Annotated in this window: 103 protein-coding genes and 1 pseudogene (2 of these 104 running past the window's edge); 46 read left to right on the forward strand and 58 right to left on the reverse strand. The window is 61.3% G+C overall.

Features of this window, described 5'->3' with window-relative positions:
- Positions 1–308 carry the 5' portion of a tRNA (adenosine(37)-N6)-dimethylallyltransferase MiaA gene (gene miaA / locus CQ019_RS14135; protein ID WP_105554684.1) on the reverse strand. Its footprint begins 613 nt before the window's first position, so 308 of the gene's 921 nt are visible here — the first part of the coding sequence; its start codon is at positions 306–308; its stop codon lies off the left edge, out of view.
- A gap of 4 nt (positions 309–312) precedes the next feature.
- Positions 313–1,824, reverse strand: a complete 1,512-nt coding sequence (miaB, locus tag CQ019_RS14140) for a tRNA (N6-isopentenyl adenosine(37)-C2)-methylthiotransferase MiaB (protein ID WP_105569975.1) — start codon at positions 1,822–1,824, stop codon at positions 313–315.
- A gap of 216 nt (positions 1,825–2,040) precedes the next feature.
- Between miaB and CQ019_RS14145 the strand changes: the two genes are divergently transcribed.
- Positions 2,041–4,836 carry an AAA family ATPase gene (locus CQ019_RS14145; protein ID WP_105569976.1) on the forward strand — a complete coding sequence of 932 codons (2,796 nt, stop codon included), beginning with the start codon at positions 2,041–2,043 and terminating at the stop codon, positions 4,834–4,836.
- 129 nt (positions 4,837–4,965) lie between these two features.
- Here the strand turns inward: CQ019_RS14145 and CQ019_RS14150 are convergent, their stop codons facing one another.
- The 7 genes from CQ019_RS14150 to CQ019_RS14180 all read right to left on the reverse strand — a co-directional run bounded on the left by CQ019_RS14150 (position 4,966) and on the right by CQ019_RS14180 (position 12,059).
- Positions 4,966–5,730 carry a regulatory protein RecX gene (locus CQ019_RS14150; protein WP_105569977.1) on the reverse strand — a complete coding sequence of 255 codons (765 nt, stop codon included), beginning with the start codon at positions 5,728–5,730 and terminating at the stop codon, positions 4,966–4,968.
- Between the two features lie 98 nt (positions 5,731–5,828).
- The gene (recA, locus tag CQ019_RS14155) at positions 5,829–6,872 is read right to left on the reverse strand and encodes a recombinase RecA (protein ID WP_105554688.1); all 1,044 of its coding nucleotides are present in this window, start codon (positions 6,870–6,872) and stop codon (positions 5,829–5,831) included.
- A 235-nt stretch (positions 6,873–7,107) separates the two neighbouring features.
- Positions 7,108–7,332 (reverse strand): DUF3046 domain-containing protein, encoded by a 225-nt coding sequence (locus CQ019_RS14160; RefSeq protein ID WP_096288099.1) that lies wholly within the window; start codon positions 7,330–7,332, stop codon positions 7,108–7,110.
- Positions 7,333–7,408: 76 nt separating this feature from the next.
- Positions 7,409–7,831, reverse strand: a complete 423-nt coding sequence (locus CQ019_RS14165) for a helix-turn-helix domain-containing protein (RefSeq protein WP_105554689.1) — start codon at positions 7,829–7,831, stop codon at positions 7,409–7,411.
- A gap of 198 nt (positions 7,832–8,029) precedes the next feature.
- A complete protein-coding gene (locus tag CQ019_RS14170) occupies positions 8,030–8,512 on the reverse strand; it encodes a CinA family protein (RefSeq protein ID WP_105569978.1) in 483 nt (160 codons plus the stop codon).
- Positions 8,513–8,527: 15 nt separating this feature from the next.
- The gene (gene pgsA, locus CQ019_RS14175; RefSeq protein WP_105554691.1) at positions 8,528–9,139 is read right to left on the reverse strand and encodes a CDP-diacylglycerol--glycerol-3-phosphate 3-phosphatidyltransferase; all 612 of its coding nucleotides are present in this window, start codon (positions 9,137–9,139) and stop codon (positions 8,528–8,530) included.
- A 4-nt stretch (positions 9,140–9,143) separates the two neighbouring features.
- Positions 9,144–12,059, reverse strand: a complete 2,916-nt coding sequence (locus CQ019_RS14180) for a DNA translocase FtsK (RefSeq protein WP_105569979.1) — start codon at positions 12,057–12,059, stop codon at positions 9,144–9,146.
- A 139-nt stretch (positions 12,060–12,198) separates the two neighbouring features.
- Here CQ019_RS14180 and CQ019_RS14185 point away from each other — a divergent pair, with 139 nt between their 5' ends.
- Positions 12,199–13,143 carry a hypothetical protein gene (locus tag CQ019_RS14185; RefSeq protein WP_105569980.1) on the forward strand — a complete coding sequence of 315 codons (945 nt, stop codon included), beginning with the start codon at positions 12,199–12,201 and terminating at the stop codon, positions 13,141–13,143.
- 182 nt (positions 13,144–13,325) lie between these two features.
- Here the strand turns inward: CQ019_RS14185 and CQ019_RS14190 are convergent, their stop codons facing one another.
- The 11 genes from CQ019_RS14190 to CQ019_RS14240 all read right to left on the reverse strand — a co-directional run bounded on the left by CQ019_RS14190 (position 13,326) and on the right by CQ019_RS14240 (position 24,034).
- Entirely contained in the window at positions 13,326–14,120 is a 795-nt protein-coding gene (locus CQ019_RS14190; RefSeq protein WP_105569981.1) for an ABC transporter ATP-binding protein, read from the reverse strand.
- A gap of 28 nt (positions 14,121–14,148) precedes the next feature.
- Positions 14,149–15,273: an iron ABC transporter permease gene (locus CQ019_RS14195; RefSeq protein WP_105554695.1), complete on the reverse strand. Its 1,125-nt coding sequence runs from the start codon at positions 15,271–15,273 to the stop codon at positions 14,149–14,151.
- Positions 15,270–16,517 carry an MFS transporter gene (locus tag CQ019_RS14200; RefSeq protein ID WP_105569982.1) on the reverse strand — a complete coding sequence of 416 codons (1,248 nt, stop codon included), beginning with the start codon at positions 16,515–16,517 and terminating at the stop codon, positions 15,270–15,272. Before CQ019_RS14200 ends, CQ019_RS14195 begins: the two co-directional genes overlap by 4 nt.
- A complete protein-coding gene (locus CQ019_RS14205) occupies positions 16,514–17,809 on the reverse strand; it encodes an opine metallophore biosynthesis dehydrogenase (protein WP_105569983.1) in 1,296 nt (431 codons plus the stop codon). The genes CQ019_RS14200 and CQ019_RS14205 overlap by 4 nt, the downstream gene beginning before the upstream one ends.
- A 3-nt stretch (positions 17,810–17,812) precedes the next feature.
- Entirely contained in the window at positions 17,813–18,658 is an 846-nt protein-coding gene (locus CQ019_RS14210) for a class I SAM-dependent methyltransferase (protein WP_258133947.1), read from the reverse strand.
- On the reverse strand, positions 18,651–19,574 hold the full coding sequence (locus tag CQ019_RS14215; RefSeq protein WP_105569984.1) for a diaminopimelate epimerase: 924 nt from the start codon (positions 19,572–19,574) through the stop codon (positions 18,651–18,653). Before CQ019_RS14215 ends, CQ019_RS14210 begins: the two co-directional genes overlap by 8 nt.
- Positions 19,571–20,593 carry an ABC transporter substrate-binding protein gene (locus tag CQ019_RS14220; RefSeq protein ID WP_105569985.1) on the reverse strand — a complete coding sequence of 341 codons (1,023 nt, stop codon included), beginning with the start codon at positions 20,591–20,593 and terminating at the stop codon, positions 19,571–19,573. Before CQ019_RS14220 ends, CQ019_RS14215 begins: the two co-directional genes overlap by 4 nt.
- Positions 20,594–20,857: 264 nt before the next feature.
- Complete coding sequence (locus tag CQ019_RS14225; RefSeq protein WP_105569986.1) at positions 20,858–21,760, reverse strand: ABC transporter substrate-binding protein; 903 nt, start codon at positions 21,758–21,760, stop codon at positions 20,858–20,860.
- On the reverse strand, positions 21,757–22,527 hold the full coding sequence (locus tag CQ019_RS14230; RefSeq protein WP_105569987.1) for an ABC transporter permease: 771 nt from the start codon (positions 22,525–22,527) through the stop codon (positions 21,757–21,759). The genes CQ019_RS14225 and CQ019_RS14230 overlap by 4 nt, the downstream gene beginning before the upstream one ends.
- On the reverse strand, positions 22,524–23,210 hold the full coding sequence (locus CQ019_RS14235) for an ABC transporter permease (protein ID WP_105569988.1): 687 nt from the start codon (positions 23,208–23,210) through the stop codon (positions 22,524–22,526). The genes CQ019_RS14230 and CQ019_RS14235 overlap by 4 nt, the downstream gene beginning before the upstream one ends.
- Complete coding sequence (locus CQ019_RS14240) at positions 23,207–24,034, reverse strand: ABC transporter ATP-binding protein (RefSeq protein WP_096288127.1); 828 nt, start codon at positions 24,032–24,034, stop codon at positions 23,207–23,209. The genes CQ019_RS14235 and CQ019_RS14240 overlap by 4 nt, the downstream gene beginning before the upstream one ends.
- Before the next feature lie 220 nt (positions 24,035–24,254).
- On the opposite strand from CQ019_RS14240, the gene CQ019_RS14245 reads away from it, so the two are divergent.
- On the forward strand, positions 24,255–24,566 hold the full coding sequence (locus CQ019_RS14245) for a hypothetical protein (RefSeq protein WP_105569989.1): 312 nt from the start codon (positions 24,255–24,257) through the stop codon (positions 24,564–24,566).
- Here the strand turns inward: CQ019_RS14245 and CQ019_RS14250 are convergent.
- The 4 genes from CQ019_RS14250 to dapA all read right to left on the reverse strand — a co-directional run bounded on the left by CQ019_RS14250 (position 24,563) and on the right by dapA (position 28,595).
- Positions 24,563–25,081: a hypothetical protein gene (locus CQ019_RS14250; RefSeq protein ID WP_105554704.1), complete on the reverse strand. Its 519-nt coding sequence runs from the start codon at positions 25,079–25,081 to the stop codon at positions 24,563–24,565. The two genes, CQ019_RS14245 and CQ019_RS14250, sit on opposite strands and share 4 nt — an antisense overlap.
- A 78-nt stretch (positions 25,082–25,159) precedes the next feature.
- Positions 25,160–25,666 carry a hypothetical protein gene (locus tag CQ019_RS14255; RefSeq protein WP_105569990.1) on the reverse strand — a complete coding sequence of 169 codons (507 nt, stop codon included), beginning with the start codon at positions 25,664–25,666 and terminating at the stop codon, positions 25,160–25,162.
- Positions 25,667–25,957: 291 nt separating this feature from the next.
- Positions 25,958–27,625, reverse strand: a complete 1,668-nt coding sequence (locus CQ019_RS14260; protein WP_374954802.1) for a ribonuclease J — start codon at positions 27,623–27,625, stop codon at positions 25,958–25,960.
- Positions 27,626–27,683: 58 nt separating this feature from the next.
- A complete protein-coding gene (gene dapA / locus CQ019_RS14265; RefSeq protein ID WP_105554706.1) occupies positions 27,684–28,595 on the reverse strand; it encodes a 4-hydroxy-tetrahydrodipicolinate synthase in 912 nt (303 codons plus the stop codon).
- Positions 28,596–28,661: 66 nt separating this feature from the next.
- Here dapA and CQ019_RS14270 point away from each other — a divergent pair, with 66 nt between their 5' ends.
- Complete coding sequence (locus CQ019_RS14270; RefSeq protein ID WP_181148510.1) at positions 28,662–29,834, forward strand: heparan-alpha-glucosaminide N-acetyltransferase domain-containing protein; 1,173 nt, start codon at positions 28,662–28,664, stop codon at positions 29,832–29,834.
- 80 nt (positions 29,835–29,914) lie between these two features.
- Positions 29,915–30,790, forward strand: coding sequence for a hypothetical protein (locus CQ019_RS14275; RefSeq protein WP_105554708.1), 876 nt, complete (start codon positions 29,915–29,917; stop codon positions 30,788–30,790).
- Positions 30,791–30,880: 90 nt separating this feature from the next.
- On the opposite strand, the gene CQ019_RS14280 is transcribed toward CQ019_RS14275, so the two are convergent.
- Both CQ019_RS14280 and dapB read right to left on the reverse strand, forming a co-directional pair.
- Positions 30,881–31,342 (reverse strand): hypothetical protein, encoded by a 462-nt coding sequence (locus CQ019_RS14280; protein ID WP_096288151.1) that lies wholly within the window; start codon positions 31,340–31,342, stop codon positions 30,881–30,883.
- Positions 31,339–32,097 carry a 4-hydroxy-tetrahydrodipicolinate reductase gene (gene dapB, locus CQ019_RS14285; protein ID WP_096288153.1) on the reverse strand — a complete coding sequence of 253 codons (759 nt, stop codon included), beginning with the start codon at positions 32,095–32,097 and terminating at the stop codon, positions 31,339–31,341. Before dapB ends, CQ019_RS14280 begins: the two co-directional genes overlap by 4 nt.
- 196 nt (positions 32,098–32,293) lie before the next feature.
- Here dapB and CQ019_RS14290 point away from each other — a divergent pair, with 196 nt between their 5' ends.
- From CQ019_RS14290 to CQ019_RS14300, 3 genes are all read left to right on the forward strand, one after another.
- Positions 32,294–32,701: a hypothetical protein gene (locus CQ019_RS14290; protein ID WP_105569991.1), complete on the forward strand. Its 408-nt coding sequence runs from the start codon at positions 32,294–32,296 to the stop codon at positions 32,699–32,701.
- Positions 32,702–32,862: 161 nt separating this feature from the next.
- A complete protein-coding gene (locus CQ019_RS14295) occupies positions 32,863–33,564 on the forward strand; it encodes an alpha/beta fold hydrolase (protein WP_181148512.1) in 702 nt (233 codons plus the stop codon).
- A gap of 122 nt (positions 33,565–33,686) precedes the next feature.
- Positions 33,687–34,133 (forward strand): hypothetical protein, encoded by a 447-nt coding sequence (locus CQ019_RS14300; RefSeq protein ID WP_146113378.1) that lies wholly within the window; start codon positions 33,687–33,689, stop codon positions 34,131–34,133.
- Between the two features lie 83 nt (positions 34,134–34,216).
- Here CQ019_RS14300 and CQ019_RS14305 read toward each other — a convergent pair whose 3' ends face one another.
- Together CQ019_RS14305 and CQ019_RS14310 are read right to left on the reverse strand one after the other, a co-directional pair.
- A complete protein-coding gene (locus CQ019_RS14305; protein ID WP_374954803.1) occupies positions 34,217–35,587 on the reverse strand; it encodes a M16 family metallopeptidase in 1,371 nt (456 codons plus the stop codon).
- A gap of 627 nt (positions 35,588–36,214) precedes the next feature.
- The gene (locus tag CQ019_RS14310; protein WP_105554711.1) at positions 36,215–36,706 is read right to left on the reverse strand and encodes an S-ribosylhomocysteine lyase; all 492 of its coding nucleotides are present in this window, start codon (positions 36,704–36,706) and stop codon (positions 36,215–36,217) included.
- A 144-nt stretch (positions 36,707–36,850) separates the two neighbouring features.
- On the opposite strand from CQ019_RS14310, the gene CQ019_RS14315 reads away from it, so the two are divergent.
- Both CQ019_RS14315 and CQ019_RS14320 read left to right on the forward strand, forming a co-directional pair.
- Positions 36,851–37,432: a purine-nucleoside phosphorylase gene (locus CQ019_RS14315; protein ID WP_105554712.1), complete on the forward strand. Its 582-nt coding sequence runs from the start codon at positions 36,851–36,853 to the stop codon at positions 37,430–37,432.
- Positions 37,433–37,594: 162 nt separating this feature from the next.
- The gene (locus tag CQ019_RS14320; protein WP_105554713.1) at positions 37,595–38,467 is read left to right on the forward strand and encodes a PaaX family transcriptional regulator C-terminal domain-containing protein; all 873 of its coding nucleotides are present in this window, start codon (positions 37,595–37,597) and stop codon (positions 38,465–38,467) included.
- Positions 38,468–38,558: 91 nt separating this feature from the next.
- On the opposite strand, the gene CQ019_RS14325 is transcribed toward CQ019_RS14320, so the two are convergent.
- On the reverse strand, positions 38,559–38,978 hold the full coding sequence (locus tag CQ019_RS14325; RefSeq protein ID WP_105554714.1) for a RidA family protein: 420 nt from the start codon (positions 38,976–38,978) through the stop codon (positions 38,559–38,561).
- A gap of 145 nt (positions 38,979–39,123) precedes the next feature.
- On the opposite strand from CQ019_RS14325, the gene CQ019_RS14330 reads away from it, so the two are divergent.
- The 6 genes from CQ019_RS14330 (at position 39,124) to CQ019_RS14355 (ending at position 47,237) form a co-directional block, all read left to right on the forward strand.
- Positions 39,124–39,984, forward strand: coding sequence for a fumarylacetoacetate hydrolase family protein (locus CQ019_RS14330; protein WP_105554715.1), 861 nt, complete (start codon positions 39,124–39,126; stop codon positions 39,982–39,984).
- 41 nt (positions 39,985–40,025) lie between these two features.
- Positions 40,026–40,508, forward strand: coding sequence for a cupin domain-containing protein (locus CQ019_RS14335; protein WP_105554716.1), 483 nt, complete (start codon positions 40,026–40,028; stop codon positions 40,506–40,508).
- On the forward strand, positions 40,505–41,398 hold the full coding sequence (locus tag CQ019_RS14340) for an acyl-CoA thioesterase II (RefSeq protein WP_105554717.1): 894 nt from the start codon (positions 40,505–40,507) through the stop codon (positions 41,396–41,398). Before CQ019_RS14335 ends, CQ019_RS14340 begins: the two co-directional genes overlap by 4 nt.
- A 34-nt stretch (positions 41,399–41,432) precedes the next feature.
- Positions 41,433–43,064: an AMP-binding protein gene (locus CQ019_RS14345; protein WP_105554718.1), complete on the forward strand. Its 1,632-nt coding sequence runs from the start codon at positions 41,433–41,435 to the stop codon at positions 43,062–43,064.
- Between the two features lie 69 nt (positions 43,065–43,133).
- Entirely contained in the window at positions 43,134–45,524 is a 2,391-nt protein-coding gene (locus tag CQ019_RS14350) for a bifunctional salicylyl-CoA 5-hydroxylase/oxidoreductase (protein ID WP_105554719.1), read from the forward strand.
- 270 nt (positions 45,525–45,794) lie between these two features.
- Positions 45,795–47,237: an amino acid permease gene (locus CQ019_RS14355; protein ID WP_105569993.1), complete on the forward strand. Its 1,443-nt coding sequence runs from the start codon at positions 45,795–45,797 to the stop codon at positions 47,235–47,237.
- Between the two features lie 287 nt (positions 47,238–47,524).
- Here CQ019_RS14355 and CQ019_RS14360 read toward each other — a convergent pair whose 3' ends face one another.
- The 3 genes from CQ019_RS14360 to CQ019_RS14370 all read right to left on the reverse strand — a co-directional run bounded on the left by CQ019_RS14360 (position 47,525) and on the right by CQ019_RS14370 (position 50,751).
- Entirely contained in the window at positions 47,525–49,177 is a 1,653-nt protein-coding gene (locus CQ019_RS14360) for a thiamine pyrophosphate-binding protein (RefSeq protein ID WP_105569994.1), read from the reverse strand.
- A gap of 137 nt (positions 49,178–49,314) precedes the next feature.
- The gene (locus CQ019_RS14365; RefSeq protein ID WP_105554727.1) at positions 49,315–50,082 is read right to left on the reverse strand and encodes a cyclase family protein; all 768 of its coding nucleotides are present in this window, start codon (positions 50,080–50,082) and stop codon (positions 49,315–49,317) included.
- Positions 50,083–50,271: 189 nt separating this feature from the next.
- Positions 50,272–50,751 (reverse strand): thioesterase family protein, encoded by a 480-nt coding sequence (locus CQ019_RS14370; RefSeq protein ID WP_105569995.1) that lies wholly within the window; start codon positions 50,749–50,751, stop codon positions 50,272–50,274.
- A 131-nt stretch (positions 50,752–50,882) separates the two neighbouring features.
- Here CQ019_RS14370 and CQ019_RS14375 point away from each other — a divergent pair, with 131 nt between their 5' ends.
- Positions 50,883–52,226, forward strand: a complete 1,344-nt coding sequence (locus CQ019_RS14375) for an aromatic acid/H+ symport family MFS transporter (RefSeq protein WP_105554729.1) — start codon at positions 50,883–50,885, stop codon at positions 52,224–52,226.
- A 755-nt stretch (positions 52,227–52,981) separates the two neighbouring features.
- Here CQ019_RS14375 and CQ019_RS14380 read toward each other — a convergent pair.
- The 3 genes and pseudogenes from CQ019_RS14380 to CQ019_RS18880 all read right to left on the reverse strand — a co-directional run.
- Positions 52,982–54,469 carry an MFS transporter gene (locus tag CQ019_RS14380; RefSeq protein WP_105569996.1) on the reverse strand — a complete coding sequence of 496 codons (1,488 nt, stop codon included), beginning with the start codon at positions 54,467–54,469 and terminating at the stop codon, positions 52,982–52,984.
- On the reverse strand, positions 54,466–55,206 hold the full coding sequence (locus CQ019_RS14385) for an MBL fold metallo-hydrolase (protein WP_258133978.1): 741 nt from the start codon (positions 55,204–55,206) through the stop codon (positions 54,466–54,468). Before CQ019_RS14385 ends, CQ019_RS14380 begins: the two co-directional genes overlap by 4 nt.
- An 87-nt stretch (positions 55,207–55,293) precedes the next feature.
- Positions 55,294–55,641: pseudogene (locus CQ019_RS18880) on the reverse strand (MBL fold metallo-hydrolase); the annotation flags it as partial.
- An 87-nt stretch (positions 55,642–55,728) separates the two neighbouring features.
- On the opposite strand from CQ019_RS18880, the gene CQ019_RS14390 reads away from it, so the two are divergent.
- Together CQ019_RS14390 and CQ019_RS14395 are read left to right on the forward strand one after the other, a co-directional pair.
- Positions 55,729–56,217, forward strand: coding sequence for a cupin domain-containing protein (locus CQ019_RS14390; RefSeq protein ID WP_105554731.1), 489 nt, complete (start codon positions 55,729–55,731; stop codon positions 56,215–56,217).
- Between the two features lie 69 nt (positions 56,218–56,286).
- Complete coding sequence (locus CQ019_RS14395) at positions 56,287–57,030, forward strand: S9 family peptidase (RefSeq protein WP_181148514.1); 744 nt, start codon at positions 56,287–56,289, stop codon at positions 57,028–57,030.
- Here the strand turns inward: CQ019_RS14395 and CQ019_RS14400 are convergent.
- The gene (locus CQ019_RS14400; protein ID WP_258133952.1) at positions 57,007–57,888 is read right to left on the reverse strand and encodes a PaaX family transcriptional regulator C-terminal domain-containing protein; all 882 of its coding nucleotides are present in this window, start codon (positions 57,886–57,888) and stop codon (positions 57,007–57,009) included. The two genes, CQ019_RS14395 and CQ019_RS14400, sit on opposite strands and share 24 nt — an antisense overlap.
- 645 nt (positions 57,889–58,533) lie before the next feature.
- On the opposite strand from CQ019_RS14400, the gene CQ019_RS18580 reads away from it, so the two are divergent.
- The gene (locus CQ019_RS18580) at positions 58,534–58,710 is read left to right on the forward strand and encodes a hypothetical protein (protein WP_181148516.1); all 177 of its coding nucleotides are present in this window, start codon (positions 58,534–58,536) and stop codon (positions 58,708–58,710) included.
- A gap of 230 nt (positions 58,711–58,940) precedes the next feature.
- Here the strand turns inward: CQ019_RS18580 and CQ019_RS14405 are convergent, their stop codons facing one another.
- The 3 genes from CQ019_RS14405 to CQ019_RS14415 form a co-directional block, all read right to left on the reverse strand.
- The gene (locus tag CQ019_RS14405) at positions 58,941–59,942 is read right to left on the reverse strand and encodes a sugar phosphate isomerase/epimerase (protein WP_105554733.1); all 1,002 of its coding nucleotides are present in this window, start codon (positions 59,940–59,942) and stop codon (positions 58,941–58,943) included.
- Between the two features lie 56 nt (positions 59,943–59,998).
- Positions 59,999–61,147, reverse strand: a complete 1,149-nt coding sequence (locus CQ019_RS14410; RefSeq protein WP_105554734.1) for a Gfo/Idh/MocA family protein — start codon at positions 61,145–61,147, stop codon at positions 59,999–60,001.
- A 92-nt stretch (positions 61,148–61,239) separates the two neighbouring features.
- Positions 61,240–62,283: a substrate-binding domain-containing protein gene (locus CQ019_RS14415; protein WP_105554735.1), complete on the reverse strand. Its 1,044-nt coding sequence runs from the start codon at positions 62,281–62,283 to the stop codon at positions 61,240–61,242.
- 152 nt (positions 62,284–62,435) lie between these two features.
- On the opposite strand from CQ019_RS14415, the gene CQ019_RS14420 reads away from it, so the two are divergent.
- From CQ019_RS14420 to CQ019_RS14435, 4 genes are all read left to right on the forward strand, one after another.
- Positions 62,436–63,956 (forward strand): sugar ABC transporter ATP-binding protein, encoded by a 1,521-nt coding sequence (locus tag CQ019_RS14420; protein ID WP_105569998.1) that lies wholly within the window; start codon positions 62,436–62,438, stop codon positions 63,954–63,956.
- 95 nt (positions 63,957–64,051) lie between these two features.
- Positions 64,052–65,029 carry an ABC transporter permease gene (locus CQ019_RS14425; RefSeq protein ID WP_258133975.1) on the forward strand — a complete coding sequence of 326 codons (978 nt, stop codon included), beginning with the start codon at positions 64,052–64,054 and terminating at the stop codon, positions 65,027–65,029.
- Between the two features lie 9 nt (positions 65,030–65,038).
- On the forward strand, positions 65,039–66,106 hold the full coding sequence (locus tag CQ019_RS14430) for a polyprenyl synthetase family protein (RefSeq protein WP_258133955.1): 1,068 nt from the start codon (positions 65,039–65,041) through the stop codon (positions 66,104–66,106).
- A 94-nt stretch (positions 66,107–66,200) separates the two neighbouring features.
- Positions 66,201–67,451, forward strand: coding sequence for an ROK family transcriptional regulator (locus tag CQ019_RS14435; protein WP_258133956.1), 1,251 nt, complete (start codon positions 66,201–66,203; stop codon positions 67,449–67,451).
- A 134-nt stretch (positions 67,452–67,585) separates the two neighbouring features.
- Here the strand turns inward: CQ019_RS14435 and CQ019_RS14440 are convergent, their stop codons facing one another.
- The 8 genes from CQ019_RS14440 to CQ019_RS14475 all read right to left on the reverse strand — a co-directional run bounded on the left by CQ019_RS14440 (position 67,586) and on the right by CQ019_RS14475 (position 78,269).
- Positions 67,586–69,787: a PQQ-dependent sugar dehydrogenase gene (locus tag CQ019_RS14440; RefSeq protein WP_219844264.1), complete on the reverse strand. Its 2,202-nt coding sequence runs from the start codon at positions 69,785–69,787 to the stop codon at positions 67,586–67,588.
- Positions 69,788–69,996: 209 nt separating this feature from the next.
- A complete protein-coding gene (locus CQ019_RS14445) occupies positions 69,997–71,433 on the reverse strand; it encodes an alkaline phosphatase family protein (RefSeq protein ID WP_105569999.1) in 1,437 nt (478 codons plus the stop codon).
- 48 nt (positions 71,434–71,481) lie between these two features.
- Positions 71,482–72,630: a metabolite traffic protein EboE gene (gene eboE / locus CQ019_RS14450; protein ID WP_105570000.1), complete on the reverse strand. Its 1,149-nt coding sequence runs from the start codon at positions 72,628–72,630 to the stop codon at positions 71,482–71,484.
- A complete protein-coding gene (locus tag CQ019_RS14455) occupies positions 72,630–73,508 on the reverse strand; it encodes a TatD family hydrolase (protein ID WP_105570001.1) in 879 nt (292 codons plus the stop codon). Before CQ019_RS14455 ends, eboE begins: the two co-directional genes overlap by 1 nt.
- A gap of 11 nt (positions 73,509–73,519) precedes the next feature.
- Positions 73,520–75,025, reverse strand: coding sequence for an EboA domain-containing protein (locus CQ019_RS14460; protein WP_105570002.1), 1,506 nt, complete (start codon positions 75,023–75,025; stop codon positions 73,520–73,522).
- A complete protein-coding gene (locus CQ019_RS14465) occupies positions 75,022–75,948 on the reverse strand; it encodes an SCO3242 family prenyltransferase (RefSeq protein WP_105570003.1) in 927 nt (308 codons plus the stop codon). Before CQ019_RS14465 ends, CQ019_RS14460 begins: the two co-directional genes overlap by 4 nt.
- Positions 75,945–77,228: an inositol-3-phosphate synthase gene (locus CQ019_RS14470; protein WP_258133957.1), complete on the reverse strand. Its 1,284-nt coding sequence runs from the start codon at positions 77,226–77,228 to the stop codon at positions 75,945–75,947. Before CQ019_RS14470 ends, CQ019_RS14465 begins: the two co-directional genes overlap by 4 nt.
- Positions 77,229–77,312: 84 nt before the next feature.
- Positions 77,313–78,269, reverse strand: a complete 957-nt coding sequence (locus CQ019_RS14475) for a sugar phosphate isomerase/epimerase (RefSeq protein WP_181148518.1) — start codon at positions 78,267–78,269, stop codon at positions 77,313–77,315.
- A 332-nt stretch (positions 78,270–78,601) separates the two neighbouring features.
- On the opposite strand from CQ019_RS14475, the gene CQ019_RS14480 reads away from it, so the two are divergent.
- Both CQ019_RS14480 and CQ019_RS14485 read left to right on the forward strand, forming a co-directional pair.
- Entirely contained in the window at positions 78,602–79,801 is a 1,200-nt protein-coding gene (locus CQ019_RS14480) for an ROK family transcriptional regulator (protein WP_105554742.1), read from the forward strand.
- 148 nt (positions 79,802–79,949) lie between these two features.
- The gene (locus tag CQ019_RS14485) at positions 79,950–80,882 is read left to right on the forward strand and encodes a sugar phosphate isomerase/epimerase (RefSeq protein ID WP_105570005.1); all 933 of its coding nucleotides are present in this window, start codon (positions 79,950–79,952) and stop codon (positions 80,880–80,882) included.
- A 299-nt stretch (positions 80,883–81,181) separates the two neighbouring features.
- Here the strand turns inward: CQ019_RS14485 and CQ019_RS14490 are convergent, their stop codons facing one another.
- Positions 81,182–83,419, reverse strand: a complete 2,238-nt coding sequence (locus tag CQ019_RS14490; RefSeq protein WP_105570006.1) for a polyribonucleotide nucleotidyltransferase — start codon at positions 83,417–83,419, stop codon at positions 81,182–81,184.
- 570 nt (positions 83,420–83,989) lie between these two features.
- Here CQ019_RS14490 and CQ019_RS14495 point away from each other — a divergent pair.
- The 4 genes from CQ019_RS14495 (at position 83,990) to CQ019_RS14515 (ending at position 89,105) form a co-directional block, all read left to right on the forward strand.
- Positions 83,990–84,358: a hypothetical protein gene (locus CQ019_RS14495; RefSeq protein WP_105554745.1), complete on the forward strand. Its 369-nt coding sequence runs from the start codon at positions 83,990–83,992 to the stop codon at positions 84,356–84,358.
- A 663-nt stretch (positions 84,359–85,021) separates the two neighbouring features.
- Positions 85,022–87,361: a hypothetical protein gene (locus CQ019_RS18585; protein WP_181148519.1), complete on the forward strand. Its 2,340-nt coding sequence runs from the start codon at positions 85,022–85,024 to the stop codon at positions 87,359–87,361.
- Between the two features lie 250 nt (positions 87,362–87,611).
- On the forward strand, positions 87,612–88,655 hold the full coding sequence (locus CQ019_RS14510) for an NAD(P)-dependent alcohol dehydrogenase (protein ID WP_105554746.1): 1,044 nt from the start codon (positions 87,612–87,614) through the stop codon (positions 88,653–88,655).
- Between the two features lie 147 nt (positions 88,656–88,802).
- Positions 88,803–89,105 (forward strand): DUF1883 domain-containing protein, encoded by a 303-nt coding sequence (locus tag CQ019_RS14515; RefSeq protein ID WP_176484260.1) that lies wholly within the window; start codon positions 88,803–88,805, stop codon positions 89,103–89,105.
- Positions 89,106–89,184: 79 nt separating this feature from the next.
- Here CQ019_RS14515 and CQ019_RS14520 read toward each other — a convergent pair whose 3' ends face one another.
- The 3 genes from CQ019_RS14520 to CQ019_RS14530 form a co-directional block, all read right to left on the reverse strand.
- Positions 89,185–90,165 carry an ADP-ribosylglycohydrolase family protein gene (locus tag CQ019_RS14520; protein ID WP_217990416.1) on the reverse strand — a complete coding sequence of 327 codons (981 nt, stop codon included), beginning with the start codon at positions 90,163–90,165 and terminating at the stop codon, positions 89,185–89,187.
- A 90-nt stretch (positions 90,166–90,255) separates the two neighbouring features.
- Positions 90,256–90,768: a PaaI family thioesterase gene (locus tag CQ019_RS14525; RefSeq protein WP_096288225.1), complete on the reverse strand. Its 513-nt coding sequence runs from the start codon at positions 90,766–90,768 to the stop codon at positions 90,256–90,258.
- Entirely contained in the window at positions 90,758–91,228 is a 471-nt protein-coding gene (locus CQ019_RS14530) for a PaaI family thioesterase (protein WP_105554749.1), read from the reverse strand. The genes CQ019_RS14525 and CQ019_RS14530 overlap by 11 nt, the downstream gene beginning before the upstream one ends.
- 84 nt (positions 91,229–91,312) lie before the next feature.
- Here CQ019_RS14530 and CQ019_RS14535 point away from each other — a divergent pair, with 84 nt between their 5' ends.
- From CQ019_RS14535 to CQ019_RS14555, 5 genes are all read left to right on the forward strand, one after another.
- Entirely contained in the window at positions 91,313–91,789 is a 477-nt protein-coding gene (locus tag CQ019_RS14535; RefSeq protein WP_105554750.1) for a helix-turn-helix domain-containing protein, read from the forward strand.
- Between the two features lie 751 nt (positions 91,790–92,540).
- Positions 92,541–93,566 carry a 3-oxoacyl-ACP synthase III gene (locus CQ019_RS14540; RefSeq protein ID WP_176484261.1) on the forward strand — a complete coding sequence of 342 codons (1,026 nt, stop codon included), beginning with the start codon at positions 92,541–92,543 and terminating at the stop codon, positions 93,564–93,566.
- Positions 93,560–96,151 carry an alpha/beta fold hydrolase gene (locus CQ019_RS14545; RefSeq protein WP_181148527.1) on the forward strand — a complete coding sequence of 864 codons (2,592 nt, stop codon included), beginning with the start codon at positions 93,560–93,562 and terminating at the stop codon, positions 96,149–96,151. Before CQ019_RS14540 ends, CQ019_RS14545 begins: the two co-directional genes overlap by 7 nt.
- Complete coding sequence (locus CQ019_RS14550) at positions 96,148–97,164, forward strand: NAD(P)-dependent oxidoreductase (RefSeq protein ID WP_105570007.1); 1,017 nt, start codon at positions 96,148–96,150, stop codon at positions 97,162–97,164. The genes CQ019_RS14545 and CQ019_RS14550 overlap by 4 nt, the downstream gene beginning before the upstream one ends.
- A gap of 432 nt (positions 97,165–97,596) precedes the next feature.
- Entirely contained in the window at positions 97,597–98,457 is an 861-nt protein-coding gene (locus CQ019_RS14555; RefSeq protein WP_096288237.1) for a prephenate dehydratase, read from the forward strand.
- Positions 98,458–98,659: 202 nt separating this feature from the next.
- Here the strand turns inward: CQ019_RS14555 and CQ019_RS14560 are convergent, their stop codons facing one another.
- Positions 98,660–99,226: a TetR/AcrR family transcriptional regulator gene (locus CQ019_RS14560; protein ID WP_096288318.1), complete on the reverse strand. Its 567-nt coding sequence runs from the start codon at positions 99,224–99,226 to the stop codon at positions 98,660–98,662.
- 153 nt (positions 99,227–99,379) lie between these two features.
- Between CQ019_RS14560 and CQ019_RS14565 the strand changes: the two genes are divergently transcribed.
- The 3 genes from CQ019_RS14565 to CQ019_RS14575 are packed head-to-tail and all read left to right on the forward strand — an operon-like array spanning position 99,380 to position 102,550.
- A complete protein-coding gene (locus CQ019_RS14565) occupies positions 99,380–100,843 on the forward strand; it encodes an APC family permease (RefSeq protein ID WP_096288239.1) in 1,464 nt (487 codons plus the stop codon).
- Positions 100,844–100,882: 39 nt separating this feature from the next.
- Positions 100,883–101,215 carry a cupin domain-containing protein gene (locus CQ019_RS14570; RefSeq protein ID WP_105554753.1) on the forward strand — a complete coding sequence of 111 codons (333 nt, stop codon included), beginning with the start codon at positions 100,883–100,885 and terminating at the stop codon, positions 101,213–101,215.
- 12 nt (positions 101,216–101,227) lie between these two features.
- Positions 101,228–102,550 (forward strand): NAD(P)/FAD-dependent oxidoreductase, encoded by a 1,323-nt coding sequence (locus tag CQ019_RS14575; protein ID WP_096288243.1) that lies wholly within the window; start codon positions 101,228–101,230, stop codon positions 102,548–102,550.
- Between the two features lie 53 nt (positions 102,551–102,603).
- Here the strand turns inward: CQ019_RS14575 and CQ019_RS18310 are convergent, their stop codons facing one another.
- Positions 102,604–102,792: a hypothetical protein gene (locus CQ019_RS18310; RefSeq protein ID WP_141393591.1), complete on the reverse strand. Its 189-nt coding sequence runs from the start codon at positions 102,790–102,792 to the stop codon at positions 102,604–102,606.
- 431 nt (positions 102,793–103,223) lie between these two features.
- Here CQ019_RS18310 and CQ019_RS14580 point away from each other — a divergent pair, with 431 nt between their 5' ends.
- Entirely contained in the window at positions 103,224–104,624 is a 1,401-nt protein-coding gene (locus CQ019_RS14580) for an NAD(P)-binding domain-containing protein (RefSeq protein WP_105570008.1), read from the forward strand.
- A gap of 373 nt (positions 104,625–104,997) precedes the next feature.
- Here CQ019_RS14580 and CQ019_RS14585 read toward each other — a convergent pair whose 3' ends face one another.
- Both CQ019_RS14585 and CQ019_RS14590 read right to left on the reverse strand, forming a co-directional pair.
- Complete coding sequence (locus CQ019_RS14585; protein ID WP_096288247.1) at positions 104,998–105,669, reverse strand: response regulator; 672 nt, start codon at positions 105,667–105,669, stop codon at positions 104,998–105,000.
- Between the two features lie 10 nt (positions 105,670–105,679).
- Positions 105,680–107,287, reverse strand: coding sequence for an ATP-binding protein (locus CQ019_RS14590; RefSeq protein WP_308727263.1), 1,608 nt, complete (start codon positions 107,285–107,287; stop codon positions 105,680–105,682).
- Positions 107,288–107,508: 221 nt separating this feature from the next.
- Between CQ019_RS14590 and CQ019_RS14595 the strand changes: the two genes are divergently transcribed.
- From CQ019_RS14595 to CQ019_RS14610, 4 genes are read left to right on the forward strand one after another with little or no spacing between them, the layout of a single operon-like run.
- Positions 107,509–108,528: a tripartite tricarboxylate transporter substrate binding protein gene (locus tag CQ019_RS14595; protein WP_176484262.1), complete on the forward strand. Its 1,020-nt coding sequence runs from the start codon at positions 107,509–107,511 to the stop codon at positions 108,526–108,528.
- Positions 108,525–109,028: a tripartite tricarboxylate transporter TctB family protein gene (locus CQ019_RS14600; protein WP_096288249.1), complete on the forward strand. Its 504-nt coding sequence runs from the start codon at positions 108,525–108,527 to the stop codon at positions 109,026–109,028. The genes CQ019_RS14595 and CQ019_RS14600 overlap by 4 nt, the downstream gene beginning before the upstream one ends.
- Before the next feature lie 21 nt (positions 109,029–109,049).
- Positions 109,050–110,651: a tripartite tricarboxylate transporter permease gene (locus CQ019_RS14605; RefSeq protein WP_374954804.1), complete on the forward strand. Its 1,602-nt coding sequence runs from the start codon at positions 109,050–109,052 to the stop codon at positions 110,649–110,651.
- Positions 110,648–111,049, forward strand: coding sequence for a universal stress protein (locus CQ019_RS14610; protein ID WP_105570009.1), 402 nt, complete (start codon positions 110,648–110,650; stop codon positions 111,047–111,049). The genes CQ019_RS14605 and CQ019_RS14610 overlap by 4 nt, the downstream gene beginning before the upstream one ends.
- A gap of 155 nt (positions 111,050–111,204) precedes the next feature.
- On the opposite strand, the gene CQ019_RS14615 is transcribed toward CQ019_RS14610, so the two are convergent.
- The 3 genes from CQ019_RS14615 to CQ019_RS14625 form a co-directional block, all read right to left on the reverse strand.
- The gene (locus tag CQ019_RS14615; RefSeq protein ID WP_105570010.1) at positions 111,205–111,645 is read right to left on the reverse strand and encodes a DUF4282 domain-containing protein; all 441 of its coding nucleotides are present in this window, start codon (positions 111,643–111,645) and stop codon (positions 111,205–111,207) included.
- Positions 111,646–111,879: 234 nt separating this feature from the next.
- On the reverse strand, positions 111,880–112,374 hold the full coding sequence (locus CQ019_RS14620) for a hypothetical protein (RefSeq protein ID WP_146113380.1): 495 nt from the start codon (positions 112,372–112,374) through the stop codon (positions 111,880–111,882).
- Between the two features lie 104 nt (positions 112,375–112,478).
- Positions 112,479–113,165, reverse strand: a complete 687-nt coding sequence (locus CQ019_RS14625) for a GntR family transcriptional regulator (RefSeq protein WP_096288257.1) — start codon at positions 113,163–113,165, stop codon at positions 112,479–112,481.
- A gap of 224 nt (positions 113,166–113,389) precedes the next feature.
- Between CQ019_RS14625 and CQ019_RS14630 the strand changes: the two genes are divergently transcribed.
- The 3 genes in view from CQ019_RS14630 to CQ019_RS14640 are tightly spaced (at most 6 nt apart) and all read left to right on the forward strand, a layout consistent with a single transcriptional unit that may run on beyond the window.
- Positions 113,390–114,298: an ABC transporter substrate-binding protein gene (locus CQ019_RS14630; RefSeq protein ID WP_096288259.1), complete on the forward strand. Its 909-nt coding sequence runs from the start codon at positions 113,390–113,392 to the stop codon at positions 114,296–114,298.
- Between the two features lie 6 nt (positions 114,299–114,304).
- Complete coding sequence (locus CQ019_RS14635) at positions 114,305–115,267, forward strand: amino acid ABC transporter permease (RefSeq protein ID WP_217990417.1); 963 nt, start codon at positions 114,305–114,307, stop codon at positions 115,265–115,267.
- On the forward strand, positions 115,264–115,343 hold the start of the coding sequence (locus CQ019_RS14640) for an amino acid ABC transporter ATP-binding protein (protein WP_096288261.1). Its footprint extends 685 nt past the window's final position; the window shows 80 of its 765 coding nt (coding positions 1–80); the start codon lies at positions 115,264–115,266; its stop codon lies beyond the right edge, outside the window. The genes CQ019_RS14635 and CQ019_RS14640 overlap by 4 nt, the downstream gene beginning before the upstream one ends.

A 115,343-nucleotide genomic window follows, 5' to 3' on the forward strand; every position in this document is an offset into this window, starting at 1 on the left:
CCGCCGACCATGATCGGCACCTTGCCGTGGGAGCGAATCTGGTCGAAATGGTCGCGGGCTTGGGCCTGGAACTGGGCGACGGAGGCCTCTTCGCGGATGTTCATGATGTCCAGCAGGTGGTGCGCGATGCCGCCGCGCTCGGCTTCGGCGAGCTTTGCGGTGCCGATGTTCATGCCGCGGTAGAACTGCAGCGCGTCGGAGTTGACGATTTCGCCGCCCAATTCTTGGGCCAGCGCGATGGCCAGATCCGATTTGCCGGTTCCGGTGGGCCCAACAATGGAGATCACCGGCAGCTGAGTGGAGTTCATTCGGTTAGCTGCGCGCCTTCATGGTTGGCATGCCCAGGTTGGTTCGGCTTGCCGCGCCGCCGCTGCCGGCGGTAGGCACCGCGCAGCTCTCGGCTTGCGCTCGGTCCCATGCGTCGCCGGCTCGCGAACGACGCAGCGAATACTCCTCGAGCGTCGGATCGGAGACGAGGTGGAAGGCCGCGGCCTCGGTGATCGGCACGGTGACCAGATCGCCTGGGCGTGGCTGATCGGCGCCTTGCGGTACGGAGAAGTGCACCAGCCGCTGGTCTTGGGCGCGGCCGGCCAGGCGGTGGGTTTCCTCGGACTTGCGTCCGGACTGCTCGGTGACCATGACTTCCACGGTGCGCCCGAGCTGCTTGGCGTTTTCTTCCTTGGCGATGCGGTCCTGCAGTGCGGTGAGCCGCTCGAAGCGTTCCTGCACCACTGCCTTGGGCAACTGGTCGGGCAGCTCGGCGGCAGGGGTGCCCGGACGCTTGGAGTATTGGAAGGTGAAGGCGGTGGAGAAACGCGATGCCTCGACCACGTCGAGAGTCGCCTGGAAGTCTTCCTCGGTTTCGCCCGGGAATCCGACGATGATGTCGGTGGTGATCGCCGCCTGCGGGATGCGCGTGCGCACCTTGTCCAGGATGCCGAGGAATTTCTTCGAGCGGTAGGAGCGGCGCATGTCCTTGAGGACCTTGTCGGAGCCGGACTGCAGCGGCATGTGCAACTGCGGCATTACATTCGGGGTTTCGGCCATCGCGTCGATAACGTCGTCGGTGAAGGCGGCAGGGTGCGGGCTGGTGAAGCGCACCCGTTCCAGGCCTTCGATTTCGCCGCAGGCACGCAAGAGCTTGCCAAAGGCCAGCTTGTCGCCGAATTCGACGCCATAGGAGTTCACATTCTGTCCCAGCAAGGTCACCTCGATCGCCCCGTCGGCGACCAGCGCCTCGATTTCGGCGAGGATCTCTCCCGGGCGGCGGTCGCGTTCCTTGCCGCGCAGCGCGGGCACGATGCAGAAGGTGCAAGTGTTGTTGCAGCCAACCGAGATTGACACCCAACCGGCGTAGACCGATTCGCGGCGGGTCGGGAGCGTGGAAGGGAAGACATCCAGAGATTCGAGGATCTCCAGTTCCGCCTTTTGGTTGTGTTCGGCGCGGTCCAGCAAGGCCGGCAGCGAACCGATGTTGTGCGTGCCGAAGACGACGTCCACCCAGGGGGCCTTCTTCAGGATCGTTTCGCGGTCTTTCTGCGCGAGGCAGCCGCCAACGGCGATCTGCATTCCCGGTCGGCGGTCCTTGACGCTTTTGAGCATTCCGAGGTTGCCGTAGAGCTTGTTGTCAGCATTTTCACGGACCGCGCAGGTATTGAACACCACGACGTCCGCCGCTTCGTCGTCGTCCGCCTCAGCTTTGCGGGCAAGGCCCGCGCTTTCGAGCAGCCCGGAGAGCCGTTCGGAATCGTGCACGTTCATTTGGCAACCGTAGGTGCGTACCTCGTAGGTGCGCGATGGATTCTCGGTATCTGCTGGGGTCATCTCGTCGAACTCACTCACCCCTCAAGGTTACCCAATTCACTGGCACGCAACATCTTAGTCAAGGCTTAACCAACGATACGTGCAGACGATCGCGAAACTGCCCGACTTCAAGAATCGGCCTTTAGTTGAAGCATCAAGTCGAATAGGAGATGATCAGGCAAGCCTTCTCGAAAAGAACAAAGCGAAGAGATCCCCTTCAATGAAAGAGCTGCCAGCATGCGTTCCACGCCGATAACCATGACCGATGAGTTTGACGATGCCCTTTCGCGACTGCATTCCGGCAAGAACCTGTTTCTCACCGGAAAGGCTGGAACTGGTAAATCTACTCTCATCCGTACGTATCTCGAACAAACGCAGCGGGCTTCCCTGGTTGCCGCACCGACAGGAATTGCGGCGCTCAATGTAGAGGGCTACACAATACACCGACTTTTTGGCTTTCATTCCGGCACGACGGTTGAACAAGTCCGGTCTAGCGAATACTACCCGGGCCGTTTCGCGAAGGTTCTGAAACGCCTCGAAACTCTAATAATCGACGAGGCTTCAATGGTTCGGGCCGATTTATTCGATTGCCTCGTCGAGGCCCTAACGCGGTTCGGCCCTAAGCCTGGCCACCGTTTCGGAGGTATTCAATTAGTTTTGGTGGGCGATCTTTACCAGCTTCCGCCAGTCGTCCTAGAACCCGAATCAGAATACTTCTCCACCGTCTATGAGTCGCCATTCTTCTTTTCTGCCAATACGTTTGAAACATCTGAATTTCCGGTCGTTGAGCTCACGACTGTCTTCCGACAGCTTGGCGATGACAGGTTGGTTTCGTTATTGAACTCAGTTCGAGACGGTAGCCTCACTCCAGAATCCCAGCAAGCGCTAAATCAGCAGGTGCGTTCAGGTTTCACGCCACCGCTTGACGAGCGTTGGTTGACGCTGACCACGACAAATCGTATCGCTGGCGCCAGGAACAAGAGGATGCTCGAAAAACTAGATGCACCGCTGCATACATCCGAAGCCAAAATCACGGGTGATATTACCGGTTTCGAACCCCTCGCTGACAAAAAGTTGCAGTTCAAAGACGGCGCACAAGTCATGATGCTGACGAATGACCCGGCTGATCGTTGGGTCAACGGAACCATCGCTGAAGTAATCGCAACATCTACGACAGATGCTGGGCATGAAGTAGCGGTCAAGTTGCCAAGCGGAACGACAGCCATAGTAACTGCGCACAAATGGCACGTTACTCGTCCCGAGTTTTCCGATGGAACGATTAAACACGAATCAGTTGGATCCTTCGTGCAACTTCCATTTAAACTTTCTTGGGCTATTACGATCCACAAGTCTCAAGGTCAAACGCTAGATAAATGTGTTGTTGATTTGGCTGGTGGAACATTTGCAGACGGTCAACTATATGTTGGACTCAGCCGTTGCACGAACCTAGAAGGATTGGTTCTCACTCAGCCGATTCAGCCCAAGGATCTCAAAGTAAATCAACGTATTCGTCGCTACTTGCGGTCTAAGGGGACAGAAATCCACTCCACGGGCACGGCATACGTTGGAGTTTGCACAGTTGGCGAGCCTTCACGACTATCTAGACCTAGACCGGTTGAAATAGCGATTATTACTGATGCCGGAGAAGAAATAAGTACACTCATCAACCCTGAACGCGATTTGGGGACCGCTTGGACAGATTATGACATCGCCGCTTCAGAAATACTGCTGGCACCCAGACTTCATGAAGCGTGGAATGCCCTATCGCCCTTCCTCGCGGGTAGAACCCCCGTTGGTTTCAATATCGACTCAACCCTGTACGACATCGATTATGAACTCAAACGTGGGGGTCATCTGGCAGAGATTCCACTGGGCAATGACGCGCAAGATCTGCGTAAGACTCAACTTCTTCAGGAATTTTATGGGCGAACCGCGATAGGCCAAGCACGTGCCGCAAGAGATTCAGACCTACAGAATACGCATAGGACCTCTCATGACGTATTCCCTGATTCAACGGGAGAGCCGGGCTATTTAATGCCACGGGCAGGTTCTTCCGAAGTTGTCGAATTCCTTGTCGCAAGCGACGAACAACTTGAATACTCGTTGGCTAATTTTTTAGCGAGTAAAGCTACGGTTGCAGTCCACGAAGCTTCAAGTGCGGCGGTGCTTGCCGGTGTCGACAAAATAGCTGGTAGTGCGTTAATGCAGGACTCACAGAAATTGATGAAACCGATCCATGAAATCGCTGTGGCTGGCGCTGGCATCTGCTTTACCGGCAGCGCCAGAGACTTACAGGGTAAGCCAATCTCAAGGACTGCACTAGAGGATATCGCCGTTGCACATGGAATGGTGCCGCAAGCAAATGTAACGAAGTCGAAATGTCGAATGCTCGTGTCAGCTGAAACAGGAACTCAATCTGGAAAGGCCAAAAGCGCGCAAAAATTCGGTATCCCAATTTTTTCCGTTGATCAATATCTGCATCATGTCTCCGGGACAATGAGCGAATCCACGGACGGAGCAGTAGAATCGCGGACTGTTCGGATCCGTCCCGTACCTGTCCCCATGCGTCAGCAAACAGATTGTGCTCCCGAATTCCACGATGACCCTGACATCGTCACGGAAATTGAGCAAAACTCCTTGCACGAAAGCGCTGCAGTGTTTGCTTCCCATACGACGCCTCTGGTCGATAATTTTCAAGGATCGACAATACGTTCCACCGGCTTGGATTCAGATCAGGCTAACTACGACAGGGCTCGCGCTGAGTCAGCGCAGAAGCAGCCCTACTCGATGACAGCCGCCAGGACTCCAATGTTGAAAAAGTCCAAATGCTTTCACTTAGTCATGCTCTCGCTCACGCTCGGCCTTCTCATTATTCTTCCGCTGTGCTTCGCCGGATTTGCCGTGGCTTTTCCAAAAGCAGACTCAATATTATTCGCGTCATTCGGCGTCTCCGCCCTTGCCGGCGTTGTCAGCCTCATATTTTGGATTGTGGTGTCAATCAATCGGATGCTGAAAAGGAACCATCAGCAATGAGATAGCTTCACCGAATTTCGCCGACTAAATGCAGCAAGGCTAGGGATTAGATAACCACGCTATGGTCGTTGTTCGGTATTCAAGATTGCCATGGACTAAGTCCATGGCTGATAAACGTGAACCCGCGAACTACTTCTCGCCGTAGCGCTCTTCCCATTCTTCGCGCGCCACCTTGAAGGCCATCGAGCCGTGATAGCCCTTGCGCCCGAGCATTCCCACCAGCCGGCGCAGCGCCTTGTCGCGGTCCAGGCCCATGGAGGCCGGGCGGAGTTTGGCGCGCACCAGTTCGCGGGCGCGCGCTTCCTCGGTTTCGTCGTCGATCTGCTCCAGCGCTTCGGCGGCGACCTCGTCTTCGATGCCTTTGCTGCGCAGCTCGTGGCGGATGGCGCCTCGGGCGAGGCCGCGGGAACGGGCCCGGGCGACGACCCAGGATTTCGCGAAGCGCTCGTCATCGACCAGGTTCAGTTCAGCATAGCGTTCGAGGACCTCGTCGGCGATGTCTTCGGGGCATTCCTTTTCCAGCAGCTTGTCTTTGAGCTGTTTGCTGGTTTTGTCGCTCGCGGTGAGCTGCCGCAAGATGATGCCTCGGGCTTTTTCCTGCCACTGGTCATCGCTGAGCTCTTCCGGTTCGCCCGATTCGCGTGCTGCACGGCGTTCGGCTCTGGCCTGCCGGCGTTCTTTTTTGCTAGGGCTTTCGGCTGCCGGGGCGTTATTGGCAAGGATATTGTCCATCGCGGCGCGAAGCTCATCGACGGTTTGCGGTTTCGCCGGTTCGGCGGTGCCCTGCAGTATTTGCGTTCGCTGGCTGGACTTGGCGGGGCGTGCGGCGCGCTTGGGCGCAGGTTCTTTTAGCTCTTCCAGCTCTTGCTCGGTGGGCTTGGCCCAATCCGGCATTTGGTCGAAGTCGCCCTGAAACTGCGCGGAGACGGACGTAGCGTCCGACCCGGATCTCGATCCGGGTCGGACGCTACGTTTCTGAAAGCCTGAGGCCACTACTTATCGCCCTCGACGATTCGCAGGTCGGCCTCTCCTTCTTCTCCGGTGTCAAGGATGCCCAGCTTGGTCAGGATCTGGCGTTCCAGCTCGTTGGCCAGATCTGGGTTGTCACGCAGGAAGCGGCGTGCGTTTTCCTTGCCCTGGCCCAGCTGGTCACCGTCGTAGGTGAACCAGGCACCGGACTTCTTGACCATGCCGTGCTCGACGCCCATATCGATCAGGCTGCCCTCGCGGGAAATGCCATGGCCATAGAGGATGTCGAATTCGGCCTGCTTGAAGGGTGGGGCCATCTTGTTCTTGACGACCTTGCAACGGGTACGGTTGCCGACGGCGTTGGTGCCCTCCTTGAGGGTTTCAATGCGGCGGATGTCGATGCGCACCGAGGCGTAGAATTTCAGCGCCTTGCCACCGGTGGTGGTTTCCGGGCTGCCGAAGAAGACGCCGATCTTTTCACGCAGCTGGTTGATGAAGATCGCGGTGGTCTTCGAGTTTGAGAGGCGACCGGTGATCTTACGCAGCGCCTGCGACATCAAACGTGCCTGCAGGCCCACGTGGCTATCGCCCATTTCGCCTTCGATTTCGGCGCGTGGAACCAAGGCCGCCACGGAGTCGATCACGATGATGTCCAGCGCGCCGGAGCCCACCAGCATATCCATGATTTCCAGGGCCTGCTCACCGGTGTCCGGCTGGGAAACCAGCAACGCATCGGTGTCCACGCCAAGCTTCTTGGCATATTCAGGGTCCAGTGCGTGCTCGGCGTCGATGAAAGCCGCCACGCCGCCGCCGCGCTGAGCGCTGGCTACCGCGTGCAGTGCGAGGGTGGTCTTACCCGAGGATTCCGGGCCGTAGATCTCTACGACACGGCCACGAGGCAGTCCGCCTATGCCCAGCGCGACGTCCAATGCCACCGAACCGGTGGGGATGACCTCAACGGCGGCGCGGGTGGTGTCACCCAGACGCATGAGCGAGCCCTTGCCGAAAGCCTTGTCGATTTGGCCCAGAACGGACTCGAGAGCCTTTTCCCGATCATTACTTGCCATGGTTCACCTTTGGTCATGCAGGCCATCGCGCGACCTGCCAATCAATCTTTGTACTGTATCTAGACAGTATGAGCGCCAACCGACACTTTAGACCGCTTGGGCCCGAGGTGTGGACAAACTCTTCGTGCTGTTGTTTCTAGAATAACCTAATCCGAACAGATGTTCGAAATTGCGGCGCGGTGTTTCGAATATTTCGTTTCTTCGAAGACGCCGGGGGCGCCTTCGCCGCGTGCGGCTAGGCTTCCTTGGGCTCGATGTCCATGCCGAGCCAGCGCTCGGGCGGGACATCTTGCGCGCGGCAGATCGCTTCCCACACCTGCTTGGGCTTGATTCCCTTGCGTAGCGCCTGGGTGGCGTTGAGGCTGCCCAGCTCCGTCAGCGCGAGCGAGTCGGCCAGCATGTGCGAGTAGCCCGAACCGAATTCATGATCCATGTTCCGCCAGAATTCACTGTTTTTCACGAGTTGTATTCTTCCATGCATAGCACGAGGGCCCTCGCATTTGCGAAGGCCCTCGGGTCGAAAACTTAGGTCGGGGTTAAACCGATGCCAGAGGTTTGCCGTTGCGTCCATCGACGTCCATGGCGAACTCGTTGGTCAGATCCAGCGGAACGGTGTCCGGGATGACCACGCCTTCGGCCAAGGCGATGCGATCGGACACTTCACGGAGCATCAACGACAGCGGCACCTCCAACGCGGTGCAGATCGAGGAGAGCAGCTCGGAGGATGCCTCCTTCTGTCCACGCTCGACCTCGGATAAGTATCCAAGCGAAACGCGGGCGCTATGGGAAACCTCGCGCAGGGTTCGGCCCTGGCGCTGGCGAACATCGCGAAGGACGTCACCGATTTCATGTCGGAGTACTACCATTTTGTGTTCCTCCTTCTCGGGCTGGACCGAATGGGCGTCTCCCATATCGCGCCAACGGACGACACCATTGACAGTTACGGGTTGCTTCACCATGTGTATAGCCTCTACTCCTAGGTCCTTCTCGAAAGATGCTTCTTATCCGAAGAGCCAGACCTTGCGGCCCTTCAATTCGTACAACATCAAGTTATACGCTTTTGTTCCCGACACCTTACCCTAATCACAAATATGCGACATACGCCACATTTAGACGGATTATTGTGAAGATCAAGGGGAATAATAGTATCTCGCCTCTTACTGTGAAGAAGCTTTATCCAAAATGGCAGCTAGCTGATTGATTGCAGCTTGCGTGCTTCGTTCGCGAATCTGCGCCCGGTCCCCGACGAAGTGGTGGGCCACGAATCCGGAGTCCTCGCCGTGCGCCCAGCCGATGAAGACCGTGCCTACGGGTTTGCCGTCATGGGCCTGCGGCCCGGCGACGCCGGTGGCCGAAACCGCCAGGTCCGCCGCGCAGGCGCGCTGGGCCCCGACCGCCATCTGCCGGGCGACTTCGCCATCCACCGAACCGACCTCGCTCAGCAGCTGGGGATCCACGCCGAGCAGCTCGGCCTTCACCTGCGTGGAGTAGCTGATCACTCCCCCGCGCAGCACGGCCGACGCCCCGGAGATCTCGGCCAGGGTGGCGGCGATCAGTCCCGCGGTCAGCGATTCGGCCGTGGCAAGTTGCTTGCCTTGGGCGATCGCCGCGGCGATCACCGCGGCGCCGTGGTGTTCCATGAATTTGAACCTTTGCTAGTTGGCCTTGGCGGCGGCGCGCAGCTTGGCGGCCTTCCACAGGTATTCCAGCCCGGTGAGCACGGTGACCGCGACGGTGGCCAGCATCAGCACCCAGGCGGTGGTGTGCAGCCAGGAGATGGTGTGGGTGAACGGCAGCAGGTAGAGGCCGATGACTACCGCCTGCATCACGGTTTTGACCTTGCCGCCCATATTCGCGGCGATCACCCCGTAGCGGATGACCACCAGGCGCAATAGGGTGATGCCCCATTCGCGGACCAGGATCACGATGGTGACCCACCACGGCAGCTCGGTGAGGATGGAGAGCACCACCAGCGCGGAGCCGGTGAGCAGCTTGTCCGCGATGGGGTCCGCGATCTTGCCGAAGTTGGTGACCAGCCCGCGGCTGCGGGCCAGGTCCCCGTCGAGCTTGTCGGTGTACATGGCCACCACGAACAGCCCCAGCGCCACCCAGCGCCAGAGCCCCTGCTCCCGGTCGTCGGCCAGCAGGGCCCAGACGAAGAAGGGCACCATCAGGATGCGGATGCTGGTCAGCACGTTGGCGATATTCAGGTTCGGGACCGGGGCGTGCGCCGGTGAGTCCTCCGGCTGCGGGGCGTGCGCGCTCATGGCTTTAGTTTCTTCCTGTCAGGTCCCAGGCGTCCTCGCCCGGTTCGTCGGCTTCGTCGTAGTACTCGGTGGCCGTCTCGCGCTTGGCGAGGTCTTCGGCGACCAGGTCCACCGGCTCGGCATGGTTCACGTTGGCCTCGTCGACCAGGGCCTGCTCGGCGGCGCTGGCCTGGTGGGCGGCGCCGTCATCCCCGCGCATGGCGGCCAGCACCATCGGCAGGTCATCTGGCTGGATCAGCACATCTCGGGCCTTGGAGCCCTCCGAGGGGCCGACCACTCCGCGCGATTCCATCAGGTCCATCAGCCGTCCGGCCTTGGCGAAGCCGACGCGCAGCTTGCGCTGCAGCATCGAGGTGGAGCCGAACTGGCTGGTGACCACCAGCTCGGTGGCCGCCAGCAAGAGCTCCAGATCGTCGCCGATGTCCTCGTCGATCTGCTTCTTCTTCTCGGCCACCGGGGTGACGTCGTCGCGGTATTCGGGCGTCAGCTGCCCCTTCACGTGGGTGACCACGCGCTGGATCTCGGATTCGGTGACCCAGGCGCCCTGCACGCGCATCGGCTTGGAGGTGCCCATGGGCAGGAAGAGCGCGTCGCCCTGGCCCAGCAGCTTCTCCGCTCCGGGCTGGTCGAGCACCACGCGGGAGTCGGTGACCGAGGAGGTGGCGAAGGCCATGCGCGAGGGCACGTTGGCCTTGATCAACCCGGTGACCACGTCCACGGACGGGCGCTGGGTGGCCAGGACCAGGTGGATGCCGGCGGCGCGGGCCAGCTGGGTGATGCGCACAATCGAGTCCTCGACGTCGCGCGGGGCGACCATCATCAAATCGGCGAGCTCGTCGACGATCACCAAGAGGTACGGGTAGGGCTTCATCACGCGCTTGGAGCCCTCGGGCGGGATCACCTTGCCGGCGCGCACGCCCTTGTTGAAGTCGTCGATGTGCTTGTAGCCGAAGTTCGCCAGGTCGTCGTAGCGGGTGTCCATTTCGCGGACCACCCACTGCAGCGCCTCGGCGGCCTTCTTCGGGTTGGTGATGATCGGGGTGATCAGGTGCGGCACGCCCTCATAGGCGGTGAGCTCCACCCGCTTGGGGTCGACCATCACCATGCGCACCTCATCCGGGGTGGAGCGCATCAGGATGGAGGTGATCATCGAGTTCACGAAGGAGGACTTGCCGGCGCCGGTGGCACCGGCGACCAACAGGTGCGGCATCTTGGCCAGGTTCGCCACGACGAAGCCGCCCTCGACGTCCTTGCCCACGCCCATCACCATCGGGTGCTCGGTCTTGCGCGCGTTATTCGAGCGCAGCACATCGCCCAGGGCGACGATTTCCTTATCGGTGTTCGGGATCTCGATGCCGATGGCGGACTTGCCGGGGATCGGCGAAAGGATGCGCACATCCGAGGAGGCCACCGCGTAGGAGATGTTCTTGGACAGCGCGGTGACCTTTTCCACCTTGGTGCCCGGGGACAGCTCGATCTCGTAGCGGGTCACCGTGGGACCGCGGGAGAAGCCGGTGACGTGGGCCTCCACCTTGAACTGCTGCAGCGTATTGGTCAGCGCCGCGACGATGGCCTCGTTGGCCTCGGAGGCTTCCTTGGCCGGTGGGCCGGCGGGCAGGAAATCGTCCTGCGGCAGCGTGTAGGTGACATCTCCGGAAAGCTGGAGCTGTTCGGTGCGCTGCGGGATGGGGGCCAGCGCCGGGGCCGGGCGGGTGTGGTTGACCGCGACGGTCGGGATCGCGTCGGTCTCCGGTTCCGGCTCGGCATTGCCCAGGCCCACCTGGTCCATGATCGCGGCCATCTCGGTCTCGGCCTTGGTGGGGCGCTTGACTCCGGGCGGCGGTCCGGCGGGCGCCGCCGGCTTGGCCTCGGCGGCGGGCCGGGAGATCGCCTCGGTGGCGGTGGAATCCGCGTCATAGACGTCGGTGACCGGCAGCGCGTTGGTGGCCGGTTCGTTCGGTTCGATCACCGCCTTGTCGTAGGCGACGTCGCCGGTGCGCTCGTCGCCGGTCTCGCCGTCCACGTTGTAGACCTCGGAGACGCGCTTGGCCTCGGCCCGGCGTTCGAAGAAGTTCTTCTTCTTGGGTTTCGGAGCCGGCGCTTCCTGCTCCGCGTCCGCGTAGAGGTAGGACTGGTCGTGCGACTCGGAGTTCGGATCGAGCACCGGGGCCTGCGCCACGGTCGGCGCGCTGCGCTCGCGGTGCGGATCCTGGCCGAGCAGCCGGTTATAGCCGATGCGCACCCGCGAAGCGATCTGCAGCGGCGGGGTGGCGGTGACGACCAGCAGCGAGAGCACGAGGAAGAAGATGTGCACGGCCATCGCGCCGGGAACCGAGATCAGCAGGCCCAGCGGGGTGCCCAGGATCGAGCCGACCATGCCGCCGGCGGCCCAGAGCGCCGCGAAGTCGTCGGTGACCGCGGGCGAACCATTGGCCAGGGCGGCCAAGGAGGATCCGGCCATGGTCATCATGAACAGCCCGATGCCGATCCGGTTATTGGCCGAATCCGCTTCCGGGTGGCGGAAGAGGCGGAAGGCACCGATGACCAAAACCACCGGCAGCAGCACCGCCATGAACCCCAGCGAGCCGCCGGCCACCGAGTGCACTCCGCGGCCGAACCAGCCCACGTCGCGCAGCCCCCACCATTCGACGATGGCGACGGTGATCGCGATCAGCGTCAGGAACAGCCCGGTTCCGTCGCGGCGCAGCTCGAAGTCGGGCCGGACGGTGGCGCCGATCCGGCGGAAGGCGCCGCCGAAGATCCGGGCGATGCCCATCCACATGCTGCGAATTGCGCGCAGCGGAAGAGCGAGATCCTGTTCCGGGTTCTCGGGAGTTTTTTTGGCAGGCGAAGCGCCCGACGTCCGCGGTTTGCGCGTCGTCGGCTTCTTCGCCCCCTGCGACTGGGTGCGTGAGGCCATAGTTCTAGGGTATCTCCACCTACCGGATACCGGCCGAATTTACACGTCTCGACGGGGTTTGGCGCCAGCTAGATACTCATCACGTGGAATTGCTCCGGGGTCGAACCTAAATGTCGGTGGGCACCGAGATACTTTGTTCATGGCTGATCTTGTTGAGAGCAAGCAATCCACGGCACTGCTTGAACGACGCCCGCGTGCCGCCTCGATTCCGTGCGTGCCGACATCGGATCATGTCGCGTCGGCATTCCATGCGGCTTTTATTGCGTGGACGACGCCCGAAATCGCCGGCAGCGCAGAGCATATCTACTGGATGATCGCCATTCGCGACGAGCATCAGCGCGTGTCCACGCACCAGGGGCAGTCCAGTTCGCCGCGGCCATTGGTCGAAATCATCGAGCACTTCGAGCAGCTGCTAGCGCAGCACAAATCCAGTACCTGGGTTTCGATTCCGAAGAGGCATTGGTACCTGCCCAGATATCTCCAAGAGGCCGGATTCGCAGTGACGCGAGGATTGAACGACGTGAATCAAGCATCCGGCGTGGTGCATCGGGAAGTGGAGCTCGCGAAGCAGCATCAGACCAGCGCCGCGATCCAGGCAGGAAGCGTCTTGGACAAGCCGATGGCCATTCCCCCTCGGGGACACCATCCCCAACACGATCCGGCGCCTCAGCAGTGGCAACCGGAGTATTGGGATCTCGCTTCACAAACGCCATCGCACATCGCCCTGGCGGTCGATGCCTCAACCGATCCCACCGGCGCTTGTGCCGTCGCACTGCTCAGCGAACACGGGGACGCGATCCTCTACGCCGGGGAATCCTTCGACACGATCAGCATGCTCGAATTTGCTGCGCTGGTCGTGGCGCTGGAATACCTCGCGACCACCGGACCGGCCAGCGCAACGATCCATACCGATTCTGCCGATGCCTATCGTGTAGCCCAGGCGCTGGCCCTTGATGGCCGGTGCGCGACCGGCTATTGCGGCATCAGCGAGGACTCCAAGCACCGGTTCTCCTGCAGGCATGGAACTCCACCGAATCGCAGGTTGCCTTTGAACTGGTCAAAGGGCACAGCGGAGAAAAGCTGAATGAAGGAGCGGATCAACTGGCGTGGGCCGGTCGGGCGGCTTCTAAACGTCCGCGCGAACAGGTCGAAGCAGCGCTGATGTCCCGGATTGCAGAGATTCGCCAAGCATTCGCCAGCCCTCGGGACTGAGCCGGAAGTTGCCTACCTGCCTCGGGGCTGGAACCGGCGGATTCCGCCGCGGTGCTAGCGCACCGCCGCCGTGGACTGCGGCTCGGAATGCTCATCGGCCATGCTGAAGACCAGCTGCAGGGCGCCGCGCACGGAAAAGGGTTCGACGTGGATCCCGTACACCCGCAGCAGCAGCTCGGGGGTAAGCACCTCCTCGGGAGTGCCGCTGGCCACCGCCTGGCCGTTTTCGAGCATAACCAGCTTGGTGCAATAGCGGGCGGCCAGGTTCAGGTCGTGCAGCACGACCACGGTGGTGACCCCCAGCTGCCCGACCATGCGCAGCAGCTCATGCTGGTAGCGGATGTCCAGGTGATTGGTCGGCTCGTCCAGCAGCAGGTGGTCCGCCTGCTGGGCCAGCGTGCGGGCCACCAGCACGCGCTGCTTTTCCCCGCCCGAGAGCGTGGCGTAGCGGCGGTCGGCCAGATCCCGTGCCCCGACCCGGCTCAGCGCCGCGGCCACCGCCTGGTGGTCCTCGCGGGTGAAGGCCGCCAACGCCTTGCGGTGCGGGGCGCGGCCGAGCAGCACCATGTCGGCGACGGTCACCGGCAGGTCGGTAGGCGTCTCCTGCGCGACCACGGCCACCCGGCGGGCCAGCTCGGTGCCGCGCAGCTCTTCGAGGGGCTGCGCGTCCAGGGTGACCAGCCCGGCGCGCGGGCGCAGCGCCGCATACAGGGTGCGCAGGAAGGTAGACTTGCCGCTGCCGTTCGGGCCGATCAGCCCGACGACCTCGCCTTGCCCGGCATGCAGGCCGACGGATTTCACTACCAGTTTGCCGCCGTAGCCCACGGATACATCGGTGGCTGTGATCATGCTTTATGCCCCTTCGGGTGATTGGTTGTCATTGGGTCGGGTTCAGCTTGCGCACCAGCACGAAGAGCAGCGGGGCGCCAAGCAGGGCGGTGACGATGCCCAGCGGCAGCTCCTGCGGGGCCATGGAAGTGCGGGCGAGCACGTCGGCCCAGACCAGGAAGATCGCGCCGAGCAGGGCGGCCACAGGAAGCAGCTTGCGGTGCGTGGAGCCCACGCACAGCCGGGCGATATGCGGGATGATCAGCCCGACGAATCCGATGCCGCCGGAGGCCGCGACCAGCGCGCCCACGCACAGCGCGGTCACCACCATCACCGCCGCGCGCAGCTTCGCCGGGGAGATCCCCAGCGTCTGCGCGGTGGAATCGCCGATGGCCAGCGCATCCAGCGGGCGGGACCAGAGCAGCAGCAGCACCAAGGTGCCCAGCACCACCGCCCAGGTGAGCAGCGCGGACTGGACGGTGGCCTGGCCCAGCGAGCCGAGCGTCCAGAAGAGCACCGAGCGGCCCGCATTCGGGTCATCGGAGGCGAAGATCAGCAGCGAGGTCAGCGCGTGCAGCACGTAGCCCACGGACACCCCGGCGAGCACCAGCCGGGTGGAGGTCATCTGCGAGCCGACCCGGGCCAGCAGGAATACCGCAATCCCGGCGGCCAGCGCCCCAGCGAAGGCGCTGCCGGCCAGCGAAGCCGAGCCGATGCCGGCCGCGCTCCCGAAGAGGATCGAGGCCGCCGACAGCGTGGACGCCCCGGAAGTCACCCCCAGCAGGTAGGGTTCGGCCAGGATATTTCGGGTCAAGGCCTGCAGGGCCACCCCGGCCAGCGCAAGCCCGGCGCCGACGGCCGCGCCCAGCAGCACGCGGGGCCCGCGCAGCAGCAGCACGATGGATTCCTCGGAGTCGGTCCAGGCGCCTATCATTTGGCCGCCGGTCAGATGCTGGCGCAGGATCTGGATCACGGTGCCCGCCTCGATGGCCACCGGCCCGAGGCCCACGGCCACCGGCAGGGTAATCAGCAGCGCGCCGAGCAGCCCGGCGATCCACAGCCAGGTGTGCCGGGTGCGTTTGCCGTGCTCCAGGTCGTCTCCGGTGAACACCAGCGGCGCCGCCGGTGGTGTTGCGCCGCGCGGTTCGCCCAGCGCGGGATCCAGTTGGGTCATGGCTGCCTTTCCATCGATTCGTCATTCGTTGCGGTGCGCAGCGTCAGCGCGGCAATCAGGGCAAGCAGGGTGAACCCGCCGAGCACTGCGGCCGCGGCCAGATACCCCGCCGTACCCAGCGCCGCCCCGGCGGCACCCGCGCCGAGGAACAAGCCCAGGGACATGCCGGCGGCGTTCAGGCTCAGCGCGGTGCCACGCACTTCGGCGCAGCGGCGCACCAGCAGAGTCATCACCGCGGCGGAGACCACCGCGTGGCTGGCCGAGAGCACCGAGGTGCACAGCATCGCCAGCGGCAGCACCGGGGAAAGGTACACCCCGAGCAGGGCCAGCAGCGCCGCGGCCAAGGCGATGCCCATCACCGCCCGGGTGCGCCGCTCGGAGTCCTCGGCGTTCAGCATCCGTCCGGCCAGCAGATGCCCGAGGAAAAAGGATCCTCCGCTCAGCGACCAGACGAAGGCGAACCAGCCGGTGGATAGCTGGAATTTGTCTGCATACAGCGGGGCGAGGAAGGCCAGGTGCCCCATGAGCGCGCCGGCCCGCCCGAAGGAGACCAGCAGCAGGGCGCGTGCCCCGGGGATGGCGGCCAATGAGCGGAAGGCGGCCAGGTAGCCCAACCGCGGGGCCGGTTGGGCCGGTTGCCCCGCCACGGATTCCATCCGGCCGTAGCGCAGCAGTGCGGGCACCAGCGCAAAGGAGGCGATGGCGATGGCTACGAGGTTCCCCTGCCAGCCCCACCACAGCGCCGGCAGCACCAGCAGCGGTGCGCCCACCGTGGAGGCCAGGGTCTGGGCGGTCATCACCAGGGTGGCGGCGCGGCCCGCGGTGGGAGTATTCCCGAAGCGGTCCGCCGCGGCGGTGGACAGCGCCGGGTAGAGCAGCGCGTTGGATATGCCGGTGACCAGGCAGAAGGCGGCCAGCGCGGCGAGCCCGGAATAGGTCCCGAGCACCGCGGCGATCCCCAGCAGCGCCAGCGCGGCGGCGGCCACCCGTCCCGGGGCGATGCGCCCGATCAGCGGGGCCAGCGCAACGCCGGTGAGCACCGCGCCGACGCCGGCCAGCCCGCGCAGCGAGCCGACCTCGGCATAGCCGGCCCCGGCCCAGTCGGCGATCGGCACGAGGAAGGTGGAGAGCACGGTGAAGGGCAGCAGGCCCACGGCCGAGGCCAGCAGGGCGGGCCAGATCTCGGCGATGATCTTCCGCTCGCCGGGCAGCTTGCCGGTGGTGTCCAGGTCGGCCCGGCTCATGCGGCGCTTCCGATCCCGGCGCGGATCATGCCCAGTTCTTCGCCGAAGTCCTGCACGGCGAAGGCCGCGGAGCGCGGCTGGGTGCCCAGTGCATGCGCCGCCTGCGTCAGCGCGCTCTCGTAGGCGGCCAGCAGGCGGTCGATCGTCGGGCAGGGCACCGCCAAGTGCCGGGCGAGGCCCTGGATGATCTTGGTGCGGTAGTAGTCTTCCCTCGGCATCCGCGGCACGTCCCAGCGGCCTGCGTCGTTGCGGAAGATCGGCCGAATGGGAATGGCGGAGAAGTCGAAGTAGCGCCCGTGGGCATCCGGTTCGGAGAAGGGGTCCACGAGCAGCGAGGCGTAGCGCACGTAGACGAGGTACTCCTGGTGGATGGCCGGCAGCTGCTCGAATGCCGCCACCTGCTCCGGGTCGATGCTCTGCGGGTGGACCGGGTAGCCGTCCTGGAGCATGAAGGCCAGCAGGTTGACTCCCTTCCCGCCCAGCGCGGCGATGATGGCCGAAAGCTCGCGCCACTGCTGGACCATGGCGTGGATCATGGATGGGGTGACCGGCCCCTCTGGGTAGAGCTTGTAGACGTACTGCGTCGGCGGCTTCGCGGCGAACACGGCGCGCAGCGTGACCTCGTTCATGAACAGCGCCGGATGCACGTACAGCGAAATATTCCGCGCCTCGGCTTCGGCTGGCAGGCCGAGCAGCGCCAGCTCGGTGCCCGCCGCCTCATGCACGGCGCGCAGCCGTTCCAGTCCCGGCGAGCTGCCGCGATTCGATGCGGCGTAGATGCGGGCCTTGGCTCCGGCGGTCAATACCGCGGCGCCCGGGTGTCCCTGCGGCCAGCGGGTGTCGCCCAGGTAGCTGGAGAAGCTGATCACCTCCGGGTCCGCGCCCCGGGCGTTGGCGTATTCGCGCACCAGTGCCCCGGAGCCCAAGGTGGGCGAGAGCAGGACGATGCGTTCGAACCCGGCCAGCACCTCACCGGCCAGTTGGCGCAGCACCGGGAGGTAGGCATCCGCAGTGACCGCCAGGAGCAGCGTGTCCCATTCCCCGGCCACCGATCCGTACCCGTGGAAGACGTGTTCGATCTCCGCTTCCCCGGCCAGTGCCGCGTGGGCGAGGTTCTGCACCTCGGCGCGCACGGTGCCCGCAGTTGTCTCCAGCGCGGCGAAGAATGCCGCCGCGCGCTGCGATTCGCGGCCCGCAAGGCCCAGGGTCCCGGGGAGCCGCCCGAGCAGCACCGCGCTTTGCACGGCCACCGGACCGGTCCCGGCGATGAGGATATTTCCCAATTCGTCCATCTGCTAAACGTCTTTTCCTATTGAGCGCTGCTTCACGTACAGCGCGATGTCGAATACCTGGTCCGGCTGGCGGATGATGTCGACCAGCCGCCAGAGCGCCGGGTCGACCTGCTGCATCGGGTAGTTGAACAGCGATTTAAGCCCGTCCCCGAAGCGCATGGCCACCACGATGTCCTCGCGGGTCAGCGCATGCATCTGGTGCAGCAGCTCGTACTTCACCGGAACCGTGGAGCTGATCACCACGTGGGTGGCCTGCGCGGTGAAGTCCAACTCGTGGAGCGCGCGTTCCTCCAGCCCGATGTCCAGGCCCTCGCCGAGCTGGGCCACGACCCGGCGCCCGAGCGCAATCGACTCGGCGTCGATGTCGATCCCGAGCGCGGACGCGCCGGTGAGCGAGGCGACGTTCAGCAGCGTCATCGGGAAGGATCCCGAGCCGACGAGCAACAGCTTGGAATCCCCGGTCAGCGCGACGGCCCCGAATTCCTTGGCGATGCAGGATTCGATATTGGCAAAGTATCCCTCCGCTCCTACCTGCCCCTCCAGCAGCCGCAGCGCGCGGTACTTCTCGATGACCGCCACGCAGCGCGCCGACTGGCAACGCAGTTGGTCCACCAGCTCATCCGTGCCGGCGGCCGCGGCAAGCTGGGCGAAGGGGGGCACGTTGCCCGGATCGGTGACGAAGCGCGCGTAGTCCGCCAGCAGCTCCTCGAGCTCGCCAGCGTGCCGGGTCGAGCCGTCGTAGCCGTCGGCCGCCGCGCTGAAGTGGCGCAGGAAGCCGCGCAGCGTGGCCAGCATGGCCTGCGCACCGGAGCTCAGCTCCGGGCTTGCGCCAATCGATATTTCAGTCATGGATATATGCCCTCCCCTCGGCCACGATGGCCACGTGTCCGGCGAGGCGCAGCCCGGTTACCGTTCCGGAGCCGTAGTCGGCTTCCACGTCCATGCTGCCGCCGGGTTGCCGTACGCTGGCGCAGACCGGAGCGCGGTTCTTCGCGGCCAGGTACGCGCCGAGCGCGGCGGTTCCCGAGCCGCAGCTGCGTTCCCAGAGCAGGCTGCCCAGTGCGGGCACGTTGATCAGCGGGTCCAGCGCCCCGCGCGCCGGATCGTAGAGCATCACCCCGGCAACGGAGACGCCTTCGCTATGGCCCAGCTGCAAAGCCGCCTGTTCGGCGTGCTCGCGCAGCCCCTGGCCGTGGCCGGCGCACTCAATGACAAGGTGCACCGAATCCGCATACCGCACCAGGGCCGTTCCCGAGCGGGCTCCCGGGGACGGGTAGGGTTCGATGCTCAGCGGCAGCGGGCTGTCCAGCTGGCAGCGGTAGCCCGAATCCCGGGGCTCGACTCGGCAGCTCAGCAGCTCCTCGGCGCCCGAGGCTTCTAGAAAGAGTTCAACCCGGCCGGTCTGCCCCTGCCTCGAGGCGTGCAGCGCTGCCAGCGCCATCGCGGCGTTGGCGCAGAATTCGTCCCCTGCCATGTGCAGGCGCAACTGCGCCGCGGAGGATTCCGCCGGCAAGATGAACCCGACCTGTTCGGCATGCAGATGCTCGGCGCGCAACAACTGCTCCGCGATGGTGCGGTACTGCCGGGGCGGATGCTGGCTGGTGACCAGCACGGTGGTGTTGGATGTCGGGCTCAGCTTCGCGAAGTCCACTTCGGTGGTGCCCCTGGCCGCAGTGGAACGCGCGTATCTGCGTGCAGGCAGCGCGGAGGCGTGCCAGCGGCCGGTGTGGCGCGGGGTCCGGCGCAGCTGTGCTGACTGGCTCATGGGGCGGACAACCGGTCCGCGAGCAGCTCCACGCCGTCCACGGCCAGCGGGCCGGGTGAGGAATAGTAGTAGTTCAGCGGCACCACGGCCGCGTCCTCCTCGATGGCAGCGAGGCCATCGAGCTCGGGTCGATCGCGCAGCGCCTGGAGCACCTCCTGGTCGGTTTCCAGTGCCGAGGAACCGGTAGGCAGGTACATCGCGAAGACCTTGTCGGCGGCGCTGGCGATCAGTTCTTCCGTGGAAGGGTCGAAGTAGCGCTTGGGCACATCGCCGAAGGCATTCTCCAGGCCGAGCAGCTCCATCTGCTCCGAGACCAGCGATTCCCCTCCATAGGATCCGAGGCCGCCGGCGCTCGGCACGTATAGGGACAGCGCGCGCTCTCCGCTGCCCTGCTCAACGCGCGCCGCGGCGGCCGCTACACGCTCGCGCATGTCCTCCACCGCATTCTCGGCCGCCTGATCGGTGCCGAACAACTGGCCGTAGGACTGCACGTCACGGTAGATCTGCTCGAATCCGCTCACTCCTCCGGTGGAGCGGTCTTCGAATCCGGCGCAGTAGCCGCTCACGGTCAGCATCTGGACCCCGGCCTCGTCCAGTCGTTCGGCCAGGGAATCCAGATCGACTCCGGCTGCGATATCGGTGCCGATGACCACGTCGACTCCCGAACCGAGGATCATCTCGTAGGAGACGTCGTGCGAGTCCTCCGTGATCCGCTCGGCGTCCTCCACCACGGCCTTGGTGGCCGCGTCGAAAGGCACCTCCAGGCTGCCAGCGTAGTGCGTCAGCTTGTCGCCGGCTCCAGCTGCGGACAGCAGCGCCGGAGCCTCCGAACCGACCGCGAGCACGCTGCGCGGTGCCGCGTCGAACACCACCTCCCGGCCGCAGCTGTCAAGGGTGATGCTGCCGGCGGCCGATTCATTCTGCGCGCTGTTCACGGTTCCGCCGGGGACGGCGCAGGCGGTGGCCACGGCCAGGATGACGGCGGGCATGGCCACCATCCAAGGATTGATTCTTCTCATAGATCATTGCTCCATTCGGTGCGGCCAGGGCGGGGACCTTAGGTCTCTGAGTACGCCTTTTAGCCAACAATCGTAAACACTAATGAGAATCATTCTCAAAAGTCAAAACGATGACGGCCCGCCGTCTCCTTGAACCCACGCCAGCCCCGCTCGCCCGGATAGGCCGCAGCGCACCTCGGAACAAAAATAGATCGCCCGCCGTACCCGGAATTTCCGGGTACGGCGGGCGATCTCCTGGATATCCAGCCTAGAGAGGATCTGGCATTAAAGCCCTTCAGCGGTCAGCCAGGCCGAAGCGATATCGGCGGCCGACTTCTGGTCAACGGTGCTTTGCACATTCAGCTCAACCAGGGTCTCGGCACTCAGCTTTTCGCTAACCGGGTTGAGCACCTCGGCCAGATCCGCTGACAGCTCGGCGGAGACCACCGGAACGACGTTCGAAGCCAGGAACAGCGACTCGGGGTCTTCCAGCACCACGAGATCTTCGGTTTTGATGCGCGGGTCGGCGGTGAACACGTTGGCAATGTTCACCGTGCCGGCGACCAGATCTTCAACGGTGGTGTCGCCGGTCCCGGAGAAGTCAGCCTTCACTCCATAGACGCTTTCGAGCCCCTTAGGGCCATAGGGGCGTTCGGCAAGCTCCGGTGGCCCGCCGAGGGTCAACGGCTCGCTAACATTCGCCAAGTCCTTGATGGACTTCAGGTTATTTTCCTCAGCAAACGCCCGGGTCACGGTGTAGGAGTCCTGGTCAGAGGCCTCGGCCGCTTCAAGGACCGCCAGAGAATCCGGAAGCTCCGACGTCAGCTCGGTGTAGACCTCATCGGCGGCACGCGCTTCGGTGTCTTCCTTGAAGAATTGCAGCAGATTGCCGGTGTACTCGGGGAACACATCGATACTGCCCTCTTCGAGCTGAGGCATGTACGCGTCCCGCTGACCAATGCTGTACTTGCGTTCCACCTCTTTGCCGGCCCCTTCCAGCGCCTGGGCGTAGATCTCGGCAACGATCTCATTCGAGTAGTAGGCCTGCGAGCCGACAACAATCGTTTCTCCGCCGCCTTGTTCGGCGTTGCTCTCGGTTGCCAGCGGGTCTCCCCCTGCGCAACCAGCCAAGACAAGACTGCCCGCCAGCATTGCGGCTGCGCTCGGGATAGTGCGTTTCAGTTTCATGGCTTTTCCCTTTCCTGGGATGTCGAGTGACCTATTTTCGGGCTTGCATCTTCACCGGCGGTTTTGTCTGGGGCGAGCTTGCGCGGTGCCTTCTTCCTAGCTTTTCCCAGGCCCTCCGGAACTGCCGTCTTTTGAATCACGGCGAACAACAGGTCCAGGAGCAACGCAAGCACCGCCACCATGAGCGCTCCGCCGAGAACCATGTCGAAGCGCCGCAGATTCAGTCCGGTAATAATTGGCAGGCCCAGCCCGCCAAGGTTCACGTAGGCCGCGATGGTCACCGTTGCGACCACTTGCAGCATGGCTGACCGGATTCCGCCTACGAGCAGCGGCAGGCCGAGCGGGATTTCAACCTTGAAGAGGATCTGCCACTCGGTCATCCCCATGGACCGAGCCGCGTCAAGGGTCTTGCGGTCTATGGCTTCAAACCCCGTATAGGCTCCGGCCAGCAGCGAAGGGATGGCCAGTAGAACAAAGGCGACCATGGCTGCTTCGGGTTTGTGCAGCACGCCAAAGAGCAGCACCAATAAGATCAGCAGGCCGAAGGAAGGTACCGCACGGGCGACACCCGCGGCGCCCACGGCGATCTCGCGCCCAATGCCGGTGTGCCCGATCGCCCAACCGGCAGGGATGGCAATGACTCCCGCAAGGAGCACCGCCGCCACCGTGAACAGCAGATGCTGGCCAAGCAATGCCTGCAGTCCCCCGCTGCCTTCCCACTGCTCTGGCGCGGAAATCCATTCAAGTGCCTTGGCAATCAGGTTCATGGCGACACCCGCGTTCTGGCCGCATGCGTGGCTTTTCGCTTTGGTTGCTTAATTTGACGTGTCCAAGGCATCAGCCATCGTCCGAGGAGGACTAAGAGTAGGTCGATGGCTAGGGCAATCAAGGCCACCGCAAGGATCCCCGAAAAGACTTCTTCGATGATGCGCCGCTGGAGGCCGTTCGTGAACAGGTATCCCAGGTTCGTCACACCCACCAAGATTCCCACGGTCGCTAGCGAGATGGTGCTGACCGCGGTGACGCGCAGTCCGGCGAGAATCACCGGACCGGCAAGCGGCAGGTCCACCGCGAAAAACCGGCGCCCGGGCCCGTAGCCCACGGCAGTTGCGGCCGCGCGCGCGGCAGGGTCTACGGAGTCCAGTCCGTCCACGACGCCGCGGACCATAATCGCAATCGCGTAAATGCTCAGTGCCACGATCAGGTTGGCTTCACTGATCGCGCTCATTCCGGTGAGCACCGGCAGGAGCATCAGCAACGCGAGCGAGGGGATGGTGTAGAGCAGGCCGGTGGTTGTCACTACCGGTCCGCGAACGATTCGAAATCGCCAAGCTACCCAGCCCAGCGGGATGGAAAGCAGGAATCCGATGACGATCGCTATCAGGCTCTGCCGCAAGTGCTCTAGCGACAGCGACCCGATGAGTCCCAGATTCTCGAGTATCCAGTTCACGCCTTGGATCCGTCCTCGACGAGTCTTCCCTGGGTCCGGCCTTGGGAATCCACGAGCACGGCACCGTGGGGCGTATTTTTGACGCTCAGTGCTCTGGCTCCACGGTCTGTGCCGATGAAAGAAGCCACGAACTCGTTGGCTGGGTTTTCAATGATTTCACTCGGGCTACCCACCTGCAGCTTCTGCGCACCGGCGGACAGGATCACCACCTGGTCGCCGAGGAGGAATGCCTCATCGATATCATGGGTGACGAAGACAATCGTCTTATCAAGTTCTTGTTGCAGCCGAATCAGTTCCTGCTGCAGTTCGGCGCGCACAATGGGATCGACGGCACCGAAGGGCTCATCCATGAGCAAAATATTCGGGTCAGAAGCCAAGCCACGGGCCACTCCGACACGTTGCTGCTGGCCTCCGGATAACTGGTGCGGGTATCGGTCAGCCATGGTTGAGGGCAGGCCTACGGTCTCCATAAGTTCCAGTGCCCGGGTTCGGGCAACCTTGCGAGATTTGCCTTCGAGCCGGGGAACCGTGGCGATGTTCTCTGCCACAGTGAAATGCGGGAGAAGCCCCGAGTTCTGCATGACGTAGCCGATACTGCGGCGCAGGCCCACCGCGGGCTTTGTGGATACGTCCTGGTCGTCTATGCGGACCGTGCCGGCACTGGGGTCAACCATGCGATTGATCATGCGCAGCAGTGTCGTCTTGCCGCAACCAGAGGAACCCACGAATACGGTGGTGCGATGGGCTGGAATCGTCAGGCTGAAGTCCTCAACAGCCGTGGTGCCGTCTGGATAGTGCTTGGAAACGGTATCAAATTCGATCATGCACTGTTGCTCCCCACTAGCTCGTTGTGATCAGCTGCGTCGTGCCTGTGCATACATTGGCTCCTTGCGGTGGCGTTGAGCCTAATTCTGCCCTAAAAATCCGATGACGGCACGGCAGACTATGAATTGATTTTCGCTCGATCTTCGAGACAATACGCACTAAACCTTCAAGCCACATTAGGATCGACATAAACATAGTTACTACTTTTGGAGGAATATCTTGCTTATCCCCGCCGTTGTCCTAGCGTCCCTCTCGCTGACCACCGGGATTTTTACGGCCTCTGCGCCAGCGGTGACTGGCCCCGAAGCAGAATTACTGACAGAAATGTGGGATTCGGTGCTGACCCTCGATGCGGCCACCGGGTTGGTCCTTGACGAAAACATGCAGCAGGAATGGGTCTCAATGACGGTCGTGGACGTCCAAACAGGAAAAATTCTAAGTGAGACCACACTGACTCCTGGGCATGCAGGAACTCCGGTCCAGGTTCCGATATCGGTTCTTCCGCTTCGAGATCGCTTGGGCTGGAATTAGTCGCTTTTCGCCGAAGACGGAATGCTCCGACCTCCACAACCGTTCGCTGGACGGAGCTTTGCCTGTTTCCATCGCACGATCATCGTTCTGATAAGCGCCACGAAGGACAGCGGGATCACCATTGCCCCGGCAGCCAGCGATAGATCAGCGGTGATTCGGAATACTCCAGCCTCAGGGAAAGCATCGCTCAGCAGCAATGCCCATATGGTGCTTGGAATAATTCCCAGAGCCAGCGAGAGCAACGTGAACAGCAGAACGCTCACCCGAGTTGAAACGACGAATCCAAGGAACGCCATCAACCCAGCGAATCCGAGCCACGGCAGCAGCGGGAAACCCAGTGCAAACCACAAACCCGCGTCGAGATAAGTCCACCAAGGGGCACGGGCAAGCAACGGATCCACGACAAGCAACAAGATCGCCCATCCTGATCCGCAAAGCAGCGGCAGAAATCGCCATTTGTTTTTTGTTACCAGTTGATTGTTCCCGACACCGCGCGTTTGCTCAGAGATCTCCACGGATTCGTTCCTGTCGGGTTTTGAAAGTCTTAGTGATTGGACCTGCACCGAGGAGATGCGCTTCGATTGGAGCCTTGCCTATTCCGCGGGTGCTGCCGACTGTGGCCGAATCCAAGTTGCTGCCCTTCGTTGCGCTAGCCCACGAATGCTCATCCACGCGATAGCGAAGCACAGCATGAGGAAGGCCAAAGCAGAGGCAAGCCCGGATACGAGGTCCAGCGCTTGGTAGAAAATTGCGCCGAGCGCCAGTACCACGAAGACCCCGCCGGCGGCGGAACCGATCGCGCCCATCAGCGCCTGGGAGTTTCCGGTAGCTGCGGGTCGCTTCTTCTCACGAATCGCCAGGGCGATGGTTGCCCCCGTGGCGGGAAAGACCGCGGCGATCGCGCCGATCCACGCGCCGTTGGCCAAGGCCAGCACCAGCCCCCCACCAATGCCGGACAGCGAGAACGGTGATTCCTTAGCCAGAATTGGCCAGAAAATTGCGGCGCCGAGCGCGGCGCCAAACACAATGCCGGCCAGGATCGCCAGCCCGAAGAGCGGCAAAGTGAACGATTCGGCCTTCTGCCCAGCAATTTTCACCATATGGTGATCATATGCGATTGCTATTTGACTTGTCGATATTTAATGCGTTGCAGTGATACGTCAGTCTTTGCCGGTTAGTCGTTCAGGTCGTTTGCCCCACGGACCCGAGCTTGGCGGTCAGGGAATCCCGCCGCTGCCAGCAGCCGAGCAGGCCCAGTCTGGGGAGCAGCAAGCTAACTGAACTCTGCGCCCGGATCGTTAACATGGCCCCAGCATCGGCAGAGTTCCTTGCCTTGGATACACGAAATGCCCCAAACCGCTGGTGGTTTGGGGCATTTCGAGGATTGAAGCTTAGGCTTCGAGCACTACCGGAACGATCATCGGACGGCGGCGCAGCTTGCGCGACACCCACGAACCGATGACGCGGCGCACGATCTGCTGCAGCTGGTGGGTGGAGTGGTTTGGATTGTTAGCCACTGCCTCCAAGATCGCTGCGGCGATCTTTGGCTTGATCTCGTTGAAGACCGCATCGTCCTCGGCCACGCCGCGGGCGTGGATGTCTGGCCCGGAGATCAAGGTGCCGTTCTGGCGGTTGATCACGGTGATCACCGAGATGAACCCTTCTTCGCCCAGGGTGACACGGTCCTTGAGGTCCTCGTCGGTGATGGTACCGACCTTGGAACCATCCACGTAGACGTAACCGCATTCGACCTGGCCAACGAGTTCGGCTACGCCGTCCTTGAGGTCAATGACCGAACCGTCTTCCGCGAGGATGACGCTCTCTTCCGGAACACCGGACAGCGCGGCCAAACGGCCATTGGCGATCAGGTGGCGGGTTTCGCCGTGGACCGGAAGAACGTTCTTCGGACGGACGATGTTGTAGCAGTACAACAGCTCACCGGCCGAGGCGTGGCCGGAAACGTGGACCTTGGCCATGCCCTTATGGATGACCTCGGCGCCCAAGCGCATCAGGCCGTTGATCACGCGGAAGACCGCGTTCTCGTTGCCCGGGATGAGGCTGGAGGCCAGGATCACGGTGTCACCCGGGTTGATCTGGACCTTGTGTTCACCGTTGGCCATGCGGGACAGTGCTGCCATCGGCTCACCCTGCGAACCGGTGGACATCAGCACCACCTTGTGATCCGGCAGCTGGTCAACCTGCTTCAGGTCAACAACGACCCCCTGCGGGATGTGCAGGTAGCCGAGGCGCTCGGCGATGCCCATATTGCGCACCATCGAACGGCCGATGAAAGCAACCTTGCGGCCGTGCACGGCTGCAGCATCCAGCACCTGCTGGACGCGGTGCACATGCGAGGAGAAGGAGGCGACGATGATCCGGCGGCGGGCCCGAGCAAACTTCGCTTCCAGCACCGGACCGATTTCGCGTTCGGCGACGGTGAAGCCCGGCACCTCGGCGTTGGTCGAGTCGGTGAGGAACAGGTCCACGCCCTCCTCGCCGAGCTTGGCGAAGTGGCGCAGGTCGGTGATGCGGCCGTCGAGCGGCAGCTGATCCATCTTGAAGTCACCGGTGTGCAGCACGGTACCGGCTTCGGTACGCACGAACACGGCCAGCGCGTCTGGGATCGAGTGGTTCACCGCGACGAATTCGCACTCGAACTCGCCGATCTGAGCCACTTCATTCTCGGTGACCACGTTGGTGATCGCCTTGATGCGGTGCTCGGCCAGCTTGGCTTCGATGAAGGCAAGGGTCAGCTTCGAACCATACAGCGGGATATCTTCGCGCAGACGCAATAGGTACGGAACCGCACCGATGTGGTCTTCGTGGCCGTGGGTGAGCACTACGCCCACCACGTCGTCCAGACGATCCTTGATGTAGGAGAAGTCGGGCAGAATCAGGTCAACGCCCGGCTGGTGCTCTTCGGGGAAGAGCACACCGCAGTCGATGATCAACAGCTTGCCGTTGATCTCGAAAACGGTCATATTGCGGCCGACCTCGCCCAATCCGCCCAGCGGAACGGTACGTAGGGTCCCCTTCTTCAGCTTGGTCGGCTTCTGCATACGCGCAGTATCGGCCTTGCCTACTGAACTTTCAGTCATAAGTGGTTAAGCCCTTTCGTTAAAGATCCCATCCACCTTCACGTAGGTCCGCGCGGATGGCATCGAGTTCTGCGTCCGATGGTGCCAGTAGCGGCAATCGAACGACGGTGTTCGGCAGGACACCCTGCCAGTGAAGTCCATATTTTGCGGCAACTGCGCCCTGAATGTGGCCCATGATGCCGCGCTGGATCGGGTCCAGCTCGAAGTGTGTAGCGCGTGCAGTCGCCAAATCCCCGGCATGCATCGCATCAACAAGCGTACGGTACTTAGCCGCTGCGACGTGAGCCGTCACGGAAACGACACCGGCGGCGCCGGCTGCCATCAGTGGCAAAGTCAGTCCGTCGTCCCCGGAGTACACGTGCAAATCGGTGTTAGCCAGCACGGTGGTGGTCGACTGGTAGTCGGCCTTTGCATCCTTCAACGCAATGACCTGAGGAATCTGCGCTAATTCAATGATAGTTTCCGGGCTCAGCGCGATTCCGGTGCGTCCAGGGATGTCGTACATCATGATCGGCAGGTCAATGGCCTCGGCAATCGCCTTCACGTGGGCGATGATTCCAGCCTGACTTGGCTTGTTGTAATAAGGCGCGGTGACCAGGATGCCGTGAACTCCGGCCTCCTTAGCACCGAGCGACAAACGGATGGAGTGGCGAGTGTCATTAGTTGTGGAGCCTGCCAGCACCGCTGCGCGGTCGCCCACCGCATTGACGACGGTGCGGAACATTTCGATGTTCTCTTCGTCGGTGAGCGTCGAGGTCTCCCCGGTAGTGCCGGTGACGACCAGACCGTCGCAGCCTTCATCAACGAGTTTGACAGCCAGCTTGGCGGCGACATCATAGTCAACCTCACCTGCCTCGGTGAAGGGGGTGACCATCGCGGTCAGCACGGTACCGAACGGGAACGACTGATTATCAATTTCACTAGTTGCCATGGCTTAAATCTACACGCGGAAGTGTCTTGATGGCATATTCATGTTGTTCCGTGATGCGATATGTCTATGGACGTGGAAACAAAGGCCCGCAGACTGCCCGGATTAGATGCAGCCAGGGCGCTAGCCATCTTGGGAATGTTTGCCGCCCATATCTTTGATCTCTTCGCCCGCGATGCGACGGGTGCGCTGCAGCCAACCCTGACCGGAGCCGCGGCAAATGGCCGCTCCTCGGTGCTCTTCATGGTGCTCGCCGGTGTTTCGCTGACCTTGTTCGCCCGCGCGCTGGAACGCAAGGGCATGGATCGCAAGTCCTCGTCGCTGGTGCTGCTGCGCCGCGCGGCGGTTATCGCGGCGCTGGGCATGCTGATCGGCCCGGCGAACGAGTCCATCGCGAACATCCTGGTGCACTACGGATTGCTGTTCCTCGTGCTGATCCCGGCGTTATTCGTGCCAGCGAAAGTTCTGTGGGCACTGGCCGGTGGCTGGCTGCTGCTCGCTCCACTCATCTGGCGGCCGCTGGCGGCCGGTGATGCCGGAGCGTCGCTGAACCACAACCCGACCTTCACCGACTTTGCGCACCCGGGATTGCTGCTTGAGGACCTGCTGGTCACCGGGTACTACCCGCTGCTGATCTGGATCGGCTATGGCCTGCTCGGGGTAGCTGTGGGGAAACTTCGACTGGCTAGCCGAGGCACGGTGGCATGGTTGGCAGCTGGCTCGGTAGTCGTCGCGGCGCTAAGCCTGCTCATTGGATGGCTGAAGATCCTGCCTTGGGTCGATGGGATCGGCGCGGTCTCCGGGGTTCCTCGCTCGCAGCTGTTTACCGCGCTGGTCACCGGGCGCTCACCGTCCGGGAACCTCGACTCGTTCATGACTCAATCCGCATATATTTGGCTTCCCACCGCGCACTCAGGGTCGCTGATTTTCACCATTCATGCAGCCGCCTGCGCCGTTGCGCTCTTGGCGGTATCGCTGCTCTCAATCCCCTATCTGGGCTATTTCGGCCAGCTCATTGCAAGCGCCGGGAGGGCTCCGCTGACACTCTACATCGGTCATTTGATCTTGTTGCCGATGCTGCAGCTGGGGCTCTCGCAGTGGACCCAATGGTGGGTATTGTGCGTGCTGATGCTGCTCACCGCGTTGATCTTGCACCACACCCGTAGGGCAGGCCCGCTGGAAGCTGGAATTCGCTACCTGAGTGAATTGCCGAATGCGGACCACAAAGAGAACCCAAGCTAAGCTCTCCGCCAGTCCCCGAAGGCAAGAAATATGCATCTCGCTATTAGGCCAACTGACAAGGGATTAGTTAGACTTTCCTTATGATCAAACGCGTCCATTCCCGGCAGAGGCTGCATAATATTCCGCTCAAATCTTCGTGCATTTTGCTTGCTCTTGCGCTCATCGGATGCTCTTCGGCGCCCATCGATCCACCGCGCGAACCTTCATCTGCACCGTCCGAATCCCCCGCTGCCCCAAGCCTTCGCGAATTTGATCTTGACAACGCGTTATGGGAATTAAGCGACGGATACGGTTCCGAAGAATCCACAGCGCTTCAGTTCAAGAACGGCAAGGCGAACCTCAACACCGCCGAATACTCCATTGGGGACGTAGTCTATTCGGATATGAACGGCGATGGAGTCGAAGATGCCTTAGCGCCGGTCGAAATGCTAGACGGCAACAGCTTCTCCTCGCTTTGGTTTATCTGGCTAGCGGCCATCGAACAGCCAGAACAATTAATCCACCCTGTAGCGGCCAGCAGAAGCTGCGGTGATTTCATCAATGAGGTGACCGCCATACCCGGTGGCATAGAGATTACGGAAACTCGTCGCACCATCTTCGATGAGGACCGATCATGCGCAGAGGGAGGAACCTGGGAGGAAACGCGAACCATCGCCGTCGAGCAATTTGGCGAGGACAAGATCTGGCTTCCCGTTCAAACGGGCCCCGAACGCGGCTACGGCGGCGTTTGCAATGAAGAACTGCCCGGCGATGTCGTGCCCTTTGACGAGCCCTACTACCTGGCGCCCACGACGGAAGCCAAGGAGGAATTCTCATCTGGTGAGATCCGCGGGATCAGCATTGCTGGACTTGAAGATCAAGGCACTGAGGGCGGAGAACCCGGCGGGTGGCGGCTCTACAACGTGGTGGAGAATGACGACTCCGTAGAGCGCTGCATCTGGCTCCCCATCCACTAGAGCTAGACTTCTGAAATATCTCAATTAAAACGGCAGGAGCTTCGAAACCAAGAGTAGGTTGCGAAGCTCCTGCCGTTTCATGTGTTCAGATCACTTGCTCGTTGTGCTCGCGTTCTTCTCGGCCACGAAGAAATTCACGGCAGTTCGCATCGAAGCTCGTGCACGTTTCCGGTCTCCACTGGCGTCATAAGCCAAAGCCAAGCGGTACCAAGACTTCCAGGATTCAGGATGGGCCTCGACGTCTTGCTTGTGGATCGGGAAGTCAGCGTCAGCAGCTTCTCGCACGAACCTGCCCGAGGGCATGCGGGGCAAGTCTTCCGGCAGTTCGCCGAGTTCTGCGAGAATTTTTCCCATCTTCTCGGTGCGCAGTCCGAAGAGAATCTCGCGGATCAAGATCCACACGCCCAGCGCAGGAATGACGAAGACCGCAACGCCTATGGCGATGGCGATCGGTTCGCCGGTGCGCATGAAGCGCATCGCTTGGGTGAAGGACATGGCAATATACAAAACGAACAGCAGCAGAATGCCGCCTACCCATAGTTTGGTTTTCACTGGCCCAACTCCAAGTAGCCGTCGAGCCCATAGGTAAGTCCTGGGCGCGAGGCGACGGTACGCAGGCCGAGCAGCACCCCTGGCATGAAGGATGCCCGGTCATAAGAATCGTGGCGCAGGGTGAACTGCTCGCCGGGGCCGCCGAAAAGAACTTCCTGATGGGCCACCAGACCGCGCAGACGCACTGAATGTACGTGCACGTCGTCCACGAGGGCGCCTCGGGCACCGTCAAGTTGGGTTTCCGTTGCGTCCGGGCTTTTCGCCACGCCGGCGTCCCTGCGGGCTGCGGCAATCAGCTCGGCGGTGCGCACCGCGGTGCCGCTGGGTGCATCCACCTTGTTGGGGTGGTGCAGTTCGATAATCTCTACCGACTCAAAGTATTTTGCGGCCGTGGCCGCGAAGGCGCTGGCAAGCACCGAACCAAGAGCAAAGTTTGGGGCGATCAGCACACCTGCTTCGGGGTGCTGCGCGAGCAGGTGCTCAAGCTTCGCACGGCGCTCGTCGTCCCACCCGGTGGTTCCCACTACTGCGTGCAAGCCATTCTCCACGGCGAAGCGCACGTTGGCTTCGGTGGCTGTCGGTACCGACAGGTCAACGATGTGGGTTGCGCCTGCCTCAAGAATTTCTTTCAGGTCTGCGCCTCGTCCAAGGCTCGCCACGAGATCCATATCGGCGGCTTCGGAGACGGCTTTAACCGCTTCCGCGCCCATTCGTCCTGCGGCGCCAAGCACCGCAACCTTAATCTGTGCACTCATGGGTTTAAGCCTATCGCCTGTACCCTGCAGGTCTTCGCATCGGTGACGTGATCTGCGCCTGATCCAGTCGCGACGGCACCGCGGGGATCCACCTCCAAGATTTTGCGATCATCTCGAGATATACGGCGTGTAGCTTGTAATTCAATTCTTCACAAGGAAAAATGGAAGACAGGATCTTTCTAGGAGTTGTCAAGTAATGGGGACCGTCCTGAAGCGATGGCGCGCTATCACATTCATCTTATTTGCTGTTGCTTGTGGAACTGTCGCTTGCGGTTCCGGCGATGTACCGACGTCGTTAAGCGATGAAGAGCGCTCTAGGCTCGTTGATCTGCTGGAGCAGGAAAGTTCGTGGATCGAAACGCCATCATGCCAAGTCGAAGTTTTCCGTCAGGACGCCGATACCACCTATGGCTGGGCGACCTGCGTGACCGCAGCCTCGGCACCCGATCAGGAAATAGACCAGGGGCATTCCTACCCTTTCCGTGCCGATGGAGATGAAGTAAGCACTCCCGGTGACGGCAGCGACTACCAAAAAGACATTGAAAAGCTCTTCCCCAAGGAGCTATGGCCGGCAATCGAGCAACACGCGGTGGGTCTGCCTTAAAGCTGCAATGCACTATTGCCCGCGATGATTGGCTATCCTTGATCCTCAGTTAACTGAATACTAGATTTTTCGTGGAATCGTCCGCGGACGGAAGGTTATGTGTGCGGCACGGTTATTTTGGACAGGTCCCGGAGTCTTTGCGCACTCGATTATCGGTGCGCGTGGCCGGCGAAGGTCCGGACGTGGTTCTCATCCACGGGTTGGGAGCTTCAAGCCGCTATTTCACTCCTCTGGCCACGGAGTTGGCCCGTGACCATCGAGTGATTGTGCCCGAGCTACCCGGGCATGGCAAAAATATGGATGATGGACGCCCAGTCAGCGTGGCACGCTTCGCCCACGAAGTGTCCCTAGCGCTGCGCACGCTCAACGTGAAAAATGCGGTGATTCTCGGGCATTCGATGGGGGCACAGGTGTCCATTGAGATTGCACGGACCCGACCCGAACTGCTCGAACACCTCATCATTGCCGCACCCGCGGTCAATGACCGGGAAGACACGCTTTTTCGTCAAGCGCGCCGTTTAATCCAAGACTTCCCTCAAGAGTGGAACGCGGTCAAGGCGATCCTGCTCGTTGACTACCTACGCTGCGGGATTCCGTGGTGGGCTAAGAGCTGCTCGGAAATGCTCGACTACTCGACCATTGATCTGTTGCGCACCGTCCCCGTTCCCGTGGATGTGGTCTGCGGTACGCAAGATTCACTTTCACCGCCTGAATTTGGGCTACGGCTGACGGCTAAGGCCCCGCAGGCGAAACTGACGGTGTTCCAGAACGCTGCTCACGGTTTTAATTACTCGCATTTCGAAGAGCTCGCTGAGCTTGTACGCAAAGCAAAAAATTCGGCTGTTTCAGCGTCAACGTGCTGACGTTCAAAAGCAAGAAGTGTATTGGCGGACTGTCCAAACCTGTATCTCCAACCCCTTGAATTAGAGTTTCGCTCGGCATAGGGTTGCCCTGAGAAACATCAACCCAGCATGTGAGGTAAGCGATGAGGCGCACTCTGCGAACATTTGCAGCAGCAGCAGCGCTTACCCTGGCAGCCACGACTCTGGCGGTTCCCGCACAGTCCTACGAGAGCTACAACATGGACAATTCTTGGGCGAAAAGCAGCGGTAAAGTATGGCGCGATGACAATCGAAGCATCGGTTTCAATCTGGCGCTCACCGATGACAATCGCGATGGCAAGTGCGTCTACTACCAATACCAGGGAGTACGCAACAATGCTCCGGATACCGGATGGTCCCGGCTGACCACCAACGTGTGTGGTGCGGGAACGACAAAATATTATCGAGACGATTCCAAGCGCGTCATTCCGTACTATTCGCTCACCGTCAACGGGTTCCGCGTGCGAGCCTGCAAGGCAATCAACAACGCTCCCGACACTTGCACCGCGGCCTCGTACGTCGCCACTCGAGGCAAATACAACAAGGGATAGCGTTTTTCCGGCACAAATGAAGGGACGCCAGGTCAAGCAACATTTAGTGCGACCTCGCGTCCCTGCAAATTCTCTGCTTGCGTTTAGCGTCCGAGCGCCTGCGCCGACTCGAATGGGCCAACCACGGTGATGGTCCGCTCCTTGGCCGCAAGCTCTTGAGCCAATGCCTGTACGTCCTTGGTGGTGACCGCGTTTACGCGGCTCAGCGCCTCATCTATGTCCTGGAATTCGCCGGTGACCATCTCGGCCCGACCCAGACGCGACATACGGCTTCCCGGGTCTTCCAGTGCCAACACCGTTCCGCCGGCGAGCTGGCCTTGGGCCTGAGCCAGCTCGGAATCGGTGATGCCGTCGCTTGCCAAACGGTCCAGCTCGGATTCGAGCAAGCCGATGACTTCCCCGGCTTTTGCCGGTGAGCAACCTGCGTACATGCCGAAGTAACCGGCATCCGTGTATGCGGCCGAGAATGAATAAGTGGAGTAGGCAAGACCGCGCTTTTCACGGATTTCTTGGAAGAGTCGTGAACTCATGCCGCCGCCGAGGACCGCGTTGAGGACCGCGAGGACCTGACGCCGGTCGTCTTGTCCGCTAATGCCAGGGCAGCCGATGATGATGCTGGCCTGCTCGACCGGACGGTTGATGACTTCTATGCCGGGTACCGAAACGATCTGTGCCGGTTCCGAAGAACGGCGAGGCTCGGGCACGGCCATGGGATCTAGGTCCCAGCCAGCCTCGGACAACGAAGTGAGCACCATGGAGCACAATTCATCATGGTTCAGCGAACCAGCTGCGGTGATGATCACTTCGCTCGGGCGGTAGTGGGCCCGGTAGTGTTCCATCACTGCCTCGCGGGAGATCTCCATGATCTCGGCCGGGGTTCCGCCTATCGGGCGAGCCAGCGGATGATCGCCCAAAACCTTGGCGACGAAGCGTTCGTGGGCGACCTCGGTGGCGTCGTCGGCGTCCATGGCAAGTTCCTCGATGATCACCCCGCGCTCCTGCTCCAGCTCCAGCGGATCGATTACCGCGGAAGTCACCATGTCCGCGATGACATCCATCGCCATCGGCAGATCAGTGTCCAGCACTCGCGCGTAGTAGCAGGTTGATTCCTTCGCCGTCGCGGCGTTCGATTCGCCACCTACCGCGTCAAAGGACTGAGCTATTTCAAGTGCGGTGCGCTTCTTGGTTCCCTTGAACAGCAGATGCTCCAAGAAATGCGTCGAGCCGTAGTGTCCGGCTTCTTCATCTCGGGATCCCACCGGGACCCAGAAACCAACGGTGGTCGAACGCTGGCCTGGCATGGCTTCGGTCAGTACACGGACGCCTCCCGGAAGAATGCTGCGGCGAACTTCCGCGCCACCTTCACCGCGGTGGACCAGCGAGGGGTCAGCCGGGTCAATCGGAGAGAACTGTTGAGCCTCTACCGAGTGCAATGGCAACGGAATCATGACCACAGAGAAACATCCTTAAATCATTGGGTCCCGGAGCCTTGGTCCGGGCAGAACATTGTCCCTATTCTCCCACAGCCCCGCAGTCGAATACGTGGAACTAGGGGCAACCTCTCAATTGCTGGCCGCGCTTCATTTTCAAGGCTTTCCGAAGATACGTCGCCTAAGCAGCCCGACTCGAAGCAACGGCAATCAAGGTCCGGCTCACCAACAGGTGAGCCGGACCTTGAGTGAAACGCATCGACAGACGGAGTTGAGAGCCAAGAACCTGCCGCTGGTTCAGCTGCTCAGCTATCGCTAGGCGTGGTCGGATCAAACGGTGGTCGAATGCTGGGACCGCCCGGGTCGGGTCGGTCAGGTGGAGTAGTCGGATCTGGAGGAGCGGCGGGAGTCGTTGGATGGTCCGGCACGTTCGGCCGCGGTGGCTCGGCAGGAGATGGCCAGCCTGGTTCTCTCGGAAAATCTGGATCGGTTGATTCCATATTATTTTCCCCTTAGCTCCGGTGAACGATTCCCCGCTATTGCGGCTATCCGTCCATTCAAATACTCCACGCAGGATATTTCAATAGCCACGAAGGGATCCGGTGCGCACAAACTAAGGCAGTGAGCAGAGAAACTATGCGATGCCGCCGGCTATGCGATGTTGGTACGGTCAAACGCGTCGAGGCTGATGCCCTGCTCCAAGATCAATTTGGCCCATTCCTTGGCCGAGTGCAGGCTGTGGTCACGGTAGTTGCCGCAGCTGACTGCCTCGGTGCCCGGAACATCATCCCAGGTGACGCGCTCTGCCAGATCTTCCAGGGAAGATTTGATCGCCGCGGCAACTTCTTCAGGCGTTGGCTCGCCCCATGCGATGAGATGGAACCCGGTACGGCAACCAAAAGGCGAGAAATCGATCAGGCCCTCGAAACGGGTACGGATCAGGCCGGCCAGCGTGTGCTCGATAGTGTGCAGGCCCGCAGTAGGGATCTCACCATGATTAGGCTGGACAAAACGGATGTCGTAGTTGGAGATGGCGTCCCCCTTGGGACCATGGTCCACCCCGATGCGACGCACGTAGGGGGCCTTGACCTTGGTGTGATCCAGGGCGAAACTTTCGACTTCGGCAAGTTCAATATCACTCATAGTTTCAGTCTATCCGCTCCCCCGTGAGCAAAATCGAAAAACTTCATCGTCCGTAACCGATAAACTCTGATGCGAACACTGGTTGCTCTTTCACCGTATTTTCCAGCCCGTGCCAAAGACTTGTTTGTTGTTGAGAGGAACCCAATGTCGGATCAGAAGACCCTGCTTGTATTCGCGCACAGTGACGAAGCCTCAGCTTTTACGGACGTACCGCATGTGGTCTCGGGGGTAGGCAAGGTCAACGCCTCGGTAGCTCTTGCCGGTGCGCTCGCCGAGGGCAACGTTGAGCGAGTAATCGTTTTGGGCACCGCCGGTGTCGTCGGCAGCGCCGACGAAGACCGCCCCAGCTTGGACACGATCTATCAGGTCACCCGATTGATCCAGCACGACTTCCCATTGGCCTCGGCCGACGTAGTGCCTGCCGGTGAGATCCTGCTGCCAGATACGCAGGCGACCATGGCCACCGGCGACGTATTTGTCAGCAATGACGAGCAGCGCACGCACATCTCCGGGCTGAACGCGGCTTTGGTGGATATGGAGGGCTACGCCTATGCCAGCATGTGCCAGCGGTTCGACGTTCCGCTGCAGATCTTCAAGGTGCCATCGGACTACGCCGACAGCGCCACCAGCATGGATGACTGGGATGCGATTGTCGTGGCCAAGAGCGTTCAGCTTCGCGAGTTCTATGATGCGCACCTGAGCTCGGCAATCGACGCCGCTAAATAATACTGAGGGCTCAAGAGCTGGGCGGTTTCGTCGGACAGGTGAGCGGCTGAACATCGGCTGCGGCCGATGAGCCGAACACCAGGCGCAATCCCGTTGCCTTGCGTTCTCTCACCTGCGGTTCGCACTAGAATCGAACCACATGCATCGAACGGAGAAAGTTTCATGACGGCACCGTCAAACGCACGTGTCAGTGCAGGAGACCTCTCTGTGCCTCGTCATCATCAGTTGATTGTCTCGCTGTTCGGACTTTATGCTCGCCAGCACGGTGGAGCGCTGCCGGTGGCCACGATCATCACGTTGATGCAGGATGTGGGAGTTGAATCAGCCGGAACTCGCTCCTCGATATCTCGGTTGAAAAAACGGGGAGTCATCGAGAGCATTCAGGTGCGAGGCCGAAGCGGGTACTCGTTGGCTGAATCGGTATTGACCACTTTCGCCGAAGGCGATGAGCGCATCTTCCATCCGCGCCGGGCCACGGCCCAAGACCGCTGGCTGCTGGCGACGTTTACCGTGCCCGAAACCCAGCGGAATATTCGGCATAAAATCCGCTCTTCGCTGGTGCGGATGGGCTTCGGTTCGGTGGTTCCAGGACTATGGATTGCCCCAGAACATGCCAAGGACGCGGCATTGGCCTATTTCTCCCGGCACGGCTTGAATGAGTATTTCGAGTTTTTCCTTGCCGAGCACATCGGCGGTGCGCAAATTCAGAAGAATCTTGATTCGTGGTGGGATCTGGACTCACTCGATCAGCTTTATTCTGAATTTTTGAACGAAAATCGCGGCAGGTTGGAAAGCTGGCGGCAACGCGTCGGCAGCGGGGACAGCAATGAGCTTGAGGCTCGGGCATTCGCAGATCATTTGATTCTGCTGACCCAGTGGCGCCGGCTCCCCTATTCCGACCCCGGGCTGCCGGCAGAACTGCTCCCAGATGGATGGAATGCGTTAAAGGCCGAGGATCTATTCCACGACCTGCACACTCTCTTGGCGCCAATGGCGGCCCGCCATGCCCAACGTGTGATCGGTGCGGAAGACTGATACAACCCGTATAAATTAACCGAGCTCCCCACGCAAGAAAAGGACCACGAAATCACCCGGTGATTTCGTGGTCCTTTGCTGTTTCTAGTGCCTAGTTGCGATCCTGAATCACCGCGACGCCCTGAATTTCGATCAGCGCTTCCTTCTGCCACAGGCGCGTGACACCAACTCCGGCCATGGCCGGGTACTCGGTGCCAGCCATTTCACGCCACAGTCGGCCAATTTCGCGGCCATTGGCCATGTAGTCATCAACGTCGGTGAGGTAAATGGTGACGCTTACCAGGTCCTCCGGGTGCCCGCCCGCTTCAACCAGAGTGGTCAGCACGTTGGAGAACACCTGCTTGAACTGCTCGACAATTCCGCCGGGAACGATATTCATATCCTTGTCCAGGGCAGTCTGTCCGCCAAGGTAGACCGTGTCTCCGGCTTTCATTCCATGGGCATAGCCAGAGGGCTTCGCCATGGAAGCCGGGTTGATCGTCTCATTGCGGTGAAGCTTGGTTTCAGTCATGTCCTGCTCCTGTTCCGGGCCAATCAAATTTGCCCCATTTGGCTCTAGCGCCATCTTTGTGATGCGTGCTACATTGAGCTTACGTGACGGCAGTAAAAAAGTCGACACATAGATTCAGTGCCGAACGACCAAGGGGAACACACTAATGAAACTCGCAACGATTCAAGCTGGAGGGAAGTCCCTGGCCGCGATCCAGGTTGCTCAGGGCTACCTCCCGCTTCCAGCCAGCAATCTCAGCGAGCTTTTGAAAGAAGAGGCTTGGTTCACCACCGCCTCCCGGATACTTGAAAATCACGGCGAGGACTCACTGATCCCAACCGACGAAGTTCAGCTGCTTAACCCGGTTCCCGCGCCCTCCAAGGTGATCTGCTGTGGCCTGAACTACGCGGATCACATCTTGGAGATGGGACGCGAACTTCCTCAATACCCCACCTTGTTCGCCAAGTTCGCCGACACCCTCACCGGCCCGGATTCGGAAATCATCAGCACCGTCTCAAGCGACGTTGATTGGGAAGCCGAACTTGCGGTAGTGATCGGAGCCGAGATCTCCAACGCCTCCGAAGAAGAAGCCACAGCCGCCATTGCCGGCTACACCGTGGCCAACGATATTTCGATGCGCGATTGGCAGCGCCGCACACTGCAATGGTTCCAAGGCAAAGCCTTCGACGGCACGACGCCGCTGGGCCCGGTGCTCGCCACTGCCGAAGAAATCGACCCGGAGATGGGCGTAGAGGTCATTTGCCGAATTAATGGCGAAGAAGTCCAACGCGGCAACACCTCAACTTTTGTCTACTCAGCGGCCCGGCTCATCGCCTACATCTCCGAATTCACCACGTTGCGTCCCGGCGACATCGTGCTGACCGGGACGCCTGGCGGAGTCGGCATGGGCATGAATCCACCACGCTTCCTCTGCGACGGAGACGAGCTCCAAACAGAAATTCCAGGAATCGGAACCCTAATAAACCGCTTCCGGCTACGCGTGGACGTTCCGGCGGCAACACATTAATAGCCAACTATCAAGCATCATTCATTTCGAAGGAGAACACCATGACTGAAGCACCAATGACCTACCGCACCGAAGGCGACAATTCGATCTACGCCTCCGAAAATGGCCAGGTCGTCCCTGTGGTCACCCGCGCCGGATCGGAAGACACCAATACCGCGCAGTCCGGGGATTGCATCCGCGTTTCGGGTGTGAGCATCCAGCACACGCCCGCCACGAAGATCTGGTTCGGTCAGGTCTCCAATGTGCCTGGCTACCGCTCCTTGCCTCATCATCACGGCGAAGCTGAAACTGGCGGCTACGTGTTGCGCGGCCATGGCCGGATCTACTTCGGCGAAAACTATGAACAGTACGCAGATATGAAGGCCGGAGACTGGGTCTTCGTCCCGCCCTTCATGCCGCATGTGGAAGCGAATATGTCGGTAACCGAGGAGCTGGTGTGGCTCACCGCGCGTACCCCGGAAAACATCGTGGTGAACTTGCCCGATGTTTCCGACGACTCGCTGGAAGGATACCGCCGAGCATGAACACCACCGCACTTTCCGCGCAAGTATTCCTCGACGCCATCGAACTCACCCAGTGCGAGGCCGAAGTCTTCGACCAGGCGTTCACCGCGGTTCCGCAGTACGTTCCATGGCCCAAGGCCTACGGCGGAGACATGGTTGCCCAAGGCGCGTTGTCCCTGATGAAATCGGTGGACACCGATCGTTCCCTGCACTCGATGCACTCGTACTTCTTGCGCCCAGTGGATATGCACCAGGCGGTGCGCTACGAGGTGGAGCATTTGCGCGATGGACGCGGATATTCCACCCGTCAAGTACGTGCGTTCCAGAATGGCAAACCCGTCTTTGCGGCGTTGGGCTCTTTCCACGTCCCCGAAGACGGTGCCGAATATTCCCAGGACGCTCCGGGCGAATCGCTGGATCTAGATCCGGAAACGCTGGCAAGCGCTGCCGACGTCCTGCAGGGAGTCGAAAGCGATGCCGCCAAGTACTGGGCCGGCGGACGGAGCTTCGATATGCGCCACGTGCCCGAGCCAATCTATCTACCCGGTGAGCGTGAAAAAACCGCCAAGCAGGCCGTATGGATCCGCGCGTTCTCGCCCCTTCCGGATGACGCCATCATCCAGAAGTCGGCCCTGGCCTACGTCTGCGACTACACCATCTTGGAGCCGATCATGCGCAGCCTCGGGCTGAGCTGGGCAGACCAGGGTCTGGTGACGGCCAGCCTGGATCACTCCATGTGGTTCCACCGGGAAGGCCGCATGGACGATTGGGTGCTGTATGCCCAAGAAGCCGTGTCCAGCCAAAATAACCGCGGTCTGGCCCTTGGGCGTTTTTACACCCGCGAAGGAAAGCTCTTGGCCACCGTCGCCCAAGAAGGGATGATCCGCCCCGCGCGGACCACCACTGACTAGGACATCCGAACGAATCACCAAACGGAGTTGCCTTATGGAACTATCACCCTCAGCTCATGAAGATACCTTCACCCGAGACCACCTCCCTCCACGGGAGCTGTGGCCGACAATGGAATTCACCTTGCCCGAGCTGCAATACCCGGAACGGATGAATGCCGCGCAGGTCCTGATCGACCAGACCGTGGCGGATTTCGGCGCGGATCGCACCGCGCTGCTGGCTCCGGATGGCACCAGTCTTTCCTACGGCAAGTTGCAACGCCAGGCCAATCAGGTTGCCCAGGTGCTGGTCGAGGACTATGGCCTGCGTCCCGGAAACCGGGTGATGCTGCGCGGGCCGAATAATTCCTGGCTCGTCGCCTCCTGGCTTGGCGTGCTCAAGGCCGGCGGAGTAGTGGTCACCACGATGGCGGCGCTGCGTGCCGCGGAGATCAGCAAGTTGGCCGAGCTGACGCGCCCGTTGCTGCTCATCACCGATCACCGTTTCGCCGACGACGCGCGGCAGGCTAGCAACGGCGGGTATCCGGTCCTCAGCTACGGCGGCGCGGGCAACGATGACCTGGTCAAGCTGGCCGAGCGCAAATCAGGTGATTTTACTGCGGTGGATACGGCCGCCGACGATGTGGCATTGCTTGGACCGACCTCGGGCACCACCGGCGTTCCCAAGATCACCATGCATTTCCACCGCGATGTGCTGGCCAACGCGGACACCTTTGCCCGCTACATCCTCCAACCCACCCAGGATGACGTCTTTGCGGGGTCTCCCCCATTGGCATTCACCTTCGGCCTCGGTGGCCTGGTCGTATTCCCTTTCCGCTTCGGTGCCAGCTCGCTGCTGACCGAACGAGCCACACCGGTGGAGCTGGCCGAGTATTCCCATCAAGCCGGTGCGACCATCTTGTTCACCGCTCCCACCGCATATCGCGCGATCCTCAAAAACGGCAAAGAGGACCTGCTCAAGCCGCTGCGCGTCGCGGTTTCCGCCGGGGAACATCTGCCGGCAGAAACCTGGCATCAGGTCAAGGACGCCACGGGGCTGGAATTGGTCAATGGCATTGGCGCGACCGAGCTGCTGCACGTCTTCGTTTCCGCAGCGGGTCAGGACATCAGACCCGGCGCCACCGGCAAAGCGATTCCTGGCTTCCGAGCAACGGTCCTGGACGAAGCTGGCAACGAAGCCGCTCCGAACGAGCCAGGCCGGTTGGCGGTCATCGGGCCTACCGGATGCCGCTATCTCGATGACGAGAGGCAGCATAACTACATCTGCAACGGCTGGAATATCACCGGAGACATCTTCTACAAAGACGAAGATGGCTACTTTGTGTATCAAGCGCGCAGCGACAACATGATCGTCTCCTCCGGCTACAACATCGGTGGACCGGAGGTCGAACAGGCCCTCGACCAGCACCCGGACGTGCTGGAGAACGCCGTGATCGCCCGCCCGGATCCAAACCGCGGATCGATCGTTTGCGCCTTCGTGGTCCTCGTCGAAGGTGCCGAGGCCAGCGATGCGAAGGTCAAGGAATTGCAAGACTTCGTCAAAGCCACGATCGCACCTTACAAGTACCCGCGCGAGGTCCGTTTTGTTACGGAGCTGCCGCGCAATCCCAGCGGCAAGCTGCAGCATTTCAAGCTCCGTGAAGCGGCCAACGGATCACCGGTCGCTTAACCCCCTAATAACTTATCTGGGCCTTGCCGGCCCCCGCTCCCCTCTTTGGGGTTGTTGAAAGGACACATCATGAAAATTGCAGTTATCGGCGGAGGCCCGGGCGGACTCTACTTTGCGGCCCTGATGAAGCAGCTCGATTCGAACCACCAGGTCACCGTGTGGGAACGAAACGCAGCATCGGATACCTTCGGATTCGGCGTGGTGTTTTCCGACGAAACCCTGGGCGGCATCGGCAACGCCGACCCGGTGGTGGCCGAGTACATGTCACGGCGCTTCGCCCGCTGGAGCGATATCGACATCCACTTCCGCGACCAGATGCATACCGTAGGCGGGCAGGGCTTTGCCGCCATGAGCCGCAAGGAACTTCTCGAACTGCTGCAGCGTCGCAGCATCGAGCTGGGTGTGGATGTGCGGTTCTCCACCATGGCTCCGGACGTGGAGCAGCTCTCTGCCGAATACGATCTGGTGCTGGCCGCCGACGGGCTGAACTCCGCGGTGCGCACCAAGTACGCCCAGTCCTTCAAGCCTTCGCTGGATCCGCGCACCTCCAAGTACATGTGGCTGGGCACCGACCAGGTGTTCGAGGCCTTCAAGTTCTTCGTCAAGGAAACCGCCGCCGGTACCATGCAGATCCACGGCTACCCGTACTCCGATGAGGGCTCCACCTTCATCGTGGAGATGCACGAGGATGTCTGGCGCGCAGCCGGGTTCGACGAGACCGAGAACGAGGTTTTCGCCCCCGGTGTGAGCGATCAGAAGGCGGTGGACAAGGTCACCGAAATCTTCGCCGACGAACTGGCCGGCTACAAGGTGCTGACCAACAACTCGAAATGGATCAACTTCACCACGGTGCGCAACGAGAACTGGCGCCACGAGAACATCGTACTGCTCGGCGACTCCGCGCATACCGCCCATTTCTCCATCGGCTCGGGAACCAAGCTCGCCATGGAGGATGCCCTGGCGCTGGCAGCCTGCCTGCACGAGCACGCGGACGTGGATCGCGCCTTGGCCGCCTATGAGACCGAACGCCGCCCGGTGGTGGAATCCACCCAGCGCGCCGCCCAGGCCTCGCTGGAGTGGTTCGAGAATATCGGCCAGTACAAGGACCAGGACCCGGTGCAGTTCTGCTTCAACCTGCTCACCCGATCCCGGCGCATCACCGCCGAAAACCTGAAGCTGCGCGATCCCGGATTCGCGCAGACCGTTGAGGCGAACTTCGCCAGGCTCAACGGGCAGCAGCACAGCGCCCCGGCTATGTTCCAGCCCTACACCCTAGGCGGCATCGAACTGGCCAACCGAGTGGTGGTCTCCTCGATGGACATGTACTCGGCCTCCGAGGGCGTCCCCGGGGAGTTCCACTTGGTGCATCTGGGTTCAAAGGCCCAGGGCGGCGCCGGGCTGGTGATGACCGAAATGGTCTGCGTTTCCGACATCGGGCGCATCACCCCGGGCTGCACCGGGCTGTACAGCGATGAACAGGCCACCGCCTGGAAGCGCATCACCGAATATGTGCATTCCAACTCGCAGGCGAAGATCGGTGCGCAGATCGGGCACTCGGGCCGCAAGGGCTCGACGAAGTTGATGTGGGAAGGCATCGACCAGCCGCTGGAAGAAGGCAACTGGGAGGTGCTGGCTCCAAGCGCGCTGCCCTACGGGGAAGGCTGCCATGTCCCCGTGGCAATGGACCGCACCCAAATGGATGAGGTCCGCCAGCAGTTCGTCGACGCTGCCCGCCGTGCCGATGCCGCCGGATTCGACGCGCTGGAAGTGCATATGGCCCACGGCTACCTGCTTTCCTCCTTCCTTTCCCCGCTGTCGAACCAGCGCACCGATGAATACGGCGGCAGCTTCGCCAACCGGCTGCGCTTCCCGCTGGAGGTACTCGACGCGGTGCGCGAGATCTGGCCGGCCGACAAGGCCTTGGGCGTACGTGTCTCGGCCACCGATTGGGCCGAGGGTGGGAACACCGATGATGATGCGGTGCTGATCTCCCAAGCCTTCATCGAGCACGGCGCCCAGTTCATCGATGTGTCTTCCGGACAGGTCGTCAAGAGCGAAAAGCCCGCCTTCGGGCGCAGCTACCAGACCCCGTTTGCGGACAAGATCCGCAACCGAGTCGCCGCCGCGGCCGGGGTGGCCGTGATCGCCGTCGGCGCGGTATCCACCTGGGATGACGCGAACTCTATCCTGTTGGCCGGCCGTGCGGATCTGATAGCGCTGGGCCGCACCCACCTGTACAACCCGCAGTGGACGCTGCAGGCCGCGGCCGAGCAGGACTACGCCGGTGCCGCGGCTCTCTGGCCCAAGCAGTACAAGGCCGGGCGCCGCAAGCCGCCAAGCGCGCGCACCGATGCGGTACGCCCTCGCCTGTCCCTGCTGCCGCAGAATCAGGAAGAGGATCTGACCCATGTGCGCTGGACCCCGGATGCAAATGCCTCGGCCCTGACAGCCAGCCACTAGGCGGCAATTAGCCAAGCATTGCCGCACTTGCCGGGTTCGCCGAACGACATCGTTCTGCGAACCCGGCAATTTCCTGCCTTAAAATCCGGCCCGGGACAGGGCCCAAGCTAGAAAATTCCCCAATCAACCGCAGAGGACTGTGCGCAACCGGCCCGAAGTGGCGTCCATTGGGCTGTGCATTGTTCAATCGTCCCGCCGCACGGACCCGCGGAAAACCGTGCAGTTCACCTCCCGCAGATATGTATGTTAACGACAACCACGAGGTTAAAAATGAGCTCCTCATTAGAGCGCATCAAAAATCGCGAAGCAGGGCTTTCGCGCCAATTAAGTGCCAAACAGCTAAGTATGATTGCACTGGGCGGGGCCATCGGCACCGGTCTGTTCCTAGGCAGCAAGTTCGCAATTTCCTTTGCCGGACCCAGCGTCATCATCAGCTACGCCATCGGCGGATTTATCGCGGTACTGCTGATGGGCGCACTCGCCGAAATGACGGTGGCGCACTCGACTACAGGTTCATTTGGCGCCTTCGCGGAGCACTACATCAATCCTTTCACCGGGTTCATGCTCAAGTACCTGTACTGGTCGTGCATTGTTCTGGCGGTCGGCACCGAAATCACTGCGGTGGGCGACTACATGCAAATGTGGTTCCCCGAGGTGCCGCCGGTCATTTGGGTTGTCGGGCTGTCGGTGCTGCTCATCGGGGTCAATATGTTTAACGTCAAAGCCTTTGGGACCTTGGAATATTGGTTCTCGGCCGTCAAGGTGTTTGCGATCGTGGCGTTCATCTTGCTGGCGGCCATATTGGTATTCGGCAAAACCGATCCTTCCTATGGTTTGGGCAACTACACCGCCGGCGAGGGATTCTTCATGGGCGGAATCCAAGGCGTATGGTTTGCGGTCGTGCTCTCGATCTTCTCCTATTTGAGCATCGAGATGATTGCGGTCGCCGCGGGCGAGGCCAAAGAGCCGGAATCGGCGGTCAAGAAGGCCTTCAAAGTTACCCTGCTGCGCTTATTTCTGTTCTATCTCCTGACCTTGTCGCTGATCTTGGCAATTGCACCGGTGGACGAGATCCTCCAAGGCGACAGCCCATTCGTCACGGTCATGCAGGTCATTGGCATTCCGTTCGCCGACTCGCTGCTGAATTTCGTGGTGATCGTGGCGGCCTTGTCAGCGATGAATTCCCAGCTATACATCTCCACGCGCATGATGTTCTCCCTCGCCCGCGCCCGGCAGGCTCCGGTTGCCCTGGGCCGTCTGCGCAAGAATGGTGCACCGGTTAATGCCTTGTTGCTCTCGGCCGCTGGAATCGCGGTGGCGACTATCATCTACGCGACGAACCCGGAGAAGGGTTTTACCCTCATGATGGCCCTGTCGATGTTCGGGGCTATGGCCACCTGGTTGCTGATCTTCCTGACTCACCTGTTCTTCCGTCGCCAGCATGCCCGCACCGGGGAACCGCTGAAGTACAAGCTTTTCTTCTACCCCCTCGGGTCGGTCCTGGGAGTCCTGCTCATGCTGGCGCTTTTAGTCACTACGCTCTTTATCGAAGAATTTAGACTCACCTTAATCTTCGGGATTCCCTTCGCGGCCGTGGTGGCCGGGTTCTACTTCCTCATGCGCAAACGCATGCGGGCCGCTCAAGAATCCGATGCATCCCATGAGGCAGCCGAAGATGAGCCAGATTCCCTCACTTCGGTAGGAGTGGGCTGACCGAACTCACCGATGAGCTGCCCGGTCCCCAGGGAATGAGTTCAAAGGCGTGGCGTGCGCAGGATTTCTCAGCGCACGCCACGACTATTTTTGGCTCCGCGTGGATACTTCTTGGGACGCCATCCGGAATTTTCGCACCGTCGGAGCACCTTTCGCTCATTGGCGATAGGCAGCAGGTTCGGGTCTTGGGCCGGATGCCGAGCTCTCAGCGCTCAGCAGATTAGAGGCTCCATTTGGGTGGAAGCGGTCGAGGCGGCGGCCGCTGACCGGATACCTGAAGCGCGCCTCTAGTGCCCCTTGAACGCTTCGGCCAGCCACCAGGCCCCGCCATCCGAGGCGATCTTCGCATCGATGACCAATGGTCCCGATGGGTCCGAATCCAGCCAGCGCTTCACCTCCTGTAGATCTTGCACCGTGCGCACCGTAATGCCCGAGGCGCCGAAGCCGCGGCCCAGAGCCGCGAAGTCGGTGTCAGGGAAGACCACCGAGCTCATGTCCGGGGTTTGCCCCGACTCAGCGAAGTGGTGCACCTCGGCACCATAGGCGGCATCGTTGTAGACGATGCAGACCAGCGGCATTTTCAGCCGCACCGCGGTGTCCAGTTCGGCGATGGCCATATGGAATCCGCCGTCCCCGGTGCCCAGCACCGGCAGCCGATCGGGCCGTGCCAGCCCGGCGCCGATCGCCGTATACAGGCCAAGGCCGATGGACTGGAACGCCTGGGTAAAGCAGAAGCCATGCTCATCGGGCACCGAGAGGTACTGGCTCGGGTAGCCCATGAAGTTCCCCGAGTCGACGCTGACCACGCGCCGCTCGGGCAGGAGCTCATCCAGCGCCTTACTCAGTGTCCGCGGATCGATTGCCGACTCCGTGGAGAGATCCTCGAACTCGACCTGCTGCCAGTGGATCCGTTCGGTCAGGCGCTTGCTGATCTCGGGGGTGCGATAGCCAACACAGGCGGAGACCTTCTCGCGGCGCAGCAGCTCCAGCACGTCGCGGGCGCATTCGGCGGAGTCCCCGACCACTCCCAGGTCGATCGGGCGGTTGGCGCCCAAGGCCGGTTCATCCAGATCCACTTGGACGACCTTGGTTCGAGCGCCAATCAAATGGCCATGGCGCATGGTCCACATATTCAGGGCGCAGCCGAACCCGACGATCAGATCCGCGTCCGAGATCAGCTCGGCGGCCAGCGGCGAGGAGAAGCCGCCGGATATTCCGAGATTGAATTCATCCTCGTTGAACAAACCCTTGGCGACGGCCGAGGTAGCCACCAGTGCACCGGTGTGGCGGGCCAGAGAACGTATTTCCTCCTTGGCGCCGCGTCCTCCGCGTCCTGCGACGAAAACCGGGCGGCTGGCGTTCTCGATCAGCACCGCCAGCGCACGGATCGAATCCCGGGAAGGACGCACCGGTTCACGGGGTATCACCTCGATCTCCTGGGTCGTTTCCGGGGCAGGCAGCACCTGGATATTCAACGGCAGATTCAGTACCACGGTGCGCCGGTCGTTGATCGCCGTGCGGTAGGCCCGGACGGTATCGGCCACGGCGCTTTGCGCACTGTGCACACGTTCGGAAACCGCGTAAACGGACGTGGCGAAAGCGTCCTGGTCCATGGCGAAATTCGAGTACACGGCGCTGGGTGCTGCCTCCGCGGCGAGGACGAGCAGCGGGGTGCGTGATTTGGCGGCCTCGCCAATTCCGGTGGCTGCGTTGGTCAACCCGCACCCCTGGTGCACGGAGACCACGCCCACCTTGCCGCTGGTGCGTGAATAGGCATCGGCCATCGTGGCCGCGCCGCCTTCGTGGCGTGCTTGGGTATAGGGCACTCCGTACTCGATCAGCGCGTTGGTGACGGCAAAGTTCCCGCTGCCCACCACGCCGAAAGCATGTCCGATACCGAGGTCCGCGAGGGTCTTGCCAACGAGTTCTGCGACGTTCATCAGGAATTCCTTAGAGGCTTGTAGTTTGTCGCTGACGGCCTGGGCGTACCTGGCCGCCAGCGGTTCCGGGCAACAGCCCACGCGAGCAGCGCTGGCCTTACCCATATGGAATCGGACAAGCTAGTCGGCGGCGGCCGCTAGCTCAGTGCGAGAACCCGCGCGGGCGCCCCGGTGCCTCCAACGATCGGCAGCGGGGCGACCACGAGCAGCGCTCCGAAGACCGGCAGCTTATCGAGGTTCTTCAGCGAAGTGATGCCGTACTTGTCATGGCCGAGCAAGAAGTTGTGCATCGGGAAAGGCGGATCGAGCAAGGCAGCGTTGCCCGCGTCGATGCCCACGGTTTCCACGCCCACCCCGGAGATCACCAGCTCCTGGGCTATGTATTGGGCGCATTCGGCGGTGAATCCCGGGGTATGCGAACCCTGCTCATCGGTGTTCAGGAACGCTGCACTGTCTTCTCCGTATTGGTCCCATCCGGTGCGGAAGAGCAGCCATGAATTGGGCGGGAACTCGCCATGTTGAGCCTGCCAGGCTTTCAGATCATCAACTGTGATCAGGTAATCCGGACTCTCGGCGGTCTCGGCGCTGAAGTCCAGGACCACCGCCGGCCCGACCAGTCGCTGCGGATCGATCTGTGACACGTCCTTGCCGTCCCGCCCCGAAATCCAATGGATCGGGGCGTCGATGTGCGTGCCGATATGCTCTCCGGTATGGATGTTATGGTGCTTCCAGAATGGGCCGGGTTCGTCATATGCGGAAACTTCCTCGATGCTGAAGTCTATTAAGTTGGAGAAGGGTTCCGGCAGCACAAGGGTCGGTGTATTGACGGAGAGCGGCGCCGTCAGGTCGTGAACAGTCACAGTTCCACTGGCGAGTGAAGACAGAACGTGGGCTAGCTGGGTCATGAGAACTCCGATAACTGGCGAAAACTTGACTGGGCATTGAACATGCATGACGGCCGTCATGACCATTGGACGACTTCAACCTACCACCGAAGCCATGCCCCGAGAAGAGCTATGCGCATCAGGCGCGCACCAATTCCCGCCCGCGCTTCGCGGCACCGACCGGGCAAAGCCCTGCATTGGGCCAACCCCTTACTGCCGCCCACCACTTGCCTGGGCGTCGACAATGGTCTGCCGAATTTCCGCAGGCCAGGGCCCGGATCCCGATGACCCTTCAGGCACGCAGACGGTAATGACCTTGCCTTCGGCAGCAACTGCCAGACCGTTGCCCTCGAACGGGTGACCCCACACCCTAAAGGCAAAGTGCATGGAGCTGGTCCCCAATCTGTCGATGCGGATCGCCGCCGTTGCAGACTGCCCGAAATACAGCTTGGACTTGAAATCTATTTCCTGCCTGACCCGCGGTGAAATGGGAAAATAACCCTTCAGGCCGAGCTCTCTAAAGAGCTTCGACTCGGCGGCTTCAACGAAGCGCATGATCACCGAATTGTGCTGATGACCTGCAGCGTCCGTGTCAACCCATTCGACAGTTCGTTCCAGCGAGCTTCCGGCGAGCGCAGCCCCGAGGAACTCGGACACCTCGGCCGCAACGGCTTCAGGCGTACCAGTCATTGGTTCCCGTCCATGGAAAGTCATGTTCACCTTTCTTTTATAGAACTATTGTAACGCACGTCACTTTAAGGCAATAATACTGGCTAGGCCCATTCGGGCGCTAACGACCACCCCTACGCCAGGAGAACGGTATGGCCTCACCCACCGCAGTAACCGAATGGAACATCCCAAAACGCACCACGGGATTGGTGCTCTTTGCCTGTTGGCTGGCAATTCTGGCCGAAGGCTACGACGTCGGCGTGCTCGGTGCGGTCCTCCCGGCCCTCGCCGAGTACAAAGAATGGTCGCTCACCCCTCTCGAACTGGGCGGCCTCGGCGCCTACGCGCTGGTCGGCATGCTGTTTGGCGCCCTGTTTATCGGGACCCTAAGCGACGTTATCGGCCGCAAGCGGATGCTACTGCTCGCCATGGTGATCTTCACTATCACCCAAGCAGGTGCGGCATTTGCCCCCACACCTGAAATCTTCGGACTGTTCCGGTTCCTCGGCGGCCTGGGAATGGGCGGGATCATACCGGTGGCAGCGGCCCTGACCATCGAATATTCCGCGCCTCGAAAACGATCGCTGAACTACGGCATCATGTATTCGGGATACTCCTTGGGAATTGTTGCCGCTGCTCTGGTTGCCATGGCGCTCCTTCCGGTACTTGGCTGGCGTTGGGTTGTAGCTGTCGGCGCATTGCCGGTTGTGCTGCTGCCGATTATCGCCTGGATTCTCCCTGAATCCTTGGAGTACTTGGTGTCCAAGGGACGCCTGGCCGAAGCCAAGGCACTGGCCTCGAAGCTCAAGGTGCCCAATTACCAGCCGGTCGCTCCGGCTCAGCCAGGCAGAAAGATTCCTTGGCGAGAAGTCATGTCGGCGATGTTCTCTGGTAAATACCTGCGTTCCACGGTCTTTTTCTGGATTTCACTGTTTTGCGGCATGGTGCTGGTCTATGGCCTGAACACTTGGCTGCCGCAAATCATGCGCAAAGCTGGCTACGACCTCGGGTCCTCGCTGACTTTCTTGTTGGTCTTCTCCTTGGCCTCGGCCGTCGGCGGATTGATCCTCGGATATCTGGCTGATAAATACGGCCAGAAGACCATCCTGGTGATCTTCTATCTGCTGGGGGCTGGTGGAATCTTGCTGCTGATGTTTCCGAACACCATGTTTATCAACCTGTGCTTTGTCGCCTTCGCCGGTATTGGTTCGATCTCCACCTCGTTGGTGCTCACCGGCTACATTGCCGACTACTATCCAGCGGCCCAACGCGGCACCGCCACCGGCTGGGCGTTGTCTTTCGCCCGCATTGGTGCAATATCGGGTCCCATCATCGGTGGCTGGATCGCGGCAACGGGGATTAGCTTCGAATTCAATTTTGTCTTCTTCGCAATCGTTGGAGTCGTAGCGGCGATTGCGGTGTCCCTGATACCACCGCGAATCGTGGAGAACCGGTCCCCAAATACCGCCGTCGAACGCGAGCTAGCAGTGGACTAATCCGCAGGAATTTACCCCCGTATTTGTGCAGGCACGGCTTCGGATCACGCTTTCTCGCGTGGGCCGAGGCCGTGTTCGCTTGCGTGCAAGAAGGGAAAACCTTCTACCGCGACTTGCCCATGCACTCGGCTGTGCAGCAGCCGATGCAAGCACCGCTGCCCGGGTCGATTCCAGGTTCTGCACCGCCGTGCCATGATCTCCGGACCCGAAGCGACCGATCGCAGTTCGTACCTGGTGGCGCAAACTGATCAAGGCACATTCCCCAATTCCTATCGGCGCGGTTCGATGGGCGGCCGCAGTATTGGCGCAGTTCATGCCGCGAATGCACTCATCGGCGCCGCTGGTTCGCTTCAGTGCCATTGCGTTTGACGCTCCGGAGTTCACCGCACATCGCGGATGCAACTCCGCCGTTGCTGAAACGGAAGCTCCACCGATTCAGCTTAGCTCCGCAGAATTCAGGACCTGCAGTTCGCGCACCTCGCCATTGACCGCTGGATCCACCTTGGTGGATTGCGCTCTGGGCGACTTCCGAATCGCCCATAACAAACACAAAAATCATCGGATGGGCCGGCGATGTGCGCAGGTAATTTGAGCTGGCCATGCCCGGCGTTCCCCATGTTCTTTGGATGGGATCTCGTCTCACGAGAATTCCGGGTTCGTCCCAAGCCTGTACCTCTCTTTGCTCCCGCGGTGATCGCTGCGCAAGCCAGCGAGCCACGGGAGCAAAGAGAATGCCCAAAACCCCTACTGGATTGTCAGCCGGTGAACGTGAAACTGGTTTGCAGCTTGCGGGCCGTCCGGTCTGGATTGAGCATCAGTACGCAGAAGATGCCAACGACGACCAGGTAGATTCCGATCATCCCGAACGAAGAGTTCATCCCCTGTGCCAGCAATGCAGCCATTTCAGCCGTATCCGCAACGCCCTTGGGGCTGGGCACGTACCCCGCCCGATCCATCAGACCACCCACCATGGCTGGAGCGATCACGCCGCCCACCGAGGCCAGCCCCGTCAACGTGGCCATAATTGCCGCACGCTGCTTGGAACAGACGCTGAAGGCGATCGCAGTTGGTGCCAGCGGATAGATCATGGCCGTGCCGGCTCCCAAGGTCAACATGGCCACCGCGGCGTACCCCGAGAGGAATGGAAGAATCGAGAAGCACACGCCCGAGATCAGCAAGGTTGCCCCGAAAAGTGCACCGAGCGCCCAACGCACGGTAACCCCACGTTTCATCAGGTAGCGCGAGCCGAAGCCCAGAATCAACAGCGCGATCGCGCCGACAACCCAGGGGAATGTCGAGACGAGGCCAATCATTTCTGGAGACAGCGCCACCACAGAACCTAGATATTTCGGGGACCAAGTCGTCAGGAAACCTTGAGCCCAGAAGCATCCAGCACCAGCCAACACCGCGGCTACGAACATCCAAGATCCTAGAACGCGTCTGATTGGCACTATCTTCAGCAGATCCGACGAATCGGCAATACTGCCGGTACCGTTCGGCTCGAATTCTGCCACCGGCTCCGAGGGGTCCTCGGCCTTCTTCGGTGCCTCAGGTGCAATCGGCCGCGCATCCTGGGTCTTGTCCTGAGACCGCGCTTTGCCGTCTTTGGAATGGCTGAAGGGTCCATCGCGGCCGACAATGAGCCAGGCCAGGCTCCAGAGCAATCCGACAAGTCCCAAGAAGCCGAAGGCCCAACGCCAGCCCAAGGCTGGGTGGGCAATAATCCAGGCCAGGGCAGGTGCAGCGAGAATCGGACCTAAGGTAGAGCCTGCGGCGATAATGCTGCTGGGCAGCCCGCGCTCTTTAGGCTTAAACCATCCGTGGGCATGCTGCAGTGAAATGGGCGTGGCGGGACCTTCGGCACCGCCCAAAAAGATACGGGTCACCAGCAGGACCGCGGCGCCTCCGCCAAAGAGCATGGGGAACTGCAGGACAGCCCACGCTATGCCCATGGTCAAGAGGATCCAACGCGTCGACACCTTACCGGCAAGGAAACCGACCGCTACGCCAACGATGGCAAAGAGGAAGAAGAACGCGCTGCCGATGAATCCGAACTGTCCGGCGGTCAATCCCAGTTCGCGCATCGCCGGGTCGGCGACCAGACCCAAAACAGCCTTGTCCGCAAAGTTGATTATTTGAAAGAGCACGAGCATGCCGGTGACAACCCACGCTCGTCGATTCATCTTGCCATTGCGAATGGCAGCACTCAAGGTGTGATCGGAGAGGTTCTGTGTAGCGCTCATACCAAGCTCCTCTTGGTTTCGGTGCCGGCAAGTTGCAACTTTACGCTTCCAATTTCAAAGACGTCGTTGTCTTCAGCAACGGAAACGGTACCGGCGAAATCTGCACGTGCGGTATCTAGCATGGCCCCCAGATCCGCGGCGCCTGGGGTGTTGGGAACGATGTGGTGCAGCACCAAGGAAGAAACGTTGGCCTTCTGCGCCACTTTGCCAACCTCGCTATATGGAGTATGCGACTCGCGCAGATGCACTTCGATCCCGTCTCGCGTGGGACCGTCCGGGAACGTAGCCAGAATCCCTGGCAGATCGATGACTTCATGCAGGAGCAGGTCGGCGCCTTGGGCGAGCTTCACGCAATTTTCGGAATACGCGGTATCACCCGAAACCACTACAGACCCATAGCGCGAGTCAATACGATAGGCGAAAGCGGGGAAGCACAAGCGATGGTCAACAAGGATTGCTGAAATGGTGACTAGCTCATCGCGGTAGATTTCGAATGGTTCCATCTCCGGGTGCCGGTTCTCCACGGCACAGGCGCGCACAGGTTCCGGGATCTGGATGTTGTGCGCCTGGATCCATTCATGGGGCTCATCTCGCCCTTCGTCAGCCATGCGGATGACCACGTCCGAGGCAAAGACCTTGTCCAGCAGGGCGTCCACGATTTCTTCCGTGCTTGTCATTTCACGGTCGGCCACGCGCGCGGCGATCTGTTCCTCATGTTTTCGGTCGAGGGCAGGCATGCGATTCGGCCGCCCGGGACCGTAAACCTGAATAGGACGGGTAAAGGACTCACCCGGAACTTGCCATCCGGTCACCAAGTACGCACCGAGATCGTAGATGTGATCAGAGTGGTGATGGGTCAACAACACGGCCCGCAACTCGCCCCAATCGGCGTGCGACCGGTAGTTGCGGATACTTCCCATTCCGCAATCGATGACATAGGTTGCCCCATCGACTCGAATCGCCGTGCTGGTCCCAGCACGGGAACTGGAGACTATAGGGCCGCCTCCGGTACCGAGCGTGTAAACGCTCATTCCTGTTCTCTGTTTGGTATTCACATTGATGCCTAACTCGTTGTGGGCAGCAAAGGGTCCCATCGACCGCGATGCGTGAATTGCGAGGGTGTGAAAGCGTTCGGCAGTGATGACCGAAGTGATAGAAATCATATACACCATATTTTGCGATCGCAAGACCTATTGCATATCCAATGTGATCTATGCCATGCTGAACGCGAGAGTTCGTTACCCCACAAAGGAGTCAAAATGGAGCAGCAGCAGGGTCAAGAAATCATCCTGGGCGACCTGCCCAAGGGCATTACCTTGGCAAGTGAGTCGATGGGCAACAAAACATGGAACGTGCTTGGCCACACGTACCTTTCCAAGGTTGAAAGTTCCAGCAGCTTTGCGTGGTTGTCTCTGGATCCTTCAGGAACCGGTGTCCCGCCACACGTTCACCCGACCCAGGATGAGCACCTCTACATCATGGAGGGCACCTACACCCTCTATCTAGACGGCGAATGGTTCAAGGCCGGTCCCGGCGACACCGTTCGCATGCCCATGGGTCTTCCGCACGCTTACTACATCAAAGATGAAAAACCGGCGAAATCGCTGTTCTGGGTCAGCCCCGCGGGACAACTCGCCACCCTCTTCGATGAACTCCATGACTTGGCAGATCCCGAGGAAGTTGTACGCCGCTCGGCGCTGCGTGACGTCAATTTCCTGCCGCCGGGATCGGTTCCCGGAGCAGACTAGAATCTATAGAAATTCCAAACGGCCGGCAGGAACATCCTGCTGGCCGTTTACCGGCGAAGGGAACGGTCCGTGACGCAAAACTCGCAAGATAGCCAAGTATTGAGTTACGGCGACCACCCCGATCAGCATCTCACCCTGGTGCACTCACGAGTTCAGCCTTCACGCGGCACCGCGGTTCTGGTCCATGGCGGCTACTGGAGGCAGCGGATCAATGCCGCGGTCATGCAGCCCATGCTCGAGGATCTATTGCAGGCGGGATGGAATGTGGCCAACGTGGAATACCGGCGCGGCCCTGAGCATCCCTGGCCCACACCATCCGTGGATGTAGCTTTGGCGATCGAGCTGATCCGGAGCACACTTCGCCGCGAAGATCGCCCCGATCGCTTGGTCCTTATCGGGCATTCGGTGGGCGGGCAGCTGGTTCTGCTCAATGCCGATCGCGCCGATGCCGTAGTAGGACTTGCACCGGTCACCAATGCCATCAAGGTCTTTGAAGAAGACCTCGGTGATTCCGCGGCCAAAGAATATTTTGAACGTACACCCAGCGATGCGCCAACGACATACCGGCAGGCCTCACCTTGCCACCAGCCGTCCCCTGCGGTGCCCATGCTCCTGGTCCACGGTCAAGATGACGACCGTGTGCCATTGGAACATACACGGCAGTATATTCAATCACTGGGAGACAAAGCTCAGCAGACAGCCATGTTTCATCCGCACTTGGACCATTTCGAGGCCATTGATCCCAAGAAGCACCATTGGGACGCGGTCCGAAACTGGATGACCCGGGCGTCAGCCAATGCGCAGGCCGAGTAACTGATTGGCATACAGCTCCGCTTGCGGCGCCAGCAGCTCATGCAATGCCAGGAACGTGTTCTTGGCCTGCGGTGCTTTCCATCCTTCGGGGAGGTATTCGAAGGGAAGGTTCGGATCACGATACGGAAAATGCCGCCAACGGGTCAGCATTGGTACATAGAAAGCGAAAGCTTCTCGTTCAAGATCCCTGCGCTGCTCATCGGATTCCACTGGCTTTGCCAGCTTTTCCTGCCAAGCCCCCAAGCGCCCTACGTACAGTTGCAAGAAGTCGGTGTACTGCTGGTCAAGCGCTTGGAGATCCCACCATTGCGCCACCCGATCTTGAATATCTTCCGGTGACATGTAGTCGGCACGGAAAAATTCAACATACCCCGATAATCCTCGTGCGTTCAGCCGTGCTTTGGCCTGCTCAAATGCCAATTGGGGCCCGACGGCGACACCGCTTGCAACCATTCCGAAACCCATGCTCGCCAACTCCGAACGCAGTTCGTAACGGCGATTCCGCTCGCTCTCGGGCACCGAAAATATGGCCAGGATCAGAGATTCATCGGAGCTGGAGCGAGACGGGGCGAAAATCCGCTGATCGTCCTTGCGGAAGCCATCGAGAATCTCGGCGGAAAGTTGATAATGCGAATCGCTGCCGGTGCGTTCATTGATGAGCACACCACGACTTTTTAAACGCGAAATCGTCGACCGGGACGCTTGGGACTTGATCCCCAACGCGCCGAACATCTCAACGATTGCAGATACCGGGAAGGAGCCGCTGGAGGGCTGTCCATACAAACCGTAGAGCGTCACCAGTAAGTTCTGGTGCTGCAATTTCATTCCCCCGATATCCACTGAAACGATGTCCTCCATTTTCTCCGCGGCCACGTTGACAGAGCTCAAGTTCTATCCTAAGCGGGCAGGTGCTGATTCGCGGGCAAGACGTTCGAGCACTCGGAAACCACGACCCGATGCTAACCATGTTTTTCCGAACATAGCTCGACCGATCGCGGTATCACGCCAGCGACTCGACCAGAGGACTGTTTTATACCGCTGCACATCAGCGTGAATGCCACAACGGAAAGTTCCAGTCCAATGAGCTATGTCTGCATATTGAGAACCGTTTTGTCGCACGATATCGGTGACGCTTCCACCCATAATTGACGCTCTCGATCAATGAGTGGGCACTAATTCGCTTCATCAGATCGGCCTGAACTGTGAAGAGCAATGATCCGGTTGATCCCAGTATTCGATTGGCGATCGCCCAGTGGCCCGAAAGCACTCCGCGCGGAGCAAGCAGCATGTTCTGCGCGGCTTCTCCCCCGACATCCCGTAGCACTCACACTTCGTCCATCCGAGCCGAATCGCTGCATAGCCGATCCCTCGCTGCGGATCGCGTAGAACGGCCAATCGCGCCGGCCAGGTCCGGGCACTCGGGCAACGGATGCTGCGCCTCGCACCACAAGCTCTTCCTGGGCTTACGCCAATTTCTGCTGGCAAGCCCGGAGGGGACTCCGAGTGTTTGGCGAACGCGCAACGCTCAACCAGGTCCTGTGCGGCAGCCGGCACCCGGTCTTCGAGAATCAGAAGTTCCTGGCCGACATGGAATCTTCCGGCCAGGACTTCGGATGCTTCCTCCCCGAGGAGTCCAAAGGCCATATCCGGCGTCCGGACCGGAAGAACGGGAAGCCATAATTCGGCCAGCCCGGGTCCGAAAACCACGGGGCGCGGACCAACGAGTGGTTGCCGGCGATGGCGCTGGGAGCTGGCCCAATTAGAAGACCGATGCCCCGCACAAACACTCCGTGGTCGCTACTGACCACGGAAGTTTGTGCGGGGCAGAGTTCCGGGACTAGCCATCTGGGCTCAGCTGCAAGCCCAGATCGCAGCGGGCGCATCCCGCGCGGCGGCGCAGACGCTCCGGCTCAGCCTTGCTTGAAGGCCGCGTCGAAGGACGTGGAGGACGCTGGAAAGTCCAGCTTCTTCAGCGCCGCCAGCGCCTCGGGCGCACCGTAGAGTCGGTCCATGCCGGCGTCCTCCCACTCGATCGAGATCGGGCCGGCATAGCCGATCGCCGCGAGCGCGCGGAAGGCGTCCTCCCACGGCACATCTCCGCGTCCGGCCGAGACGAAGTCCCAGCCGCGCCGCGGGTCGCCCCAGGGCAGGTGGGATCCGAGCCCGCCGTTGCGGCCGTTGCCCATGCGCATCCGGGTGTCCTTGCAATCCACGTGGTAGATCTTGTCCGCGAAGTCGGAGATGAACGCCACCGTGTCGATCCCCTGCCACACCATGTGGCTCGGATCCCAGTTCAGCCCGAATGCTTCACGGTGCCCGATCGCCTCCAGCGTCTTGACCGTGGACCAGTAGTCGTAGGCGATCTCCGAGGGGTGCACCTCATGGGCGAACCGCACCCCGCACTCATCGAAGACGTCCAGAATCGGGTTCCAGCGGTCCGCGAAGTCCTGGTAGCCGGCCTCGATGACCTCGCCCGGAACGGGCGGGAACATCGCGACGTACTGCCAGATCGAGGACCCGGTGAATCCGACGACGGTGTCCACGCCCAGGCGCTGGGCCAGCCGGGCGGTGTTCTTCATTTCCTCGGCCGCCCGCTGGCGAACGCCCTCCGGGTCGCCGTCGCCCCAGACCCGCTCACCGACGATCGCCTGGTGGCGGAAGTCGATCGGGTCATCACAGACCGCCTGGCCCTTCAAATGATTGGAGATGGCCCAGACCTTCAGGCCGTGGCGTTGCAGAATGCCGAGGCGCTCGGCGATGTAGTCGTCATCGTCCCAGCGCCAGGCGTCGAGGTGCTCTCCGGAGACGGCGATCTCCAGGCCGTCGTAGCCCCAGCCCGCGGCGAGACGGGCCACTTCTTCCAGCGGCAGGTCGGCCCACTGGCCGGTGAACAGGGTGAAATCGCGTGCCATCCTTGTACTCCTTTGCTCGGTTCCTTCGTGCTGAGATGCGGTGCGGTGCGCTGGGCCTAGAGCGTCTGGGCCCAGGCGCTGGCGTTCTGCGCGCTGCGCTGGACGCCGTCGAGCACGCGCTGGACCTGGTGGCCGTCCGCGAACGAGGGCTCGGGTTGCCGGCCCTCGGCGACCGCCTCGACGAAGTCCTTGGCCTGGTGCACAAAACCGTGCTCGTAGCCGAGCGCGTGTCCGGTGGGCCACCACGCGGACATGTAGGGGTGCTCCGGCTCGGTGACCATGATATTCGTGAAGCCCTGGAGGGTATTCGGCGCGGTGGCATCGTAGAAGCCCAGCGAGTTGTAGTTCTCCAAATCGAAGGTGATCGCCCCCTTGGAGCCGGAGACCTCGATCCGCAGCGAATTCTTGCGTCCGGTGGCCATGCGGGTGGCCTCGAAGATGCCGATCGCTCCGCCGTCGAACCGGCCGGTGAACATCGCGGCGTCATCCACGCTGACCTCGCCGCGCTGCGACTCCGCTCCGGGCAGCGGCCGCTCGTGGACGAAGGTTTCGAGAATGCCGCTGACACCGGTGAGCTTCTGCCCGGTGATGAACTGGGACAGGTCCACGGCGTGCGCGCCGAGGTCCCCGAGCGCGCCGCTGCCGGCGTGCTCCTTCTGCAGCCGCCAGGTCAGCGGGGCGTCGGCGTCGTGGAGCCAGTCCTGCAGATAGGAGGCGCGGACCTGGCGGACCTGGCCGATGGTGCCCGAGCCGACCAGTTGCCGCGCAAACGCCGCCGCGGGCACGCGGCGGTAGGTGAATCCAAGCATCGCCTGGACGCTTTTGCCTGCGCTTTCGGCGGCCGCGGCCATCGCCTCGGCCTCTTCGAGCGTGTTGGCCAGCGGTTTTTCGCACAAGACGTGCTTTCCGGCGGCGAGCGCGGCGATCGCGATCTCGGCGTGCGAGTTGCCCGGGGTGACGATGTCCACCACGTCGATGTCCTCGCGCTCGATAGCCTCGCGCCAGTCGGTCGACGTCTCCGCCCAGCCCCACTTCGCGGCGGCGGCCTCGACGCCGGCGGCATTGCGGCCGACCAGCAGCGTCATCTCCGGTTGCATCGGCAGATCGTAGAATCGCGGCGCGACGCGCCACCCCTGCGAATGCGCGGCGCCCATGAAGCCGTGCCCGATCAGGGCAATTCTCAGGGCTGATTTTTGGTTGGGCATGTGTTTCCTCCTGCGAGGGGTAGACGTGGGGGCGCTGGCCGGGGCGGTCCGCCGGTGAACGGAGAACCGCCCCGATCCGTTGCCTGGGCCGGTTAAGAGCTGAACGCCGTCGGCAGGTACTGATCGACGTTGTCCACCGTGACCACCGGGGCGTTCAAGACGATGCGCTTCGGGACCTCGACCTCGACCAGATCGCTCATGGCCTTGTTCTGGGCGATCAGTCGGGCTAGGCGAACGCCGTCTGCGGCCTGCGTGGAGGGATAGAGGACCGTGGCTTCGAGTACGGACTCCCCGCCCTTGATCAGCTCCATCGCGTTGGCGGAGCCGGCGCCGCCGACCATGAAGAACTCGTCGCGCCCGGCGCTGTCGATCGCGGCCAGCACGCCGTGGCCCTGATCGTCGTCGTGGTTCCAGAGCGCGTCGATCTTGGGGGCGGCGGAGAGCAGCTGCGAGGCCGCCTGTTCGCCGCCGGCTACCGTGAAGTCGGCCGGGACGCGGTTATCCACGTTGAGGCCGCAGTCCTTCAAGGCGTCTTCGAAGCCCTTGCTGCGGTCCTGGGTCAGCGGCAGGGAGTCAATGCCCGGGATCTCGGCGACCACCGCGTCCGGCTTGTCCCCCAGGCGCTCGCAGATATAGTTTCCGGCGCTGCGGCCCATGCCGTAGTTGTCACCAAGGATCGTGGTGCGGGCGGCGGCGGGGTTGGAGAACTCACGGTCCACGTTGACCACCGGAATACCGGCGTCCATGGCCTTGGTTGCGACGGCGGTCAGCGCCGTGCCATCGGTGGGCAGCAGCACAATCACGTCGACGCCGTCGTTGATGAACTGCTCAACCTGGCTGATCTGCAGGTTCGCATCGTTGGTGCCTTCGGCGACGCGCAGGTCCACGTCTTCCAATGCCTCGCCCTGCGCGATGGCGGCCGAGTTGATGGCGCCGAGCCAGCCGTGGTCGGCCGCCGGGCCCGAGAAGCCGATCACGACCTCCTCGCCCGCGGCCGAATTGCCTTCGATCGAGGCGTTGGAAGGCTGCGCGCTGCCGCCATCGGAGCCCGACGAGCAGCCGGTGACGAGCGCGCCAACTGCCAAGAGGGCACCGGTGGTGATGAGCATCTTCCGTCCGGAATGAACAGCAAACATGTCTATCTCCTCAATGAGTTAGGTACAACGCCGCCGTGTGCAGCCCGAATTATTCGGGCACCAGCCAGCGTGATTACAATCACAATAACAGAAGATCGGAGAAAATCGACGAACTTCTACCGATTGCCGACATAATGTGTTAGGTTCATCACATGCTGCAAGATGAAAAGCCCCGTCCTCTGCTCGAGGTGCACGGGCTCACCAAGCGATTCGGAGCCGTCCAAGCACTCAAGGGCGTCGACCTTTCCGTGCTCCCGGGCGAGGTCCACTGCGTCATGGGCCAGAACGGCGCCGGCAAGTCCACCCTGATCAAAACCCTGTCCGGGGTCCACCAACCCGACGAGGGCAAAATTTTCTGGGAAGGCCAGCAGGTCAGCCTGCCCGGCCCTACCGCGGCCTTGGATCTGGGCATCGCCACGATGTACCAGGAACTCGACGTCGTCGACGGGCTGAGCATCGCCGAGAACATTTTCCTGGGCCACGAGCATGCGACCCGGGGCGTGCTGCACGTGAAAAGGGCCCACGCGACCGCCCGGTCGCTGCTGCAGCGCCTGGGACACGGCAACCTGTCGCCAGCGCGCGAGGTTGGCACGCTCTCCACCGCCAACAAGCAGATCGTCAGCATGGCCCGCGCCCTCTCCCGGGACACCAAGCTGATCATCATGGACGAGCCCAGCGCCATCCTCGATGCCGGCGAGGTCGCGAACCTCTTCCGCGTGGTCCGCGAGCTCACCGCCCAGGGCATCGCCGTCGTATACATCTCCCACCGGCTGGAGGAGATCCGCGAGATCGGGGACCGGATCTCGGTCATCAAGGACGGGCAAAGCACGGCGAACAACCTGCACGTCGCCCAGACCCCCAAGGCGGAACTCATCCGCCGGATGACCGGCCGCGATGTCGCAAACGTGTTCCCGGAGCGCCGGCCCCTCCCGCTTGATGCGCCCGTGGTGCTCGACGTAGCGGCCCTGGAGCTGGAGGGGCACTTCGCCAAACTCAGCTTCACGGTCCGCGCCGGCGAGATCCTCGGCATCGCCGGGCTGGTTGGTTCGCAGCGCTCGGAGATCGTCGAGACCATCTACGGCGCCCGCAAGGCAACCGCAGGCCAGGTCACGGTGAACGGCAAGAAGCTGGTTCCGGGATCGGTCAGCTCCGCCGTCGAGGCCGGGATCGGCTTATCCCCCGAAGAACGCAAAAGCCAGGGCCTGATCCTTGACGAGCCGATCTATAAGAACGTCACGCTGTCCACCTTCGAACGCTTCGCGCGCACCGGGCTGCTCGACGAAAACGCCGAGCGGCGAGCCGCGCGGGAGCAGATCGAGGCCCTGGAGCTGCGCCCTGCGGATCCGGAGCGGCCCGCCCGGACGCTCTCCGGCGGCAACCAGCAGAAGATCCTCCTGGCCCGCTGGCTGGTCCACGGGACCAAGGTCCTGCTGCTGGACGAGCCGACCCGCGGCGTGGACGTCGGCGCCCGCGCCGAGATCTACACGCTCATCCGGCGGTTGGCCGACGCCGGCACCGCCATCATCGTCATCTCCAGCGAGATCGAGGAAGTCCTCGGCCTCGCCGACAATGTGCTCGTCGTCGACGACGGGCACGTCCTCGCCCAGAGAACCGCAACCGATATCGACGAGCACGGCGTGCTCGACCTCGTCATGAAGGGAAGTGCCGCGTGAGCAAGCAAAAGACCCAGGTCATCGAACACTCTTCGGCCCAGACCCCGGACCCCGGCGCCGCTTCCGGCGGCGCCAGCGGACTCCTCGGCAATCTCCTGCACGGCCCCGCCGCGCGCAGCATCGGCCTGGTTCTCGCGCTGGCCGTGCTGGTGGCCATCGGCCTGATCACCAGCGGGGACCGCTTCATGTCCTCGGACAACATGCTGGTGATCCTGCGCCATGCCTCCATCATCGGGGTGCTCAGCATCGGCGTCACCTTTGTCATCACCGCCGGCGGCATCGACCTGTCGGTCGGCTCCGTGCTGGGCTTGACCTCGGTGGTCGGCAGCCTCGCCGTTGTCCAAACGGCCGCGGCGGAATCGACGTGGCTGGTGATGGTCGTGGTGGCCCTGCTGGTCGGCGCGTTCGCGGGCCTGATCAACGGGGTGATCATCGCCTACGGCAATGTGGTGGCGTTCATCGCCACGCTGGCCATGCTGGTGGCCGCCCGCGGGCTCGCCGAGATCATCTCCGAGCGCCGCACCTTGCTGGTGACCAACACCGACTTCACCGGCTTCATGCGCGCCGACTTCCTCGGCGTGCCGGTGCTCGTATGGATCTTCGCCCTGGTCTCCGCCGCCGGCTGGTTCCTGCTCAACCGCACCACGTTCGGACGCCGCACGGTGGCCATCGGCGGCAACCTCGAAGCCTCCCGCCTGGCCGGCATCAAGGTCAAGCGCCACATCGTCTCGCTCTACGTGCTGGCCGGCATCGCCGCTGGCATCGCCGGCCTGATGATGATGGGGCGCACCACCTCGGGCACCTCCACCCATGGCTACCTCTACGAGCTCGACGCGATCGCCGCGGTCGTGGTCGGCGGCACCCTGCTCGCAGGCGGCCGCGGCACCGTCATGGGCACCGTCTTCGGCGTGCTCATCTTCAGCACGCTCACCAACGTGTTCACGCAGAACAACATGGACACCTCCGTCCAGGCCCTGGCCAAGGGCGCCATCATCGTGCTCGCCGTCCTGCTGCAGCAGCGCTTCGCCGTCCGCAAGGAGCGCAAGGCCAAGAAGCAACCCCTGAAGGCCTAGGGGCACATCGTGGATCTGGCCGCGAGCGGCGAACTGGTCGAACAGCGGCTTCGGCGATTCTTCGCGGATGCGAAACTCCGCGCGGAATGCGCAGGGCCGGCCTATCTGGAGCTCTGGGAGGCCCTGGAGCGTGCCGCGGCCGGCGGCGCCCGCTCCCGCCCACGGCTGGTGCTGCTCGCCTACGGCGGGCTCGGCGGCACGGACGCTGCCGCGGCGGCTTCGCTGGCCGCGTCCTACGAGCTGCTGCACAGCGCCCTGCTGGTGCACGACGACGTCATCGACCGCGACCTTGTGCGCCGCGGCGTGCCGAACGTCTCCGGAAGCTACCGAACCAGGGCCCTGCGGCGGGGCGCCGCGGCGGCCGAGGCGGATCACGCCGGCGCCTGCGCCGGGATCCTGGCCGGTGACCTCGCGCTGGCCGGCGCCTACCGGCTGCTGAGCTCGCTCGTGGTGCCCGAGGCCATCCGCCGGAAGCTGCACGACGTGCTCGACGAGGCGGTGTTCGCCTCGGTCGGCGGCGAGATCCTGGACGTCGAAAACAGCCGCTCGCAGGCGATGCCCAGCCTGGAGGAGATGCTCAAGACCGCACGCCTGAAAACGTCGGCCTACTCATTCGAGGCCCCGCTGCAGGCCGGGGCGATACTCGCCCAGGCTCCCGCGCCGGTGTGCGCGGCGCTGAAGTCCTTCGGCCGGTACGCGGGCATCGCCTACCAGGTTGCCGACGACGTCTTGGGCGTCTTCGGAGAGCAGCAGCGGACCGGCAAGTCCCGCTGGGGAGACCTGCGCGAGGGCAAGCGGACCGCGCTGCTCTCCTACGCGGCCGCCGGCCCGGCGTGGGAGAGCATCGCCGATCTCATCGGGTCCCCGGCGCTGACCGCGCACGATGCCGAACGCATCCGTGCGGTCCTGATCGACTGCGGCGCCAAGGACTTCGCGATCGACCTCGCCACGCGTCATGCCGAATTCGCCCTGGAGCAGCTGGAGCACGGCGGCATCCCGGCGGCCCTGCGCGCGGAACTGCGCGAACTTCTGCTCACCGCCATCGGCCGCGTCCACCGGGCCAGAACTACCACCTGAACCGCCGGTCAAGCGCTTCGGTTTGCCGCGCCGCTGCAGATAGCATGTAAGCGGGAGCAGGCAGGGCAGCTTGCTCGGAAGGGACGGTCCGGAAGTGGACAGCATTTCGTCTAAACCCGCTGGCGCGCGTCCGGCCGGTGCCGGGCTTGGCAACAACCGCGACTCGACGCGGCAGCATAACCTCTCCACCGTACTGGGCCTGGTGCATGGCTCCGCGGGCCTCTCCCGCGCCCAGCTCACCCGCACCACCGGGCTGAACCGCTCGACCATCGCCGCGCTTGTCGGCGAACTGGTCCAGCTCGGCCTCGTGGTGGAGAGCGACCTGGACCAGAGCCAGCCGCACGGCCGGCCCAGCATCATGATCAACCCCGGCCCGTCGGTGCTCGCCCTGGCCGTCAACCCCGATGTGGACGCCGTCGGCGTCGCGCTCGTGGCCCTCGGCGGGCAGATCGTCAACCCCGTGCGCTTCCGCACGCTCCGCGCCCCCTCCATGCCGGAGGTCGTGAACATCGTCTCCGCCGTCTACGCGGGCATGGCCGCGGCCTTGCCCGCGGACTTCCAGGTGGTCGGCATCGGCGTGGCCGTCCCCGGGCTCGTGGACCCCGCCGACGGGACGGTGATCGAGGCGCCGCAGCTCGGATGGCGCGAGCAGCCGCTCGCCGCGCAGCTGGCCAAGGCCCTGCAGTTGCCGGTGGCCTGCGCGAACGACGCCATTGTCGGAGCCCGGGCGCAGGCGGCCTTCGGCGCGGGCCGGGGCGTCGCCGACTTCGTCTACCTCTTCGGCGGAGCCAGCGGCATCGGCGGCGGGATCGTCAGCGGCGGGAAGCTGCTGCACGGGGCGACCGGCTTCGCCGGACAGCTGGGGCATATGCTGGTGCGCACGGACGGCGCGGCCTGTTCCTGCGGATCTTCGGGCTGCCTCGAGGCCGAAGTCACCCGCGAAGAACTGCTCCGGGCGGTGTCGCTGCCCGCGGACCGGTCCGAGGAACTGGAACAAACCGTGCTCGGCTTATTCGAATCCGGCGAGGCCTCCGCGCAGCTGCGCGAGGTTGTCGCCCGGCAGGCCCGCCTGCTCGCGGTGGGACTGCGCGGCGTGGTGCACCAGGTGAACCCGTCGCTGATCGTGCTCGGCGGTTTCCTGCGCATCCTCGCCACGGCGATGCCCGACGTCGTTCAAGGGGCCTTGGCCCTCGGCGCCGCGCGCAGCGCACGCGAGCACGTCGCCATCGAACTCGCCCCGCTCGGCGAGAGCCCCATCCTGGTGGGCGCCGCGGAACTGGCCTTCGCGCCGCTGCTGGCCGATCCCGCCGGGGTGCTGCGCGCGGCAACCTCCGCCCTTTCCTGAAGCCGCAGCCCCGGATAATTATTCGGAGGGTATAAACAGGTTTAAACAGGCACAAGGCACCGTGGATCCCACTCCCTGCGGAGCGGGACCCACGGTGCCTTGTGCCTGCGCGGCGGGGACTCACCGGCGCGGCGCTAGTTGCTGCTGGCCTGCAGCACCAATTCTGCGTTGCCGGTCAGCGGATCCGAGCCGGCATCGCCCTGGTCGGTGTACGTGGCGTTGAAGACTGCCGACAGGTCATCGACTTCCGGGTCATGGCCTTCTGGCACCGTGGTGACGAAGGAGCCCGTGCAGCCGCTCGTGGTCGTCTGCGGGTGGCCGTGCGTGTGGTGGCCCAAGATGTAGCTCACTTCCACGCGCGCACAGTCAACCGGCTGGTCGTCGGTGACCTTGACCTCGTAGTTGACGGTATCTCCGAACGTGAAGTCCTGGCCCGCGACCGGAGTAATGAATTCAACAACCGGCTGCTGGTTGCCGACCTCGATTTCCACCTCTGCCGAGCTGTGGCGGCCACGGTGCTTGCCACCGATATCGGTGACCGTCAGGGTGGCGAGGTAGGTGCCGTTCTCCTCGTAGGTATGGCTTGGATTGGCCTTGGTGGAATCCACCGTGCCGTCCGAGTCGAAGTCCCAGGCGTAGCGCAGCTTGTCCCCGTCGGCATCGCTGGTGCCTTCGCTGGAAAGCTCCACGGTCAGCGGGGCGGTGCCCACGGTCGGGGTGCCTGTTGCGACGGAGATCGGGCTGTGGTTGCCGCCCTCGCCGATGAAGTCGATGCGCGCAACCTGGGCTTCCTCATTCTCGCCGAAGTAGCCGTTGCCGTATTCGAGCACGTACAGCGCGCCGTTCGGGCCGAATTCCATATCGATCGGGTTTTCGGTCACCAAGGTGTCGACCACGCTCTCAATCGCAACTGACCCATCAGCATCAAGGCTCATGGCCTTGAGGTAATCGCGGGTCCATTCGTAGAAGAGCGCCTTGCCGTCGAAGTAGGACGGCCAAGCCACGGGATTGGCACCGCGCGTGGCTGCCTTGTCGAACTCATAGGCGGGGCCGGCCATCGGGCCGATGCCGCCGGTGCCCAGTTCCGGGAACTGCTCCGAGAGCCCGTAGCTGTACCAGAGGTCGGCGTCGGCCACCGGTGGCAGCTCTCTCAGGCCGGTGTTGTTCGGCGACTCGTTCACCGGAGCGGCGCAATCGAAAGGCTCTCCGGAAGTCTCGGTAGCGAAGTCGTAGTCGTTATACGGCAGATTCTCGGTGGCGCAGTACGGCCAGCCGTAGTTGCCAGGTTCGGTGGCCACAAGCCATTTGCCGGTACCGGCCGGGCCGCGGTCCGGGTCGGCGCTGCTCGCATCCGGGGAGTAGTCCCCGATGTAGAGTTCGCCGGTGCGCTGGTTCACGTCCACACGGAACGGGTTGCGCAGGCCCATCACATAGATCTCCGGGCGGGCCCCGTCGGTGCCCTGCTCGAAGAGGTTCCCCTCGGGGATGCTGTAGCCGCCGCCATCGGTCGGGGTAATGCGCAGCACCTTGCCGCGCAGGTCGTTGGTGTTGGCCGAGGTGCGCTGGGCGTCGTAGCCGGGGTTGGAGTCCGGGCGCTCGTCGATTGGCGAGTAGCCGCCGGAGACGAACGGGTTGGTGTCATCGCCCGTTGAGAGGTACAAGTTGCCCGCGGCATCGAAGACGATATCGCCGCCGACATGGCAGCATAGGCCGCGGGAGGCCTCGACATCGATGATCTGCTGCTCGCTGGCCAAATCGATGCTCTTACCGTCGAACTGGAATCGGGAGAGCCTGCTGACGCCATCAAAAGGGGCGAAATCCTCCGCGGTGCCGCTGGTCGGGGCGTCGCCCTCATTGACGTCCGGCGTTGCGGGGTCGTCCACCGGGGTGTCCAGCGGCGGGGCGTAGTAGAGGTAGACCCAGTTGTTCCCCTCGGTCCCGAACTCCGGGTCCAGCGCGATGCTCTGCAGCCCTTCCTCGTCGTGCCGGTAGACCTCCAGCTCGGCGGCTTGGCTGTTGATGCCGGTCTCCGCGTCGTTGAGCCAGACCTCGCCGCCGCGCGTGGTGTGCAGGACGCTGCCGTCGGGCAGCACCGCGAGGTCCATGGGCTCGCCCGGGGTGTCGTTGAGCGTCACCTTCTGGAAGGCGGAGTCCGCGGGAGCCTGGGCGGCGGGAGATTTCGGCTGGGCTTGGGCCGGCATGCCAGCCAGGGCCGAAGCCAGCACCGCCGCCGTGGCTAGCCCCGCTCCGGTGCGTAGCGCGCTTCGCTTGAAAGAATGTGCGGTAGCCGCACGCCGCGGGGCACTGCCCGCCATCTTCGTTCGGTTGACTATCATCGTTCACTTCCTTGTCGCCATTGATTCGGAGCAGGCCGAATCGGGTCAATTGGAACGCTAGTGCTTTGCGTCACAATTTACTAGTGGTTTCATCAAACAAAGTCGGTACATCCACCCAACTCTCACAAAGCGTCGGAAAAAATGGCGCAAGAAATCGGGGAACAGGCAATCCCTGACCCCGATTTTATTATGTTGCCTCAAGCACTAAATTAGGTTGCGGAAACCGAGGATCCCTTACTCCACAGCTCCGCGTCCAGCCCCTGCGTCTGCAGGATCAGAGATTTCACCGCCGCGGCCGGCACCTGGCGTCCCGCGTCCACCAGCGACTCGACGACGGCAGGGACCCTGGCGTCCGAGCAGAGGATCAGCGGCGTGCCCTCCGCGCTGTCCGGTAGCCGGCCGTGCGTCCCGCGCACACAAGTGGGGTCCAACGGCACGGTATTCATGGCGTAGCGCAGCCCGAGCTTCTTCTTCACCAGGTTCAGCCCCGCCTTGGATTTCGCCAGCCGGTCGGCGGGATCGAAGAACAGTTCCGCCGGGTCATAGCCTGGCTTGCGGTGGATGTCGACGCCGCGGGCGTACTCCGGGGCGCGCTCATCATCGAGCCAGAAGTAGTAGGTGAACCAGGCTCCGGGTTCGGCGACCACCACGAGTTCCCCGGCGCGCTCGTGGTCCAGTCCATAGGCCGCCTGCGCGGCCCGATCGAGCACCTCGTCCACGCCGTCCAGGCCGCGCAACACCGCGGCGACCCGTGCGATGTCGGCTTCGTCCCGCACATACACGTGCGCCGCCTGGTGGTCGGCGACGGCGAAGGCGCGCGAAGTCCAGGGGTCCAGCTGCTCGCGCCCGTCCTGCACGTAGACTTCCAGCAACCCCGCTCGGCGCAGCGCCCGGTTGATGTCCACCGGCTTGCTTGCCTCCTCGATCCCGTATTCGGCCACCACCACCACGGTGTAGCCAAGTCCCTCTGCATCATCGAGCAGCGGGGCCAGCACCGCGTCCAGAGCTGCCGCGGCGCGGTCGGCCTGCGGCGAGCGCGGACCGAATCTTTGCAGGTCGTAGTCCAGGTGCGGCACATAGGCGGTGAGCAGATCCGGGGCCCGCGTGCGCATCACGTGCCGCGTGGAGTCCACGATCCAGCGGCTGGAGCCTAGCGCCGCCGTCGGGCCCCAGTACTGGAACAGCGGGAACTCGCCGTAGGCGCCCACCAGCTCCTTGTGCAGCTCGGGCGGGCGCATGTAGGCGTCCGGGGACTTGCGCCCGTCGGCATGGTAGATGGGCCGCGGGGTGATCGTTATATCGGTGCTCATGCCCATCGCGTACCACCAGCAGATATTCGCGGACGTGTAGGAGGCCTCCTGCCGGCGGGCGGTCTCCCAGATGGTCTCTCCGCCGACCAGCCGGTTGTGCTGGCGCCACAGGTATACCTCGCCGAGCTCACGGAAGTACCAGCCGTTGCCGACAATTCCATGCTGCGCCGGAGACAATCCGGTGAGCATGGTGGACTGCACCGAGCAGGTGACCGCGGGCAGCACGGTGCCCAGCTGGGCGGACCAGCCCTTGTTGGCCAGCCGGGACAGACGCGGCATCTTGGCCAGCGCCCGGGAGGTCAGTCCGACGACGTTCAGTAGCAATACGGGTTTCACGGTTCTCCTGTGCGGGTCGATGGTTCAGTTCAGAGATTTCGGCGCTGGTCAACGGGCGCGTACCGGTGCCAGCAGATTGTCTCTGGCCCAGCAAAGCTCCGCGGCGACGCCGTCAACGATTCCGGGATCATTCCCGGCACCCGCCCCGCCGTCCGCGCCGGGAAGCACGCTCCAGGTGTAGGTTTCCACGTCCAAATGCACTTGCCCGGCATAGTCCAGGCGCGCGACCTCGGCGACGGTGCGCCGCAGGACCTCGGAGGTCGCCTGCAAGGGCGCCGCCGGCACGTGGTGCAACGGGATGTGGAAATGCACGCGCCATGGCCCGTCCCCGGGCAGCTCGGCGAGCGCCGTGTCCAGGTCGTCGGCGGGCAGCACGCCGCCCGGTGCCCACTCGCGGACCTGGTGCAGGTACTTCGGCTCGACGAACCGGGTCAGCGCCGCGCGGGCCACCGGGTCGCGCGGGTCCGCCACGTGCAGGGCCGCGGACGCCTGGACCTTGACCACGCGCAGCCCGGCATCTTGGATCTCGGCGATCGCCGATGCCGGGTCCGCGAAGGAGACGGCCAGATGGCAGGCGTCCACGCAGACCCCGACGAACTCGGGGTCGATCCCCCGGCCCAGGCGCGCCCCGAGCCAGCCGACGACGTCGGAGATCGTGTCCAGCACGCAGCCGGGCTCCGGTTCGATCGCCACGCGCACGGTCCTTCCGGTGCGCTCCTGCAGCTGGCGCAACCGCGTGCCCAGCTCGGCGAAGGCCGCGGTGGCGGCGGCATCGTCCTGCGCGGTCCACGGATCCCGCCAGGCCAGCGGCAGCGTGGAGATCGACCCGACCTCGCCGGCCGGCATCAGGTCGGCGAGGATCTGGGCGCACTGGAGCGTGTATTCCAGGCGGTCGCGTTCGGCCCAGGTAGGCAGGTAGACTGCGTGCTTGACGATCTCGTTGTGGAATCCCCCGTAGGGGAACGCGTTGACGGTGTGCAGGGCCAGGCCCTCGGCGGTTAGCACCGCACGCAGGGCGTCGCGGTCCTCCGAGCTGGCGGCGAGCCGGGCCGCGAGCCCGGCCGGAATCCAGAGTCCGACGCCGAGCGTGTCCAGCGAGGCGGCGCGGCGGATCGGTCCGGCGTATTCGCGCAGCTGGGTGATCACCCCGTCCAGATCCTCGGCCGGGTGGACGTTGGTGCAGTAGGACAGGCGCATCAGGCACGCGCCCCGCGCAGCACGGAGTTGCCTTCGAACCCGGCGGCCGGATCGGGGAAGCCCGCGGCCTCGAATCCGGGCAGCGGATCCAGGATCAGCTGGCCGCTCTGCCCGTAGAATTCCACGGGGTTGCGCCAGAATACCTGGTCCACGTCGTCGGCGCTGAAGCCGGCGGCGAGCATCGCGTCGGCGGTGCGGCGGGTCTTCAGCGGATCGGAGCGGCCCCAGTCCGCGGCCGAGTTCACCAGGACCCGTTCGGTGCCATAGCGCTGCAGCAGCGCGACCATGCGCGTCTCGTCCATCTTCGTGTCCGGATATATTGAAAAGCCCATCCAGGCCCCGGCGTCCTTGACGATTTCGATGTTGGTTTCGTTGAGGTGGTCCACCAGCACGGCCCCTGCGCCGATCCCGGATTCGCGGACCACATCGAGGGTGCGCCGGGTGCCGGCGAGTTTCTCCCGGTGCGGGGTGTGCACCAGAGCCGGCAGCCGGTGCGCGCGGGCCAGCTCGAGCTGCGCCGCAAACGCGTGGTCCTCGGCGGGAGTCATCGAGTCGTAGCCGATCTCACCGACCGCTACCACCCCCTCCTTCGCCAGGTAGCGCGGCAGCTCCTCGAGCACCGGCAGGCACCTCGGGTCGTTGGCTTCCTTGGGGTTCAGCGCGATGGTGGCGTGGTGCCGGATGCCGAACTGGGCGGCGCGGAAACGCTCCCAGCCCAGCAGCGAGTCGAAGTAGTCCAGGAAGGAGGCGACGCTGGTGCGCGGCTGCCCCAGCCAGAAGGCGGGCTCCACAAGGGCGCGAACGCCGGCGGCGTACATGGCCTCGTAGTCGTTCGTGGTGCGGCTGCTCATGTGAATGTGTGGGTCGAAGATGCGCATGGTTGTCCTTCTTATAACGATGTCGGGTGGTTGGCGGGGCGCGTGAGCAGCGCCAGGTCTTCGGGAATGGGGCGGGACGCGGCCCGCCGCTCGGCGGCGAAGTCGGCGGCCATCCGGGCGAGCTCCGCATCGGCGCGGACCTGCAGGCCGGTGGCGGCGGCGAGGCTCACACCCATGAACACGAGCTTGAGCACCGCATGCCGCCAGGCGTGCTGGTCCAGATGTGCGGCGGCAAACGGTCCGACGGCGGCGGCGACCAGCGACGTCTCGTTGCTCCGCAACGCATCGGAGGTCAGCTCCAGCCCCGTCAGCACGAGGGTGCCGTCGAGCCTCGGCGAGGCCTCCGCCAGGGCCCCGAGGCCGCGCAGCACACCGCGCCGCTCGGCGGAATCGCCGCGGTGGTAAAGGTCCCGCAGCAGCTGGGTCAGCACCGCTGGCTCCAGGTCGCGGCCGAGCCGGGCGATCAGCCTGGCGCGGGCGTCATCGGCGACGGTGCCGAAGAGCACCCCGGTCGGATCGGTTCCGGGGCAGCGGGGGGCCCGGCCGACGCTGCGCGGTGCGGTGGCGAAAATCCGGGGCAGGCTGGCGTGGTCGGCGAGGACCGCTGTCGTGCTGTCGGCCAGCCAGGCGCCGGCGGTTCGCGCCGGCGCCGACGCGGTCCAGGCGGCGCGCAGGGCGGCCATGCTGCGCTCGGCCAGGCCCGGGGCGTCCCACGAATGACGCGGCAATTCGACGGCGGCCACGCCCCGGTAGTCCAGTTCCGCCAAGGTGGCGAGGGCCAGCGGGAGGTCCAGGACCCCGTCGCCGAAGGGCAGGTGCTCGTGGGTGTGCGGGAGCATGTCGTCCAGCTGGACGTTGGCCAGCAGGTCGCCCGCGAGGCGCAGGGCGCCGTCGACTCCGCCGGGTTCCACCACCACGCAGTGGCCGATGTCCACGGTGAGGCGCAGGGCCCGCGGTTCGCCCAGCTCGCCGTGCAGCCGCAGGGCGTCGGCGACGGTTTCCACGACCATGCCCGGCTCGGGTTCGATGGCCAGCAGCACGTCCCGGGCCGCGGCGTACTCCACGAGCTCGGCAACGCGAGTGGTCAAGCGCTGCCAGCCGGTCTGCTCCGTGGCATCTTCGGGGAGGATGCCCGAGAAGAAAGAGACGCATTCGGCGTCCAGCTTGGCGGCGATGTCCACGGCCCGGCGCAGGAATTCGAGCCTGAGACCAGCGTGCTTGTCCACCAGGGCAGGCCGGTGCTTCTGCCTGGCATCAAGCAGGAACCGGGTGCCGGTCTCCACCACCACGCGCAGACCGTTCCGGGCCAGCAGGGCGCCGACTTCGTCGAGGCGCTCCTCCAGATCGTCGGCAAAAGGGTCCAGGTGCGGGTGCCCGAGCGTTAGCGCGACGGCGGTGTAGCCCTGTTCTGCGAGCAGTTCGAGGGCCACCGGCAGCGGATGGTCCGCAAATCCGTTGGTCCCGTAGCCGAGGGCGAAGCGGAACTGGTCATCGGTTAGTGCTTTTCGGGCGGTCACGATTCACTGATCTTTCTGGCACTGGTGCGGGCGCGCAGCAGTTTCCCGAGCACATCGATGGAGCCGATTACCGCTCCGGCCCCCGGGCTGCCGTGGCGCAGTGCGAGCGCCGCCTGCAGCGGGACCATGGAGCGGATGCCGGACTTGGTGGCCTGAAGCGCGTTGCCCGCCGAAGGGTCCTGGGCCGCACGCCACTGGGCCGTGCCGCAGCGCGTCGCGTAGAGCGCTACGGCGGCCGCGGCGGGCAGGATGCGGCCAAAGAGCGCACGGCTTGGGCCGGCATCCCGGCTTGGCAGCGCGTTGCCCGGCGCCATAACCCCGGCGAGCACCGCCCCGGAAACCAGGGTGGTCATGGCGGTAGCTCCGGACGCCGTGGCCTTGCTGGTGCCGTCCACCTCCCCGCGGGAGAGCGCGGTGACGGCCACGGTGTGTCCGCCCATGACGGCGGCGGCGGGCAGCGCCGCTCGGACGGCGCCGGTGCCGGCGCCCATGAGGACATCCAGCCCGCGGCAGAGCCCCATGGTCAGCGCGCCAGCAGCGGCGTTGCGCTTAGCGGCCAGGTCGTAGGTCCAGATCGAGGCCGCCAGCGGCAGGCCCAGAAGCAGGGATCGGCGTCCGCCGCCCGCCGCGCTCAGCCCGAGCCCTGCCGCCGTGAGCCCGGCGGCCGCGGACAGGGCGGTTCTGGGTGCGATCCGGCCCGAGGGGATGGGCCGCTCCGGGCGCTCGGCGGCATCGACCTCGCGGTCGGCGTAGTCGTTCAGCGCCATGCCCGCCGCATAGAGGCAGGCGCTGGCAGCCGGCAACAGAAGCCGGTGGCCCAGGAGCGGGTGCCCGGCGGCTGCGCCGCCGGCGAGGGTGTCGCCCAGCACGGTCAACACGGCCGGCGCGCGGACCAATTCGAGGTAGTCGTGGACCCGGCTCACCGTGCGACGACGCTCTGTGCGACCTGCCCGAAAGACTTGGCGGACGTGGCATCGATCCGGGCCCCGGCCTCCTGCGCCCAGTCCAGCAGGCGACGGCTCTGCTCGGCAAAGGCGTGCTCCTCGCTGCCCCACGGATCCTTGAAGAAGAAGCCCAGCTCCCCGATCTGGCCGGTCTCCCCGGCGGCGTCGGCGAGCGCCATGAGGCGTGCCAGATCCAGGATCATGGGTGCGGCCAGCATGGAATCGTAGGCGCTCCACGTGGTTTGCAGGGTCAGCCGGGAGCCGAGGAAACCCTCCAGGTTAATATGGTCCCAAGCCACCTTGGTCTCGCCGAGGTCTGGAACGTTATCGATATGCAGCGGGGTGGCGGCGCCGCCGGTGAGAGCCTGCAAGCCCCGGTTCTTGGACTGCAGCTTGCCGGCCACGGCCTCCGGGTCGGCCAGCGTAGCGCCGTCCCCGCCGCCGAGCAGGTTGGCCCCGGCCCAGGACAGTACGCGCAGCCCGCGGGCGGCGAGCCCGGGAGCCAGCACGGAACGCAGCCAGGTCTGGCCGGTTTTGCCATCTTGCCCCGCGGTCGGCAGGCCGCGCTCGGCGGCCAGTCGGGCCAGCGCCGGAACGTTGAGGGCTGGCGAGGGGGTGAAGCAGATGTAGGGCGCTTCGGCCAGGATCGCCGCGTAGGCGCTCAGCGAGCTTGGCGGCAGGATCGCCCGGGCCGGGTCGTCGAGGGCCTCAAGGAGCAGGTCCAGGTCGTCGAACTCGGGCAGGTGGTCGATCGGGGCTTCCGTGGAGGCCACGTCGATGACGATCACCCGGTCCAGCTCGTGATCCCGGCGGAACTCGCCGATGTCCCGGGCCAGGCGGCGGGCGGTCTCTGCCTGCGAAACTCCTATCTGGCCTGGCTGGTAGCCCGGGCAGACGCGCGCATCAACCTCTTCCAGCTCGGCCCGGACCGAGGAAACCAGATGCTGCGGCAGCATGCCCGCACCGACCAGGTGCTCGACGCGCTTGGCGACCGAGACATCGCTGATATCGTGCCCGCCGATCAGCAGATCTGCGAAGCCCGGCAGCGGGACGGCGGCGAAGCCCTCCTGGGCTGTCACGCAACCGGTGGCCGGAGCCAGGCCGCCGTTAATCGCCGCGAGCCCGGTGGCCGCCGTCGCCGCCACCGATCCGCGGGCCCCGACGAGCCAGAGGCCCACCCGCCCCGCTCCGGAACCGCTAGCGGTTCCCCCGTCCGCGGTCGCGGCCTCGTTAATTCCCAGGTCGGCTGGTATGCCCACGTCATTGTCCTTTCACATACGGTGGTGCGAGCGGTGCTGCTCAGTGCTCATGCGGAAGTGCGGTCTTGCGTCGGTGCGGTGTGCTCACCGCGTGTAGCAGCTGAGGAACTCGAAGCTGTCCCGGGCGAACTCGGCGGTGGCCGGGGCGAAATCGCGTTCGACCACGTAGTACTTCACGTGGCTCTGCGCTGCGTCGAGGATGGGAGTCCAGTCGATCTCGCCCTCCCCTACATCGGTCGGCGTGGCGCGCTCGTCCCCGTTGAGCAATCCGTCCTTGATATGCAGGAGCTCAATGCGATCGCCGTGCTCCGCGATCAGCTGCACGACATCCACACCGGAGTCGGCCGCCCAGAGCACGTCCAGTTCGAAGGTGACGTACCTAGGGTTGGTGTACTCGGCCAGCAACTCCCAGGCGCTGGTGAGCTCACCTGTCTCCGGGTGGGGGTACTGGCTGGTGAATTCTCCCTGGTGGTTGTGCACGAAGATCTTGCCGGTGCCGGACTTCTTGGACTGCTCTCCGAGCCGGTTGAGGGTTTCCGCGGTGGCGAGGGTGTCCTCAAGGCTTCCAATGCCAGGGGAGGCGGAGCCGCCCGAACCCATGTACTTCTGGCCAACGGTCTTAGCGAACTCGATGGTATCGCCGAAGGTCCCCTCGTCGGTGCTGCCGTGGGAGGTTGGCGCCTTCAGCCCATACTTGCCGAGCAGGGCGGAAAATTCTTCGGCATTCCGGCCCTCGTAGGTTCCGCCGAAGGGCTCGATGTTTCGATAGCCTATGTCGGCCAACTCGGCGAGCACGGCCTCGGTCCCAACCTCGTTGCCCCAAGTCAGGTAGCTGAACATCTGGATGGAGATCTTGCTGGCGGGCACGCCCTTACCTGTGCACTGCGCCGCAGCGCCGCCTTGTCCGGAGGCGGGGGCCGCAGTAGCCGGCGCCATACCGAAAAGCGCGCCGCTGGCCAAGGCCAGCGAGGCCGTCACCGCCATACCTCGCGAGACCTTCCGCCGCGCATTCCCCGGCCGATCTTGTTTGCTCTTTGTCATGGGCTTCTCCTCGCGTAGTGGCACGGTTGCACACCGCCGGCAGAGCGTCCAAAAGCGCATCACTCGGCAATATGAGATGTCGGTCACATGAACCTAACATGACTAATGACGATAAACAACGAATCTATATTGTTTGACGATATATCTTCGAAACCTATGCGCAACCTTCCATCGCCGCAAGACGCGATTCTGCGGTTTAGCGCCGATTTGCCGACGCCTGCAAGCGAGCCCAGAACCACTTCGTCATGTCGGTTCACACCACAAAATCCTCCTCATGCCGTACCCAAGGGGCGTGGGGCGCGTTCCGTCGATTAGTATGCTGTAATTAGTCGATGAATGACATAAGCAACTTCAGCGGCCTCAGCGGCTCAGGTGCCAGCGAACTATTCCAGATCCTCCGCGACGGACGAGCGCGCACGCGCACGGAGCTCTCGGAGATGATGGGCTTGGCCCGCTCCACGATCACCCTGCGCATCGAAGCGCTTATGGCCCTCGGGCTCGTGGGATTCGTGGACGACGCCACCTCCACCGGCGGGCGCCCTTCCTCACGCATTGCACTGAACGCAGGCAGCAAGGTGGTTCTCGGCATCGACATCGGCGCATCCCACGTGCGCGTGGCACTCACCGACCTGCTCGGGCATCGATTGCGTGAGGACGGGCGGAATATCGAGGTATCCCAGGGGCCAAATGTCGTCCTCGAAGCCGCCGTCGAGTTGGGCAAGGAGCTGCTGGAGGCGAGCGATCACGCGCTGACCGACCTGCTGGCGGTGGGCGTCGGGATCCCCGGTCCGGTAGAACACCGCACCGGCCGCCCGTTCAACCCGCCCATCATGCCCGGCTGGAACGGATTCGACGTTCCGGGGCTGCTGCAGGACCACTTCCATGTCCCGGTGCTCGTCGACAACGACGTGAACATCATGGCCCTGGGCGAGCGCAATGTCTCGTGGCCGGAGGTGGACAACATGCTCTTCGTGAAGATCGCCACGGGCATCGGTTCGGGCCTTATCTCGAGCGGGAGACTGCAGCGGGGAGCCGACGGCGTCGCCGGCGATATCGGGCACATCCGCGTGCATAACGGCTCGGGCATCACCTGCCACTGCGGAAACCTGGACTGCCTCGAAGCGGTCGCCTCGGGACCCGCCGTGGCCAAGAAGCTCAACGCCCTCGGCCTGGACGCAAATTCCAGTGAAGACGTGGTCGCGCTCGTCAAATCGGGCAACGCCGAGGCCGTGCACGCCGTCCGCCAAGCCGGCCGCGATGTGGGCGAGGTCCTCTCCGCCTGCGTCAGCCTCATCAACCCATCCGTCATCGTCATCGGGGGCTCGATGACACTCACCGGCGAGCACTTCATCGCCGGGATACGCGAAGTGGTCTACTCGCGGGCCATCCCGGTCGCAACCCAGCACCTGCGGATCGTGCAGTCCGGAGCCGGACAGGACGCCGGTGTGCTCGGCGCCAGCATGCTGGCCATCCACCACGCCATGTCGCCGAAGCATATCGATGCCCTCGTGAATGGGCTCAAGGGAGACTAGGCCAAGCGAAGAAACGACCTTTTGTCGATTGTCGACGATTTTTGCTTGACAGGCAACAAAGTCTGGAAATAGTGTTGCATGCGTCACATACTCCAAGCGCTGGTGCTGATTGCCGCTGGCGTTTATCGCACGCCAGAAAGGCATCACTATGTGCTTCGGATTCAATGCCCCCGCCGCCCTCAAACGCTCCCTCGAGCAGAACGACGTGGGGCGGCGCGGCTTCCTCCGTGGCGCGGTAGCCCTCGGCGCCGGCGCCGGACTCGTCGCTCTCGGCGGAACCACCGCGCTGGCGGCACCCACTGGCCGCCGACCGGTGCCTCCAGGACAGATCAGCATCCAGCTCTACACGCTCCGCTCGATCATGCAAGGCGAGGGCGTCGACAGCGCACTGGCATCCCTGGCCGACTACGGCTACACCAAGATAGAGCTAGCTAACCTCTACGGCCGCACCGCAGGGCAAATGCGTGCCACGCTTGACTCGTTGGGCCTCACTCCATCCTCCAGCCACAATGGCATCAGCAATTCAGCCGCGGATCTGGAGGCAAAGCTCACCGATGCGCTCACGCTAGGCCAGACCTATATCAATGTGCCCTACCTCGTCTCCGACAACGCCGACGACTGGCGCCGCTGGGCTGACCAGATGAACGAAGAGGCCGCGGCCGCGAACGCAGTGGGCCTGAAATACGGATACCACAACCATGCACACGAGTTCACGACCGACCTCGGCAACGGCGAAACCCCGTGGGACATCTTCACCAGCCGCCTCGACCCGTGCAACGTCCACTTGGAAGTCGACCTCTACTGGGCCGTCACCGGCGGCGTGGGCGTCGGCGCAGAAGATCCGATACAGTTCGCGATTGACACGATCGCCCAGGCACCGCAGAAGACACTGCAATACCACGTCAAGGATCGCGATACCGCGGGCGACTTCGCGGATCTCGGCACCGGTGCCATCGATTTCTCACGCATTTTCGCGGCCCACCGCCCGAAGGAGTTCATCGTGGAGAACGACCGCCCAGACGTCACCCCGCTGCAAACCGCCGAGGTGGGTTACAGCTACCTGCGCACCTTGCGCTTCTAGAGGTCGCCGGCAGAACCATACGCACTAGTCTCGAGCTGGCATGCTTGAATGGCCGGGCACCAAATGGTGCCCGGCCTTCGCCGTATCCTCTATCAATTCCCAAAGCAACCGCCGTTGTCCACACCGACCGGCCGCGCTGGCCTGAAGGAATCGCAGCAACGCGTTTTCTTGCCCTGTAGCCCGCACCCGAAGCAGCCGTTTTCACCTGCAACCACGGACTGCAACCGGTTTAAGCCGAAAGGTCCCGGCCCGCACAGTGTGCGGGCCGGGACCTATCAAACCGAACTAGAAGACGAGAATTACTCGGCCGCTACGGCTCCTGCTTCTGCTTCGTCGTCTTCCTCAACAACTGGAGACAGCGAGAGCTTTCCGCGGTCATCGATCTTGGTGATCTCAACCTGGAGCTTCTGGCCTACCGAGACGACGTCCTCAACATCCTCGACGCGCTTGCCGTCGTTGATCTTGCGCAGCTCGGAGATGTGCAGCAATCCGTCCTTGCCTGGGGTCAGCGAGATGAACGCACCGAAGGTGGTCAGCTTCACGACGGTACCCAGGTAACGCTCGCCGATCTCAGGAACCTGAGGGTTGGCAATCGCGTTGATGGCCGAACGTGCGGCTTCGGCGGACTCACCATTGGTGGCGCCGATCAGCACGGTGCCGTCATCTTCGATCGAGATGTCAGCTCCGGTGTCTTCCTGGATCGTGTTGATCATCTTGCCCTTCGGGCCGATGACCTCGCCGATCTTATCCACTGGGATCTTCACCGAGATGATGCGTGGCGCGTAGGTGGACAGCTCATCCGGGGTGTCGATGGCCTGGTTGACCACGTTCAGGATGTGCAGGCGGGCCTCGCGGGCCTGGGTCAGCGCTGCGGCGAGCACCGAGGCAGGGATGCCGTCTAGCTTGGTGTCCAGCTGGATCGCGGTGATGAACTCAGGAGTACCAGCCACCTTGAAGTCCATGTCGCCCATGGCATCTTCGGCGCCGAGGATATCGGTCAGGGCAGCGTAACGGGTTTCGCCGTCGACGGTGTCCGAAACCAGACCCATGGCGATACCGGCAACCGGTGCGCGCAGTGGCACGCCGGCGTTCAGCAGCGACAGGGTGGAGGCGCAGACCGAGCCCATGGAGGTCGAGCCGTTGGAGCTCAATGCCTCGGAGACCTGGCGGATTGCGTATGGGAATTCTTCACGCGAAGGAAGAACAGGCATGATGGCGCGTTCTGCCAGGGCACCGTGGCCGATTTCGCGGCGCTTCGGCGAACCTACGCGGCCGGTTTCACCGGTCGAGTATGGCGGGAAGTTGTAGTTGTGCATGTAGCGCTTGCGGGTGACCGGGCTCAGCGAGTCGATCTGCTGTTCCATCTTCAGCATGTTCAAGGTGGTGACGCCCATGATCTGGGTTTCGCCACGCTCGAAGATTGCCGAACCGTGCACGCGAGGCAGGACCTCGACCTCGGCGGAGAGCTGACGGATGTCAGCCAGGCCACGGCCGTCGATACGGATCTGCTCGGTCAGGATGCGCTGGCGCACGATGTGCTTGGTAACCGCACCGAAGGCCTTGGAGATTTCCCCTGCACGCTCGGCGAAGGCCGCACCTTCACCGGTCAGCTGTGCGACGATCTCGTTCTTGAACTCGCCTGCGGCGTTGTCGCGGTCCTGCTTGTCTGCAATGGCGTAGATTTCGGCCAGGCGGGTGGAGGCTGCTGCCTCGACCGCTGCGTAGGCGTCATCTTCGTAGTCGCGGAACACAGGGAACTCGACGGTTTCCTTTGCGGCACGCGAAGCCAGATCGGCCTGCGCCTCGCAGAGAACCTTGATGAATGGCTTAGCGGCTTCAAGACCCTGGGCAACGACCTCTTCGGTCGGCGCGGTGGCGCCGCCCTGGATCAGTTCCCAAGCGTTGTCGGTAGCGTCGGCCTCGACCATCATGATCGCCACGTCGTCGCCTGCCACACGGCCGGCAACAACCATGTTGAACACGGCGTTCTTCAGCTGGCTGTGCTTCGGGAAGGCAACCCACTGGGCGCCTTCTCCGTCGTCAACCAGTGCAACGCGGACGCCGCCGATTGGGCCGGAGAATGGCAGGCCCGAAAGCTGGGTGGACATCGAGGAAGCGTTGATCGCGACGACGTCGTACAGCTCGTCTGGATCGATGGCCAGAACGGTGACAACAACCTGAACCTCGTTGCGCAGGCCCTTGACGAAGGCTGGGCGCAGCGGGCGGTCCATCAGGCGGCAAGCCAAGATGGCTTCGGTCGATGGGCGGCCTTCGCGACGGAAGAAGCTGCCCGGAATACGGCCAGCTGCGTACATGCGCTCTTCGACGTCCACGGTCAGTGGGAAGAAGTCGAAGCCTTCGCGTGGGTGCTTGCCGGCCGAGGTGGCCGAGAGCAGTGCGGTCTCTTCGTCGATGTAGACCATTGCAGCGCCCGCGGCCTGCTTGGCCAGGCGGCCGGTCTCGAAACGAATGGTGCGGGTACCGTAGCGACCGTTGTCGATCTGTGCTTCGGCGAACTGAATTTCTGGACCCTCCATTAAGGGGGTTCTCCTTTCGATCGCTCCCAAAGTGACAAGCGATCCGTGCAGGCCTACCCAGATCTGGTCTTCGATCGAGACTCGCACTTTAGCCGCAATAGACTAGAGCGAAAGCCACTACCGAGGACCGCGATACTGGCGGTCAGGACTCACGGTGACGCAGTCAAGGGAGTGTTTTTATCGTTGAGGGCTTGACCAAAGGCCAAGACCTGACTCTAAGCCTACCGGGAATTAGTCAAAGGTGCAGTTTTTGTCGGATCGGGCGGGTGTCTTGGTGCTCAAACCCAAATATCGAGGGTTCTCTGACGCGTTGCAGCGGACTCCCGCCCAAACCCAAACCAGGAATGAAGGAGTCGTATTAAATTGTCCATCCATCGCCTTGCGGCGGCACTAGCGACCGCCTGCCTGTTCGCATTGACGGCATGTTCGACGCCAGCAGCAGATCGCACAGACGCCGCCGGCTCTACCGAAGGACCTACGTCGACCGAGGAGGCATTCGATATAGCCGTTAGCCCAACTGCAGAACCCGACTCCCCCGAGGCATCCCCGACTCCCGCAGCAGCGGAGGAAATGACTGAGGAAGAACTCGCTGTTTGGGCAGATGAGAAGTTGCAGCAGTGGATGGACGACATCAACGAGGGCTGGGAAGACGTTGCAATGGACATCCATCAACCATCTGATTTCCTCAAGTGGTATCCGACGGACCCGCACGGTCATATTGTCTCGGTCGCGGCGCCCGCATACGGCGAACTGGTCATCACGCTAGAACCCTACAAATGGGAATCGAGCCCGACCGACGACCTCGCGTATGTAGGAAGCAACACCATGCTGCGCATTGGAGAACGCGAGCCCAATCTAGAAAGGATCACGGTCCTCACGCAAGACGGGAAACACAGCTACGTTGCCACTCGCGCGCAGTGGCCGCCGATGGAAGGCTAGCGCCCGACTCCAAAGTCGAAACGCATGGGCCAAATGCCTGCTAGCTGGCGCGCGCCCAACGGCGATGCCGTCGAAGTTCGCCTGCCCTCCTCCCCCGAAAACAGTGCACCCAGAGGCAAAGGAACTGGCCCACGGACCGGGCTAGGATCCATTGTTAGAAAACTTTCGCGGCGCTCAGGCTAAATGCACGCCACGAATAATTGGTCCCGATCTAGCGATGAGACGCTAGGCGGACACCGACTATTCCGCACCTTGTATTGTCGCGACCTTCACCTGCTTCTTAATACCCTTCTAAATCAAGGAGAGGCCACGCGCTCGATAAGCAATGGCCGAAACTTGCCGCACTGAAACGCAATACTCAGATCGAGATGCACCGATTAGTGCCTCATCAAGCTCCTAGGTCAACGTATCCATTTACCTTCAGAGTCGCGCCCTAAGGACGCCTGCAGCGCGCAAGCGGATCATTCATTCGAATGGCCATTAAAATTACTTCACATTAATCTCTCCTATAAAACACCTAGTCAAAACAGTCTGTCGCACTTCTTGTACATCAACTGGTTGAACTCGTTATCTATTCGTGATCTACTGGCCGGAGTTCCGGGTACCTCGACGGTACTGGGTTCACACTTGCCCGCATCTTCTTGAAGACGAAAGCTTTTCTCTATGAACCAGTCCCCGAAATCCAACGCGCGTAGAGCTCGATTGCCACTTGCCGTCATCACGGCCGGCTCGCTCGCCTTAGGCGGCGTTGTTGGCGGAGCAGCAGTCATTTCTCCGGCCATGGCAGTCCAACAAGCCACGATCAATGCTGCGAATCCCTCCGCGGATGTGCCACCTATCAAGAACGATGAGGAACTTAAGGTCGTCAACCCAGGCGAGGAACTGTTCTCTTTCGATTATGAAAACAGCGACCCCGCCAAGGGACTTGTGATCCTCAACGACAAAACTGGGCTCATCAACGAGGGCGACGAAGTGTGGTTGAGTTCGTCATCCCTACCGCAGACCGGAAGTTCGACCCCGGCAACATACGAAAATGGGCAAGTTGTGTACAACGGCCCACGCGATACCCCTAATGGTTACCAAACGTGGCCATCGGATACCAAGCAGGTGAGTTTCGGGGCTTCTGTAGGCCCTGACCACGGGATCCACCAAGGCGGCACTCACTTCGTGCCCGCTGGCGCTCCCTCGTTGGAGGCCGACAAAATAGAGCAGACCAGCGACACTCCACTACTGCCGGTAGGTACTGAGTCTTGGACTTTTAACATTCCTACGTCGCCGTCATGGATCGCAGATGCCACGGTCGAAGTCGCATACTGGAGCGACGCTCCGGATGCACCTAATCAAGGGTTCATGAACTACGAGCTAAGCGACAAGACCTTTGCAAACGGTCAGCTTACGGTCTCCGATGAAGTACTACCGAAACTCTCCGAAGGTGATTTTTACTTTGTCACGTTTAGAGGAGCGGGCGAGGATCAGCTTGCCACCGCCTACATGGGTCTGTACGGCGAGCTTCCTGAACCGACTCCCGAACCAACCGAGGAGCCAACGGCGGAACCAACAGAAGAACCGACCGTAGAACCAACGGAAGACCCGACAACAGAACCTACGGTTGAACCAACAGAAGAACCGACCGTAGAACCGACCGTAGAACCGACCGTAGAACCGACCGTAGACCCTACTGAAGAACCAACCGTAGACCCTACTGAAGAACCAACAGAGGAACCGACTGTAGAACCTACCGAGGAACCAACAGCGGAACCGACCGTAGAACCTACCGAGGAACCAACAGCGGAACCGACCGTAGAACCTACCGAGGAACCAACAGCGGAACCGACCGTAGAACCTACCGAGGAACCAACCGTAGAACCTACCGAGGAACCAACAGCGGAACCGACCGTGGACCCTACTGAGGAACCAACAGTTGAGCCAACGGCAGAGCCAACAGAGGAACCGACCGCCGATCCGACGGCAGAACCAACTGATTCCCCAGAGGTCCCCAAAGCTCAAGAACCAGAGTCCGGCGATCAGGTAGCCCCAGGCGAGGAAAACTTGTCGTATGACAGTGAATCCTCTGCACCTGACGAGGGTAAGTTCGTTTTCAACACCGGTACCGATGTTGAAAACGGCGCGATTACCGTCAACTACCGCACTTCACCTGATGCCGAACCTCAGACCACCACCGGCAATGTCAGCGACGGCAAACTCACTTTGCAAGGCGACGATGCCTTCACCGACACCGTAAAGGACTTCAACCAGCTGCTCATCACTGTGCAAGACGCTGAGGGCAAAACCATCTCTTCCGTCCTCTCCGGCGCCAGCGTTCTAGCTTTGCAGTCCGATATCGTTGATAACCGTTTGGGGCTACCACTGGTTGAAGCTGGAGCAGTTGAGCTGGGCTTCGATGTACCCGCAGGGTTCCCAACTGTGGCTGAAGACAACTTCAGATTTGATGTGAAGTTCGTCGACACCCAGGGACAGCCAGTTTCCGTTTCGGACGTGGCTTTTACCGTCGAGGGTGAAACCCTGATCGTCAACGATCCACGAGTCGCAGAACTCACGGCCGGTACCTACTTCCTCTATGGTGAACAGCAGGCCGATGACGCAAACCGCAGCGCAGCAGCGTTTGCCCAGCCTGCAGCTGATCCAGTTGTCAGCGTGTCTACCTGGTTCGGACTGTTCGCCCCAGCGGCTGAGGTAACACCAACCCCTACCGAAGACCCAACGGCGGAACCAACGGCGGATCCTACCGACGATCCAACGGACGAACCTACGGGCGATCCAACCACGGAGCCAACGGACGACGAGGCCCCTACCGCTACGGCACCTCCTACACAAGAAGCGCCAGAACAGGACAACAGCCCAAAGGACGATAATTCCAATAAAGACGAGCTCGCCGACACCGGCGCGAGCGACGGTTTGCTCATTGCGGGCAGCCTAGCGCTAGGACTCGTCAACTTGGGCGCAGTCGCACTGGGCCTGCGTCGACGCGGGCGCCACGGCTAGGCAGAACAGCAAACTTCGAAAGCACTGCTAGAGCCGTGCAATTGAAGCGAACCGGACGGCCGTTGGATCGATACGACAAAGTATGGATCCAACGGCCGTTTCGCATTCTCCCAAATTTGTTCCCCAGAACGGGACTATTCTCTGGATTACGCATGTTCTACCCATGGACGACTTAAAGACGTTTGGTATCCGCGTGCCGCCATCCGGCGCGCGGAGACAGGCTTACATCAAGACTAGGGAAAGAACTCCTATGACAACCATGGTCAACGCATATGCTTCCCCTTCGGCCACCGAGGGACTCATTCCCACACAGATCGAACGCCGCGATGTCGGGCCTCACGATGTACTAATCGACATCAAGTACTCGGGCATCTGCCATTCCGACATCCACACCGTACGTGGCGAATGGGGCCCGCAGACTTATCCGCTGGCTCCTGGCCACGAAATCGCCGGCATCATTGCGGAGGTCGGCTCAGCTGTCACCAAGCACAAGGTCGGTGACCGCGTGGGTGTGGGTTGCATGGTCAACTCCTGTATGGAATGCGAGAACTGCCTCGCGGGAGACCAGCAATTCTGCGACAAGTCGGTGGGAACCTACGGTGCCACGGACCGCGACGGCACCATCACCCAGGGCGGCTACTCCACCCACGTGGTCGTCACCGAGAACTTCGTGCTGAGCATTCCTGAAGGTATAGAACTCGATGTCGCCGCTCCTCTGCTTTGCGCAGGCATCACAACTTTCTCTCCGCTGAAGCACTGGGGTGCCGGACCGGGCAAGAAAGTTGCAGTGGTGGGCCTTGGCGGTCTGGGCCACATGGCGGTGAAGATCGCCAGTGCCTTGGGTGCCGAAGTAACCGTGCTGTCCCAGTCCTTGAAGAAAAAGGAAGACGGGCTGCACATGGGGGCAAGCGATTACCGCGCCACCAGCGACGAGAACACCTTCAAGGAGCTGCAAAAGAGCTTCGATCTGATCATCAACACGGTTAGCGCCTCGATCAATGTCAGCGACTACCTTGGATTGCTGCGCGTCAATGGCACCATGGTCAACGTTGGCGCGCCGGCAGAGCCACTGCCGGTCAACGCCTTCGCGCTTATTGGCGGTCGCCGCTCATTCGCCGGCTCGCAGATTGGCGGCATCGAGGAAACCCAAGAGATGCTGAACTTCTGCGCCGAGCACGGAATTGGCGCAGAAATTGAGGTCATTGCCGCCGAGCAGATCAACGAAGCATACGAACGCGTGATGAAGTCCGATGTCCGCTACCGCTTCGTGATCGATACAGCGACGCTCGTCTAGGCGAACAAAACTTGATCGACTGAGGTGCACACGGCGTTCGAACTATTGACCGAAGAGTGAGTGGTTCGAACGCCGTTTTTGGAGGAAACACTTGCATCTACATCTGAACGCCCCGCCACTGCTTGCCGAGAAATTAGGGGAAGTACGGTGACCGCTCCCGATTTCACCGAATATCAGTGGGATTTCCTTGAACGCGGCAGCGTGCTATTGGTAACGCTCAGTGGACCTGCCAACCTCAGGCTCATGGATCCAGAAAATTTCGCGGCCTTCCAAGACGGTGCCGAATATGACTTCCATGGCGGAATGGCGCGCAAGGCACCCTACAGGCTCAAAGTCCCTCAGTCCGGTCCATGGTTCTTGGCGATTGATCTGACGGGACTGAGCGTCCGCGGAGTACGCCACGCGGTGAGCGTGGAACCACCGCAGAAACTCGTCGAGCGACGGTCCTAATCAAAAGCGCTCGGGTGTGCCAAAAGGCAGGTGGCCCGTTGGTCCGAATCAAAGGGTTGCGCGCAGATTGCTGCGATCTCTAACCTGCAAGTTTAAGTGAGAGATCTACTAGGCTCTTAGCGTCGAGCCCCGGCCAGCCATGGAGCTTGTCTAGCCAATCCTCTGGGATAGCCGGCAGCCCATAGGCAGCACCTACCAACGATCCAGCAATCGCCGCTACGGTATCCGTGTCAACTCCGCCACGTACCGCTGCTTCCAGGGAAGCAACTAAATGCGTTGACTTCTCCCCTACGGTATCCGTGGAAACGGCAATGGAGCTCCATGCTCCTTGGAAAGCTTCCACGACCCACCCGTTATGCGAGAAGTCGCGCGGCCGCTTGTCTTCGGCCTGTTGAATGCGCTGTTCCCAAACTACTGCGCGAGCGGGTTCCAAAAGCTGCAGCCCAATTCGGATATCCAGTTCACCGGTGAGCACAGCGTGACGCACGGCAAGAGTCCACAAGCCGCAAGCCTCTGCTGCCTCCTCGTCGAAGTGAGTCAGCCTGCTGATGGCAGTTGCCGCTTGATAGGCCTCGGCCGGCGTGCGCTCTAGATAGGCCAAGGCGACGGGTGCCGTTCGCATGAGGCTTCCGTTGCCAGCCGAGCGGCCGGTTCGCAGGTGAACGGATTCGGCAGCCTTCAGTGCGTCTTCTGCGCTGGGCTCGTGGCGGTTACTTTCACGCGCGCTTTTTTCGGCCTCGCCGAGGACGGCACGCGTCTGGCTGCCAACATCCGGTGCGCTCTGAGCCCAAATGGCCCACTGCCGCACCATGTAATCCGCTGCGTCACTATTGAGTGTTCTTTGGGAGTTTACGAGTGCCCGTGCAATCACGATTGCCATCGAGGTATCGTCCGTCCATTCCCCCGGCGCAAAGTCTCCGAGCCCTCCGCCGATCATGGCAACCGGGGCGTCCTGAGGCATCGGGGCATCGAATTCATAGCCAGCGCCAAGTGCGTCCCCTGCAGCCATGCCCACGAGTGCTCCACAGATACGGCTCTTCATGCCAGACGAAAACTCCATGCGGTCCCTCCACCAGAAAATTTGACTCATACTCAGCTACTGCTGTGTGTCTAAATTACCGTGCGCGCCCGACAAGATGGCCGGAAGCTACTACTTGTTCGAATCAAGAGGGAATACGAGAAGCGAGCTTGATGCGGTCGCAACGACCTTGCCGTTCTTATCTACGACTTCCCCTTCAGCGAAGATCACTCGCCGGCCCGGCTTGGTAACCCTCCCGGTGCATCGCAACGGCCCACTGTCGGCAAGCACTGGACGCAGGTAGTTCACTTTGATCTCGATAGAGGTATAGCCCATTCCTGCAGGAAGCGTCGAGTGCGCTGCGCAGCCGAGCGCCGAATCGAGCAGTGCACACACCAGCCCTCCGTGCACCGCACCAATCGGATTGTAGTGCGACTCCTCCGGAGTGCAGGTGAAGGCCACCGACCCCTCAGATACTTCGGCTACATCCATATTGAGATGCCCTGCGATGGGCGCCCCCGGAATTTCGCCGGAGGCCATCAGTTTCAAATACTCGAGCCCGGAAAACAACGGTAGCTGCTGCAGCGCGCTAGCAGGATCTCGCCACCTCACGACCTTTTCGTGTTCGCCCTGTCTAGCTTCCATCTGTTTTTCCCTCTTCGTTCCGGGCTTCAGTAACTTGCGAAGGCAACGGCACGTTTTGCAACCGCAACTGTCCGCGGGCAAGCACCTTGGAGCTGGCAACATCTGTGATGATGACTTCCCACAATTGCTGAGTAAGTCCTTGGTGTAGCGCGGTGGCTTCCACCCTTGCCAGTCCCGCACTGCCTGGCCGCAAGAAATCTGTGGCGTTATGTACACCGACGGCAAATTGGCCAAGTTCCTTCACCGCATAGCTCGCCGCGATGCTGGCGGCACTTTCAACGATCGTGGTGAACAGCCCGCCGTGCACCACTCCCCATGGGGTGTGGTGGTTTGCCCCTAGCTCCACGTGCCCACGGAGGAACGTCTTGCCGACCTCTTCAACGATAAAGCCGGAAGCGGCGACAAAGTCGCTAGCCGCATCGAGCCCCATGTCAGGAAGTACGTCGTTGCTTGTTTTCATTGATTGGCCTCTCAAAAGCTAACTGTTATATTTGAAGCTAGCTAGATCGACGGGACATGTCAACGGTAAGGAGCGCTCTTCATCATGCAATGGCTCGACTATGACACCGAGAATTGTTCGATTCAGCGCACACTGGACACCATTGGTGAAAAGTGGAGCCTCATGGTGCTTCGTGAAGCTTTTAACGGTGTGCGCCGATTTGACGAGATCCGCAATCATCTAGGGGCTTCCGAGGCGGTCATCGCTGCCAGACTGCGCACCCTAGTGGCAGCTGGAATTCTCTCGGCCACACCGTACAAGGAGCCAGGCCACCGTACTCGAAACGAGTATCGCCTGACGCAAAAGGGCTTGGATCTCTATCCCGTACTTATCTCGTTGCTCCAGTGGGGCGACAAATACGAAGCAGATACGGCTGGCCCACCGCTACTCGTCACGCATCGGGAGTGCGGCGAACCGGTGTCAGCAATTATCCAGTGCGCCGGTGCGCATGTTCTTGATTCACCACGAGAATCGCAAGTCTCCCCCGGCCCAGGGGCAAAACTCCGCAACTCCGTTACCTAAGGCCACGAGACCACAGCCCCGACTTTTTCCGGAACCGCGGCCAACTCGTTCAACACCCCGGTCCTCCAGAACAGATTAGCTGTCGTCAAGGCTCGTTCCTGACCCGAACGCGGACAGCGGTCGATTAGCTTTTAGCGCATTCCCGCCGCAATTTGTCCTTTGAGCTGTCCGAAATCAATTTTGCGTTGGTAGAGGGTGGCTCGGTATAAACCGACTACTTTCTAGCATCGCTAGCGGCGGCGCACCTCATTACCGCGACAAATACCAGCGGCATTCCTGCTATCTGCAGGGTCCAACCGCTTCTGGTCGCATCGACAAAATAAGTACTTTCGAATGACCTGGCGTTCAACTTCCACACTCGATCATTTGGAGTTTTCAGATGTAGCCTGCATTGAGCTCAGCTACGAAGACCAGAGCCCATCACGCAATTTAGCTTGTTCGGAAAATCTTGCTCAAGGAAATTAGCAATAACCCCAGCAGAACCTCAGGAATTCGATACCTCATTTAGCTGAAATGCAAGAAACAAGTTACTGTGCAGTAACTCACCGAGCGAAAAACCACTGGAATTTAGCTGAAAACCCTGAGAGTTTCTTGCTAACCGCTGAAAATAGCGCGCCCGTGTACGCAGTGCGCTCCAACAAGGAATACGGTAGAGGTAGACGTTTTTTCGTTGATGACTCTAACGCATCAAACGATTGTTACTTCGTCGCGTCCGTGAACGGCGCGACAGCCCCGACACAAAGGCTAAATTTTGAACGGCAATGCCACTTTTAAACACCACAATGTGGCCCTCTTGGCGGTAAACAGCGTACTTGCACCTGAGGTCATGAGTTCGGCAGAATTCGACGAGCGTCTGGCTCCTAGCCTCAAGCGTCTGCGCCTCTCCAAAAAGCTGCTTGAACGCGTGTCGGGTGTCAAAGAACGCCGCTGGTGGTCCGAAGGCATGGAATTTGATGATGCGGCGATTCTCGCTGGCAAGAAAGCGCTGGCTCAGGCCGGCGTTGAACCAGGCCAAATTGGCCTCCTGATCAACACTTCGGTGACCCGACGCAACCTAGAGCCTTCGGTAGCCTCAAAGGTTCACAACGGATTGGGCCTGCCGTCCTCCGCCATGAACTTCGATGTGGCCAACGCCTGCCTGGGGTTCGTCAACGGTATGAGCCTGGCTGCAAACATGATTGATTCCGGACAGATCAAGTACGCGCTGATCGTGGCCGGCGAAGATTCCCGGCCCACCCAGGAGACGACGTTCCAGCGCCTCAACGCCGAGAACTCCACCCGTGAAGACTACATGCGCGAATTTGCAACTCTGACTCTGGGCTCCGGCGCGGCCGCCGCCGTCATTGGACCGGCGGATGTTCACCCTGACGGACACCGCATTCTCGGCGGGGTTTCCCGCGCAGGAACCGAGCACCACGAGCTTTGTGTCGGCGGTCCGACCGGCATGTACACCGACACCAAAGGCCTGCTGGACAACGGCTTGGAGCTGGTAGTTGATGCTTGGGATGAAGCACATCATTCCGGCTGGGACTGGAAGTCCATGGACCGCTACGTCACCCACCAGGTCTCGAAGTCCTACACCAGCGCCATTATCAAAGCCGTGGGCCTAGTAAAGGACCGAGTGCCGATCACCTTCTCCAAATGGGGCAACGTGGGGCCTGCTTCCCTGCCAATGACCTTGTCGCAGGAGGCCGACTCGTTAAAGCCTGGTGACCGCGTGCTCTGCATGGGCGTCGGTTCAGGACTGAACACCGCGATGATGGAGATCGCCTGGTGACCGAGATCTTTCCCGGCGTAGATGCAAAATACTCGGGCTACCTAGACGTCCCTTCTACTTCGGAGGTAGACGATCCAGGAACCACCCACCTGTGGCATTTGCTGGACAACGAAGAAGAACTCATCGCGCGTGGTATCCACCCAGTCGGCACCCTGGTGTGCGTGCACGGCAATCCCACATGGTCCTACCTGTGGCGCAGCCTGCTGAGCCACGTTTCGGACAACGCCTTGCCATGGCGTGTCATCGCCGTAGACCAGCTTGATATGGGATTCTCTGCCCGCACCGGGAAGTTCCGTCGGCTGGCCGATCGAGTCAACGACCTAGGCGATTTGATCGAAGGCCTCGGACTCAACGGCAAAGTCACCACGGTTGGCCACGACTGGGGAGGAATCATTTCCCTGGGCTGGGCCGTAGCCCACCAAGAGCAGCTGGCGAACGCAATCCTTACCAACACCGCCGTACACCCTGCGGGCTTCGAGCTACCAGCCGCCCTGCGTTTGGCTTCGAACCCTGCAGTCCATGGGTGGGGCACCAAGAGCACTGACGCATTCCTTCGAGTGACTCATTCGCTGGCTCAGCCGGCCTTGGAGGCAGACGTCCGCAAGGCATTCATGGCTCCCTACACCAGCGCGGACAAGCGCACAGGCGTCGCAAACTTCGTAGCGGATATTCCTTTTAGCGAAGATCACCCGAGCCGTCCTGCATTGGAGGAGATCTCCGACGCAATTCGCTCGCTCTCCGTTCCGGCGCTCATGCTGTGGGGCCCTAAGGACCCGGTGTTCTCCGATCGCTACCTAAGAGATCTGATGGGCCGTCTGCCCCACGCTCAGGTGCACCGTTTCGAAGGCGCCAGCCACCTGTTGCCTGAAGACCGCGATATCGCCTCCCCCATTTTTAATTGGTTGGACGCCGAACGGGATTCTAAGAACTCCTCACGCGCCACCGCCCTGAGCGACTACCGTCCGATGCTCGCCGAGCTGGATTCACGCACAGATGACCACAGCATTGCGGTAGTGGATATCAATCCCCCGCGCTCCCTGTCCTGGTCTGAGCTCGGCGAACGGGTCAATGCTCTCGCAGCTGGCCTCTCGCAGATTGGTGTCACCGCCGGATCCAGAGTCAATCTTTTGGTGCCTCCCGGCATCGAATTGACTTCGCTGATTTATGCTTGCCTGCGCCTGGGCGCGGTCATTGTGGTGGCAGATGCAGGCCTGGGCACCAAGGGCTTGGGACGTGCCATCAAGGGGGCGGGCCCTAGTTTCCTTATCGGGATCGATCGTGCACTCGTGGGAGCCAGGTTCTTTGGCTGGCCCGGCACCCGAATTGCCGTGGAAAACTTGCCGGCCACCAAGCGCAAACTCCTCGGGGTGGCACATACCGTCCCCGAGCTGCTCGAGTCCGGTAATTCCGCTGCCCACGATGCGCCGACATTTGGCGAAGCCGACCCGGATGCCGATGCCGCGGTACTCTTCACCTCCGGGTCCACCGGCCCAGCCAAGGGAGTGGTCTACACGCACCGGCAATTGGCTGCCATGCGGGATACGCTGCGCGAGACGTACAACCTCAAGGCCGGCGCGGCTCTGGTAGCAGGATTTGCACCATTCGCACTTCTCGGCCCAGCTTTGGGCGCAACCTCGGTCACCCCCGATATGGATGTTACGGCACCGCGTACACTGACCGCCGCGGCGCTGGCGGATGCTGCTTTAGCCGTTGACGCAACCACCGTGTTCGCTTCTCCTGCCGCCTTAGCGAATGTGCTGGAAACTGAAGAGGCTCTAGACGGACGCCAACGCAGGATCCTCGAAAACGTCTCCCTGATGCTCTCGGCCGGAGCACCGCTTCCAGAGCCTTTGCTGGCCAGGGTCCAGGGCCTGGTACCCAATGCCCGGGTGCACACCCCGTATGGGATGACCGAGGCGCTTCCCGTGACCGATATAGATTTGGCAGGTATTCGCGCCGCCGGATCAGGGAACGGAGTATGCGTTGGCACTGCGGTCGCGGGGGCTCAAGTAGCCATTGCGCCGCTTGATTCCGATGGCCAAGCAGGCAACGAACCATTGGAAGAACCAAATCTCACCGGTGAAATCCTGGTGCGCGCACCCCACGTGAAGGATCGCTACGACAGGCTCTGGATCACCGAGCAGGTTAGCACCTCAATTCCTGGCTGGCACCGCACCGGAGACGTGGGTCATCTCGATGACCATGGACGGTTATGGGTCGAAGGCCGCCTCGGCCATGTGCTGCACACCGCCACGGGCTCGAAAACACCTGTGGCAGCGGAGCAGGCAGCCGAATCTGTAGCCGGCGCCGGACGAGCTGCGGTGGTCGGTGTCGGACCGGCAGGGACTCAAGCCGCCGTAGTGGTGATGGAAACAGTCCCACCGGCCCGCCGCGCGTCTCCCGCCCCGGCCGCATTTGCGCACGCGGTGCGCACCGCGGTGGAACGAACTGGTCTGGAAATTTCGGCTGTACTCCTCGTCCCGGATCTGCCAACCGATATTAGGCACAATTCCAAGATTGACCGTGCGGCGCTGGCAGGCTGGGCGGCGACCACGCTGGCCGGCGGAAGGATCGGCAAGCCATGAGTGAAAACCAAAGTTCCGCGCCAACCCGTCGCGTCTTAGTCACCGGCGCCAGCGGAATGCTTGGCGGCGCCGTAGCAGAGCGGCTACGCACCCAAGGCCATCTTGTCCGAACCTTCCAACGCAGACCATCGCAGGGAGCCACGGACGACGTCTTGGGTTCGCTTACGGATTCTGAGGCAGTAAGGCAAGCGACCAAGGGCATGGATGCTGTCATCCATCTGGCAGCCAAAGTTTCATTCACCGGTGCATGGCAAGAATTTGTCGACACGAATATCAACGGAACTAATAATCTGCTCAGGGCTTCCAAAGAGGCCGGAGTCAAAGACTTCGTCTTTGTTTCTTCCCCTTCGGTGGCGCACTTCGGCGAACCGTTGGCCGGCGCAACCGCCGGTGTGGCAGATCCTGAGCGTGCCCGCGGAAACTATGCGCGTTCCAAAGCGGCGGCGGAGCTCAATGCCCTTGCCCAAGATTCGTCTGACTTCCGGGTAACCGCGATCAGACCCCATGTGGTCTGGGGTCCCGGTGACACGCAGCTGGTTGAACGTGTCATTCACCGAGCAAAAGCCGGACGACTTCCGCTGCTGGATCATGGAGCCGCGCTCATTGACACCACCTACATCGACAATGCAGCCTCGGCGATAGTTCGCGGCCTCGAGCGCATGGAGTTTGCTCACGGTCGTGCCCTGGTAGTCACTAATGGTGAGCCGCGCCCGGTGGGCGAACTCATTTCAGGGATCTGCCAAGCGGGCGGCGCACCGGCCCCCCGGCTAAACGTTCCGGGCTGGCTTGCACGCGGTGCGGGATCAGTCATCGAACGCGTCTGGCTTGCGGCTGGCGCCAAGGATCTTGTACACGACGAACCGCCGATGACGCGGTTCCTTGCGGAGCAGCTGTCGACCGCACACTGGTTTGATCAGCGCGAAACGCACGAAATCTTGGATTGGAAACCTGAAGTAACCATCGCTGAGGGATTGCAAAGACTCGCTTCGCACTACGTTGAGCTGGATCGATAGATTGCATAGGAAATTAGCCGCAGAATAGTCGCCTCTGCCCGGGAGGGTACATCTGGATGGCTCGCAGCGTTCTACAGCTTCTGAGCCCCGGACCTGACGGATTACTTCGAGGTGTTCCCCAAACCCGAATTGGCGTGCATCAGATACCGCTGGGCTCGGCAGACGCCTCGGATTATCCACGAGCGCTTACAGCTTGTCAGCGGGGAATCTCCACATCACGTGTCCATCCTTAATTCTCGCTCACCAGCGGAAGGCCGCAGAGACTGTACTCGGTCGCTAGGATCCGTTCTCCCACGGATAAGTGCTACCAAGCGGTCGACTACTTGGCAACTGCTCCAGCGGCAACCGCGCAGAATTCGAAAATTGGCGCGCATCAGGAAACCTTGATTCACTCTTTCTTGCAGCACGAGTACTCTGCGCTAAGTTGATTCAATGAGCAATAAGATTTCTTATCAGGGCGAAGCCGGATCGAACTCAAACATCGCTTGCACCGAGAGGTTCCCCGATATGGAAGCCGTCCCGTGCGCCAGCTTCGAGGATGCGTTTGCGATGGTCGAAAGTGGCGCGGCAGACCTCGCCATGATCCCGATAGAGAATTCCATTGCCGGCCGTGTTGCCGATATCCACGTATTGCTCCCTGAATCTGACCTTCAAATCGTTGGGGAACATTACCTCAGAATCCGTTTCGACCTGCTCGGAATTCCCGGAAGCAGCATTGAAGCCGCCACCGAGGTCCATAGCCACATCCACGCGCTAGGCCAGTGCCGACGTTTGATCCGCGAACATCAGCTGACCCCGGTCATAGCCGGGGATACTGCAGGGTCCGCCCGCGAGATCCGGGATTGGGATGACCCCCGAAAATTGTCGTTGGCCCCGCCGATGGCCGCCGAACTTTACGGACTCGAGGTCCTGTCCAGCGGGGTCGAAGACGACCCAACGAATATGACCAGATTCGTTGTGCTGGCCCGCAAACAAGCTTTGCCTACCCGGGCGCAACTGCCCGATGAAGTCATCACGAGCTTGGTCTTCCAGGTACGCAACGTGCCCAGTGCGCTGTACAAGGCACTTGGCGGATTCGCGACAAATGGCGTGAACCTCACGCGTATGGAAAGCTACATGGTCGGCTCCACATTCGCCGCGACCACGTTCATGGTTGACATTGAAGGGCACCCGGAAGATCTTCCCGTACGGCTCGCCCTAGAAGAACTGGATTTCTTCACATGGGAAATCAAAACCCTCGGAACCTACGCGGCCAGCGAGCACCGGCAGGCCGGATCAGCTTCTTTCATCTGATGTTGCTCCGTCGCTCTGACACGCTTCGTATCCATTGGACGCAAATGTTCTAGGCCGCAGGGGAATCAGTCTGAGGGACTTTCATAGCCTGCGACCAAGCAGTTCTGCACCATGGCTGCTGGAGAATCGACCGTATCCGGAACGTACCCCGTAGACGTCGCAGATCACCAACGGCGTATTTCCCGTTGCGGCGTTATGCCAGCTATTGGCGAATAGCAGCCAAATTAGCTTCAAGCAGAGCTCCGACGGTTTCGATTGCCTCCCGTACGGCATCCGGATCGGCAACAGTCAGTTGCTGAAACACTAAACCGTCCAAAGCGGCAAAGACCGCTCGGGCCAGCGGTCGTGAGTTGACGTGCCCTTGCCTACCCAAGGCACGCTGCAAAGCGTCGATATATCCCTCATAGAGCGCTTTGGCCTCATCGCGAAGGTCGGGGCGGCGGCGCGACTCCAGCACGAATTCATACTGAAACAGCTGAAGCTGCGGCTCTCGCTCGACCAGTTCGACCAGCGTACGCGCGAACCCCCCGTCTATGGTTTCCGCGGCAGACAAGTCACTTAGTCGTATAGCCCTAGATATTGCCCAGGCCACCGCCTCATGGAGCAACGTGTCCTTGGTCCCGAAGTGGTGGCTAATCAGGGTGTTGTTGACCTGCGCTACCTCGCTGACCGCACGAAAAGTAAGGCCGTGGAGTCCGCGTTCGGCCACGACCGCCACGGTGGCGGCAAGCAGTGCTTCCTTGCCGTCGCCATATTTATTGTTCCGCATCGCTTTCACATACTGAGTCTAACTCCTCAACGTGGCCCTTGACACAACGAACTAAGCAGATGCATAGTTTTAACCATGTGAGGCAGACCACGCCTCGAAACCCGCGAAACACAATTCCCGCGCAGCCTCCAACTCGTGATCGAAAGGCCCCTCATGTCTGCCTCGATAGACCCCAGCAAATCCCCTCCGACGCTTCACCGCACCTTGCGGTGGCAGGATGCATTCGCCTTGGCGATGGCCGTCTCCGGAGGTCTCTTCGTATCCTTCGGTGCAACCATGGCCGCCATCGGTGCGCTGTCGGCCATGTTCATTTGGGCCCTTGCCGCAGGCATCGGCTGGGCGCAGAATCACCTCTTCGCGGAGATGGCATCCATGTTCCCCGACAAGCCCGGAGGGGTCCCGATCTACGCGCATGAGGCTTGGAAAGGACGATTTGCTCCAGCAGGTGCGCTGGCGACTTTCGGATATTGGTTCGGCTGGTCCGCCGTTATTTCAATCGTCAGTCTGACCGCCGGTGCCATCATCCAGGTCCGCTGGTTCCCGGTAGCGACTTGGGTCCTGGACTTGGGAATCCTGCAGGTAGGGCCGGCGCAGTTGATCGGTATTGTGCTAATTCTTGCACTCATGGTGCCGAACCTCTTCGGTGCACAGCCAGCGGCTTGGGTAAACAAAATCTTCGGAGCCTTGCTGCTGATCCCCCTACTTACCTTCGTGGTTGCCCCGCTGGTTAGCGGCCAGTGGGACGTGAGCAACCTGTCTTGGGGTCTAGGACAGGCCGGAGCCGACCACTGGGGAGGCTGGCAAGACGCCGCAGTATGGCTCTACCTCATCGGCTGGACCGCGTACGGCACCGAAATGTGCGCAGCGTTCACGCCCGAATACCGTAGCAAGAAGGACGCCCGCCGCGCGCTCTCCAGCTCCGGGGCCTACACGTTCATGATGTTCGCACTGGTCCCCATTGGCATCGGCGGACTGCTCAGCCAGGCCGACGCCGCAGCAGATCCCGCGGCAGTGTTTGTCAGTGGCTTCGCGGCCGTATTGCCCGCTGGCTTCGCCGGGGATGCGGCGCTGCTTATTACCATTGGAGCGCTGCTCATGGGCGTGAACGCCAGCATGGCGGACGGGTCACGCGCGCTCTTCGGAGCCGCAGTCGATGGGTTGGTCCCCCGCGAGTTCGAGAAGCTCAACCGTCATCAGGTCCCAGCCAGGGCTATCGCTGCCGCCGTGGTCATGAACATCCTGCTGGTCCTCTTCGTCTCCAACCCGATTTCCATCCTCGTGGCGGCAAATATCGGCTACCTCTTAGCCATCCTGCTGGCCGTCTCCGGTTTTCTGCTTCTTCGCTGGGATCGGCCCGACGATCCACGCAGTTTCAAGCTCGGGCGTTGGTCAATTCCACTGGCCATAGTTCTCACCATCTATGGAGCGGCAGTCTTGATCGTCGGGGCCGCTTCGTCCCAGATATCTGGATATGGAGGGCCCTTCGAGTTGACTATCGGCGTCGGCATCCTCCTGCTCTCCCTGGTCCTGTTTGTGATCCGGCGCCGATTCCAGGATCGACTGCCATTGATGCGCGAGCCGCAGGCCCCTTCAGACCTCCACGAAACCCAAGCCTAGAACTCTCTTTATTCACCCCAACAAAGGAAGAACAACCTCATGCCACAGGTATTCCACGCCCATCACACCACCACCGCATTCGAACCGTTCGAACTCGGCACCGTCCAGTGGCTCCGCCGCAATGGCGACAACGGCAATCAGGCGCTCGCCTCCGGCATCTGGAGCATCTCCCCTGAGGAGGCGCCCGAGCCCTTCGACCTGCCCATCGGGGAAGACGAAACCATCTACATCGTCTCCGGGCACATCCGCATCGAGGTCCAGGGCGGAGACATGCTCGAGCTCACCGCCGGATCCATGGCCTCCCTGTCCAAGGGCGCCATGACGCGCTGGACCATCCTCGAACCCACCATCGAATTCTTCGTCTACAGCTAAGGCACTGCCACCATGAAAACCACTGACGTCATCATCGTCGGCGCGGGCTTCGCCGGCCTGACCGCCGCCCGCGAACTGTCCCGCCGCGGATTCAAGACCACCATCCTGGAGGCCCGCGACCGCATCGCCGGGCGCACCCACCTCGAGGAGCATCTGGGCCGGAACCTGGAACTCGGCGGAACGTGGGTGCACTGGACCCAGCCCTACGTCTGGGCCGAAATGGGCCGCTACGGGATCGCCCCGGTCGCCGGCCCCGACTTCACCAAGGCCTATTGGAGCACCGAGGGCCAGCAACATACGGGGCATCCAGACGAGCTGATGGACTTGCTCGACGCCCCCAACCAAGCCCTACTAGCCGATGCTCGCAAGTATTTCCCCTTACCCTGGTCCCCGCTGGCCAACCCCGAGCTCGCCAGCATCGACGGCACCACGCTCTCGGAGGCCATCGACCGCCTGGACCTTCCGGAGAACCAACGCCAGCTGCTGCGCTCCTTCTGGACCTTAAACTTCAACGGCGCCCTAGACCAAGCCGCCTACACGCAGGCACTGCGCTGGTGTGCTGCGGCCAGCGGGTCCTGGCAACTTATGTTCGAAACCTGCGCAACCTTCAAGATCGAGGGAGGAACCCGGCGCCTGGCCGAGGCCATCCTGGCGGACTCTGACGCCGAGTTGCGGCTGAACCAGCCGGTGGCTTCCATCCATCAGGACGAGAACGGAGTCGTCGCCAGCACCATCGACGGACAGCAACTCACCGCCCGCCAACTCATCCTTGCCGTCCCCCTGGGCACCCTGAACGACATCGACATTCATCCTGAACTTTCAGCCATTAAACGCAAAGCCGCAAGCCGCAGCCATGCCGGCCGCGGCGCAAAGCTCTGGATCAAGGTCAAGGGACGGCAGGAACGCTTCGTTGCCATGGGCCCCGAAAACGCCGCCCTGAACTTCGCCCAAGCCGAGTACATCGATGCGGACACCACCACCTTGGTCTGCTTCGGACCCGACGCCGCAGCTGTCAACGTCACCGATACGTCCGCGGCCCAGCGCAGCCTCGATGCTCTCGTCCCCGGATTGGAGGTCTTGGAAGTTGCCGGCCATAACTGGGTCGACGACGAGCATGCACGCTGCACCTGGTCGATGCACTACACGGGATATCTCACCGATTCCCTAGCCGAGCTGCAGCGCTCCGAGGGCCGCATCCGCATCGCAGGCTCGGACCTGGCCAAGGGATGGGGAGGCTTCATCGACGGCGCCATCGAGTCCGGCATTGCGGCAGCCCGCGACGCCGCCCTTGAGCTCACCGATATGCCGCGCGTCAATTCAGCCCTTCCCATCTGATCCGTTGCACTTCGTCTAGGGATTGGCCTCAGGTCGTTGCTACAGATTCAGAGCTATTCATGAGCATCTGCTCGGTTGGATTCTTGGATTGAAAAATGGTTAATTGCTTCTTGTCGATGCAATGGAAACCTAGGTTGGGTAGATAATCTAGGACCGCTAATCGCAGCGATCATGGTCCACAGCGCAAATGCGATTTCCACCAGCAGCAGCGATCCGCCGCTTAGAACCGAATTCAGCAGCACGTCACCAGCCTCCTTCCCAGTCCAATGGACAGGGCGGGGGCTGGTCTCTTCTGGCCCCAAAACGCAAGTCTGCTTGCGCCAAGATAGTGACTGCAGGCAAATCACTTTAACCTGCTTTCAGGCGCTTTCGGTGCTGGGTTCGTAGGCGCAGCTTAACCCTTACCCAGCCTCAAATCAGCACCCATATCTCCCTGGCGACTGTTCCCTGTCCGTCGGTTTCCCGGTCAATAGAATCGGTTACTGGTAAACTCGATAACGATGCCCTTTGGAACAGGGCAGTTTTGCCTCGACATGTGAACGCTTTTTATGCGCGACTGGTCGACTGGTTTAGAGCATTTTTTGTTGATTCGCGTAGCACGCTCGAACCCACAATCGGGATCCGGAGCATCGCGCGAAACTTGAATAAGGCTTAACAAGCCGGAGAGGTATGTTTGACTCAACGCGTCGCCATCATTGGAGCAGGACCCAGCGGCATCGCCCAGCTGCGGGCATTCGATTCTGCCAAGAAGTCAGGGCGTGAAATCCCCGAGATCACCTGCTTTGAGAAGCAAGATGATTGGGGTGGCCAGTGGAACTACAACTGGCGCACCGGCATCGACAAGTACGGCGAACCTGTACATTCGAGCATGTACCGCAACTTGTGGTCCAACGGCCCCAAGGAAGCCTTGGAATTCGCCGAATATACCTTCGACGAACATTTCGGCCGCCCCATTTCTTCCTACCCACCACGTGCCGTGCTGTGGGATTACATCAATGGCCGCGCAGAGAAGTCTGACGTCAAGAAATACGTCCGCTTTGCGACCGTAGTGCGCTGGGTCGATTACGACGAGAGCACCAAACTATTCACCGTCACCAGCGAAGACCTGAAGACCGGTCTGACGGAAAAGAACGATTTTGATCATGTCATTGTCGGCACCGGTCACTTTAGCTTCCCGAATGTTCCAGATTTCAAGGGAATCGAAAGTTTTCCCGGCGAGCTCATGCACGCCCATGACTTCCGTGGCGCCGAGCGCTTGGCAGGCAAAGACGTTCTGCTGATCGGCGCAAGCTACTCGGCCGAGGACATTGGTGTCCAGTCCTTCAAGATGGGTGCACGCTCGGTGACGTACAGCTACCGCACGGCCCCAATGGGATTCGATTGGCCAGAAGGCATTGAAGAGCTCCCCCTCATTGACCACTTCGAAGGGTCCACTGCACATTTCAGCAATGGCGTATCCCGCAAATTTGATGCTGTTGTCTTGTGCACCGGGTATCTGCACCATTACCCCTTCTTGCCCTCCGACCTTGCCCTAAGTTCACCGAACAACGTCTACCCGGACACTCTGTACCGTGGTGTGGTTTCCGAGAACAATAGCCAGCTTTACTACCTAGGTGCCCAGGATCAATGGTTCACCTTCAACATGTTCGATGCGCAGGCTTGGTATGTCCGTGATCTGGTTTTGGGAGAAGCCGCGGTCCCTTCAGCGTCCGAACAGCGTGCAAGCATAGATGCGTGGCTGGAGCGATTCAACGCTATTGAGACCGCGGAAGATGAAGTGAAGTTCCAGGCGGACTACATTCGCGATCTCATCGAGCAGACGGACTACCCGATGTTTGATTTGGATGAAGTCACCCGGACTTTCATGGCGTGGAAGATGGATAAGAAGAAAAATATCTTGACCTACCGCGACAAGGTCTACCGTTCAGTCATGACTGGCACCATGGCAGCAGAACACCACTCGCCCTGGCTGAGCGAGCTCGACGATAGCTATCAGCGCTACATGTCATCCCCTCAGGAAGAAAAGCTCGAAGACCTTACGGCAATTGAGACGGCCAAAGTCCATAAATTCTAGTCAGAATCTGGCTTGATAGTTCAGTTGATAAAGTTCGTATTGCCCTGTGCCGATTTCTTGCCACAGGGCAATACGTTTAAATCCTTCCGTCATTTCATAGCCGCTGCCGATAGGCATCCGGGATGATTGGCTGAACGTTTGAAGGCTCCTATTGCGAAGTTGCGAAAGCTGCATCGAGATTCCGCAATGTTCCTGTGGAATCGGGAGACCGGAGGATTTAGTTTCAGTAATGTCCGGCGAGGCAGTTCCCAGCTGAAGTCGGGTGGATAAAACCTCATTTGCACCTTGAGATGTGGAGAGCCTCGTTATTCGACTTAAGGTCCGTTTAAGTACAGTCGGACTGCAATAGACGCGTCGCAAGGACGGCAAGCACCTAACTGTTCCACGAATACCTTCGCTCTGGTCTGCCCACTCCCCCGTACCGCAGATTCACCTGAGCCAGGTTCTCTTCGGCCAAATATTCCAGATACCGGCGAGCGCTCACCCGCGAGGTGCCGAGTTTCTCGGCGGTTTCGGTGGCGGAGATGGGATTAGTGGCTTCCTTGACGATGTTTTCCACGAGTGCCAGCGTTTCAGCGCTGCAGCCTTTGGGCAGGGGGCGTCGGTTCTGCCCGCTCAGTCCGAAGAGCCGGTTCACGTCTGCCTGTTCCAGCTCTTGATCTGCCTCTTGCAGCGGCTGGTAAGTTTTCGAATAGTGCTCCAGCCGTTCGCGAAGATCTTCGCGGGAGAACGGCTTCATCAGGTAGTGGACGATTCCGCCCCTCAAAGCACGGCGGACGGTGTCCATTTCTCGGGCCGCGCTAATGACGATGACATCTAAGTCCGGCTGTACCTCGCGTAGCCGTTGGAGCAGGTCGAGCCCGTTCATATCGGGTAAGTGGATATCTAGCAACGCGAGATCCGGCGAAAGCGCGGTTGCGGCTTTGATCGCCTCGTTGGCCGAGTGAGCTACTCCCACAACCGAGAACCCCGGCTCGTTATTGACGAACCCTGAGTGCACCTTGGCGACCATGAAATCATCATCGATCACCAGTACTTTGATCACGAGTTGTTCCCTACTTCCTGAGTGTAGCGGTGAACCGCGCACCGTGGTCGTTAACCGCTTGGACGTCCCCTGCGCGGCGACGGCAGACCAGTCTGGTTAAAGCCAGCCCGAATCCCCTTCCGCCGGAAACGGTCGTGTCTTTGGTGGAGAATCCCTGGGTAAAGATTTCATCGATTGCCGCGTCATCTACCCCCGAACCATTGTCGCCCACCACAACGGTAATTTGCGTATCGCTTTCTGCAATGCGTAGTTCGATGCGTGGTTGGCTCACCGCCGATACCGCGTCTATTGCGTTGTCTACGAGGTTTCCGATAACGGTGGTCAAGTCCCGAGCCAGTTGGTCATCACTGCGGCCCAGGTTGGAATCCTCGGCGACGGTGAGTTGGATTCCGCGTTCGGTCGCGACACTTGCCTTGGCAATGACCAAGGCAGCTATGGTTGGTTCGGTGATTCGCGCTGCGACATCTTCAAAGAGTTTGCTGCGGCTGAAGCTCACTCCATCAATGAATCCTACGACTTCGTCGTACTCTCCTAATTGGATGAGCCCGGAGATGGCGTGGAGCTGATTGGCGAACTCGTGGGTTTGGGCTCGGAGCATGTCCGATGTCGCTTTGCTGTCTCCGAGCTCTTGCTCCAAGAGAGTCAGCTCGGTTCGATCGCGGAAAGTGGTCACCGAGCCGAGGTCCCTGCCGGAAGTCATCACTGGCATGCGGTTGAAGACCAGCACACGTTCGCCGATGAGGAATTGCCGGTCTGCCTGCTGCTGTTGCGTGGTTAGAGCGCGAGTAACCTGCGGTGCCACCTTGAGTTGGTCGAGTGTTTGTCCTACGCAGTTGTTGGGTAGTTGCAACAGCTCTATGGCGATGTCGTTGGCGAGCATGACCCGGTGTTCCGGAGAGACGGAGACGATCCCCTCTTTCACTCCGTGCAGCAAGGCTTCGCGGTGTTCAAAGAGTTCAGAAATTTCTCTTGGCTCCATACCGCGGGTTTGGCGCTTGACGCGTCTGGACAGGAGCACCGAGCCGGTGGCCCCCAAGAGTAGTGAGATGAGGAGGGTGAATAGTGCGCTGGGCGCGATTTCACGAATGACAGCCTGCGTTGAGGGATATTTTTGCCCTGTGCTCACAATGCCCACCATCGACCCATCATCGTCCAAGACCGGCACCTGAGCGATCAGTACGTGCTTCCCTTGGCGCCAGATATCTCCGGTCCAACCTCGTCCTTCGGTGACCTGAGACTCGGGCTGAAGAATTGTGGTGCCTACTTCGTCGGGAAAACTGGACGTGATCGCCTCACCGCTAGGATCCGCAATCGTGACAAATTGCAGGCCCGAGGTACTGCGTACGGCTTCGGCCATGGCTGGCAACGCGGACCCCATTTCCGGTTCGGCCCCCGGGAGGAGGACCCGCAAGAGCGGGTTGGCCGCTAGCGATTCTGCTGCGGAAAGGCTGCGCCGGCCTTCTTCTTTTTCAAAGGTATTCGTTGCCTGGGTAATTGAGACCACCACAAATCCGGTGACCACTACGCCAATGATCAGCAACTGCAATATGAGGTACTGCCCGGCTAGGGACATTCTGTTGGCGAATAGTTCGCTGGGCCAGGCCCTTGTAGTCTTCACTGCTCCTCCTTCCCCATCATCTGCTGCCTTTGCAGTTGCTTCCCGTCCGGCACCGCCCTTGCGGTGCACCTGGCAACTTTACCGAAGTTTGGCATGAGCCAGCTCACAATTTTTAGTTACACAATGAACAGTATTTTCTTTGCGTACGCAAGCGTGACCTACCTCACTCACCTGCTTAGTGTTGAACTATTCGCACCCCAATGAAGACAAAGGCTGAATCCATGAAGAATTTCAAGTCACTCCGCATGCTGACAGCGGTAGCCGCCGCTGCAACGCTCGCACTGACCGCAACAGGTTGCGGCGTCACTAGCTCTGGCAGCGATCCAAGCGCCTCCGGCTCCGCCGCAAGCGGCCCACTGGAGGGCCTGCGCATTATGGTTCCAAACACTCCTGGAGGCGGTTATGACACCACCGCCCGTGTGGCAGCCAAAGTCATGGATGACGCAGCAATCGCTTCCAACCTCGAAGTCTTCAACCTTGCCGGTGCTGGCGGCACCGTTGGCCTTGCTCGAATCGTCAACGAAAAAGGCAACGGAGACCTAGGGATGCTCATGGGCTTGGGCGTGGTGGGCGCAAGCTACACCAATGAATCTGAAGCCAAGCTGACCGAGACCACCCCGATTGCAAAGCTCATCGAAGAGCCGGGCGCAATCATGGTGTCCAAGGATTCCCCATACAAGACCATTGACGATCTTGTAGCTGCGTGGAAGAAGGATCCAGGGAAACTCTCGGTCGGTGGCGGCTCGTCTCCGGGCGGACCCGACCACCTGCTGCCGATGCAGCTGGCCGAAGCCGTGGGCATTGATCCCAAGGACGTGAACTTCGTTTCCTATGACGGTGGTGGCGATCTGCTGCCGGCCATCCTGGGCAACAAGCTCGACTTTGCAGCTTCCGGTGCAGGCGAATACATGCAGCAGATTGAAGAGGGGTCGGTTCGTGTGCTGGCGACCAGTGGCGAAGAACGCTTGGAAGGCGTTGATTCACCAACCTTGCAGGAATCCGATATTGACTTGGTCTTCTCCAACTGGCGCGGCCTGGTCGCTCCACCGGAGATCTCGGACGAGGACAAGACCAAGTGGACCGAAGCGGTCACCAAGATGCACGAGTCCGATGAATGGCAGGAAGCCCTGGATACCAACGGTTGGACCGACGCGTTCATGACCGGCGACGAGTTCTCGACCTTCCTCAGCGAACAGGACGAGCGCGTAGCCAACGTGCTCAAGACCCTGGGTCTGGCGTGAGCCAAGTAACCACAGCGAAAAAGAAGCGCGTCGAACTCCTGTTCGCCGCGTTTCTTTTTCTGGTGGGAATCATCGTGTTCGTTGATGCGTCGCAGCTGCATGTGACGTACTCCCAGTCCGACGTGGTGGGCCCAAAGGCCCTGCCGTACGGGGTTGCGGGAATCCTGGTACTTTCTTCTATCGCTCTGGCGATCACCGTGCTCCGCGGAAACCTCGCCGAGGGCGAGGAAGGCGAAGACGTTGACCTTAGCCAGCCTTCGGACTGGAAGGTCGTCCTTCCGCTGCTGGCAGTATTTGTGGTCAACATCTTGTTGATCAACACAGCCGGCTGGGTCATCTCGGGAACCATTCTGTTCTTCGGAGCAGCCGTTGCCCTAGGAAGCCGCCGCTACTTGCTGACGTTGCTAATCTCAATCGCCATGTCGCTTGGTACCTTTTACGGCTTCTACTTGGGTCTGGGCATCAAGCTGCCGGCCGGAATTCTCTCGGGGGTGCTGTAAGTGGAAACACTGAATCTGCTGATGGAGGGTTTCGCTTCGGCGCTCACTCCCATCAATCTGCTCTTCGCTTTAGTTGGCGTGATCCTAGGTACGGCCGTAGGTGTCCTGCCCGGGATTGGCCCAGCCATGGCCGTAGCGCTGTTGCTGCCGGTCACTTATGGCATGGAAACTTCTAGCTCACTGATCATGTTCGCCGGTATCTACTATGGCGGCATGTACGGCGGCTCGACCACCTCGATTCTGCTCAATACACCGGGCGAGTCCTCCACGGTTATCACGGCTATCGAGGGCCACAAGATGGCCAAGGCCGGGCGTGCTTCCCAGGCGTTGGCTACAGCTGCTATCGGCTCGTTCGTTGCAGGCACCATCGGCACCGCCTTGCTGGTGACCGTGGCACCGTTTGTGGTGAAGTTTGCGGTAAGCCTTGGCGCTCCGAGTTATTTCGCCATCATGGTCCTCGCCCTGGTTACGGTTACCGCGGTTCTCGGTTCCTCAAAGATCCGAGGTTTCGCGGCCCTTGGCCTTGGCCTCGCCATTGGCTTGGTCGGCATGGACCCGGTATCCGGACAGAGCCGTTTGACCTTTGGCTTTGCCCCGTTGATCGATGGCATGGATATCGTAGTGGTTGCCGTGGCGATCTTCGCCATTGGCGAGGCGCTATGGATCGCAGCTCACCTCCGGCGCAATCCTGCACGCACGATACCTGTTGGACGTCCTTGGATGGGCAAGGAAGATTGGAAACGCTCATGGAAGCCATGGCTTCGCGGCACCGCTTTCGGGTTCCCGTTCGGCGCACTGCCCGCAGGAGGCGCCGAAGTGCCCACCTTCCTCTCCTACGTCACGGAAAAGAAGCTTTCAAAGCACCCGGAGGAATTCGGGCACGGTGCAATCGAAGGTGTCGCCGGCCCGGAGGCAGCGAACAACGCTTCGGCCGCTGGCACGCTGACGCCGATGCTCGCCTTGGGCTTGCCCACTAACGCGACCGCAGCCGTCATGCTCGCTTTCCTGACCATGAAGGGTATTCAACCAGGCCCCTTGCTCTTTGAAAATGAACCGGCCTTGGTTTGGGCGCTGATTGCCAGCCTGTTCATTGGCAATACCCTTTTGCTGTTGCTCAACCTTCCGCTTGCCCCGTTGTGGGCGAAGCTGCTGAAGATCCCGCGTCCGTTCTTATACGCAGGCATTCTGTTTTTCGCCACTTTGGGCGCGTTCTCGGTGAACATGCAAACCGCGGACTTGTGGCTTCTGCTGCTGCTCGGCCTGCTGGGCTTTGCCTTGCGTCGCTTTGGGCTGCCAATCCTCCCGTTAGTCCTCGGCGTGATCATTGGCCCCATGGCCGAACAACAACTGCGTAAGTCATTCCAGCTCAGCGCCGGTGAAATCTCCGGGCTTTGGAGTGAGCCGGTAGCGGTGACGATCTACATCATCATTGCCATCTTGCTACTCATCCCAACGGTCCTCAAGATGATTGGCAAGGCACGAGGCGGAGCCTCCGAGCTCACCGCAGGTCTAGCCGCCGGCGGAGCCATCAGCGAAGACGAGTTGGAAAAGACAGAACTTCGTCTGCCAACCGGAGCACGTCGCTCGGCCGATGACGAGCAGGACGGAAAGGACAAATCATGACAATTGTTGTGGGCTATCTCCCCTCGCCACAGGGCGAGGCAGCACTAGATCAGGCAATCATCGAGGCACAACGTGCGCAAGCACGACTTGTAGTGGTCAACTCGTCAAAGGGAGATGCATTAGTAGATGATCGTCTAATCGACGCTAGGGAGTTTCATTTACTGGAAGAGCAGCTCACCTCAGCGGGCCTCGACTTCTGGATCGAACGCTCCGCCCAGGGACGTGATGCAGCGGACGAGATTTTGCGAGTTGCACAAGCGCAACGAGCACAGCTCATAGTCATCGGGCTGCGCAAGCGCAGCACAGTGGGCAAGTTTATTATGGGTAGCACCGCGCAACGCATCCTGATGCAGTCCGGGTGCCCGGTCCTCTCGGTAAAGGCTGGCAACGCCTGGTAGAGGATCTAGAACGTTGAAGCCGGGTGCGCAAAAGACAATTGTCTTTGCGCACCCGGCTCCAGCTTTTCTGGCTACTCCCTGGACGCCGGACTGGCCCCGTGCGAATAGCAGAGCCGGGCACGTATACTTCCGTGCCCGGCATGGCCTACAAGCAGTTAGGACTTGTATGGATTGGTTGGAGGGGTTGATCCGTCTTCAGGGTCCTGTCGGTTGACCGGACGAGTCGGGTCGGCTTGATTTGCCGGGCGGATGTTAGTAGTCGATGGTCCGGCAGGATTTGGTGGAACTATTCCCGTCGATAGTTCGTATGGTGGCGTTCCACCGGCGAGGCGCACAAGTTCAGACGTATTTTCAGCGGTACGAATCTGCGCGATCAGCGATTCCAAGCATGCGCGAGCAAACACGAGGTAGATCAAAACGAAGAGCGGGCCGAGAACTAGCAGCACCAGGAGGCCAAAGATGGCGTCTTCGTTGAAGGCGGCGATGGTGAACCCGAGGTAGGACACGACCAGCATGATCATGATCAAGATGTATACGATCTTGATAATTGACGGCGTGACAAATTTACGGAACCCGAAATCAAATAATGCTTTCACTGTGCAGCCAACTTTCTTTCATGGACTCAACTGACTTGTAAGAGGCTACCGCAAACCAAAGGGATTGTCCTGACGCATGACAAACTATTTTCTACTGGGTTGGATAAATAGAAAGTCATCGACAATGTTCATCTTGAGTTTCAGCGGCGTCCAATAGTTTCTACTAGACGTGCAGTTTTAGACGAGCTGCTCAAGACTGCGTTTTACGATCCACCATTCAAGTCGATCTGAAGATTAGTCTTGTTGCCTACGCCTCGAGAATGAATCGCGAGATCTGCTGTAGTTTGAGATCGCTTTCTTCGCCTTCTTCACGCCGTGGATACCGGAAATCGATGAGGCAACCAATATTGAACCACGGCTCGACACATGGGATATAGGTGGCTTGCGAAACCGGGCCCTGCGCATCGGGATCGTAGTACCAAAGTTCACGAGAATCTCGCTCACGTCCACATAGTTCTTCACCGGCTCACCACCGTAGCCAAACTTGTCGGGTCGATAGCCTCCTGCACGAATTGCCCATTCGGAGAACCCCGAATCAACGTAAACATCCATATTGGCTACCGCACGGAGAGTTTCGATCATGTATTCCGCCATGGCCTGCGGGTCCTGAGCCAATGAACTGCCCAGTTTGGTGGGGATGAGTTTGCCTTTGTACTTTCGAATGAGCTTGAGGCCGGTCACGCAGTCGCGGATTCGAGTCACGGAGTGCATGTTGTTTTCCCGCTTCAACTTGACGCCTTCGAAGTCGACACGGCTAGATCGCAGTGCTTGACCAGCTCGGCGACAATCGCCGGCGGCATCCAGCCCGCCTTGGATAGTGCACCCACTGTGCACTAGGAATAGCTTTGCGTGGCTCGCTGCGCAATACCTGAAATATGCGCTTCCATCGCCGCGTGCACAGCCGAGGAGTCCTTTGTAATGAGAGCTTCGATAATCCGTTCATGCTCTTCGATGGTGTGTTCACCACTCATCGAATTTTGCACAACCAGCCTGAACCTCTGGATATGCCCCTCGATGGCGGAATAGGCCCTGAAAAGGAACTCGTTACCTGCGGCCTCGGCGAGACTTCGGTGGAACTTTTCATCGGCTTTCCAATAGGCACGGTAGTCCGCGAAGGCTTCACCGCCCCGCGCTTCATTCAACTCGCTATTGCAAGCTAGGAGTTCGCTCACCAGCGTCTCGCTTTGGTTCTCGCAGGCGAGCCGTGCCATACCCGGCTCTAGCATTGCACGGGCCGCATTTATTTTTTGTACATCATCGACCGTCGGTTCCGGCGCCACTCGATATCCGCGCAATGCTTCCCGTCGAACCATGCCAGTGGTTTCCAGACGCGCAAGCGCTTCACGTACCGGCGTGGAGGAAACTTGGAATTTTTTGGCCAATCCGTCAATGCTCAGCTGCGAACCGGTGGGCAGTTTATCGTCCAGAAGGAGAACCAAAATCGCGTCAAAGACCTGGTCTGCCAGCATCGGACGCGCGGCGATTAGCGGGGTCGTATCTTCCGACGGCAATGCGTTCATGACGAAATCCTATCCAACGTATGTTTTCTCTTCATCCTTTATTGCCAATTCATCATCGAGACCGCTGAGGATCTGCTATTGCTTCAGAATCGTGCACGATGTACGGTACATGATATCGGGAATCGGGGTGACATGCATCACTAGCGTGTTTCGCAGGTGTTTTTCACGATCCGCTTGGCCCAGTTCCCACCCGTCCATCACTTCACGACAGATAAGGCACGAACATGCGCTCGCAATTCAAGCTCCCTTCATTGGCCCTCACTGGCCTGCTCGCGCTCTCATTGGCAAGCTGTTCAAATCCAGAAGTACCTTCTGGACAGTCAGCCGAATCGCCCGCCGCCAACGAAGCGATCCAAGTCGAGGTAGACCAAGCTGCGCATGATGCACTTCCCGCGAAGTTCAAGGACAGTGGCAAACTCACCGTGACGATGAGCGAGAGTTCACCGCCGTTGCACTTCATCGCGGATGATGGAAGCACGATAGTCGGCGTCGATGCCGACCTGGCGCAATCGCTCGGTGACGCCATGGGAATTGATCTGACCATTGAAAGCGGCACCTTTGATGCAATCATTCCCGGGGTATCTGCCGGAAAATTTGATCTCGTGGTTTCACAAATGTCTCCTTCAGAGGAACGCATGAAGGTGTTGGATTTCGTGGATTATTACCAGTCCGGTAGTGGCATCGGGGTAACTCCAGGAAATCCAAAGAAACTCAATGTTGATGAACTGTGCGGCGTCAAGGTAGGGGTGCTCAAGGGATCCTTCCAAGATCTCAAGCGTGTACCTGAAGCGTCCGCAAAATGCGTCGCGGATTCCCAACCGGCCATCGACGTGATGACCTACCCAGACATGCAGGCACCAATTCTCGCGCTAACTTCCGGACGAATCGATGCCGTCTACGTAGACGGGCCAACACTTGGTTACGCCATCAAACAGGGCGGCGAGGTAGAGCTCCTGGGCGAAAAGAACGTATCACCTGTCAGCATCGCATTTGCCAAGGATGCCGGCCTTGAAGAAGCGGTACAGCTAGGTCTTGAATCGTTGGAGAAAAGCGGTCGATACCAGCAAATCCTGGACGGTTGGGGCGTAGGCAACGGTGCAATAAGTGACTTTGCGTTCAATAAGGCGCAGTAGGTTTTCATGACCAGCGTATCTAAAACTCCCGAGTCCACAGGGCAACCAGTGGATGCTAAACACCACGAGCTGCTGATGACCAGACCGCGCGAAAGCCACAGAATGATGTGGTTAACCGCTGCGGTCGTACTTGGCGCGGTAGCACTCGTGGCCTACTCCCTCATCACTAACCCACGTTATGAGTGGGACGTGGTCTTCAGCTGGTTCCTCTCCGAACGATTGTTTTCGGGTCTAGTCAACACACTGATCCTGACGGTCATTTCCATGGTCGTCGGAATCGTGGCCGGCGTATTGTTGGCACTCGCGCGATTGGCGCCGAATTATGTTGTAGCCTCGGTCGCTGCATTCATGATTTGGTTCTTCCGCGGCGTTCCGGTGTTCGTCCAGCTATTGTTTTGGGGATTCATCGCAGCGATCTATCCCCGGATCGAGATGGGAATTCCCTTCGGCCCCGAGTTCTTCTCAATTGATGCCAACACCTTGATCACGCCTTTCCTCGCGGCAATTCTCGGGCTAGGCCTCAACGAGGGCGCCTACATGTCCGAAATCGTTCGTGCTGGATTGCTCAGTGTGCATAAGGGCCAGACAGAGGCAGCCAAGGCACTAGGCATGAAGCGCGGCCTTATTCTATGGCGTGTTGTATTGCCTCAAGCCATGAAAATCATCATTCCGCCCACGGGAAACCAGACAATCTCCATGCTCAAAACAACCTCTCTGGTCAGCGTTTTAGCTTTCCCCGAACTACTATATTCTGCGCAAATGGTCTACAGCTCGAATTTCAAAACTATCCCGCTGCTCATTGCGGCCAGTCTCTGGTACTTAGCGGTGACCAGCATCCTTAGTCTGGGTCAGTTCTATATTGAGCGGCATTTCAACCGCGGCTCGGGCAATCGGGCACCACAGAAATTATCTGCCCGGTTCAATCCGCTGAAACGATCGCAACCAATAGTCCAGAAAGTTCAGCCATGAATGACGTTATTGCCGAGGCCTATGAAGTCCAGAAACATTTCGGACAGCTAGAGGTCCTCAAGGGGATCAATCTCAC

This window comes from Arthrobacter sp. MYb229 (assembly GCF_002975405.1).
In the GTDB taxonomy this organism is placed as follows: domain Bacteria; phylum Actinomycetota; class Actinomycetes; order Actinomycetales; family Micrococcaceae; genus Glutamicibacter.

Bases quoted from the DNA above. Each gene is read 5' to 3' on its own strand.
- miaB (WP_105569975.1), bottom strand. From the start codon at position 1,824: ATGACCCCAGCAGATACCGAGAATCCATCGCGCACCTACGAGGTACGC.
- CQ019_RS14145 (WP_105569976.1), top strand. From the start codon at position 2,041: ATGCGTTCCACGCCGATAACCATGACCGATGAGTTTGACGATGCCCTT.
- CQ019_RS14150 (WP_105569977.1), bottom strand. From the start codon at position 5,730: ATGCCGGATTGGGCCAAGCCCACCGAGCAAGAGCTGGAAGAGCTAAAA.
- recA (WP_105554688.1), bottom strand. From the start codon at position 6,872: ATGGCAAGTAATGATCGGGAAAAGGCTCTCGAGTCCGTTCTGGGCCAA.
- CQ019_RS14165 (WP_105554689.1), bottom strand. From the start codon at position 7,831: ATGGTGAAGCAACCCGTAACTGTCAATGGTGTCGTCCGTTGGCGCGAT.
- CQ019_RS14170 (WP_105569978.1), bottom strand. From the start codon at position 8,512: ATGGAACACCACGGCGCCGCGGTGATCGCCGCGGCGATCGCCCAAGGC.
- pgsA (WP_105554691.1), bottom strand. From the start codon at position 9,139: ATGAGCGCGCACGCCCCGCAGCCGGAGGACTCACCGGCGCACGCCCCG.
- CQ019_RS14180 (WP_105569979.1), bottom strand. From the start codon at position 12,059: ATGGCCTCACGCACCCAGTCGCAGGGGGCGAAGAAGCCGACGACGCGC.
- CQ019_RS14185 (WP_105569980.1), top strand. From the start codon at position 12,199: ATGGCTGATCTTGTTGAGAGCAAGCAATCCACGGCACTGCTTGAACGA.
- CQ019_RS14190 (WP_105569981.1), bottom strand. From the start codon at position 14,120: ATGATCACAGCCACCGATGTATCCGTGGGCTACGGCGGCAAACTGGTA.
- CQ019_RS14195 (WP_105554695.1), bottom strand. From the start codon at position 15,273: ATGACCCAACTGGATCCCGCGCTGGGCGAACCGCGCGGCGCAACACCA.
- CQ019_RS14200 (WP_105569982.1), bottom strand. From the start codon at position 16,517: ATGAGCCGGGCCGACCTGGACACCACCGGCAAGCTGCCCGGCGAGCGG.
- CQ019_RS14205 (WP_105569983.1), bottom strand. From the start codon at position 17,809: ATGGACGAATTGGGAAATATCCTCATCGCCGGGACCGGTCCGGTGGCC.
- CQ019_RS14210 (WP_258133947.1), bottom strand. From the start codon at position 18,658: ATGACTGAAATATCGATTGGCGCAAGCCCGGAGCTGAGCTCCGGTGCG.
- CQ019_RS14215 (WP_105569984.1), bottom strand. From the start codon at position 19,574: ATGAGCCAGTCAGCACAGCTGCGCCGGACCCCGCGCCACACCGGCCGC.
- CQ019_RS14220 (WP_105569985.1), bottom strand. From the start codon at position 20,593: ATGAGAAGAATCAATCCTTGGATGGTGGCCATGCCCGCCGTCATCCTG.
- CQ019_RS14225 (WP_105569986.1), bottom strand. From the start codon at position 21,760: ATGAAACTGAAACGCACTATCCCGAGCGCAGCCGCAATGCTGGCGGGC.
- CQ019_RS14230 (WP_105569987.1), bottom strand. From the start codon at position 22,527: ATGAACCTGATTGCCAAGGCACTTGAATGGATTTCCGCGCCAGAGCAG.
- CQ019_RS14240 (WP_096288127.1), bottom strand. From the start codon at position 24,034: ATGATCGAATTTGATACCGTTTCCAAGCACTATCCAGACGGCACCACG.
- CQ019_RS14255 (WP_105569990.1), bottom strand. From the start codon at position 25,666: ATGGTGAAAATTGCTGGGCAGAAGGCCGAATCGTTCACTTTGCCGCTC.
- CQ019_RS14260 (WP_374954802.1), bottom strand. From the start codon at position 27,625: ATGCAGAAGCCGACCAAGCTGAAGAAGGGGACCCTACGTACCGTTCCG.
- dapA (WP_105554706.1), bottom strand. From the start codon at position 28,595: ATGGCAACTAGTGAAATTGATAATCAGTCGTTCCCGTTCGGTACCGTG.
- CQ019_RS14270 (WP_181148510.1), top strand. From the start codon at position 28,662: ATGGACGTGGAAACAAAGGCCCGCAGACTGCCCGGATTAGATGCAGCC.
- CQ019_RS14275 (WP_105554708.1), top strand. From the start codon at position 29,915: ATGATCAAACGCGTCCATTCCCGGCAGAGGCTGCATAATATTCCGCTC.
- dapB (WP_096288153.1), bottom strand. From the start codon at position 32,097: ATGAGTGCACAGATTAAGGTTGCGGTGCTTGGCGCCGCAGGACGAATG.
- CQ019_RS14290 (WP_105569991.1), top strand. From the start codon at position 32,294: ATGGGGACCGTCCTGAAGCGATGGCGCGCTATCACATTCATCTTATTT.
- CQ019_RS14300 (WP_146113378.1), top strand. From the start codon at position 33,687: ATGAGGCGCACTCTGCGAACATTTGCAGCAGCAGCAGCGCTTACCCTG.
- CQ019_RS14310 (WP_105554711.1), bottom strand. From the start codon at position 36,706: ATGAGTGATATTGAACTTGCCGAAGTCGAAAGTTTCGCCCTGGATCAC.
- CQ019_RS14315 (WP_105554712.1), top strand. From the start codon at position 36,851: ATGTCGGATCAGAAGACCCTGCTTGTATTCGCGCACAGTGACGAAGCC.
- CQ019_RS14320 (WP_105554713.1), top strand. From the start codon at position 37,595: ATGACGGCACCGTCAAACGCACGTGTCAGTGCAGGAGACCTCTCTGTG.
- CQ019_RS14325 (WP_105554714.1), bottom strand. From the start codon at position 38,978: ATGACTGAAACCAAGCTTCACCGCAATGAGACGATCAACCCGGCTTCC.
- CQ019_RS14330 (WP_105554715.1), top strand. From the start codon at position 39,124: ATGAAACTCGCAACGATTCAAGCTGGAGGGAAGTCCCTGGCCGCGATC.
- CQ019_RS14335 (WP_105554716.1), top strand. From the start codon at position 40,026: ATGACTGAAGCACCAATGACCTACCGCACCGAAGGCGACAATTCGATC.
- CQ019_RS14340 (WP_105554717.1), top strand. From the start codon at position 40,505: ATGAACACCACCGCACTTTCCGCGCAAGTATTCCTCGACGCCATCGAA.
- CQ019_RS14345 (WP_105554718.1), top strand. From the start codon at position 41,433: ATGGAACTATCACCCTCAGCTCATGAAGATACCTTCACCCGAGACCAC.
- CQ019_RS14350 (WP_105554719.1), top strand. From the start codon at position 43,134: ATGAAAATTGCAGTTATCGGCGGAGGCCCGGGCGGACTCTACTTTGCG.
- CQ019_RS14355 (WP_105569993.1), top strand. From the start codon at position 45,795: ATGAGCTCCTCATTAGAGCGCATCAAAAATCGCGAAGCAGGGCTTTCG.
- CQ019_RS14360 (WP_105569994.1), bottom strand. From the start codon at position 49,177: ATGAACGTCGCAGAACTCGTTGGCAAGACCCTCGCGGACCTCGGTATC.
- CQ019_RS14365 (WP_105554727.1), bottom strand. From the start codon at position 50,082: ATGACCCAGCTAGCCCACGTTCTGTCTTCACTCGCCAGTGGAACTGTG.
- CQ019_RS14370 (WP_105569995.1), bottom strand. From the start codon at position 50,751: ATGACTGGTACGCCTGAAGCCGTTGCGGCCGAGGTGTCCGAGTTCCTC.
- CQ019_RS14375 (WP_105554729.1), top strand. From the start codon at position 50,883: ATGGCCTCACCCACCGCAGTAACCGAATGGAACATCCCAAAACGCACC.
- CQ019_RS14380 (WP_105569996.1), bottom strand. From the start codon at position 54,469: ATGAGCGCTACACAGAACCTCTCCGATCACACCTTGAGTGCTGCCATT.
- CQ019_RS14385 (WP_258133978.1), bottom strand. From the start codon at position 55,206: ATGCCTGCCCTCGACCGAAAACATGAGGAACAGATCGCCGCGCGCGTG.
- CQ019_RS14390 (WP_105554731.1), top strand. From the start codon at position 55,729: ATGGAGCAGCAGCAGGGTCAAGAAATCATCCTGGGCGACCTGCCCAAG.
- CQ019_RS14400 (WP_258133952.1), bottom strand. From the start codon at position 57,888: ATGGAGGACATCGTTTCAGTGGATATCGGGGGAATGAAATTGCAGCAC.
- CQ019_RS14405 (WP_105554733.1), bottom strand. From the start codon at position 59,942: ATGGCACGCGATTTCACCCTGTTCACCGGCCAGTGGGCCGACCTGCCG.
- CQ019_RS14410 (WP_105554734.1), bottom strand. From the start codon at position 61,147: ATGCCCAACCAAAAATCAGCCCTGAGAATTGCCCTGATCGGGCACGGC.
- CQ019_RS14415 (WP_105554735.1), bottom strand. From the start codon at position 62,283: ATGTTTGCTGTTCATTCCGGACGGAAGATGCTCATCACCACCGGTGCC.
- CQ019_RS14420 (WP_105569998.1), top strand. From the start codon at position 62,436: ATGCTGCAAGATGAAAAGCCCCGTCCTCTGCTCGAGGTGCACGGGCTC.
- CQ019_RS14440 (WP_219844264.1), bottom strand. From the start codon at position 69,787: ATGATAGTCAACCGAACGAAGATGGCGGGCAGTGCCCCGCGGCGTGCG.
- eboE (WP_105570000.1), bottom strand. From the start codon at position 72,630: ATGCGCCTGTCCTACTGCACCAACGTCCACCCGGCCGAGGATCTGGAC.
- CQ019_RS14455 (WP_105570001.1), bottom strand. From the start codon at position 73,508: ATGCGCATCTTCGACCCACACATTCACATGAGCAGCCGCACCACGAAC.
- CQ019_RS14475 (WP_181148518.1), bottom strand. From the start codon at position 78,269: ATGACAAAGAGCAAACAAGATCGGCCGGGGAATGCGCGGCGGAAGGTC.
- CQ019_RS14480 (WP_105554742.1), top strand. From the start codon at position 78,602: ATGAATGACATAAGCAACTTCAGCGGCCTCAGCGGCTCAGGTGCCAGC.
- CQ019_RS14485 (WP_105570005.1), top strand. From the start codon at position 79,950: ATGTGCTTCGGATTCAATGCCCCCGCCGCCCTCAAACGCTCCCTCGAG.
- CQ019_RS14490 (WP_105570006.1), bottom strand. From the start codon at position 83,419: ATGGAGGGTCCAGAAATTCAGTTCGCCGAAGCACAGATCGACAACGGT.
- CQ019_RS14495 (WP_105554745.1), top strand. From the start codon at position 83,990: ATGACTGAGGAAGAACTCGCTGTTTGGGCAGATGAGAAGTTGCAGCAG.
- CQ019_RS18585 (WP_181148519.1), top strand. From the start codon at position 85,022: ATGAACCAGTCCCCGAAATCCAACGCGCGTAGAGCTCGATTGCCACTT.
- CQ019_RS14510 (WP_105554746.1), top strand. From the start codon at position 87,612: ATGACAACCATGGTCAACGCATATGCTTCCCCTTCGGCCACCGAGGGA.
- CQ019_RS14520 (WP_217990416.1), bottom strand. From the start codon at position 90,165: ATGGAGTTTTCGTCTGGCATGAAGAGCCGTATCTGTGGAGCACTCGTG.
- CQ019_RS14525 (WP_096288225.1), bottom strand. From the start codon at position 90,768: ATGGAAGCTAGACAGGGCGAACACGAAAAGGTCGTGAGGTGGCGAGAT.
- CQ019_RS14530 (WP_105554749.1), bottom strand. From the start codon at position 91,228: ATGAAAACAAGCAACGACGTACTTCCTGACATGGGGCTCGATGCGGCT.
- CQ019_RS14535 (WP_105554750.1), top strand. From the start codon at position 91,313: ATGCAATGGCTCGACTATGACACCGAGAATTGTTCGATTCAGCGCACA.
- CQ019_RS14550 (WP_105570007.1), top strand. From the start codon at position 96,148: ATGAGTGAAAACCAAAGTTCCGCGCCAACCCGTCGCGTCTTAGTCACC.
- CQ019_RS14555 (WP_096288237.1), top strand. From the start codon at position 97,597: ATGAGCAATAAGATTTCTTATCAGGGCGAAGCCGGATCGAACTCAAAC.
- CQ019_RS14560 (WP_096288318.1), bottom strand. From the start codon at position 99,226: ATGCGGAACAATAAATATGGCGACGGCAAGGAAGCACTGCTTGCCGCC.
- CQ019_RS14565 (WP_096288239.1), top strand. From the start codon at position 99,380: ATGTCTGCCTCGATAGACCCCAGCAAATCCCCTCCGACGCTTCACCGC.
- CQ019_RS14570 (WP_105554753.1), top strand. From the start codon at position 100,883: ATGCCACAGGTATTCCACGCCCATCACACCACCACCGCATTCGAACCG.
- CQ019_RS14575 (WP_096288243.1), top strand. From the start codon at position 101,228: ATGAAAACCACTGACGTCATCATCGTCGGCGCGGGCTTCGCCGGCCTG.
- CQ019_RS14595 (WP_176484262.1), top strand. From the start codon at position 107,509: ATGAAGAATTTCAAGTCACTCCGCATGCTGACAGCGGTAGCCGCCGCT.
- CQ019_RS14605 (WP_374954804.1), top strand. From the start codon at position 109,050: ATGGAGGGTTTCGCTTCGGCGCTCACTCCCATCAATCTGCTCTTCGCT.
- CQ019_RS14610 (WP_105570009.1), top strand. From the start codon at position 110,648: ATGACAATTGTTGTGGGCTATCTCCCCTCGCCACAGGGCGAGGCAGCA.
- CQ019_RS14625 (WP_096288257.1), bottom strand. From the start codon at position 113,165: ATGAACGCATTGCCGTCGGAAGATACGACCCCGCTAATCGCCGCGCGT.
- CQ019_RS14630 (WP_096288259.1), top strand. From the start codon at position 113,390: ATGCGCTCGCAATTCAAGCTCCCTTCATTGGCCCTCACTGGCCTGCTC.
- CQ019_RS14635 (WP_217990417.1), top strand. From the start codon at position 114,305: ATGACCAGCGTATCTAAAACTCCCGAGTCCACAGGGCAACCAGTGGAT.